General features: G+C 59.3%; 98 protein-coding genes and 2 pseudogenes (1 of these 100 cut by a window edge). 44 read left to right on the top strand and 56 right to left on the bottom strand.

Annotated features, from left to right (window positions below; translation table 11 throughout):
* Window positions 1-4 precede the first annotated feature (4 nt).
* Entirely contained in the window at window positions 5-1,168 is a 1,164-nt protein-coding gene (locus RHP74_RS10335) for an isovaleryl-CoA dehydrogenase (RefSeq protein ID WP_077749759.1), read from the bottom strand.
* A gap of 293 nt (window positions 1,169-1,461) precedes the next feature.
* Between RHP74_RS10335 and RHP74_RS10340 the strand changes: the two genes are divergently transcribed.
* The gene (locus tag RHP74_RS10340) at window positions 1,462-3,159 is read left to right on the top strand and encodes an AMP-binding protein (protein WP_311099243.1); all 1,698 of its coding nucleotides are present in this window, start codon (window positions 1,462-1,464) and stop codon (window positions 3,157-3,159) included.
* A gap of 610 nt (window positions 3,160-3,769) precedes the next feature.
* Here RHP74_RS10340 and RHP74_RS10345 read toward each other — a convergent pair.
* The 3 genes from RHP74_RS10345 to RHP74_RS10355 all read right to left on the bottom strand — a co-directional run bounded on the left by RHP74_RS10345 (window position 3,770) and on the right by RHP74_RS10355 (window position 6,355).
* Window positions 3,770-4,669 (bottom strand): hydroxymethylglutaryl-CoA lyase, encoded by a 900-nt coding sequence (locus RHP74_RS10345; RefSeq protein WP_311099245.1) that lies wholly within the window; start codon window positions 4,667-4,669, stop codon window positions 3,770-3,772.
* A 148-nt stretch (window positions 4,670-4,817) separates the two neighbouring features.
* Window positions 4,818-5,219: a MerR family DNA-binding transcriptional regulator gene (locus RHP74_RS10350; RefSeq protein ID WP_311099248.1), complete on the bottom strand. Its 402-nt coding sequence runs from the start codon at window positions 5,217-5,219 to the stop codon at window positions 4,818-4,820.
* A 206-nt stretch (window positions 5,220-5,425) separates the two neighbouring features.
* Window positions 5,426-6,355, bottom strand: a complete 930-nt coding sequence (locus RHP74_RS10355) for a LysR family transcriptional regulator (protein ID WP_008148497.1) — start codon at window positions 6,353-6,355, stop codon at window positions 5,426-5,428.
* A gap of 153 nt (window positions 6,356-6,508) precedes the next feature.
* Here RHP74_RS10355 and RHP74_RS10360 point away from each other — a divergent pair, with 153 nt between their 5' ends.
* Window positions 6,509-7,738: an acyl-CoA dehydrogenase gene (locus tag RHP74_RS10360; RefSeq protein WP_077749762.1), complete on the top strand. Its 1,230-nt coding sequence runs from the start codon at window positions 6,509-6,511 to the stop codon at window positions 7,736-7,738.
* Between the two features lie 70 nt (window positions 7,739-7,808).
* Here RHP74_RS10360 and RHP74_RS10365 read toward each other — a convergent pair whose 3' ends face one another.
* The 3 genes from RHP74_RS10365 to xthA form a co-directional block, all read right to left on the bottom strand.
* The gene (locus RHP74_RS10365; protein ID WP_077749763.1) at window positions 7,809-9,032 is read right to left on the bottom strand and encodes a delta-60 repeat domain-containing protein; all 1,224 of its coding nucleotides are present in this window, start codon (window positions 9,030-9,032) and stop codon (window positions 7,809-7,811) included.
* A gap of 140 nt (window positions 9,033-9,172) precedes the next feature.
* A complete protein-coding gene (locus RHP74_RS10370; protein ID WP_311099251.1) occupies window positions 9,173-10,513 on the bottom strand; it encodes a phosphate ABC transporter substrate-binding/OmpA family protein in 1,341 nt (446 codons plus the stop codon).
* 193 nt (window positions 10,514-10,706) lie between these two features.
* Window positions 10,707-11,519 (bottom strand): exodeoxyribonuclease III, encoded by an 813-nt coding sequence (gene xthA / locus RHP74_RS10375; protein ID WP_010458795.1) that lies wholly within the window; start codon window positions 11,517-11,519, stop codon window positions 10,707-10,709.
* Between the two features lie 331 nt (window positions 11,520-11,850).
* Here xthA and RHP74_RS10380 point away from each other — a divergent pair, with 331 nt between their 5' ends.
* From RHP74_RS10380 to RHP74_RS10410, 7 genes are all read left to right on the top strand, one after another.
* Window positions 11,851-12,501 (top strand): N-acetyltransferase, encoded by a 651-nt coding sequence (locus RHP74_RS10380; RefSeq protein WP_304872255.1) that lies wholly within the window; start codon window positions 11,851-11,853, stop codon window positions 12,499-12,501.
* A 76-nt stretch (window positions 12,502-12,577) separates the two neighbouring features.
* Entirely contained in the window at window positions 12,578-14,305 is a 1,728-nt protein-coding gene (locus RHP74_RS10385; protein WP_311099254.1) for an autotransporter assembly complex family protein, read from the top strand.
* Window positions 14,302-17,970: a translocation/assembly module TamB domain-containing protein gene (locus tag RHP74_RS10390; protein ID WP_311099256.1), complete on the top strand. Its 3,669-nt coding sequence runs from the start codon at window positions 14,302-14,304 to the stop codon at window positions 17,968-17,970. The genes RHP74_RS10385 and RHP74_RS10390 overlap by 4 nt, the downstream gene beginning before the upstream one ends.
* Before the next feature lie 250 nt (window positions 17,971-18,220).
* The gene (locus RHP74_RS10395) at window positions 18,221-18,694 is read left to right on the top strand and encodes a MarR family winged helix-turn-helix transcriptional regulator (RefSeq protein WP_033057114.1); all 474 of its coding nucleotides are present in this window, start codon (window positions 18,221-18,223) and stop codon (window positions 18,692-18,694) included.
* Window positions 18,691-20,160, top strand: coding sequence for an efflux transporter outer membrane subunit (locus tag RHP74_RS10400; protein WP_311099259.1), 1,470 nt, complete (start codon window positions 18,691-18,693; stop codon window positions 20,158-20,160). Before RHP74_RS10395 ends, RHP74_RS10400 begins: the two co-directional genes overlap by 4 nt.
* Window positions 20,161-20,175: 15 nt before the next feature.
* Complete coding sequence (locus RHP74_RS10405; RefSeq protein ID WP_083377176.1) at window positions 20,176-21,378, top strand: efflux RND transporter periplasmic adaptor subunit; 1,203 nt, start codon at window positions 20,176-20,178, stop codon at window positions 21,376-21,378.
* 192 nt (window positions 21,379-21,570) lie between these two features.
* A complete protein-coding gene (locus tag RHP74_RS10410; RefSeq protein WP_077749769.1) occupies window positions 21,571-23,100 on the top strand; it encodes a DHA2 family efflux MFS transporter permease subunit in 1,530 nt (509 codons plus the stop codon).
* A 1,577-nt stretch (window positions 23,101-24,677) separates the two neighbouring features.
* Here the strand turns inward: RHP74_RS10410 and lpxH are convergent.
* Both lpxH and RHP74_RS10430 read right to left on the bottom strand, forming a co-directional pair.
* Entirely contained in the window at window positions 24,678-25,430 is a 753-nt protein-coding gene (gene lpxH, locus RHP74_RS10425) for a UDP-2,3-diacylglucosamine diphosphatase (RefSeq protein WP_311099261.1), read from the bottom strand.
* Window positions 25,427-25,933: a peptidylprolyl isomerase gene (locus RHP74_RS10430; RefSeq protein ID WP_145309581.1), complete on the bottom strand. Its 507-nt coding sequence runs from the start codon at window positions 25,931-25,933 to the stop codon at window positions 25,427-25,429. The genes lpxH and RHP74_RS10430 overlap by 4 nt, the downstream gene beginning before the upstream one ends.
* 260 nt (window positions 25,934-26,193) lie before the next feature.
* Between RHP74_RS10430 and RHP74_RS10435 the strand changes: the two genes are divergently transcribed.
* Together RHP74_RS10435 and cysS are read left to right on the top strand one after the other, a co-directional pair.
* On the top strand, window positions 26,194-27,891 hold the full coding sequence (locus RHP74_RS10435) for a glutamine--tRNA ligase/YqeY domain fusion protein (protein ID WP_311099264.1): 1,698 nt from the start codon (window positions 26,194-26,196) through the stop codon (window positions 27,889-27,891).
* Window positions 27,892-27,906: 15 nt separating this feature from the next.
* Entirely contained in the window at window positions 27,907-29,289 is a 1,383-nt protein-coding gene (gene cysS / locus RHP74_RS10440) for a cysteine--tRNA ligase (RefSeq protein WP_010458820.1), read from the top strand.
* A 215-nt stretch (window positions 29,290-29,504) separates the two neighbouring features.
* Here the strand turns inward: cysS and RHP74_RS10445 are convergent, their stop codons facing one another.
* On the bottom strand, window positions 29,505-31,352 hold the full coding sequence (locus RHP74_RS10445) for a sigma-54-dependent Fis family transcriptional regulator (protein WP_311099267.1): 1,848 nt from the start codon (window positions 31,350-31,352) through the stop codon (window positions 29,505-29,507).
* 375 nt (window positions 31,353-31,727) lie between these two features.
* Here RHP74_RS10445 and RHP74_RS10450 point away from each other — a divergent pair, with 375 nt between their 5' ends.
* The 6 genes from RHP74_RS10450 to RHP74_RS10475 are packed head-to-tail and all read left to right on the top strand — an operon-like array spanning window position 31,728 to window position 37,665.
* Window positions 31,728-32,822: an ABC transporter ATP-binding protein gene (locus tag RHP74_RS10450; RefSeq protein ID WP_010458822.1), complete on the top strand. Its 1,095-nt coding sequence runs from the start codon at window positions 31,728-31,730 to the stop codon at window positions 32,820-32,822.
* Window positions 32,822-33,919, top strand: a complete 1,098-nt coding sequence (locus tag RHP74_RS10455; protein WP_010458823.1) for an ABC transporter ATP-binding protein — start codon at window positions 32,822-32,824, stop codon at window positions 33,917-33,919. The genes RHP74_RS10450 and RHP74_RS10455 overlap by 1 nt, the downstream gene beginning before the upstream one ends.
* Window positions 33,916-34,782, top strand: a complete 867-nt coding sequence (locus tag RHP74_RS10460; RefSeq protein ID WP_010458824.1) for a carbohydrate ABC transporter permease — start codon at window positions 33,916-33,918, stop codon at window positions 34,780-34,782. Before RHP74_RS10455 ends, RHP74_RS10460 begins: the two co-directional genes overlap by 4 nt.
* A gap of 8 nt (window positions 34,783-34,790) precedes the next feature.
* Window positions 34,791-35,591, top strand: a complete 801-nt coding sequence (locus RHP74_RS10465) for a carbohydrate ABC transporter permease (RefSeq protein ID WP_010458825.1) — start codon at window positions 34,791-34,793, stop codon at window positions 35,589-35,591.
* A 10-nt stretch (window positions 35,592-35,601) separates the two neighbouring features.
* The gene (locus tag RHP74_RS10470) at window positions 35,602-35,874 is read left to right on the top strand and encodes a DUF2160 domain-containing protein (RefSeq protein ID WP_010458826.1); all 273 of its coding nucleotides are present in this window, start codon (window positions 35,602-35,604) and stop codon (window positions 35,872-35,874) included.
* A gap of 48 nt (window positions 35,875-35,922) precedes the next feature.
* The gene (locus RHP74_RS10475) at window positions 35,923-37,665 is read left to right on the top strand and encodes an ABC transporter substrate-binding protein (RefSeq protein ID WP_010458827.1); all 1,743 of its coding nucleotides are present in this window, start codon (window positions 35,923-35,925) and stop codon (window positions 37,663-37,665) included.
* Between the two features lie 126 nt (window positions 37,666-37,791).
* On the opposite strand, the gene RHP74_RS10480 is transcribed toward RHP74_RS10475, so the two are convergent.
* Both RHP74_RS10480 and RHP74_RS10485 read right to left on the bottom strand, forming a co-directional pair.
* On the bottom strand, window positions 37,792-39,201 hold the full coding sequence (locus RHP74_RS10480) for a heavy metal sensor histidine kinase (protein WP_304875478.1): 1,410 nt from the start codon (window positions 39,199-39,201) through the stop codon (window positions 37,792-37,794).
* Window positions 39,198-39,872 (bottom strand): heavy metal response regulator transcription factor, encoded by a 675-nt coding sequence (locus RHP74_RS10485; RefSeq protein WP_010458829.1) that lies wholly within the window; start codon window positions 39,870-39,872, stop codon window positions 39,198-39,200. Before RHP74_RS10485 ends, RHP74_RS10480 begins: the two co-directional genes overlap by 4 nt.
* 410 nt (window positions 39,873-40,282) lie before the next feature.
* Between RHP74_RS10485 and RHP74_RS10490 the strand changes: the two genes are divergently transcribed.
* The 5 genes from RHP74_RS10490 to RHP74_RS10510 all read left to right on the top strand — a co-directional run bounded on the left by RHP74_RS10490 (window position 40,283) and on the right by RHP74_RS10510 (window position 46,820).
* Entirely contained in the window at window positions 40,283-41,530 is a 1,248-nt protein-coding gene (locus RHP74_RS10490; RefSeq protein ID WP_311099271.1) for a TolC family protein, read from the top strand.
* Window positions 41,531-41,579: 49 nt separating this feature from the next.
* Window positions 41,580-42,773 carry an efflux RND transporter periplasmic adaptor subunit gene (locus tag RHP74_RS10495; RefSeq protein WP_311099273.1) on the top strand — a complete coding sequence of 398 codons (1,194 nt, stop codon included), beginning with the start codon at window positions 41,580-41,582 and terminating at the stop codon, window positions 42,771-42,773.
* A 41-nt stretch (window positions 42,774-42,814) separates the two neighbouring features.
* On the top strand, window positions 42,815-45,970 hold the full coding sequence (locus tag RHP74_RS10500) for a CusA/CzcA family heavy metal efflux RND transporter (RefSeq protein ID WP_083377170.1): 3,156 nt from the start codon (window positions 42,815-42,817) through the stop codon (window positions 45,968-45,970).
* A gap of 236 nt (window positions 45,971-46,206) precedes the next feature.
* Window positions 46,207-46,407 (top strand): co-regulatory protein PtrA N-terminal domain-containing protein, encoded by a 201-nt coding sequence (locus RHP74_RS10505; RefSeq protein ID WP_311099275.1) that lies wholly within the window; start codon window positions 46,207-46,209, stop codon window positions 46,405-46,407.
* Window positions 46,408-46,487: 80 nt separating this feature from the next.
* Window positions 46,488-46,820 (top strand): DUF2790 domain-containing protein, encoded by a 333-nt coding sequence (locus RHP74_RS10510; protein ID WP_077748809.1) that lies wholly within the window; start codon window positions 46,488-46,490, stop codon window positions 46,818-46,820.
* 168 nt (window positions 46,821-46,988) lie between these two features.
* On the opposite strand, the gene RHP74_RS10515 is transcribed toward RHP74_RS10510, so the two are convergent.
* The 24 genes from RHP74_RS10515 to RHP74_RS10630 form a co-directional block, all read right to left on the bottom strand.
* Entirely contained in the window at window positions 46,989-48,314 is a 1,326-nt protein-coding gene (locus RHP74_RS10515) for an OprD family porin (protein WP_077748738.1), read from the bottom strand.
* A gap of 174 nt (window positions 48,315-48,488) precedes the next feature.
* A complete protein-coding gene (locus RHP74_RS10520; protein ID WP_200668159.1) occupies window positions 48,489-48,776 on the bottom strand; it encodes a DNA-binding transcriptional regulator in 288 nt (95 codons plus the stop codon).
* Between the two features lie 60 nt (window positions 48,777-48,836).
* Complete coding sequence (nuoN, locus tag RHP74_RS10525; RefSeq protein WP_010458846.1) at window positions 48,837-50,300, bottom strand: NADH-quinone oxidoreductase subunit NuoN; 1,464 nt, start codon at window positions 50,298-50,300, stop codon at window positions 48,837-48,839.
* Between the two features lie 7 nt (window positions 50,301-50,307).
* Window positions 50,308-51,840: an NADH-quinone oxidoreductase subunit M gene (gene nuoM, locus RHP74_RS10530; RefSeq protein WP_010458848.1), complete on the bottom strand. Its 1,533-nt coding sequence runs from the start codon at window positions 51,838-51,840 to the stop codon at window positions 50,308-50,310.
* A gap of 40 nt (window positions 51,841-51,880) precedes the next feature.
* Window positions 51,881-53,734 carry an NADH-quinone oxidoreductase subunit L gene (gene nuoL, locus RHP74_RS10535; protein WP_010458850.1) on the bottom strand — a complete coding sequence of 618 codons (1,854 nt, stop codon included), beginning with the start codon at window positions 53,732-53,734 and terminating at the stop codon, window positions 51,881-51,883.
* The gene (gene nuoK / locus RHP74_RS10540; RefSeq protein WP_010458852.1) at window positions 53,731-54,039 is read right to left on the bottom strand and encodes an NADH-quinone oxidoreductase subunit NuoK; all 309 of its coding nucleotides are present in this window, start codon (window positions 54,037-54,039) and stop codon (window positions 53,731-53,733) included. The genes nuoL and nuoK overlap by 4 nt, the downstream gene beginning before the upstream one ends.
* A gap of 2 nt (window positions 54,040-54,041) precedes the next feature.
* Window positions 54,042-54,545: an NADH-quinone oxidoreductase subunit J gene (gene nuoJ / locus RHP74_RS10545; RefSeq protein ID WP_007905076.1), complete on the bottom strand. Its 504-nt coding sequence runs from the start codon at window positions 54,543-54,545 to the stop codon at window positions 54,042-54,044.
* Between the two features lie 9 nt (window positions 54,546-54,554).
* A complete protein-coding gene (gene nuoI, locus RHP74_RS10550; protein ID WP_007905075.1) occupies window positions 54,555-55,100 on the bottom strand; it encodes an NADH-quinone oxidoreductase subunit NuoI in 546 nt (181 codons plus the stop codon).
* A gap of 12 nt (window positions 55,101-55,112) precedes the next feature.
* The gene (gene nuoH / locus RHP74_RS10555; protein WP_008146046.1) at window positions 55,113-56,120 is read right to left on the bottom strand and encodes an NADH-quinone oxidoreductase subunit NuoH; all 1,008 of its coding nucleotides are present in this window, start codon (window positions 56,118-56,120) and stop codon (window positions 55,113-55,115) included.
* Window positions 56,117-58,831 carry an NADH-quinone oxidoreductase subunit NuoG gene (gene nuoG / locus RHP74_RS10560; RefSeq protein ID WP_311099283.1) on the bottom strand — a complete coding sequence of 905 codons (2,715 nt, stop codon included), beginning with the start codon at window positions 58,829-58,831 and terminating at the stop codon, window positions 56,117-56,119. Before nuoG ends, nuoH begins: the two co-directional genes overlap by 4 nt.
* Window positions 58,832-58,968: 137 nt before the next feature.
* A complete protein-coding gene (nuoF, locus tag RHP74_RS10565; RefSeq protein ID WP_010458862.1) occupies window positions 58,969-60,324 on the bottom strand; it encodes an NADH-quinone oxidoreductase subunit NuoF in 1,356 nt (451 codons plus the stop codon).
* Complete coding sequence (nuoE, locus tag RHP74_RS10570; RefSeq protein WP_007946422.1) at window positions 60,321-60,818, bottom strand: NADH-quinone oxidoreductase subunit NuoE; 498 nt, start codon at window positions 60,816-60,818, stop codon at window positions 60,321-60,323. Before nuoE ends, nuoF begins: the two co-directional genes overlap by 4 nt.
* A 2-nt stretch (window positions 60,819-60,820) precedes the next feature.
* Entirely contained in the window at window positions 60,821-62,605 is a 1,785-nt protein-coding gene (nuoC, locus tag RHP74_RS10575; protein ID WP_010458865.1) for an NADH-quinone oxidoreductase subunit C/D, read from the bottom strand.
* A 72-nt stretch (window positions 62,606-62,677) separates the two neighbouring features.
* Window positions 62,678-63,352 carry an NADH-quinone oxidoreductase subunit B family protein gene (locus tag RHP74_RS10580; protein ID WP_010458867.1) on the bottom strand — a complete coding sequence of 225 codons (675 nt, stop codon included), beginning with the start codon at window positions 63,350-63,352 and terminating at the stop codon, window positions 62,678-62,680.
* A 10-nt stretch (window positions 63,353-63,362) separates the two neighbouring features.
* The gene (locus tag RHP74_RS10585; protein WP_003223812.1) at window positions 63,363-63,776 is read right to left on the bottom strand and encodes an NADH-quinone oxidoreductase subunit A; all 414 of its coding nucleotides are present in this window, start codon (window positions 63,774-63,776) and stop codon (window positions 63,363-63,365) included.
* A 636-nt stretch (window positions 63,777-64,412) separates the two neighbouring features.
* The gene (gene aceA / locus RHP74_RS10590) at window positions 64,413-65,738 is read right to left on the bottom strand and encodes an isocitrate lyase (RefSeq protein WP_010458877.1); all 1,326 of its coding nucleotides are present in this window, start codon (window positions 65,736-65,738) and stop codon (window positions 64,413-64,415) included.
* A gap of 499 nt (window positions 65,739-66,237) precedes the next feature.
* The gene (locus tag RHP74_RS10595; protein ID WP_077748740.1) at window positions 66,238-66,999 is read right to left on the bottom strand and encodes a secretin N-terminal domain-containing protein; all 762 of its coding nucleotides are present in this window, start codon (window positions 66,997-66,999) and stop codon (window positions 66,238-66,240) included.
* Between the two features lie 252 nt (window positions 67,000-67,251).
* Window positions 67,252-67,677 carry a GNAT family N-acetyltransferase gene (locus RHP74_RS10600; RefSeq protein ID WP_010458881.1) on the bottom strand — a complete coding sequence of 142 codons (426 nt, stop codon included), beginning with the start codon at window positions 67,675-67,677 and terminating at the stop codon, window positions 67,252-67,254.
* Window positions 67,670-68,839, bottom strand: coding sequence for a cupin domain-containing protein (locus tag RHP74_RS10605; protein ID WP_010458883.1), 1,170 nt, complete (start codon window positions 68,837-68,839; stop codon window positions 67,670-67,672). Before RHP74_RS10605 ends, RHP74_RS10600 begins: the two co-directional genes overlap by 8 nt.
* Window positions 68,840-68,925: 86 nt before the next feature.
* Complete coding sequence (gene purB / locus RHP74_RS10610) at window positions 68,926-70,296, bottom strand: adenylosuccinate lyase (protein WP_010458886.1); 1,371 nt, start codon at window positions 70,294-70,296, stop codon at window positions 68,926-68,928.
* A gap of 126 nt (window positions 70,297-70,422) precedes the next feature.
* Entirely contained in the window at window positions 70,423-71,046 is a 624-nt protein-coding gene (gene hflD / locus RHP74_RS10615; protein ID WP_010458887.1) for a high frequency lysogenization protein HflD, read from the bottom strand.
* Window positions 71,043-72,167, bottom strand: coding sequence for a tRNA 2-thiouridine(34) synthase MnmA (gene mnmA / locus RHP74_RS10620; protein WP_010458889.1), 1,125 nt, complete (start codon window positions 72,165-72,167; stop codon window positions 71,043-71,045). Before mnmA ends, hflD begins: the two co-directional genes overlap by 4 nt.
* A 59-nt stretch (window positions 72,168-72,226) precedes the next feature.
* On the bottom strand, window positions 72,227-72,673 hold the full coding sequence (locus RHP74_RS10625) for an NUDIX hydrolase (protein ID WP_311099297.1): 447 nt from the start codon (window positions 72,671-72,673) through the stop codon (window positions 72,227-72,229).
* A gap of 213 nt (window positions 72,674-72,886) precedes the next feature.
* Window positions 72,887-75,112, bottom strand: coding sequence for an NADP-dependent isocitrate dehydrogenase (locus RHP74_RS10630; RefSeq protein WP_102595123.1), 2,226 nt, complete (start codon window positions 75,110-75,112; stop codon window positions 72,887-72,889).
* Between the two features lie 494 nt (window positions 75,113-75,606).
* Between RHP74_RS10630 and icd the strand changes: the two genes are divergently transcribed.
* Complete coding sequence (gene icd, locus RHP74_RS10635; protein WP_010458895.1) at window positions 75,607-76,863, top strand: NADP-dependent isocitrate dehydrogenase; 1,257 nt, start codon at window positions 75,607-75,609, stop codon at window positions 76,861-76,863.
* Window positions 76,864-76,937: 74 nt separating this feature from the next.
* On the opposite strand, the gene RHP74_RS10640 is transcribed toward icd, so the two are convergent.
* Window positions 76,938-77,219 carry a cold shock domain-containing protein gene (locus tag RHP74_RS10640; protein ID WP_042932186.1) on the bottom strand — a complete coding sequence of 94 codons (282 nt, stop codon included), beginning with the start codon at window positions 77,217-77,219 and terminating at the stop codon, window positions 76,938-76,940.
* A 224-nt stretch (window positions 77,220-77,443) separates the two neighbouring features.
* Here RHP74_RS10640 and clpS point away from each other — a divergent pair, with 224 nt between their 5' ends.
* Window positions 77,444-77,827, top strand: coding sequence for an ATP-dependent Clp protease adapter ClpS (clpS, locus tag RHP74_RS10645; protein ID WP_010458899.1), 384 nt, complete (start codon window positions 77,444-77,446; stop codon window positions 77,825-77,827).
* Between the two features lie 30 nt (window positions 77,828-77,857).
* Complete coding sequence (clpA, locus tag RHP74_RS10650; RefSeq protein ID WP_007946437.1) at window positions 77,858-80,128, top strand: ATP-dependent Clp protease ATP-binding subunit ClpA; 2,271 nt, start codon at window positions 77,858-77,860, stop codon at window positions 80,126-80,128.
* A gap of 242 nt (window positions 80,129-80,370) precedes the next feature.
* Here the strand turns inward: clpA and infA are convergent, their stop codons facing one another.
* From infA to trxB, 4 genes are all read right to left on the bottom strand, one after another.
* Window positions 80,371-80,589, bottom strand: coding sequence for a translation initiation factor IF-1 (gene infA, locus RHP74_RS10655; protein WP_002553999.1), 219 nt, complete (start codon window positions 80,587-80,589; stop codon window positions 80,371-80,373).
* A gap of 100 nt (window positions 80,590-80,689) precedes the next feature.
* Window positions 80,690-81,397, bottom strand: coding sequence for an arginyltransferase (locus RHP74_RS10660; RefSeq protein WP_010458901.1), 708 nt, complete (start codon window positions 81,395-81,397; stop codon window positions 80,690-80,692).
* Window positions 81,398-81,454: 57 nt separating this feature from the next.
* Window positions 81,455-82,135 carry a leucyl/phenylalanyl-tRNA--protein transferase gene (gene aat / locus RHP74_RS10665; protein WP_010458902.1) on the bottom strand — a complete coding sequence of 227 codons (681 nt, stop codon included), beginning with the start codon at window positions 82,133-82,135 and terminating at the stop codon, window positions 81,455-81,457.
* A gap of 63 nt (window positions 82,136-82,198) precedes the next feature.
* Entirely contained in the window at window positions 82,199-83,158 is a 960-nt protein-coding gene (gene trxB, locus RHP74_RS10670; RefSeq protein ID WP_077748745.1) for a thioredoxin-disulfide reductase, read from the bottom strand.
* Window positions 83,159-83,465: 307 nt separating this feature from the next.
* Here trxB and RHP74_RS10675 point away from each other — a divergent pair, with 307 nt between their 5' ends.
* The 6 genes from RHP74_RS10675 to cysG all read left to right on the top strand — a co-directional run bounded on the left by RHP74_RS10675 (window position 83,466) and on the right by cysG (window position 91,127).
* A complete protein-coding gene (locus RHP74_RS10675; RefSeq protein WP_010458906.1) occupies window positions 83,466-85,874 on the top strand; it encodes a DNA translocase FtsK in 2,409 nt (802 codons plus the stop codon).
* A gap of 66 nt (window positions 85,875-85,940) precedes the next feature.
* Window positions 85,941-86,564 carry an outer membrane lipoprotein chaperone LolA gene (gene lolA, locus RHP74_RS10680; protein ID WP_007904916.1) on the top strand — a complete coding sequence of 208 codons (624 nt, stop codon included), beginning with the start codon at window positions 85,941-85,943 and terminating at the stop codon, window positions 86,562-86,564.
* A 174-nt stretch (window positions 86,565-86,738) separates the two neighbouring features.
* Window positions 86,739-88,061 carry a replication-associated recombination protein A gene (locus tag RHP74_RS10685; protein WP_027925133.1) on the top strand — a complete coding sequence of 441 codons (1,323 nt, stop codon included), beginning with the start codon at window positions 86,739-86,741 and terminating at the stop codon, window positions 88,059-88,061.
* Window positions 88,062-88,436: a fluoride efflux transporter CrcB gene (gene crcB, locus RHP74_RS10690; protein WP_145309607.1), complete on the top strand. Its 375-nt coding sequence runs from the start codon at window positions 88,062-88,064 to the stop codon at window positions 88,434-88,436.
* Between the two features lie 15 nt (window positions 88,437-88,451).
* Complete coding sequence (gene serS, locus RHP74_RS10695; protein ID WP_010458913.1) at window positions 88,452-89,732, top strand: serine--tRNA ligase; 1,281 nt, start codon at window positions 88,452-88,454, stop codon at window positions 89,730-89,732.
* Window positions 89,733-91,127 (top strand): siroheme synthase CysG, encoded by a 1,395-nt coding sequence (cysG, locus tag RHP74_RS10700; RefSeq protein WP_145309611.1) that lies wholly within the window; start codon window positions 89,733-89,735, stop codon window positions 91,125-91,127.
* Between the two features lie 134 nt (window positions 91,128-91,261).
* Here cysG and RHP74_RS10705 read toward each other — a convergent pair whose 3' ends face one another.
* From RHP74_RS10705 to RHP74_RS10745, 9 genes are all read right to left on the bottom strand, one after another.
* The gene (locus RHP74_RS10705; protein WP_200668162.1) at window positions 91,262-92,263 is read right to left on the bottom strand and encodes a glutathione S-transferase family protein; all 1,002 of its coding nucleotides are present in this window, start codon (window positions 92,261-92,263) and stop codon (window positions 91,262-91,264) included.
* 90 nt (window positions 92,264-92,353) lie between these two features.
* Window positions 92,354-93,355 carry a glycosyl transferase family protein gene (locus RHP74_RS10710; protein WP_154911561.1) on the bottom strand — a complete coding sequence of 334 codons (1,002 nt, stop codon included), beginning with the start codon at window positions 93,353-93,355 and terminating at the stop codon, window positions 92,354-92,356.
* The gene (locus RHP74_RS10715) at window positions 93,352-93,687 is read right to left on the bottom strand and encodes a TusE/DsrC/DsvC family sulfur relay protein (RefSeq protein ID WP_311099308.1); all 336 of its coding nucleotides are present in this window, start codon (window positions 93,685-93,687) and stop codon (window positions 93,352-93,354) included. Before RHP74_RS10715 ends, RHP74_RS10710 begins: the two co-directional genes overlap by 4 nt.
* Complete coding sequence (tusB, locus tag RHP74_RS10720; protein WP_172790609.1) at window positions 93,684-93,977, bottom strand: sulfurtransferase complex subunit TusB; 294 nt, start codon at window positions 93,975-93,977, stop codon at window positions 93,684-93,686. Before tusB ends, RHP74_RS10715 begins: the two co-directional genes overlap by 4 nt.
* Window positions 93,977-94,339, bottom strand: a complete 363-nt coding sequence (gene tusC / locus RHP74_RS10725; protein WP_010458926.1) for a sulfurtransferase complex subunit TusC — start codon at window positions 94,337-94,339, stop codon at window positions 93,977-93,979. Before tusC ends, tusB begins: the two co-directional genes overlap by 1 nt.
* Before the next feature lies 1 nt (window position 94,340).
* Window positions 94,341-94,733, bottom strand: a complete 393-nt coding sequence (gene tusD, locus RHP74_RS10730; protein WP_010458929.1) for a sulfurtransferase complex subunit TusD — start codon at window positions 94,731-94,733, stop codon at window positions 94,341-94,343.
* A 222-nt stretch (window positions 94,734-94,955) separates the two neighbouring features.
* Entirely contained in the window at window positions 94,956-95,660 is a 705-nt protein-coding gene (locus RHP74_RS10735; RefSeq protein ID WP_042932182.1) for a YoaK family protein, read from the bottom strand.
* Between the two features lie 35 nt (window positions 95,661-95,695).
* Entirely contained in the window at window positions 95,696-96,025 is a 330-nt protein-coding gene (locus RHP74_RS10740; protein ID WP_077748751.1) for a DUF6388 family protein, read from the bottom strand.
* A gap of 22 nt (window positions 96,026-96,047) precedes the next feature.
* On the bottom strand, window positions 96,048-96,296 hold the full coding sequence (locus RHP74_RS10745) for a hypothetical protein (RefSeq protein ID WP_008154823.1): 249 nt from the start codon (window positions 96,294-96,296) through the stop codon (window positions 96,048-96,050).
* A 162-nt stretch (window positions 96,297-96,458) separates the two neighbouring features.
* Here RHP74_RS10745 and RHP74_RS10750 point away from each other — a divergent pair, with 162 nt between their 5' ends.
* Window positions 96,459-96,809, top strand: a complete 351-nt coding sequence (locus tag RHP74_RS10750; protein ID WP_077748753.1) for a hypothetical protein — start codon at window positions 96,459-96,461, stop codon at window positions 96,807-96,809.
* Window positions 96,810-96,951: 142 nt separating this feature from the next.
* Here RHP74_RS10750 and RHP74_RS10755 read toward each other — a convergent pair whose 3' ends face one another.
* Window positions 96,952-97,383, bottom strand: coding sequence for an N-acetyltransferase (locus tag RHP74_RS10755; protein ID WP_010458941.1), 432 nt, complete (start codon window positions 97,381-97,383; stop codon window positions 96,952-96,954).
* A gap of 151 nt (window positions 97,384-97,534) precedes the next feature.
* Between RHP74_RS10755 and RHP74_RS10760 the strand changes: the two genes are divergently transcribed.
* From RHP74_RS10760 to RHP74_RS10775, 4 genes and pseudogenes are all read left to right on the top strand, one after another.
* Complete coding sequence (locus RHP74_RS10760; protein ID WP_145309619.1) at window positions 97,535-97,972, top strand: hemerythrin domain-containing protein; 438 nt, start codon at window positions 97,535-97,537, stop codon at window positions 97,970-97,972.
* Between the two features lie 221 nt (window positions 97,973-98,193).
* Window positions 98,194-98,829 carry a lytic polysaccharide monooxygenase gene (locus RHP74_RS10765; RefSeq protein ID WP_311099315.1) on the top strand — a complete coding sequence of 212 codons (636 nt, stop codon included), beginning with the start codon at window positions 98,194-98,196 and terminating at the stop codon, window positions 98,827-98,829.
* Window positions 98,830-98,872: 43 nt separating this feature from the next.
* Window positions 98,873-99,907: pseudogene (locus RHP74_RS10770) on the top strand (chitinase); the annotation flags it as partial.
* 107 nt (window positions 99,908-100,014) lie between these two features.
* Window positions 100,015-100,608 carry an NUDIX domain-containing protein gene (locus RHP74_RS10775; RefSeq protein WP_311099317.1) on the top strand — a complete coding sequence of 198 codons (594 nt, stop codon included), beginning with the start codon at window positions 100,015-100,017 and terminating at the stop codon, window positions 100,606-100,608.
* Window positions 100,609-100,775: 167 nt separating this feature from the next.
* On the opposite strand, the gene RHP74_RS10780 is transcribed toward RHP74_RS10775, so the two are convergent.
* Entirely contained in the window at window positions 100,776-101,291 is a 516-nt protein-coding gene (locus RHP74_RS10780) for a methylated-DNA--[protein]-cysteine S-methyltransferase (RefSeq protein WP_311099319.1), read from the bottom strand.
* Window positions 101,292-101,440: 149 nt separating this feature from the next.
* Here RHP74_RS10780 and ggt point away from each other — a divergent pair, with 149 nt between their 5' ends.
* Window positions 101,441-103,168 (top strand): gamma-glutamyltransferase, encoded by a 1,728-nt coding sequence (gene ggt, locus RHP74_RS10785; RefSeq protein WP_311099321.1) that lies wholly within the window; start codon window positions 101,441-101,443, stop codon window positions 103,166-103,168.
* 52 nt (window positions 103,169-103,220) lie between these two features.
* Here ggt and RHP74_RS10790 read toward each other — a convergent pair whose 3' ends face one another.
* Window positions 103,221-106,178, bottom strand: a complete 2,958-nt coding sequence (locus tag RHP74_RS10790; protein WP_311099323.1) for an Ice nucleation protein — start codon at window positions 106,176-106,178, stop codon at window positions 103,221-103,223.
* Between the two features lie 493 nt (window positions 106,179-106,671).
* On the opposite strand from RHP74_RS10790, the gene RHP74_RS10795 reads away from it, so the two are divergent.
* Window positions 106,672-107,211, top strand: a complete 540-nt coding sequence (locus tag RHP74_RS10795) for a cysteine hydrolase family protein (protein WP_010458958.1) — start codon at window positions 106,672-106,674, stop codon at window positions 107,209-107,211.
* Here RHP74_RS10795 and RHP74_RS10800 read toward each other — a convergent pair.
* Window positions 107,201-108,100 (bottom strand): annotated as a pseudogene (locus RHP74_RS10800) (LysR family transcriptional regulator). The gene RHP74_RS10795 and the pseudogene RHP74_RS10800 overlap by 11 nt on opposite strands.
* Before the next feature lie 148 nt (window positions 108,101-108,248).
* Here RHP74_RS10800 and RHP74_RS10805 point away from each other — a divergent pair.
* The 4 genes from RHP74_RS10805 to RHP74_RS10820 all read left to right on the top strand — a co-directional run bounded on the left by RHP74_RS10805 (window position 108,249) and on the right by RHP74_RS10820 (window position 112,206).
* On the top strand, window positions 108,249-109,748 hold the full coding sequence (locus tag RHP74_RS10805) for a cytosine permease (protein ID WP_311099326.1): 1,500 nt from the start codon (window positions 108,249-108,251) through the stop codon (window positions 109,746-109,748).
* Entirely contained in the window at window positions 109,745-110,584 is an 840-nt protein-coding gene (locus RHP74_RS10810) for a nitrilase family protein (RefSeq protein ID WP_145309632.1), read from the top strand. The genes RHP74_RS10805 and RHP74_RS10810 overlap by 4 nt, the downstream gene beginning before the upstream one ends.
* 259 nt (window positions 110,585-110,843) lie before the next feature.
* Window positions 110,844-111,140 carry a helix-turn-helix transcriptional regulator gene (locus RHP74_RS10815; RefSeq protein ID WP_102595367.1) on the top strand — a complete coding sequence of 99 codons (297 nt, stop codon included), beginning with the start codon at window positions 110,844-110,846 and terminating at the stop codon, window positions 111,138-111,140.
* A 55-nt stretch (window positions 111,141-111,195) separates the two neighbouring features.
* Entirely contained in the window at window positions 111,196-112,206 is a 1,011-nt protein-coding gene (locus tag RHP74_RS10820) for an NAD(P)-dependent alcohol dehydrogenase (protein ID WP_083377148.1), read from the top strand.
* Window positions 112,207-112,428: 222 nt separating this feature from the next.
* On the opposite strand, the gene RHP74_RS10825 is transcribed toward RHP74_RS10820, so the two are convergent.
* On the bottom strand, window positions 112,429-113,391 hold the full coding sequence (locus RHP74_RS10825) for an AraC family transcriptional regulator ligand-binding domain-containing protein (RefSeq protein WP_010458969.1): 963 nt from the start codon (window positions 113,389-113,391) through the stop codon (window positions 112,429-112,431).
* Between the two features lie 67 nt (window positions 113,392-113,458).
* Between RHP74_RS10825 and RHP74_RS10830 the strand changes: the two genes are divergently transcribed.
* Both RHP74_RS10830 and RHP74_RS10835 read left to right on the top strand, forming a co-directional pair.
* Window positions 113,459-114,316: a sterol desaturase family protein gene (locus RHP74_RS10830; protein WP_311099330.1), complete on the top strand. Its 858-nt coding sequence runs from the start codon at window positions 113,459-113,461 to the stop codon at window positions 114,314-114,316.
* On the top strand, window positions 114,313-114,906 hold the full coding sequence (locus RHP74_RS10835) for an NAD(P)H-dependent oxidoreductase (protein WP_311099331.1): 594 nt from the start codon (window positions 114,313-114,315) through the stop codon (window positions 114,904-114,906). Before RHP74_RS10830 ends, RHP74_RS10835 begins: the two co-directional genes overlap by 4 nt.
* 190 nt (window positions 114,907-115,096) lie before the next feature.
* Here RHP74_RS10835 and RHP74_RS10840 read toward each other — a convergent pair whose 3' ends face one another.
* On the bottom strand, window positions 115,097-115,343 hold the 3' portion of the coding sequence (locus tag RHP74_RS10840; protein ID WP_311099333.1) for an isochorismate lyase. Its footprint extends 74 nt past the window's final position; the window shows 247 of its 321 coding nt (coding positions 75-321); the start codon falls outside the window, past its right edge — the gene reads right to left on this strand; it ends in the stop codon at window positions 115,097-115,099.

A 115,343-nucleotide genomic window follows, 5' to 3' on the forward strand; every position in this document is an offset into this window, starting at 1 on the left:
AAATTTATTTCGTTTCGTTGAACAGTTCGCGACCGATCAGCATGCGACGGATCTCACTGGTGCCAGCGCCGATTTCGTACAGCTTGGCGTCACGCAGCAGACGACCGGCCGGGAATTCGTTGATGTAGCCGTTGCCGCCAAGAATCTGGATCGCGTCGAGGGCCATTTGCGTGGCGCGTTCGGCGCTGTAGAGGATCACGCCGGCGGCGTCCTTGCGGGTGGTTTCGCCACGCTCGCAGGCTTGGGCCACGGCATACAGATAAGCGCGGCTGGCATTGAGTTGGGTGTACATGTCGGCGACTTTGCCCTGGATCAGCTGGAACTCACCGATGCTTTGGCCGAACTGCTTGCGGTCGTGGATGTAAGGAACGATCAGGTCCATGCAGGCCTGCATGATCCCGGTCGGGCCGCCGGACAGCACGACGCGTTCGTAGTCGAGGCCGCTCATCAGCACTTTCACGCCGCCGTTGAGCACGCCGAGGATGTTTTCTTCCGGCACTTCGACGTCATCGAAGAACAGCTCGCAGGTGTTGGAACCGCGCATGCCGAGCTTGTCGAATTTATTGCTGCGGCTGAAGCCTTTCGAATCACGTTCGACGATGAACGCGGTAATGCCGTGGGGGCCTTTTTCCAGGTCGGTCTTGGCGTAGATCACGTAAGTGTTGGCGTCGGGGCCGTTGGTGATCCAGGTCTTGCTGCCGTTGAGCACGTAGTGATCGCCACGTTTGTCGGCACGCAGCTTCATCGACACCACGTCGGAACCGGCATTCGGTTCGCTCATGGCCAGGGCGCCAATGTGTTCGCCGCTGATCAGCTTCGGCAGGTACTTGGTTTTCTGTTCGTGATTGCCGTTGCGGTTGATCTGGTTGACGCAGAGGTTGGAGTGCGCGCCGTAGGACAAGGCGACTGACGCCGAGCCGCGACTGATTTCTTCCATCGCGACCACGTGAGCCAGGTAGCCCAGGCCAGCACCGCCATATTCTTCCGCGACGGTAATGCCCAGCAGGCCCATGTCGCCGAATTTGCGCCACAGGTCAGCCGGGAACAGGTTGTCGATGTCGATCTGAGCGGCGCGCGGGGCGATCTCTTTGGCGACGAAGGACTGAACCTGATCGCGCAGCATGTCGATGGTTTCACCGAGGGCAAAGTTCAGGGATGGGTAGCTCATGGGTCACCTTTTGGCTTTTTTGTCGGTTGGTGAGGCCGTCAATTGGCTCTCACCTTTACGTTAACGTAAGCCTGTGACGAATGGCTGTCAATCACCCTTTACGTTAACGTCAACTTGAGCGACAGTAGGGCCAGTTCAAGATCGAACAGCGGCAAATCCTGTAGGAGCGAAGCGTGCTCGCGAAAGCGTCAGATCAGTCGACTTCAGTGTTGAATGTACTGGCCTCTTCGCGAGCACGCTTCGCTCCTGCAGGTTGGGTCGCCCACCCGCAAATAAAGACAATAGGGGTCGTCATGGATCAACCCAGTGCAAGCCCGCAGCGCAGCTATACCCGTGGTTCCCAGGAAAAAGCCTTACTGGCGATGACCATCGGTCAAGCATTCGACAACACCGTCGCGCAATACCCGGCCGGGGAGGCGCTGGTCGTGCGCCATCAACAGTTGCGCTACACCTGGCAGCAATTGGCCGAGGCTGTCGACCTGCACGCCAGAGCTCTGTTGGCGCTCGGCTTGCAGACCGGTGACCGCCTCGGTATCTGGGCACCGAATTGCGCGCAGTGGTGCATCAGCCAGTTTGCCAGTGCGAAAATCGGTGTGATCCTGGTCAACATCAACCCGGCCTACCGCAGCTCCGAACTTGAATACGTGTTGAAGCAATCCGGCTGCCAATGGCTGGTCTGCGCCGGTGCGTTCAAGACCTCCGACTACCACGGGATGCTGCAGGGCCTGGTGCCTGAGCTGGCGGAGCAATCCATCGGAAAGCTGCACAGCGAACGCCTGCCAGACTTGCGCGGCGTCATCAGTCTGGATGCACAACCCCCGTCGGGCTTCCTGCCGTGGTCGCAACTGGGCGATCTCGCCGCCAGCGTGTCCGCCGAACAATTGCGTGAGCGCCAGGACAGCCTGCATTTCGATCAGGCGGTGAACATCCAGTACACCTCCGGCACCACCGGTTTCCCGAAAGGCGCGACCCTCAGTCACTACAACATTCTCAACAACGGGTACATGGTCGGCGAAAGCCTCGGGCTGACGGCCCATGACCGCCTGGTGATCCCGGTGCCGTTGTATCACTGCTTCGGCATGGTCATGGGCAATCTCGGCTGCATCACCCACGGCAGCACCATGATCTACCCCAACGATGCGTTCGACCCGCTGCTGACCCTGACCACGGTGGCCGAAGAAAAAGCCACCGCGCTCTACGGCGTGCCGACCATGTTCATCGCTATGCTCGATCACCCTCAACGTGCCGACTTCGATCTGTCGAGCCTGCGCACCGGGATCATGGCCGGGGCGACCTGTCCGATCGAGGTCATGCGCCGGGTCATCAATGAAATGCACATGAGCGAAGTGCAGATTGCCTACGGCATGACGGAAACCAGCCCCGTGTCGTTGCAGACCGGTCCATCGGACGAGTTGGAACTGCGCGTCACCACCGTCGGCCGGACTCAGCCGCAGCTGGAAAGCAAGATCATCGACGAGGCCGGCAACCTGGTGCCGCGTGGCACCATCGGCGAACTCTGCACCCGCGGTTACAGCGTGATGCTCGGTTACTGGAACAACCCGCAAGGCACCGCTGAAGCCATCGATCAGGCGGGCTGGATGCACACCGGCGACCTGGCGAGCATGAATGATGAGGGTTACGTGTGCATCGCCGGGCGCAACAAGGACATGATCATCCGCGGCGGTGAGAATGTTTACCCCCGTGAGCTGGAAGAGTTCTTTTTCACCCATCCGGCGGTGGCGGACGTGCAAGTGATCGGGATTCCGTGTTCGCGCTATGGCGAAGAGATTGTCGCCTGGATCAAATTCCACCCGGGTCACAGTGCGACAGAACAAGAGCTGCAAGCGTGGTGCAAGGAACGCATCGCGCACTTCAAGACGCCGCGTTACTTCAAGTTCGTGGAAGAGTTTCCGATGACCGTGACCGGCAAGATCCAGAAATTCCGGATGCGCGAGATCAGTATCGAGGAATTGCGCGAAAAGCAGGTCTGACAAATTCGCCCTTGTGGGAGCCAGCAGGCTGGCTCCCACAAGGGCGGTGGTGAAAACCTGGATTGCAGAAAGCACAAAGGGGAGCCGAGGCTCCCCTTTAATTTTCGTCGCACGTGCTCTTTTTTTATTATTGAGGGGCGGTCTGTTGTTGTTTTTAGTGACCGTGACCCTTTACCGCTGTTTTTGTCGATCCCCATCCGGGATCAAGAGCAAACGTATTTTTTTGAGCGCTGATCTACTTTTTCGCTGAGCGATCCAACCAGTTCGGGAGCTACCTGAAGGTAGTTTTATTGTTCTCTGCCCGGTTGCGGGTTACTCCGAAAAGCACCCTGAAAAGCACATCCTCTCCAAAAAAATCTGTTAGCTGCGTCTCTGCCGTGTTGTTTTTGTTATGTCAGAGTCGTTACGTCTTATTTTTATTGGGTTTGCCGCTTTTTTTGTTCTTGTTATGCAGTAGAGATAGCAGAAGCCGTGCCAACTTTAAAAAATCCTTACAAATCAACTATTTAACTTTTTGTGAGATTTTTCCTTCGGATGAAACCAGACAATTTGTTTCCGTGTTACTCGCTTGTGCCCCACGTTTCAGACACAGCGGTAACACCCGCACGCCTCACTGTGCGCTGCGAGCCTTGGCCACGCGCGAACCGGTCGGTCGCCCCAGCACGGAGCAAATCTGCTGGCCGGCCAAAATCAGAGCGTCCAGATCAATGCCGGTCTCAATACCGAGGCCGTTGAGCAGGTAAACCACGTCTTCGGTGGCGACGTTACCGCTGGCGCCCTTGGCGTAAGGGCAGCCGCCGAGGCCGGCGATGGAGCTGTCGAACACCGCAATACCTTCCAGCAGGCTGGCATAGATGTTGGCCATGGCCTGGCCATAAGTGTCGTGGAAGTGCCCGGCCAGTTTTTCACGCGGCACTTGGGCCGAAACCACCTCGAACATCGTGCGGGTCGCGCCGGCGGTGCCGGTGCCGATGGTGTCACCCAGGGAGACTTCATAGCAGCCCATCGCGTAAAGCTCGCGGGCGACGTGGGCAACTTGTTCGGGAGCGACGTTACCTTCGTAAGGACAGCCCAGCACGCAGGACACGTAACCACGCACGCTGACGCCGTGTTGCTTGGCCGCATCCATGATCGGCACGAAGCGCGCCAGGCTTTCGCTGATCGAGCAATTGATGTTGCGTTGCGAAAACGCTTCGGAGGCTGCGGCGAACACCGCGACTTCCTTGACCCCGGCCGCGATTGCATCCTCAAACCCGCGCAGGTTGGGGGCGAGTGCGCCATAGGTCACACCCGGTTTGCGCTGGATTTGCGCAAAGACGTCGGCGGAGCCGGCCATTTGCGGCACCCACTTGGGTGAAACGAAACTGCCGACTTCGATATAGCCAAGGCCCGCAGCGGTCAGCGCGTTGACCAGTTGCACCTTGTCCGCAACGCTGATGGGTTGGGCTTCGTTCTGCAGGCCATCACGGGGACCGACTTCGACCAAACGTACATGAGAGGGTAGGGACATGGGAATCGACCTGCTGTAATTGTCTGAATGTTCAGCGAATCCCGTAGGAGCGAAGCTTGCTCGCGAACGCGGTATGTCATTCAACGTTGGTGTCGACTGATGTGACGCTTTCGCGAGCAAGCTTCGCTCCTACAAGTATCCGGAATGTTTATTGAGTGGGTTGCTGGCTCTTGATCGTCTGCTCCAGCGCCTGGGTGCAGCGCTCCTGCGCGGTGTCCAGTTCCAGTTTCATCTGCTCGATGTCGAGCATCTGCTGCTCCAGCTGTTCGCGGCGCTCGGCGATCTTGCTCAGCATGGTTTGCAGCTGTTTCTGGTTGCCGCCGGTGGGGTCGTAAAGTTCGATCAGCTCGCGGCATTCAGCCAAGGAAAAGCCAATGCGCTTGCCCCGCAGGATCAGCTTCAGACTGACCTTGTCACGGGGGGTATACACGCGTTCCTGGCCACGGCGCTCAGGGCTGAGCAGGCCTTGCTCTTCATAGAAGCGAATGGCCCGCGTGGTGATGTCGAGCTCGCGGGCGAGGTCTGAAATGCTATAGGTCTGGCTGCTCATGGAAGCGCTCGAAGAAGGTCATGGCGCTAAGCTAATGGCAGGTTGACGTTTACGTCAAGGGGCGTGAATTGTTGGTGTCCTTGCTGGCCTCTTCGCGAGCAGGCTCGCTCCCACATTGGATCTGCAAGGAACACAACATCTGTGTGTGCAGAGATCCCTGTGGGAGCGAGGCTTGCCCGCGAAGAACGATGAAGCGGTCCGAAGCCTTACACCTTATCGAGCTTCTTCTCATGCGCCGTCACTTGCTGGCACAACTCGATCATCTGTTCGCGCATCCAGCGGTTGGCCGGGTCCTGGTCAGTGCTTTCGTGCCAGTAGAGGTGCGTTTCCACCGGCGGCACGTCGTTGACCGGCAAGTTCACCGAATACAGGTCATGACGACGGGCGAAGCGCTCCGGCACGGTCATGACCATGTCGGTCTGCTGCAACACCTGGGACGCCATCAGATAATGCTGGGAGCGCAGGGCAATCTTGCGCTGGATGCCCATTTTTCCCAGGGCCAGGTCGACGTGACCCAGACCGCTGCGGCGGCTGGAGATATGAATGTGCGTCAGCGACAGATAATCATCGAGGGTGAATTTCTCCTTGCCCGCCAGCGGATGGCCCTTGCGCATGGCGCAGACGTAGCGGTCTTCCATCAACTTGACGTGACGCACCTGCGGGTCGGTGTTGAGTGGCGCATCCACGGCGAAATCGAGACGCCCGGCCGCCAGTTCCTTGGTGGTCTCGCGGCGCTTGGACAGAAAACTTTCGATGATCACCGTCGGCGCCAGGCGGCGCAGGCGCTGGAACAGCGGTGGCAGAATCACCGCTTCGGTCAGGTCGGTCATGCTGATGCGATACGTCTTGACCGCTTGCAGCGGGTTGAAAATCCGGCTTTCCTGCACCGACACCCGCAGCAGGGAGAGCGCGTTACGCACCGGTCCGATGATGTTTTGCGCCATCGGTGTCGGCACCATGCCTTGCGCCGTACGCACGAACAACGGGTCGTTGAAGGTCTCGCGCAGGCGGGCCAGAGCGTTCGAGACGGCTGGCTGAGTAATGCCGACAATCTGCCCGGCTCGGGTCAAATTGGCTTCGGTGTAGATCGCGTCGAAGACGATGAAAAGGTTGAGGTCGACCTTGCTCAGATTCATTGCGCTGCACTCTTATTGTTGGTTCTCAATCAGCCGATCATATATCGGTGATGAATGTTAATACATGCCGAGAATAGGCTAGGTAAATTATCAACGCTGTTCTAGCATCGATGCATGACCTAAAACAACCTCTGCCCAAGAAGGTAATTGCTCATGGATTTCGCTTATTCGCCCAAGGTTCAGGAACTGCGTGAGCGCGTGACCGCGTTCATGGACACTTACGTTTATCCCGCCGAAGCCGTGTTCGAGCGTCAGGTCGCCGAAGGCGATCGCTGGCAGCCGACCGCGATCATGGAAGAGCTCAAACTCAAGGCAAAGGCCGAAGGGTTGTGGAATCTGTTTCTGCCTGAGTCCGAACTCGGTGCCGGCCTGACCAACCTCGAATACGCGCCATTGGCGGAAATCATGGGCCGCTCGCTGCTCGGTCCTGAGCCCTTCAACTGCTCCGCACCGGACACCGGCAACATGGAAGTGCTGGTGCGTTACGCCAACGAAGAACAGAAACAACGCTGGCTCGAACCGCTGCTGCGCGGCGAGATCCGCTCGGCGTTCGCCATGACCGAACCGGACGTTGCTTCATCCGACGCCACCAACATGGCTGCCCGCGCTGTGCGTGACGGCGACGAGTGGGTGATCAACGGTAAAAAGTGGTGGACCTCAGGCGCCTGCGACCCGCGCTGCAAGATTCTGATCTTCATGGGCCTGAGCAATCCTGACGCGCCACGCCACGCCCAGCACTCGATGATTCTGGTGCCGGTGGATGCCCCGGGTGTGAAGATCGTTCGTCCGTTGCCGGTGTTCGGCTACGACGACGCGCCTCACGGCCACGCCGAAGTGCTGTTTGAAAACGTTCGCGTGCCGTATGAAAACGTCCTGCTGGGCGAGGGACGCGGCTTCGAAATCGCCCAGGGTCGCCTTGGCCCTGGCCGGATTCACCACTGCATGCGCTCGATCGGCATGGCCGAGCGTGCGCTGGAGTTGATGTGCAAACGTGCAGTGAGCCGCACCGCGTTCGGTAAACCGTTGGCACGCCTGGGCGGCAACATCGACAAGATCGCCGACTCGCGGATGGAAATCGACATGGCACGCCTGCTGACATTGAAAGCGGCGTACATGATGGACACCGTCGGTAACAAGGTGGCGAAGAGCGAGATCGCGCAGATCAAAGTCGTCGCGCCGAACGTGGCCCTGCGGGTGATCGATCGGGCCATCCAGATGCATGGCGGGGCAGGGGTTTCCAACGATTTCCCGCTGGCCTATATGTATGCGATGCAACGCACTCTGCGCCTGGCCGATGGCCCGGACGAAGTGCACCGCGCGGCAATCGGCAAGTTCGAGATCGGCAAGTACGTGCCGAAAGAGATGATGCGTAGCGGGCACTGACGAAGCCTTGGAACGCCAGCAGATTTGGTTTGACTGCTGGCGTCCAAGCTGCGGTCATCGAGAAGTTGTGTCAGCCCTGAACTCCGCAGACTACAGACATTCGCGCATTTTCCCTTATGCCTGCAACGATGATTCTCCCACCGTTCTGGATGGCTACAGAATATGGGATTCCTGGCACGGATGATTTGATCCAGCCAGCGTTACCAAAGCCAGTGTCAAAAGTACCGTCAGACAACAATCGTCCCCAAAACATTGATGAAGGGAACCCGGGCGTCCAGCCTGCCACGACGATTTTTTTGTCGCTGGGCTGAATCGACAGTGCTCTCCAGCTCGCGTTTTGATGACCTAGCGCCGTAAGTACTTCATGACCTCCGTTAAATGTTGGGTCGGGCTTGCCGTTTGCGTCAAATCGCATCACCAGGGCATCGGAATGCCCCGTCATACCCACGCAAAGCAATTTACCGTCATCCTGAACGATCAACTCACCCAACTCGTGTCGGCCATCTACTGGGCCCAACCACACGTAACCATCGTCGCCAAAACTCTTGTCGAGCGCTCCATCAATGTCAAACCGCGCCAACACAATTCGGGAGACGGAAGCGCTCACCGTGACGTAATTACCCCCAACAACGATCTTGCTGTCTGGTTGCACAACCACGTTAATCATTCGACTAAGGTGCTCGCCGAAGCTGACCTCGACTTTCCCTTGCTCGCCAAATTCGAGATCAGTCCCATCACTTCCATCGCCCAGGCCATCCTTTTTCAGTCGTGTCAGTTGACCCAAATTGCCGATACCCATTGCATCCGTCTTTTGGGTCAGGATGAGGATTTTGCCGTCGTGCTGCAGGCATCCCTCAGTCGAATCGTAATTTGAGGAAAACGCAGGAGAGGGCAACTGTATGGTGCCGAAAACAAGATCAGGGCTCCCACTATCATTCAGTCGTAAGACTGCCGGTGCTCCTGGTTTTCCTTGCTCAGTAAGAATATCGCCGATGACCAGAATCTTGCGCTCTTGAAGTATCAGTCGGCAGGGTTTGGATCTTCTGCCACTCTCAAATTGTCCTGTCACAATACCGTCGGTACCAAATGTAGTATCTCGATCGCCGTCGACGTGGTTCCTATGGATTTGAAATTCTCCGCCGTTCTCGATGGCGTAAGTCAGCATTCCGTTGTCCGATGAGACAATCGAATGAGCAATGGCGTTTGCAGGGCCAGTCACCGTGCCTAGAAAGCCGAAGGTTTCATCCCGGTCGCCAGATTTGAGTGGTGTTGGAGTTTGCGGGTCGGTTGGCATGTCATTATTCCTTTCAGGTGATAGACCCTCAACAGGGGGGGCACCATTCAGCAATAACTTTCGATAAAAAAAACCTGTAAGAAATGTCAGTGTTAGTGTCTTTTCAGGCCAATTTAGTGACGAGGAAAAGCCTGCCCGCTTCAGTAAACCCAAACCTCAACCCGCCGATTCTTGATCCGCCCCTCATCCGCGCTATTCGCCGCCACCGGCATTTCGGCGCCAAAGCCGCGGATCTCGCGAAACACCACGCCGCTTTTCACCAGTTCCCGCCGCACCGCCATGGCCCGCAGTTTCGATAACAGATCGGCACGCGCCGGATCGCTCTTGGCATCACCAAATCCCACCAGCGTCACCTGCCGATTGGTTTTATCGTGCTGCTTTATATAGTCGAGCACCCGCGACAAGTCTTGTCGGGCCTTGTTGTCCAGCGTCGCGCTGCCTTCCTCGAAACGGAAATTCACCGACAGCCGCTGGGCGTGGCGACTTAGCGCCTGATATCCCTCGGGCATCAGTGCATTCGGCGTAACCGTCATGGCCTGGACGGTCTGCGCGATAAAACCATTGGCTGCGACGATTTCCTGCCCTTTGCTGCTTTGCGCGAACGCCACCAGCGCTTGTGCCCAAGGATTTTTCCCGGTGGGCGGCAGGTAAAAGAACAGCCGCCGGGACAGCGGATAGTCTTCCGTGGCAATAAGGTTGTTGAGCGGCAGCATGGCCTGGGATTGGCCATCGGCAATCGCCACGGCTTTGGCCTGGCGCACGTAGGGCAAACCGATAAAACCGATGCCTTGCCGATCCAGACTGACGGCGTCGGACAATTGCTCGCTGGATTCGAAGCGTTTCGCGGCGCTGTTGAGCGTTTTCCCGCGGCGGCTGAGGACCAATTCCTTGAAGGTGTCGTAGGTGCCCGATTGGTCATCCCGCGCATACAGGTGAATTGTCCCGCCGCTGCCACCGAGCTCTTCCCATGTTTTTGCCTCACCGCTGAAAATTCGCGCCAATTGGTCGGTGCTGAGCTGGTTCAGCGGATTTTGCGGATGGAGGATGATCGCCAGGCCATCGATGGCGATGACTTGTTCGGCGCCGGGGCTTTTGAAGTCGCCCAGGGTTTTGAGCTCGACTCGTTCGCTGTCCTTGATCGGGCGTGACGAGGCGGCGAGGTCGGCGGATGCGGTTTTGAGGGCGCTGAACCCGGTGCTGGAACCATGAGCCGCGACGTCCATTATCACCCGTCGTCCCTGAATCGTTTCGCCGACGATACGTTGTTCGTTGGCTTTGTCCGGGACTTCACTGCGGACCTTGAGCAAGCCTTGTTCGCGCATCAGTCCTTCGACCAGCGCCGGCCCCAACGCGGCGCCAATGGTGTTGGAACCCTGGATGCGCAGGACGGGGCTGTTTTCGGGCGTCGGCAGATCGCCCGCTGAGGTGGTGAAGGGCAAACAGGCACACAGCATCAACAGGAACGATCTGCACAGCGTCATGCTGGCACCTTGTTTGGCCAAAGGAAGTGCCGGGAGAATAAGTCAGTGAGATTTCTAAAAGATGACAGTCACTAGATGTGGGAGCGAGCCTGCTCGCGATGAGGGCTTAACAGTCAACACTTGTATTGAATGTAAGTCCGCTATCGCGAGCAGGCTCGCTCCCACAATTTGATCTGTGTAAAGCCTGGGGGAATCAGCTCAACTCAAGCCAGATCGGCGCATGATCCGATGGTTTTTCCATCCCACGCAGTTCGTAGTCCACTCCCGCATCCTTGACGCGCGGCAACAACCCATGGGACGCCATGATCAGGTCAATCCGCAGCCCGCGCTTGGGTTCGTCTTCAAAACCGCGGCTGCGGTAGTCGAACCAGCTGAACCGGTCGGCCACGTCCGGGTTCAAGTGACGGAAACTGTCGACCAGGCCCCAGTTCTTCAAGCGGGCCATCCACTCGCGTTCTTCCGGCAGAAAGCTGCATTTTCCGGTTTTCAGCCAGCGTTTCATGTTGTCCGGGCCGATGCCGATGTCGCAGTCTTCCGGAGAAATGTTCACGTCGCCCATCACCACCACTGGCTGTTCATTGCTGAACTGGCTTTCCAGCAACTGCTGCAGGTCGCCGTAGAAACGCTCCTTGGCCGGGAACTTGGTGGGGTGATCGCGGCTTTCGCCCTGTGGGAAATAGCCGTTCATGATGGTCACCGGCACGCCATTGGCGTCGGCGAACGTACCCCAGATGAAGCGTCGTTGGGCCTCTTCGTCGTCGGTGGCGAAGCCTTTATGCAGGGCAATCGGTTCTTTACGCGAGAGCAGGGCGACGCCGTAATGGCCTTTCTGCCCGTGGAAATACACGTGATAACCCAGCGCCTGTACCTCGGCCAGCGGGAACTGGTCGTCGTGAACCTTGGTTTCCTGCAGCCCGATCACGTCGGGCTGGTGCTTGTCGATCAGCGCCGCCAGCTGATGCGGGCGAGCGCGCAGCCCGTTGATGTTGAAGGAGACGATCTTCATGGTCGGCAGTCCTGGCAAAAGGGCGATGCTAGCTGACCTGTGGGAATCGGGCCAGTGTTGGGGTGAGGGGATTCACTGTGTTCTGTCAGATCTGTATTGGCAGTCAGGGCCTCATCGCGGGCAAGCCACGCCTGCAAGGTTCTCCAGCGGACACAAATTTTGTGTACGCCACAGAAACTGTGGGAACGTGGCTTGCCCGCGATGAGGCCCGTCCAGTCGATGAAGAGCCCGCCTTGGTCTATACCTGTGGGAGGAACTGTATTGCCACCCAAAGGCTCGTACCAATAAGAGCGCCGCCATTTTGAGCAGCGCCCCGGGGAGATCTACCGTTATGCCCGAAACCTCGACCGCCATTGCCGATATCCACATGCTCGACAGCGGCTACGCCCACGAAGCGCGCTCCCTGCTTTACCACGCATACCGGCACGAACCGACCTTCAGCTATTTGTTCGAGGCCGAACGTCCCGGCTATGAGCATCGTGTGCGAGCGACCGTGCGGGAACTGGTCAAACAACACTTTCTTCAGGATCTGCCGGCCATCGGCCTGCTGGTCAACGACCGCCTGATCGGCATCGCCCTGATCGCTCCACCGCAACGTCGATTGGGCATCACCGAAAGCTGGGCCTGGCGTCTGCGCATGGTGCTCAGCGCCGGTTTCCGTTGTACCCGTCGTTACCTCGATTACCACGCTGCCGTTGCCGCTTGTGTGCCTTCCGACTCGGTGCATGTCCTGCCGTTGCTGGGGATTCACCCGCAGTTCCAGGGCAAACACTTCGGCGAGCAACTGCTGCAAGCGGTGCATAACTGGTGTGCCGTGGATGAAACCTCCCAGGGTGTGATTCTGGACACCGGGAATCCTCGTTATCTGGAGTTCTATAAGCGTCAGGGCTACGAGGAAATCGGCGAGGTAGCGGTAGGACCGATCCGCGAACACGTATTTTTCCATGCCAATCCCCAGGTGTTACAAACAGCAACGGCATAAACGTAAACTTTCGGTAGAACTTTCACTGCATGCCAGGCTCTATCACGCTCCCAAGCTCGTGATAGCATCCGCGCCTATGAAGTTTCCAGGAAGAATTACCAGTGGCGTGCTGATGCTGTTCACCAGCTGCGCGGCACTGGCGCAAAGTGAATTGGATGTGCGGATCAAACCGTCCAACGATGAACTGAAAGCCAATATAGAGGGCTATATCGGCAGCCTCGGCGATCGTGACGAAGAAGCCTTGCTGCGCTTCAGTCGTGGCGCCGAGGAACAGGCGCGCAAGGCCGCCCAGGCCTTGGGCTATTACCAGCCGCAGATCGACAGCGACGTGAAGGGCGGCGAGACGCCGCGCCTGATCCTCAACATCGATCCTGGCGAGCCGGTGCATTTGCGCAATGTCACGATTCGCGTCGACGGCCCGGCGGCCTCGCTCAAATCCTTTCGTGTCCCCAAAAGCGCTGCGCTGAAAACCGGCGCGGTGCTGAACCATGGCCGTTATGAAGACGCCAAGAAACTGATCCAGAATCAGGCCTCGCGTTTTGGTTTCTTCAGCGGCCACTTCACGCATCAGACGTTGTCGGTGGACCCACGCGCCGGTGTCGCCGACATCGACCTCGTCTATGACAGCGGCCCGCGTTATGCCTTGGGCAAGGTCAGTTTCGAGGGAGATACGCCGTTCGACGAAGACTTGTTGCGGCGCATGGTGCCGTTCAAGGAAGGCGCACCCTATGACTCTGAACTGATTGCCGAACTCAATCAGGCGATGCAATCGAGCGGCTATTTCGAAAGCGTGCGGGTGGACGCGGCGCCGACGGCGTCCAAGAACGATGTGATCCCGGTCGACGTCAAACTCGAAACCCGCAAACCACGGACCATGGGCCTGGGGCTGGGTTATTCCACCGACGTCGGTCCCCGGGTCAAGGCCAACTGGACCCGGCACTGGGTCAACCCGCAAGGGCACAGCTATGGCTGGGAGACCGAAATATCGGCGCCACGGCAGAACGTCGGGGTGTTCTACGACATTCCCCTGGACCCGCCGCTGACCGACAAATTGCGTTTTGCCGGCGGTTATCAAAACGAAGAAATCGCCGACAAGGACTCCCTGAGCAAACTCCTGACGGTTGGCCCCGAATGGCACAGCAAGTTGCCCAGTGGCTGGCAGCGCGTGGTGTCGCTCAAGTGGCAACGCGAGGAATACCGGCTCGGGGATGACTCCGGACTCAGTACCCTGCTGATGCCCGGCGTCAGTTATTCCTACCTGAAAAGCGACAACCGCATCGATCCGCACAATGGCTATCGCCTGGAATTCGAGAGCAAAGTGGCGAAGGAAGGCTTGGGGTCCGACAACAACCTGATCTACGGCACGGCGCTGGTCAAAGGCTTGACCACGGTCTTCGATAAACACCGTTTCCTCGGTCGGGTTCAGGTCGGCGGCAGCGCCACCAATGGCTACAAATCGATACCGCCGTCGTTGCGCTTTTTTGCCGGTGGCGATCAGAGCGTGCGCGGCTACGACTATCAAAGCCTGTCCCCGGAGAACTCCGACGGCGACCGCATCGGTGGCCGCTACATGATCACCGGCAGCGTCGAATATCAGTACTCCGTCGCCGAAAAATGGCGGGTCGCGACCTTCGTTGACCAGGGCAACTCCTTCAATACACTCGAACTGCCGAACCTCAAGACCGGCGTGGGCATCGGCGTGCGCTGGGTGTCCCCGGTGGGGCCGATTCGTCTCGACCTGGCCCACGCGATGGACGACGACGGCGGCATTCGATTGCACTTTTCCATGGGGCCCGAGCTGTGAAGCGTGGTTTGAAAATAATGCTGCTGGCGATTCCGGCGCTGCTGATGCTGGTCGTTCTGGCCGTGACCACGGTGCTGGGCACTGCGGCGGGCAGTCGCTGGGCGCTCGGCTGGGTGCCGGGCCTGACCGTGGAGAATTTCCAGGGCCGATTGGGCGGGCAGTGGAGTGCCGATCATCTGGTGTGGCAGCAGGACACCCGTCGGGTTGAGCTGAGCAAACCGATCTTCGCCTGGTCGCCGTTGTGCCTGATGCGCATGACCTTGTGCATCGAGCAATTGAAGGCCGATCAGGTCAGCCTGCAATTCCCGCCGGGCAACGAAGAAGACAGCGGCGGGCCAATCACGCTCCCGGATCTGGATTTGCCCCTGGCGATCGAATTGGGTGATGTGCAAGTCGGCAGTCTGCTGTTCAACGGCAGCGAAGAACTCAAAGGCCTGCAACTGGCCGCGCACTGGACGGTGCAAGGTTTGCAGATCGACTCGGTGAAGTTGCAGCGTGACGAACTCAGCCTGAATCTGTCCGGCCTGCTTCAACCCAGCGGCAACTGGCCGCTCAAGGCTGAAGGTACGTTGACCCTGCCGGCCCCCGAGCCTTGGAGCCTGGCGTTGAAGGTGGACGGCGACCTGCTGAAAACCCTGAACCTGAAAGCCGACAGCAGCGGTTACTTGAATGGCCAACTGACCGGCGAGCTGCAACCGCTGGTCGACAACCTTCCAGCGAAAGTACGGATCACCGCCGACGGCTTCAAACCCAGCGCTGACCTGCCGGATACCTTGCAACTCAATCAACTCGAGCTCACCGGTGACGGCGACCTGAAAAACGGTTACCAGTTGCTCGGCAAAGCCACGCTGCCCGCTGAAAAAGGCCCGGTGGTGCTGGTGCTGCAAGGCAAGGTCGATGCCAGCGGCGCGCAGATTGCTGCCCTCGACCTGACGGCCAACGACAAGCAATCACTCAAGCTCACCGGCAAACTCGACTGGAGCAAAGGCCTGAGCGCCGATGCGAAGATCGACTGGCTGGATTTCCCGTGGCACCGTCTCTATCCGTTGATCGACGAGCCAGAAGTGGCGTTGCGCCGCTTCAACGGTGAAGTCTCCTACACCGACGGAAAATACATCGGTCACTTCAAATCGGCCCTCGATGGCCCGGCAGGTGCGTTCAGCCTCGAAAGCCCGTTCAGCGGCGACCTGACGAAAATCTATCTGCAACAGATTCAGCTCGAAGCCGGGCAGGGCAAAGCCATCGGGCATCTGAACCTGCAGTTTGCCGATGGCATCGGCTGGGACACTGCGCTCGATCTGTCGGCGATCAACCCGGCGTATTGGGTCGCGGAGTTACCGGGTACGTTGGCCGGACCGTTGCGCAGCAAAGGCGAGATGAAGAATGAAAAACTCAGCCTGGACGCCGACCTCGACCTCAAAGGCAAACTGCGCGGCCAACCGGCGGTGATCCAGGCCAAAGCTGACGGCGGCGGTGAACAATGGAACCTCAATGCGCTGCAAATCCGCCTCGGTGACAACAGCATCAACGGCAAGGGCAGTCTGCAACAGAAGCTCGCCGGGCAGATCGACATCAAGCTGCCACGTCTGGCCCAACTCTGGCCGCAACTGCGCGGACAGCTCAACGGGCGCATTGATGTCGCCGGCACGCTCAAGGCACCGCAAGGCAAGCTCGGGCTGCAAGGCACGCAGCTGGCTTTCGAAGACAATCGCCTGCAAAGCCTGAACCTGGACGCGACCCTCGATGGCGCGCAGCGGGCGAAAATCGACCTCAAAGGCAGCGGCATCCAGGCCGGCGACACCTCGCTGGGCACGCTGACCGCCAGCGGCCAGGGCGATATCAAGAACCAGAAACTCACCCTCGATCTGCAAGGGCCGAAGCTGAAACTGGCGCTCGGGCTGGACGGTAATCTGGACAAGGGCAATTGGCGCGGACGCCTGGCCAGCGGTGATATCCAGGCCGGCGGTCAGGACTGGAAGCTGCAAGGCCCGGCGAAACTTGAACGGCTGGCGGACGGCAAGATCAACTTCGGCGCCCATTGCTGGATGTCCGGCCCCGCCAGTCTGTGTGGCGAAGACCAGCGCCTGATGCCGGAACCGAAGCTGCGTTATCACCTCAAGCAATTCCCGATCGAAAGCCTCGCGCAATGGTTGCCGAAAGATTTCGCCTGGAAGGGCCGGCTCAATGCCGACCTGCAATTGGACCTGCCGGCCAGTGGCCCAAACGGCCAGATCAGCGTCAATGCCAGCGGCGGCACGTTGCGCATCAAGGAAAAGGATCAGTGGCTGGACTTCCCGTACCAGACCCTGAAGCTCACCAGCAAACTCACGCCCAAACGCATCGACACCGACCTCAATTTCGTCGGCGGCAAGCTCGGCGAACTGAGGGTGCAGGCGCAGATCAATCCGCTGCTGAAAAACAAACCGCTCACCGGCTCGTTCCGTCTCAGTGGCCTGGATCTGTCGGTGGCGCGGCCATTTGTGCCAATGGTCGAGAAACTCACCGGGCGCTTGAACGGCAGTGGCACGCTGTCCGGCGATCTGCTGGCGCCGCAGGTGAACGGCAATCTGTTGCTCAGCGATGGCGAAGTGTCCGGGCCTGAATTGCCGATGGAGTTGCAGGGCTTGCAGCTTCAAGCGCAGATCGCCGGCGAAACGGTGCAGTTGAACGGCGGCTGGAAAAGCGGCAAGAGCGGGCAGGGCAGTCTCAACGGCCACATCGCCTGGGGCCAGGCGCTGGTGGTGGACCTGACGCTCAAGGGCTCACAGTTGCCCGTCACCGTCGAACCCTATGCCAAGCTCGAAGTGGCGCCGGACCTGAAGATCTCGATAAAAGACGAGCAACTGGCGATCGCCGGCAAAGTGCGGGTGCCCAAGGGCGAAATCACCGTGCGCGAGTTGCCGCCGTCGACGGTCAAGGTTTCCGATGACACGGTGATCGTCGGCCAGCAGACCGAAGAGGGCAAACCGCCGCTGGCCATGAAAATGGACATCGACGTGGTGGTGGGTGAGGACAAACTCAGCTTCGCCGGGTTTGGCCTGACCGCCAACCTGCAAGGGCATGTGCACATTGGCGACAACATGGACACCCGAGGCGAACTCTGGCTCAACGACGGGCGTTACCGGGCGTACGGACAGCGGCTGACGGTGCGCCGTGCGCGGCTGCTGTTCGCCGGCCCGATTGACCAGCCGTACCTGGACATCGAAGCCATTCGCCGGACCGACGACGTGATCGCCGGTATTCGCCTCAGCGGCAGCGCCGAGCAGCCGACCACGCAGATCTTCTCCGAGCCGGCCATGAGTCAGGAGCAGGCGTTGTCCTATCTGGTGCTGGGGCGTCCGCTAAGCACCAACGGTGAAGACAACAACATGCTGGCCCAGGCTGCGCTCGGGTTGGGGTTGATGGGCAGTTCGGGAGTGACCGGCAAACTGGCCAACGACCTGGGGATTCAGGATTTCCAGCTCGACACCCAGGGCAGCGGCAATACCACCAGCGTCGTGGCCAGCGGCAATATCTCCGAGAAGCTCAGCCTGCGCTATGGCGTGGGCGTATTCGAGCCGGCCAACACCATTGCCTTGCGCTACAAACTGAGCAAAAAGGTCTACCTCGAAGCCGCCGGCGGCGTGGCCAGTTCGCTGGATATCTTCTACAAGCGGGACTTCTAAAACCCCCGTCTTCTCCCAAACCGAGTCGCTGCCATCGCGAGCAGGCTCGCTCCCACAGAGATCACACCGAACTCTGTGGGAGCGAGCCTGCTCGCGATGGGCGTGCTGCGGTCATCGATCCGAAGCAACTTTTGTCGTAAGCCATTTATCGACTAAATAGAAAGCTTCCTAACTATTACGTTGACATTCGCTGCCTAGGCAGTAACATCTCGTCATACATTCTCTGCCTAGGCAGCTAATTGGTGGCCAGATGAAACACTTCACCCCAGACGAATTCCACACGTGCCATCTCGGCCTCCTGCTCGGGCGCGCTGCGCTGCTCAAGGACCGGATCATCGACACGCACATGGAGCCCCACGGCATCACCGCCGCGCAGTTCAAAGTGCTGATCATCATGGCCCAGTTCGGCGTCGATACCCCGGCAGAGCTGTGCCGTCACCTGTCGCTGGACAGCGGTTCGATGACTCGCATGCTCGATCGTCTGGAACAGAAAGGTTTTCTCGCCCGCCAACGTTCCGAAGCGGATCGCCGTCAGGTGCAACTGGTGCTCACCGAGCAAGGCCAGCAATTGACCGACCGTCTGCCGGAGATCGGCGCCGACGCCATGAATGAACTGGCCGGCGCGATCACCCCGGAAGAACTGAAAACCCTGGAGCAGATCCTCAAGAAAATCCTTGTGGCAGCCGGTGACTCGATCACCTTGCTGCGGGTAGGTGACAAATGAGCAGTAAAACGCTGCGTGCCGGGATGAGCCTGGTGCTGGCGGCCATGACACTGGCCGGTTGCGCCAGTTACAGCGGCCTGAACACCGAAGGCGTCAGCCTTGATGCGAAAAACCTCAAGGCCGGGCAATCCCTCAGCGGCGTGACTCTGTCGCCCGCGGCCTGGCCGAAAAGCGACTGGTGGAAAAGCCTCGGTGATCCGCAGCTCGATGGCCTGATCCGCGAAGCCCTGCACGACAGCCCCGACATGCAGATCGCCGACGCCCGCGCCCATCAGGCCAGCGCCTCCGCGTATGCCGCCGATGCCGCGCGGATGCCGACCCTCGATGCCAGCGCCGGAGTCAGCCGTTCGCGCCTGGCTCGGGATCAAGACCCGAGCGGGCAGGGCGGTACGTATTCCACCGTGCGCAACATCGGCGCCAGTTTCAATTACAACTTCGACCTCTGGGGCGGTCAGCGGGATGCCTGGGAAGCTGCATTGGGCGAGGCCCGTGCGGCGGAAGTCGATCAGCAGGCCGCGCAGCTGACCTTGTCCGCCGACGTCGCCCGAGCCTATAGCGACCTGGGGCAGGCGCACATCGTCTATGACCTGGCCAATGAAGACCTCAAGCGCACCAAACAAATGCTTGAACTGAGCCAGCGCCGCCTGAGCTCGGGGATCGACAGCCAATACCAGTTCCAGCAAACCGAAAGCCTGGAAGCCAGCTCCGAAGCGAGCCTGATCGACGCCGAAAAACGCCTGCAAAGCGCAAAAATCGCCTTGGCCGTGCTGCTCGGCAAAGGCCCGGATCGCGGCAATGAAATCGCCCGGCCGAAGATCCTGCAAGCCAGCGCCGTGGCGTTGCCGTCGGTGTTGCCGGCCGAGCTGCTCGGTCGTCGTCCAGACCTGGTCGCCGCGCGCTGGCGGGTCGAGGCCGCGAGCAAGAACATCGCCGCCGGCAAGACCCAGTTCTACCCCAACCTCAACCTGAGCGCCGCGGCCGGTGCCGAGTCGTTGCTGGGGGATGCGATGTTTGGTTCGGCCAGCCGTTTCTTTAACGTTGCGCCGACTGTCTCCGTGCCGATTTTCGACGGCGGCCGCTTGCGTGCCGACCTCGATTCCCGCGACGCCGATTACGACCTCGCGGTGGCGCAGTACAACAAAAGCCTGGTGAAAGCCTTGGGTGATGTCAGTGACACCATCAACCAGTTGCGCGACATCGGCCGGCAGATCGGGGCGCAGCAACACGCCACCGACATTGCCCAGGATTCTTACAACACCGTGGTCCAGCGGTACGGTTCCGGCATCGGAAACTACCTGGACGTGCTCAGCATTGAGCAGCAATTGCTCCAGGCCCAGCGCCAGCTGGCCAACCTGAATGCCGAGCAGATCGACCTGTCGATCCAACTGATGCAGGCGCTGGGCGGCGGCTTCCAGGGCGAAACCCTGACCGCAGCCAACGCACTCCCAGCCACGCAGCACAATTAATTCAAGGTATTGGTCATGGCCACTGCAGAACACACACAAACCCCTGACAACACTCCTGACACCAGCAACCCGCGCAAACGCAAAGTCATGCTGGTGGTGCTCGCGATCGTGGTGATCCTCGCCGGTGTCGCCGTCTGGGGTTATCACGAATTCTACGGGCGCTGGAACGAAAGCACCGACGACGCCTATGTGAACGGTAACGTGGTGGAAATCACCCCGCTGGTCACCGGCACTGTGGTCAGTATCGGCGCGGATGATGGCGACCTGGTCCATGAAGGGCAGGTGCTGATCAATTTCGACCCGAACGACGCCCAGGTCGGTCTGCAAAGTGCCCAGGCCAACCTGGCGCGCACCGTGCGTCAGGTGCGCGGTTTGTACAGCAACGTCGACGGCATGAAAGCCCAGGTCAACGCCCAGCAGGCGGAAGTGCAGAAGGCTCAGGACAACTTCAATCGCCGGAAAAACCTCGCCGCTGGCGGGGCGATTTCCCAGGAAGAGCTATCCCACGCTCGCGACGACCTGACCTCGGCGCAAAACGCCCTGGCCAACGCCAGACAGCAACTGAAAACCACCAGCGCCTTGGTGGATGACACCGTGGTCTCGTCGCACCCGGACGTGATGGCGGCGGCCGCGCAATTGCGTCAGGCCTACTTGAACAATTCGCGCAGCACCTTGATCGCGCCGGTCACCGGGTACGTGGCCAAACGCTCGGTACAACTGGGCCAGCGCGTCCAGCCGGGCACGGCGCTGATGGCGGTCATTCCGCTGGATCAGCTGTGGATCGACGCCAACTTCAAGGAAACCCAGCTGCGTGACATGCGCATCGGCCAACCGGTGGATATCGAAGCTGACCTCTACGGCAGCGACGTGAAGTTCAGCGGCACCATCGACAGCCTCGGCGCCGGTACCGGCAGCGCGTTTGCCTTGCTGCCGGCGCAGAACGCCACCGGTAACTGGATCAAGATCGTGCAGCGGGTGCCGGTGCGGATTCACATCAACGCCGAAGAACTGGCCAAGCATCCATTGCGGGTCGGCCTGTCGACTCAGGTCGATGTGAACCTGCGCGATCAGAGCGGCCCGGTGCTGGCGCAACAGCCGCCGCAAAAGGCGTCCTTCAGCACCAACGTCTACGACCGTCAGTTGGCCGAGGCCGACGCGATGATCACTCAGTTGATCCACGACAACAGCGCGGCGGCCAGTAAAACCGTCCAGCGCTGATACCTCCCCTGTGGGAGCGAGCTTTTGTGGCGAGGGAGCTTGCTCCCGCTGGGTCGCGAAGCGGCCCCAAAAGCTCTGCGACTGCTTCGCAGCCGAGCGGGAGCAAGCTCCCTCGCCACAAAAGCTCGCTCCCACAAGGTCAGCGGCGCCCTTTGAAAGGCGCCGCGCCTGCCCAGCTTCAAGGGATTCACGATGAGCAATAACGCGTCTTTCACGCCGCCCAGCCTGCTGCTCAGCACCATCGGCCTGTCGCTGGCGACTTTCATGCAGGTGCTCGACACCACCATCGCCAACGTGGCGCTGCCGACGATTTCCGGCAACCTGGGCGTGAGTTCGGAGCAGGGCACCTGGGTGATCACTTCGTTTGCGGTGAGCAATGCGATTGCGCTGCCGCTGACCGGCTGGCTCAGCCGCCGGTTCGGTGAAGTGAAGCTGTTTCTCTGGGCGACGATTCTGTTTGTGCTGGCCTCGTTTCTCTGCGGTATCTCGACCTCGATGCCCGAGCTGATTGGCTTCCGGGTGTTGCAAGGCCTGGTCGCCGGTCCGTTGTACCCGATGACCCAGACGCTGCTGATCGCGGTCTATCCGCCGGCCAGGCGCGGCATGGCCCTGGCATTGCTGGCGATGGTCACGGTGGTGGCGCCGATTGCCGGTCCTATCCTCGGCGGCTGGATCACCGACAGTTACAGCTGGCCGTGGATCTTCTTTATCAACGTGCCAATCGGCATTTTCGCGGTGATGGTGGTGCGCCAGCAACTCAAGGCGCGTCCGGTGGAAACCAGCCGCCAGCCGATGGACTACGTCGGGCTGATCACCTTGATCATCGGCGTCGGGGCGTTGCAGGTGATCCTCGACAAGGGCAATGACCTCGATTGGTTCGAGTCGAACTTCATCCTCATCGGTGCGGCGATTTCAGTGGTCGCGCTGGCGGTGTTCGTGATCTGGGAAATGACCGACAAGCACCCGGTGGTCAATCTGCGGCTGTTTGCGTATCGCAACTTCCGAATCGGCACCATCGTGTTGGTGCTGGGTTACGCCGGGTTCTTTGGCATCAACCTGATCCTGCCGCAATGGCTGCAAACCCAGATGGGCTACACGGCAACGTGGGCGGGGCTGGCGGTGGCGCCAATCGGGATTCTGCCGGTGCTGATGTCACCGTTTGTCGGCAAGTACGCGCACAAGTTCGACCTGCGGCTGCTGGCCGGACTGGCGTTCCTGGCGATTGGCCTGAGCTGCTTCATGCGCGCCGGGTTTACCAACGAAGTGGACTTCCAGCACATCGCGCTGGTGCAATTGTTCATGGGCATTGGCGTGGCGCTGTTCTTCATGCCGACCTTGAGCATTCTGATGTCCGACTTGCCACCGAGCCAGATCGCCGATGGCGCGGGCCTGGCAACGTTCCTGCGGACCTTGGGCGGCAGTTTTGCGGCGTCGCTGACCACGTGGATCTGGATTCGTCGGGCGGATCAGCATCATGCCTATATGAGCGAAAGCATCAGCACTTATGAGCCGGCGACCCGCGAGGCACTGAATGCCCTGGGCGGGCCGAGCAACCCGGCGTATGCGCAGCTGGATCATGTGCTGACCAGTCAGGCGTACATGCTCTCCACCGTGGATTACTTCACGTTGCTGGGTTGGGCATTCATGGGCTTGATCGTGATTGTGTGGCTGGCAAAACCGCCGTTTGCGGCGAAAGCGGGGCCGGCGGCCTCCGGCCACTAAGCCAAACACAAACCCTGTAGGAGCGAGCCTGCTCGCGAAAGCGTCCTGTCAGTCAACATCTATCTCAACTGACACACCGCCATCGCGAGCAGGCTCACTCCCACAGGGTATTGTCGGCGACACAGGATTTGCGTCTCATGAAGATCAAAAATGTGGGAGCGAGCCTGCTCGCGAAAGCGTCCTGTCAGTCAACATCTATCTCAACTGACCCACCGCCTTCGCGAGCAGGCTCACTCCCACAGGGCATTTTTCGGCGACACAGGATTTGCGTCTCATGAAGATCAAAAATGTGGGAGCGAGCCTGCTCGCGATAGCGTCCTGTCAGTCAACATCTATCTCAACTGACACACCGCCTTCGCGAGCAGGCTCACTCCCACAGGGTATTGTCGGCGACACAGAATTTGCGTCTCATGAAGATCAAAAATGTGGGAGCGAGCCTGCTCGCGAAAGCGTCCTGTCAGTCAACATCTATCTCAACTGACACACCGCCATCGCGAGCAGGCTCACTCCCACCGGGTATTGTCGGCGACACATAATTTGCGTCTCATGAAGATCAAAAATGTGGGAGCGAGCCTGCTCGCGAAAGCGTCCTGTCAGTCAACATCTATCTCAACTGACACACCGCCTTCGCGAGCAGGTGAAGATCAAAAATGTAGGAGCGAGCCCGCTCGCGATAGCGTCCTGTCAGTCAACATCTATCTCAACTGACACACCGCCATCGCGAGCGGGCTCACTCCCACAGGGTATTTTCGGTGACACAGGATTTGCGTCTCATGAAGATCAAAAATGTGGGAGCGAGCCTGCTCGCGAAAGCGTCCTGTCAGTCAACATCTATCTCAACTGACACACCGCCATCGCGAGCAGGCTCACTCCCACAGGGTATTGTCGGCGACACAGGATTTGCGTCTCATGAAGATCAAAAATGTGGGAGCGAGCCTGCTCGCGAAAGCGTCCTGTCAGTCAACATCTATCTCAACTGACACACCGCCATCGCGAGCAGGCTCACTCCCACCGGGTATTGTCGGCGACACAGAATTTGCATCTCATGAAGATCAAAAATGTGGGAGCGAGCCTGCTCGCGATAGCGTCCTGTCAGTCAACATCTATCTCAACTGACCCACCGCCTTCGCGAGCAGGCTCGCTCCCACAGGGTATTGTCGGCGACACATAATTTGCGTCTCATGAAGATCAAAAATGTGGGAGCGAGCCTGCTCGCGAAAGCGTCCTGTCAGTCAACATCTATCTCAACTGACACACCGCCATCGCGAGCAGGCTCACTCCCACAGGGTATTGTCAGCGACACAGGATTTGCGTCTCATGAAGATCAAAAATGTGGGAGCGAGCCTGCTCGCGATAGCAGTGTGTCAGTCAATAAAAGTGTTGAATGTGAATCCGCCTTCGCGAGCAGGCTCACTCCCACCGGGTATTGTCGGCGACACATAATTTGCGTCTCATGAAGATCAAAAATGTGGGAGCGAGCCTGCTCGCGAAAGCGTCCTGTCAGTCAACATCTATCTCAACTGACACACCGCCATCGCGAGCAGGCTCGCTCCCACAATGGGGTCTGTGGTGGCCTTTTAGTTCGTGGGGGCTGCGAGTTGTGGTGGCGGGGCGAAGTCGAAGGGGGCGAGGGCAAACCCTTGCTCATCCACTTGCAACGCCCAGCCCTGACGGTCCCAATCCCCCAGCACAATGCGCTTGGCCGCTTGCTCGCCAATCTGCAACTTGTGGATGGCCGGGCGATGGGTGTGCCCATGGATCAAGGTTTTTACGCCAAATTTCTGCATGATCCGCGGCACTTCGTCCGGCGTGACATCGACGATGTCATTGGCCTTCATCCGCGTCTGGGCCCGGCTTTCACTGCGCAGTTTGCGCGCCAGTTTATGCCGCGTGCGCAACGGCAGGTGCCGCAGGATGAACAGGGTGATCGGGTTGCGCAGGTAGCGACGCAGCTTCATATAAGCTTCGTCGCGGGTGCAGAGGCTGTCGCCGTGCATCAAAAGCACCGGCTCGCCGTTGAACTGCACGACACTCGGGTCCTTCAGCAACGTGCAGCCGGCCTGTTTGCAGAAGGCCTGGCCGAGCATGAAGTCGCGATTGCCGTGCATCAGAAATATGGCCGTGCCGCTGTCGCTAAGGGTGCGCAGGGCCTGGCAGATGGAACGCTGGAACGGCGTCATGGCATCGTCGCCAATCCACGCCTCGAAAAAGTCGCCCAGAATGTACAACGCACTCGCCGAGCGGGCGCGTCCGGCGAGCAAATCCAGAAACGCCCGGGTGATGTCCGGGCGCTCCTCTTCCAGATGCAAGTCTGAAATCAGCAGTATCACGCTTCGATGATCTCGGCTTTCTCGATGATCACGTCTTCTGCTGGCACGTCCTGGTGGCCGGATTTCATGGTGGTGGAAACACCTTTGATCTTGTCGACAACGTCGGTGCCTTCAACGACTTTGGCGAATACTGCGTAGCCCCAGCCCTGAGTGGTCTTGGCGCTGTGGTTCAGGAAGCTGTTGTCAGCCACGTTGATGAAGAACTGGGCGGATGCCGAATGCGGCTCCATGGTGCGGGCCATGGCGACGGTGTACTTGTCGTTCGGCAGGCCGTTGTCGGCTTCGTTCTGGATGCTTGGGCGCTTGTCTTTCTTTTCTTTCATGCCTGGCTCGAAACCGCCGCCCTGGATCATGAAGTTACCGATGACGCGGTGGAAAACGGTGTTTTCGTAGTGACCGGCTTTGACGTACTCGATGAAGTTGGCAACGGTCAGCGGTGCCTTTTCAGCGTTCAGTTCCAGGACGATGTCGCCATGGTTGGTGGTCAGTTTGACTTGGGTCATGATTACTACTCATTCAATGAATTCGTGGGTTTCGGGGCATTTAAGCCCTCAACCGGTCCGGCCAATGTCGGCCAAGGAGCGCAGTTTAGCGTGCCGGGCGCGAATTTCGAGGCTGTTTTTCATTTGCATCCGATTAAATGCACCCGTTTTCGGGCCTGCTCTGTCAGCGACTTGACGGCATCGGCTATGATAAGCCCCTTTGTTTTAACAGCCGCTTTGATTTGGCCAACTGGCCGCGCACTTGTACGTTCAAGGATCCTATGAGCAAGCCCACTGTCGACCCTACCTCGAATTCCAAGACCGGCCCTGCCGTGCCGGTCAATTTCCTGCGCCCGATCATCCAGGCGGACCTGGACTCGGGTAAGCACACGCAGATCGTCACCCGTTTCCCGCCTGAGCCCAACGGCTACCTGCACATCGGTCACGCCAAGTCGATTTGCGTGAACTTCGGCCTGGCCCAGGAATTTGGCGGCGTCACGCACCTGCGTTTCGACGATACCAACCCGGCCAAGGAAGACCAGGAATACATCGACGCGATCGAAAGCGACGTCAAATGGCTGGGCTTTGAATGGTCCGGCGAAGTGCGCTATGCCTCGCAGTATTTCGACCAGTTGCACGACTGGGCCGTCGAGCTGATCAAGGCCGGCAAGGCCTACGTCGACGATCTGAGCCCTGAACAGGCCAAGGAATACCGCGGCACCCTGACCGAACCGGGCAAGAACAGCCCGTTCCGTGATCGCTCCGTGGAAGAAAACCTCGACTGGTTCGCCCGCATGCGTGCCGGCGAATTCCCGGACGGCGCACGCGTGCTACGGGCCAAGATCGACATGGCCTCGCCGAACATGAACCTGCGCGACCCGATCATGTACCGCATCCGTCACGCCCATCACCACCAGACCGGCGACAAGTGGTGCATCTACCCGAACTATGACTTCACCCACGGTCAGTCGGACGCCATCGAAGGCATCACTCACTCGATCTGCACCCTGGAGTTCGAAAGCCACCGTCCGCTGTACGAGTGGTTCCTCGAGAACCTGCCGGTCCCGGCAAAACCGCGCCAGTACGAGTTCAGCCGTCTGAACCTGAACTACACCATCACCAGCAAGCGCAAGCTCAAGCAACTGGTCGATGAAAAGCACGTCTTCGGTTGGGACGATCCGCGCATGTCCACGCTGTCGGGCTTCCGTCGCCGTGGCTACACGCCGAAATCGATCCGCAACTTCTGCGAAATGGTCGGCACCAACCGTTCCGACGGCGTGGTCGACTTCGGCATGCTCGAATTCAGCATCCGTGACGACCTCGACCACAGCGCCCCGCGCGCCATGTGCGTGTTGCGTCCGCTGAAAGTCGTGATCACCAACTACCCGGAAGGCCAGGTCGAGAACCTCGAACTGCCGTGCCACCCGAAAGAAGACATGGGCATGCGCGTCCTGCCGTTCGCCCGTGAGATCTACATCGACCGTGAAGACTTCATGGAAGAGCCGCCGAAAGGCTACAAGCGCCTGGAGCCGAACGGCGAAGTGCGTCTGCGCGGCAGCTACGTGATCCGTGCCGACGAAGCGATCAAGGACGCCGACGGCAACATCGTCGAACTGCGTTGCTCCTACGACCCGGAAACATTGGGCAAGAACCCTGAAGGCCGCAAGGTCAAAGGCGTGGTGCACTGGGTGCCGGCCGCGGCCAGCGTCGAGTGCGAAGTGCGTCTGTACGATCGCCTGTTCCGCTCTGCGAACCCTGAGAAGGCCGAAGACAGCGCCAGTTTCCTGGACAACATCAACCCTGACTCGCTGCAAGTCCTCACCGGTTGTCGTGCTGAACCCTCGCTGGGCAATGCACTGCCGGAAGACCGTTTCCAGTTCGAGCGCGAAGGTTACTTCTGCGCGGATATCAAGGACTCGAAACCAGGTGCTCCGGTATTCAACCGTACCGTGACCTTGCGTGATTCGTGGGGCCAGTGATTCAAGGAAACTAAAGTGCTTACGATCTACAACACGCTCACCAAGAGCAAAGAAGTCTTCAAGCCGCTGGATGGCAACAATGTGCGCATGTACGTCTGCGGGATGACCGTGTACGACTACTGCCACATTGGCCATGGCCGCAGCATGGTCGCGTTCGACCTGGTGACCCGCTGGTTGCGGTTCAGCGGTTATAACCTGACGTATGTGCGCAACATCACCGACATTGAAGACAAGATCATTAATCGGGCCAAGGAGAACGGCGAACCGTTCGACGTGCTGACCGAACGCATGATCACCGCGATGCACGAGGACGAGGCGCGCCTCAATATCCTCAAGCCGGACATGGAGCCGCGGGCCACCGATCACATCGCTGGCATGCAGACCATGATCCAGACCCTGATCGACAAGGGTTACGCCTACGCACCGGGCAACGGCGACGTGTACTACCGCGTCGCCAAGTTCATGGGCTACGGCAAGCTGTCGCGCAAGAAAATCGAAGACTTGCGCATCGGCGCGCGGATCGAAGTCGACGAGTCCAAGCAGGACCCGCTGGACTTCGTGCTGTGGAAAGGCGCCAAGCCGGGCGAGCCTAGCTGGCCTTCGCCGTGGGGCGACGGGCGTCCGGGCTGGCACATCGAGTGCTCGGTGATGTCGACCTGCTGCCTCGGCGAGACCTTCGACATTCATGGCGGCGGCAGCGACCTCGAGTTCCCGCACCACGAAAACGAAATCGCCCAGAGCGAAGCGGCCACCGGCAAGACCTACGCCAACGCGTGGATGCATTGCGGCATGATTCGCATCAATGGCGAGAAGATGTCCAAGTCCTTGAACAACTTCTTCACCATTCGCGACGTGTTGGAAAAGTACCACCCGGAAGTCGTGCGTTACCTGCTGGTGTCCAGCCACTACCGCAGCGCGATCAACTATTCGGAAGACAACCTCAAGGACGCCAAAGGTGCCCTCGAGCGTTTCTACCATGCGTTGAAAGGCCTGCCGAGCGTGGCGCCGGCTGGCGGCGAAGCCTTCGTCGAGCGTTTCACCCAGGTGATGAACGACGACTTCGGCACGCCGGAAGCCTGCGCGGTGCTGTTCGAGATGGTTCGCGAGATCAACCGTCTGCGCGAGAGCGATCTCAATGCGGCGGCAGGTTTGGCGGCGCGCTTGAAGGAACTGGCCAGCGTGCTGGGCGTGCTGCAGCTTGAGGCCGATGACTTCTTGCAGGCCGGCGCTGAAGGGCGCGTGGATGCGGCTGAGGTTGATGCGCTGATTCAGGCGCGTTTGACTGCCCGTGCCAACAAGGACTGGGCCGAATCCGACCGTATCCGCGACCAGTTGACCGCGATGGGCGTGGTGCTGGAAGACGGAAAGGGCGGCACGACCTGGCGGTTGGCTGACTGACTGCTTCGAATGCCGCAAAACAAAACCCGCCTTGTGCGGGTTTTTGTTTTTGTCAGTCCGCGAGGTTATGTGGTGTTTGATCTGGCGCCTTAGCGGGCAAGCCTCGCTCCTACAAGGTCGCGTCGTACACAAATTTGGCGAGCGACGCGCCCCTGTAGGAGCGAGGCTTGCCCGCGAAGGGTCTCCAGCCGGCCCCAGCCACGAGTGCTCACTCGTCAATCAGCCTGGCGCAACCGCTTGTAAAGAGTATTGCGGCTAACGCCAAGACGCCGGGCAAGGTGCGAAATATTCCCCCCAGCCGCCTGCAACAAGCGGTTCAAATCCTCGGCATCATTCAAATCCACTGCCAGCGGTTCCGGCGAATCCACCGGCTCCATCTCCAGATCGACAAAAAAATCATCCGGCAAATGCTCCGGCCGCACCGGCTGTTCTTCGGCCATGGCCAGCGCCACCTGCATCACGCTGCTGACCTGCCTTAAATTCCCCGGCCACGGATGACGGCCGAACAACTCCATCACCTCACGGCTCAACCCGGCCCACTGCGATGGCTCGCGATGCTGTTCCCACAAGCGCTTGAACAGCGCCTGTTTGTCGGTGCGTTCCCGTAACGGCGGCAATTCCAGGGTCAAACCGCCGATTCGGTAATAAAGGTCCTCGCGAAACCGCCTGAGCTGCACTTGCTCGCGCAACGAACGGTTGGTCGCGGAAATGATGCGGATGTCCACCGGGAACAACTCGCTGCTGCCCACCGGTTGCACGCACCGTTCCTGCAAGACCCTTAGAAGGCGAGCTTGTGTCGGCAATGGCATGTCACCGATTTCATCAAGGAACAGGGTGCCTTTGTCAGCCTTGCGGATCAGTCCGATGCTGCCTTTCTGATTGGCGCCGGTGAACGCGCCTTTCTCGTAGCCAAACAGCTCGGACTCCACCAGTTCGGCGGGGATCGCTGCACAGTTGACGGCAATGAACGGTTGTTTGCTTCGCGAACTGGCCTGATGCAGCGCTTTGACGAAGACCTCCTTGCCGACCCCGGTTTCACCGTGGATCAATAGCGGAATATCTTTTTCCAGCAAACGCTCGGCCTGACGCACGGCTTTTTCCACGCGACTGTCGCCGAAATGCAAGGTGCTGAGGCTGATTGCGGCGGGCACGGTCGCGGCCGGTTCCGCGCTCTTGGCCTCAGAAAACAGTCGAGCTTGAATCGACACCTGTTTCGGCCGCTTCAACAGGCATTGAAAACGGTTGCGCCCGGAGGCTTGCAACGCAAAAGGCAGGCCTTCCGGCTGGTTCAGCAGTTCCAGCAACGACACCTTGAACAGGCTCTCGACACTGACCCGTGACAGGCTGATACCCAGCAGATTGTCAGCCCGGCGGTTAGCCGACAGCACCTGGCCGGTTTCATCGAAAATCAGCAAACCGGCCCATTGGCTGTCGAGGTTGTTCAGCCCTGTGTTGAACGTCAGTTGAAAATGCTGGCCGTGAAAGAGGTTGAGGATCAGCCGGTTTTCCACGGTCTGGCTCATCATCTTGACCATGCCAAGGGTGTGGGACGGCGGCAGGTAGCTGTCGCTGGACACGTCCAGCACCGCGATTACCTTGCGCTCGGCATCGAAAATCGGCGCGGCGGAACCGGTCATGAAGCGGTTGGCTTTCAGGAAGTGCTCATCGTGTTCGATATGCACGGCCTGCTCGCAGGCGAGGGCGGTGCCGATGGCGTTGGTGCCGCTGCAACGCTCCATCCAGCTGGCCCCGGCGCTAAAGCCGCGGGTCAGGCTCGGCTCGATGAAGCGCTGGGTGCCCCAGGAGGTCAGCACCTGGCCCTGATTGTCGGCGAGCATGATCAGGCAGTTGGAATTGCTCAGAATGTTTTCGTAATACGGCAGGACTTCCTGGTGCGTGGTCTGCACCAGCGAATGCTGGCTTTCCAGCAACTGGGCAATGCCATCGGCAGGCAACTGATCGAACGCCGGTGCGCTTTGATGATTGAGGCCGAACGCGCGGCAACGGGACCAGGAGTCCTGGATGATGGTGTCGTGGGACAAAACGGGGGCAGGTGCGGCCATGACAGTCAGCCTCTGAATAACGCTTTTATTGTTGTTATAGGTATTCCCTTGTGGGAGCGAGCCTGCTCGCGATAGCGGTGGGTCAGTCAATACTGATGTCGACTGATCCACCGCTATCGTGAGCAGGCTCGCTCCCACAGGTTTTTGCTCGCGAGAAGGCAAAAAGCATCCGTAGAGTGTTGTTCACTATTGTTCATTGTCAACGGCTGGATTGTTCAATTGTTCAGTCGCCGTTGTTCATTTCTGTTCAGCAACGAACGTTGATTTGCCATCACTTCAAACATTTTCAAAGCAGATCAATAGCTTGCATTTTCTGGCATGAAACTCGCTCTACAGCCTGGGTCGCTTGACTCCAAATAATAAAAAGGCCGAGCCATGTCATTAACCCTGGAGCACGTCAGCCGTACCGTCGAGGGCCAGACCTGGATCGACGATGCGTGCCTGAGTTTCGAACCCGGATCCTTCAACGTTTTGCTCGGGCGCACGCTGTCCGGCAAGACCAGTCTGATGCGCCTGATGGCGGGCCTGGACAAGCCCGACAGCGGCCGGATCCTGATGAACGGTGTCGATGTCACACAACGCCCTGTGCGTTTGCGCAACGTGTCGATGGTCTATCAGCAGTTCATCAACTACCCGACCATGACCGTCTTCGACAACATCGCTTCGCCATTGCGCCAGGGCGGTGTCTCCAACGAGTTGATCCAGAGCAAAGTGCTGGAAACCGCGAAGATGCTGCGCATCGAGAAATTCCTCAAGCGCTATCCGCTGGAGCTTTCTGGCGGCCAACAGCAGCGCACCGCGATGGCCCGGGCGTTGGTCAAGGATGCCGAGCTGATTCTGTTCGACGAGCCGCTGGTGAACCTCGACTACAAGTTGCGCGAAGAACTGCGCCAGGAAATGCGCGAGCTGTTCAAGGCCCGGCACACCATCGCCATCTACGCCACCACCGAACCCAACGAAGCACTGGCCCTTGGCGGCACCACCACCATTCTTCACGAAGGCCGGGTGGTCCAGAGCGGTAAATCCTCCGAGGTCTATCACCAGCCAAAAACCGTGCTGGCTGCCGAATTGTTCTCCGAGCCGCCGATCAACCTGATGCCGGGACGGATTGCCGGTAACGAAGTGAGCTTCGCCAATTTTGTGCACTTCCCGTTGAACGTCGATTTGCGCCCGGTGGGCGAGGGCGAGTTCCGTTTTGGCGTGCGCCCAAGCCATATCTCACTGGTGCCGAGCAACGACGATGACCTCGAACTCGCGGTGACCGTCGAGGTCGCCGAGATCAGCGGTTCGGAAACCTTCCTGCACGTGCGCAACGAGCATTTCCTGCTGGTGCTGCACTTGCCCGGCGTCCACGAATACGACGTCGATGCGCCGATCCGCATCTATATCCCGACCCATAAACTGTTTGTATTCGATGCGCAGGGGCGGCTGGTCCAGGCGCCCGGTCGCCGCATCGCGAGGGTTGCCTGATGGCCGAAATCCGTTTGCAGAACCTCGCCCACAGCTACACCAGCACGCCGACCGGCCCCGAGGATTACGCGATCCGCGAGATGGACCACGTCTGGGAACAGGGCGGTGCTTATGCCTTGCTCGGGCCTTCGGGCTGCGGCAAGTCGACGCTGCTCAACATCATTTCCGGGTTGCTCAGCCCGTCCCAGGGCCAAGTGCTGTTCGACAGCAAAGTGGTCAACGACTTGACCCCCGAGAAGCGCAACATCGCCCAGGTTTTCCAGTTTCCGGTGGTCTACGACACCATGACGGTGTTCGACAACCTGGCCTTCCCCCTGCGCAATCAGGGCATGGCCGAGGCGAAAATTCACAGCAAGGTGCAGGAAATTGCCGAGGTCCTTGACCTCCAGGCGCTGTTGAGCAAAAAGGCGCGCAACCTCACCGCCGACGAAAAACAGAAAGTCTCGATGGGCCGTGGACTGGTCCGCGACGACGTTTCGGCCATCCTCTTTGATGAACCGCTGACGGTGATTGACCCGCACCTGAAGTGGAAGCTGCGGCGCAAGCTCAAGCAGATCCACGAACAGTTCAACATCACCATGGTCTACGTCACCCACGATCAACTCGAAGCGTCGACCTTCGCCGACAAGATCGCGGTGATGTACGGCGGCCAGATCGTGCAGTTCGGCACCCCGCGCGAATTGTTCGAGCGGCCGACCCACACCTTTGTCGGCTATTTCATTGGCAGCCCGGGGATGAACCTGATCGAGGTGCAGCCACAACCGGGCGGCGTCGGTTTTGCTTCGACGCATCTGCCTTTATCCGACGCACAACAGAAACGGATCGCCGAGTCCGAGTGGAAAACCCTGAAGGTCGGCATCCGTCCGGAGTTCGTGCACGTGTGGGATGAGCCGTTCGATGACGCGATGCAGGCACAAGTCGTGCACGTCGAAGACCTCGGCACCTACAAGATCATGACCCTGAACCTCGACGGCGCGCCGTTGAAAGTGCGCCTGGCCGAAGACAAACCGGTACCGGAGGGCACGGCCTGGATCAGCTTCCCGGCGCAGTGGTTGATGGTCTATGCGGACGATTTCCTTCTGGAGGTGCAGCCATGAACAAGGTGCAGAACAACAAGGCCTGGTGGCTGGTCCTGCCGGTGTTTCTGCTGGTGGCGTTCAGTGCGGTGATCCCGATGATGACCGTGGTCAACTACTCGGTGCAGGACATCTTCGACCAGTCCAGTCGCTATTTCGTCGGTGCCGACTGGTACAAACAGGTGCTGCTTGATCCGCGCCTGCACGACTCGCTGCTGCGGCAATTCATCTATTCCGGCTGCGTGCTGCTGATCGAAATCCCGTTGGGCATCGCCATCGCCCTGACCATGCCGACCAAGGGCCGCTGGTCATCGCTGGTGCTGATCATTCTGGCGATTCCGCTGCTGATTCCGTGGAACGTGGTCGGCACCATCTGGCAGATTTTCGGTCGGGCCGACATCGGTCTGCTCGGTGCCAGCCTCAAGGCCATGGGCATCAACTACAACTATGCGGCGAACACCATGGACGCCTGGGTCACGGTGCTGGTGATGGACGTCTGGCACTGGACTTCGCTGGTGGCGCTGTTGTGCTTTTCCGGTTTGCGGGCCATTCCGGACGTGTACTACCAGGCGGCGCGGATTGATCGGGCCTCGGCCTGGGCAGTTTTCCGACATATCCAGTTGCCCAAGCTCAAGAGCGTGCTGTTGATCGCCGTGATGCTGCGGTTCATGGACAGTTTCATGATCTATACCGAGCCCTTCGTCCTCACGGGCGGTGGTCCGGGGAATGCCACGACCTTCCTGAGTCAGACGTTGACCCAGATGGCCGTAGGGCAATTCGACCTCGGCCCGGCGGCGGCTTTCTCGCTGGTGTACTTCCTGATCATCCTGTTGGTGTCCTGGCTGTTCTACACCGCCATGACTCACTCTGACGCCAACCGCTGAGGTCTGCCATGAGCAAGAGAAAGCTTATTCCGTTGCTGATCTACATCCTGTTCCTGCTGGTGCCGATCTACTGGCTGCTGAACATGTCTTTCAAGAGCAACACTGAAATCCTCGGCGGTCTGACGCTGTTTCCCCAGGATTTCACCTTCGCCAACTACAAGGTGATCTTCACCGATCCGAGTTGGTACAACGGCTACCTCAACTCGCTGTACTACGTGAGCCTGAACACGATCATTTCCCTGAGCGTGGCGTTGCCAGCGGCTTACGCGTTCTCGCGCTACCGCTTTCTCGGTGACAAGCACCTGTTTTTCTGGCTGCTGACCAACCGCATGGCGCCGCCGGCGGTGTTCCTGTTGCCGTTCTTCCAGCTGTATTCCTCGATTGGTCTGTTCGACACGCACATCGCCGTGGCGCTGGCTCATTGCCTGTTCAACGTGCCGTTGGCGGTCTGGATTCTGGAAGGCTTCATGTCCGGCGTTCCGAAAGAAATCGACGAGACCGCCTACATTGACGGCTACAGTTTCCCCAAGTTCTTCGTGAAGATTTTCGTCCCGCTGATTGGTTCCGGGATCGGCGTCACGGCGTTCTTCTGCTTTATGTTTTCCTGGGTCGAACTGCTGCTGGCGCGAACGCTGACATCGGTGAATGCCAAACCGATCGCGGCGGTGATGACCCGCACGGTCTCGGCTTCGGGCATCGACTGGGGCGTGCTGGCAGCGGCGGGGGTGTTGACCATTCTGCCGGGCATGCTGGTGATCTGGTTTGTTCGCAACCACGTGGCCAAGGGCTTTGCCCTGGGCCGGGTCTGAGGAGCTGATGATGGAATGGATGAGCTGGACGGTCCCCACTGCGGCATTCTTCATTGTCATTGGCCTGATTCTGACGGGCATGACGACCTGGGAATTACGTTCGCCGAGTGTCCCTCGGCGTGGTTTCTTGCCGATTGCCACCACCCGTGGCGATCGGCTGTTTATCGGTCTTCTCGGCAGCGCCTACCTGCATTTGCTGGTAATCGGCGTCACCGACTGGAGCATCTGGGTTGCGTTCGCGTTGTCCCTGGTGTGGCTGTTGGCTGTGATGCGTTGGGGCTAGTCGAAATCGATCGGCAATGTTGCTCCGAAAACCAAACAGGAGGTCTCTATGTTCGACAAAAACAATAAGCTGCGACATAGCATTTCATTGGCAGCCATGCTGGCACTCAGCGGTCTGAGCGCTTCGGCCTGGGCCGATGCCTACGAAGACGCCGCGAAGAAATGGATTGGCAGCGAGTTCAAGCCGTCCACCCTTACGCCAGAGCAGCAGCTCGAAGAGCTGAAGTGGTTCATCAAGGCCGCCGAGCCGTTTCGCGGGATGAGCATCAAGGTGGTTTCGGAAACCATCGCGACCCACGAATATGAATCCAAAACCCTGGCCAAGGCCTTCACCGAAATCACCGGGATCAAGCTGACCCACGACTTGCTGCAAGAAGGCGACGTGGTGGAAAAGCTGCAAACCCAGATGCAGTCGGACAAAAACATCTATGACGGTTGGGTCAACGACTCGGACCTGATCGGTACGCACTTTCGCTACGGCAAGACCGAATCGATCACCGACCTGATGGCCAACGAAGGCAAGAACTTCACCTCGCCGACCCTGGACCTCAAGGACTTCATCGGTATCTCGTTCACCACTGCACCGGACGGCAAGATCTATCAATTGCCTGACCAACAGTTCGCCAACCTGTACTGGTTTCGCGCCGACTGGTTCGAGCGGGCGGATTTGAAAGCGAAATTCAAAGAAAAATACGGTTATGAACTGGGCGTGCCGGTGAACTGGTCGGCTTATGAAGACATCGCCAAGTTCTTCAGCGAAGACGTCAAGGAAATCGACGGCAAGCGCGTCTACGGTCACATGGACTACGGCAAGAAAGACCCGTCCCTCGGCTGGCGCTTTACCGATGCCTGGTTCTCCATGGCCGGTGCCGGCGACAAAGGCATTCCCAATGGCTTGCCGGTGGACGAGTGGGGCATCCGCGTCGAGGATTGCCACCCGGTCGGATCCAGCGTGACCCGTGGTGGCGACACCAACGGCCCGGCGGCGGTCTACGCGACGCAGAAATACGTCGACTGGCTCAAGGCCTACGCGCCACCGGAAGCAGCGGGCATGACCTTCTCCGAATCCGGCCCGGTGCCGTCCCAAGGCAACATCGCCCAACAGATCTTCTGGTACACCGCGTTCACCGCTGACATGACCAAACCGGGCCTGCCGGTGATGAACGCCGACGGCACGCCGAAATGGCGCATGGCGCCATCGCCACGCGGACCGTACTGGGAAGAGGGCATGAAGCTCGGTTATCAGGACGTGGGTTCGTGGACGTTCATGAAGTCCACGCCTGAGAAGCAGAAACTGGCGGCCTGGCTTTATGCGCAATTCGTCACGTCGAAAACCGTGTCGCTGAAGAAAACCATTATCGGCCTGACGCCGATTCGCGAGTCGGACATCAACTCGCAAGCCATGACCGACCTGGCACCGAAACTCGGCGGTCTGGTCGAGTTCTATCGCAGCCCGGCCCGCGTGCAATGGACCCCGACCGGGACCAACGTGCCGGACTATCCACGTCTGGCTCAACTGTGGTGGAGCCACATCGCGGAAGCGGCCAGCGGCGAGAAGACTCCGCAACAGGCGCTGGATGGCCTGGCCAAGGATCAGGACGCGATCATGGCGCGTCTGGAACGCTCGAAGGCTCAAGCCACCTGCGCACCGAAAATGAACCCTGAGCGCGATGCTCAGTACTGGTTCGATCAGCCGGGTGCACCGAAGCCGAAACTGGCGAACGAGAAGCCCAAGGGTGAAACCGTGAGTTATGCCGAACTGCTGAAATCGTGGGAGGCGGCGCGTAAATAAATAGCTCGATCGTGTGAAGCAGAACGGCACCGAGAGGTGCCGTTTTCTTTAGCGTCTGATCCATTGCCATCGCGAGCAGGCTCACGCCCACAATGAGCTGCGGTGTTCACAGCCTGTGTGACCGGCTCAGCGCTCCACCCCGTCAACCGCAGGAAATCCCAACCGAAACACCGTCATCGCACCCGGCAAGCTCTTCACCTCGGCCACGCCCTGATGAAGGCTCATGATCGACCGCACTATCGCCAACCCCAGCCCGGTGCTGCCCTGTGAGCGCGAGCGGCTGCTATCGACTCGGTAGAACCGATCAAACAGGTGCGGCAGATGCTGTGCCTCAATCCCCGCGCCCGGGTTGCTGACCAGCAACGAAACCTGGGTCGCGCCGCGCTCAATCAGCAGCGTCACGGTTTTCCCGACCGGGCAGTGGCGTAGCGCGTTGGACAGCAAATTCGAGATCGCCCGTTGAATCATCAACCGGTCACCCATCACCCGCGCACGGCCGACCACGTTCAAATGGATCTGCTTGTCCTGCGCCGACAGGAAGAACATCTCGGCGACTTTCCAGGCTTCTTCTTCCAGGGCAACCGACTCGAACGGCACGAGTGCCGACGGGTGACTGACCTGTGCCAGAAACAGCATGTCCGAGACGATCCGCGCCACGCGCTCCAGTTCTTCAGTGCAGCACACCAGCACATCCTTGTACTCATCCACGCTGCGTTCGCGAGACAACGTCACCTGCGCCTTGCCCATCAAATTGTTGATCGGCGTGCGCAGCTCATGCGCCAGATCATCGGAAAACTGTGACAGCTGCTGCACACCGGTATCGAGGCGATGCAGCATGAAGTTGATGCCCTGCGCCAACTCACTCAGCTCCTGGGGCATATTCACCACCGACAGCCGATGATCCAGATCCTGAGTCGAGACCATCGCCGCCACTTTGCGAAACTCGCGCATCGGCGCCAGACCACGCTGCACCGCACCCCAGGCACTCAGTCCGATAAAGATCAGCAGCAACGGCAAGGCAATCAGGGTCGAGCGCAGGTAGGCGCTGAGCAAGGCCTCATTGTGGGCGTTGTCCATCGACAACAGCACCGGGACACGGGTGCCGTCCTTGAGGCTGATCAGCCTGGACGCCGTGAGGAATTTCGCCCCCTCGGCGTCAGTGCTGGTGGCGTAGGCCAACTCGTCGCTGACGGCGCGCACCACCTTCAATTCAAGTCGTGGATCGGCCAAGCCGGTGCCGGATTTGAGCAGTTGCGTGCGCAGGTTGCTGCGGTCGTAAATCGTTAGCGTGAGGTTGTCATGGCCCATGACTTGATCGAGCAGAATGTGCGGTTTCGCACTGATTTCGCCGGTGTCGGTGTACAGCGACAGGCTGTGTTCGACCTGCTCCATCTTCTTCTCCAGACTGTCCCTGGATAACGCGTTCAGCTCATGGGTCAGTGCGAAATACGCCAGGATCGCCAGGGACACCACCAGCAGCGCGCCGAGAATACTGACCGTCAGCCCCAGCCGCATCGACAGGCTGGCCGGCTTCATTCCCGCGACTCCAGCACGTAACCGACACCGCGCAGGGTGTGGATCAACTTGTTGTCGAACGGGTCATCGATCTTTGCCCGCAAACGCCTGATCGACACTTCGACCACGTTGGTGTCGCAGTCGAAGTTCATGTCCCACACCAGCGAAATGATCTGCGTGCGTGTCAGCACCTCGCCGGACTGGCGCATCAACAGATGCAGCAGGGCGAACTCCTTGGTGGTCAGGTCGATGCGTTGCTTGCCACGAAATGCACGATGACGGCAGGGGTCGAGTTCCAGATCGGCGACTTTCAGTACCTGTGGCAGCGGGATGTTCTCGCTGCGGCGCATCAGGGTGCGCACCCGTGCGAGAAGTTCGGGAAACTCGAACGGCTTGACCAGATAATCATCCGCGCCCAGATCGAGGCCACGAATCTTGTCCGCCAGACGCCCGCGCGCCGTGAGCATCATCACCCGGGTGGAGTGAGTGCGGCGCAGTTGTTCCAGTACGTCCCAGCCGTCCAGTTCCGGCAGATTCACGTCGAGAATAATCAGGTCATAGGCCTGCTGTTGCGCCAGATGCAATCCATCCGCGCCGGTGGCCGCGTGGTCAACGATATAACCACTTTCGGTCAAACCCTGATGCAAGTATTCGGCAGTTTTAAGCTCGTCCTCGACGACAAGGATTCGCATGATCTTTCACCACTTTTATTTAAGGGATATTTAATTAAGTTGAGCGGGAAGTTGTTGTTTTTGTAGAGGGTCCGAATGAGTTTCGATCACTGAATGGCGGATACGGTAAAGACTGTAGTGGCTACAGGGTCAACGTCTGAAGCCTTTAAATCGGCGGTCTGCGACAGCCTGTCGCAGCAAGAATGCGTCAATAGCCATGTATTGCATCCAGCAAGTGCTGCTCGGCAGATAAGTGCCGAGTATTTGTTTCCATACATTGCGACAAAGCCCTAGTGCACTTCGCATCCTAGAACAAAACAACTTCCGCCAACCGTGGATAACGGATTTGTAATGGTCCTGTCACCTTGTCGATAAGTTCAAAACCCTACCGTGGCGGCATCAAAGATTCTTGAATAAAGGAAGACTTCCAATTGCCCGGTTTAACACACCTGACGGCGCGGTCACGCCTGAAAAAAACAGCCAGCGGCATTCTGTTGTTGGCCAGTACAAGCCTTGCGGGGGCATCGACCCTGACCCTGGATCAGGCCCTGCAAACAGCCTTTGCCGGCAACCCGGATCTGGCCGCGGCCCAATGGGAAATTGGCATCGCCGAGGGTGAGCGCAAACAGGCCGGACTGATCCCCAATCCCGAATTGTCGTGGGAAGCCGAGGACACCCGCCGCGATTCGCGCACTACCACCGTGATGCTCAGCCAGCCGATTGAGCTGGGCGGCAAGCGCGGCGCGCGGATCGATGTTGCCAGCCGCGCCCAGGATGCCGCCGGGATCGAACTGGAGCGCAAGCGCAATGCCTTGCGCGCCGATGTGATTCAGGCGTTCAACCGTGCGCAAACCGCGCAGCAAAGACTGCAACTGTCCCGCCAGTCGCTGCAACTGGCCGAGGATGGCTTGCGCGTGGCCAAGGGGCGAATCGAGGCGGGCAAGTCGTCGCCGGTCGAAGGCACGCGGGCGCATGTGCAACGCTCGGAAGTACGCCTGGAACTGAGCCGCGCCGAGCGCGATCAAGCCAACGCTTATCAACTACTGGCGCAGGTCATGGGCGCACCGTTGCCGACCTCGGCCACCGTACAGACCGCCACGCAAAACCTGCCGACAGTGCCGCCGCCGACCCGTTTGCTTGAGCGTCTCGACGAGACCGCCGAGCTGCGCCTGGCCAAGCTCCAGATCAACCAGCGCGAAGCGTCGCTGGGGCTGGAAAAGTCCCGGCGCATCCCCGACCTGACCGTGAGCATCGGCAGCCAATACAGCGAAACCGGGCGTGAGCGGGTCAACGTCGTCGGCCTGTCGATGCCGATTCCCCTGTTCAACCGCAATCAGGGCAACGTGCTGGCGGCGGCACGCCGCACCGATCAGGCGCGGGATCTGCGCAACGCCACCGAACTGCGCTTGCGCACCGAAATCCAGACCACCCTTGAGCAGTGGCAGACCGCCAACGGCGAAGTCCAGGCGTTCAACCAGACCATTCTGCCCGCCGCACAAAATGCGGTTGAGAGCGCCACGCGCGGCTTCGAAATGGGCAAGTTCGGTTTTCTCGACGTGCTCGATGCCCAGCGCACTCTGATCAGCGCCCGCAGCCAATACATCCAGGCCGTCAGCGAGGCGACAGACGCTCGCGTGCGCATCGAACGGATCTTCGGCGACCTCGTCGTCAACCCTTGAATTTCACCCTTTTGATCACTGCGCGACGGTACGGCGCAGAGGAGTTTCCATGGATAAAAAACTGATGGGTGTCGTGGTGGCGACGTTGGTGCTGGGCATGGGTATCGGTTCGATGTGGGCGGGCAAGGCACCGCTTGAGGCCCACGCCGATGAAGCGGCCGAACACGCGGATCACGCTGAAGAAAACGCGGCAGCCGAGGGCGAGCATGGCGAAGAAGGGCGCATCAAGTTGAGTGCCGAACAGATTGCGGCGGCGGGTATTGAACTGGTCGAAGCGCGGGCGCAGAGCATCAGTTCCGGCCTGTCGTTCCCGGGCGAAGTGCGCTTTGACGAGGATCGCACCGCCCACGTTGTGCCGCGGGTTCCCGGGGTGGTCGAGTCGGTGGCGGTCAACCTCGGGCAGCCGGTGAAAAAGGGCCAGTTGCTGGCGGTGATCGCCAGTCAGCAGATTTCCGATCAGCGTAGCGAACAGGCGGCCGCGCAACGTCGTTTGGCCTTGGCCCGCACCACCTATGAGCGCGAGAAAAAGCTGTGGGAAGACAAGATTTCCGCCGAGCAGGACGTGTTGCAGGCAAAACAGGCGTTGGAAGAAGCCGAAATCGCCGTGAACAACGCCCGACAGAAAATCAGCGTGCTCAGCGGGAGCGTGGTCGCCACCGGCGGCAATCGCTATGAACTGCGCGCGCCGTTCGACGGCATGGTGGTGGAAAAACACCTGGCACCGGGTGAGGTAGTCGATGAAACCACGGCGGCCTTCACGCTCTCGGATCTGTCGCGGGTCTGGGTGACGTTCGGCGTTTCGCCCAAGGATCTGAACAAGGTGCAAGTGGGCAAAGCCGTCACTGTCAGCGCGCCGGAACTCAACGCCGAGGTCACCGGCACGGTGGCCTATGTCGGCAGCCTGCTCGGCGAACAGACCCGCACGGCCACCGTTCGCGTGACCCTGGAGAATCCGCAGGGCTCGTGGCGTCCGGGGTTGTTCGTCACGGCGCGTGTAGCGACCGACAGCCGTCAGGCCAGGGTCACCGTGCCGGAAGCCGCTATCCAGACCGTCGAGGACAAACCCACGGTGTTCTTGCGCACCGACGATGGCTTCAAGGCGCAAGCGGTGGAGTTGGGCAGCCGCGCGGCCGGTTTGGTGGAAGTCACTCAAGGGCTGGACGCCGGTGTGCAAGTCGCCAGCGCCGGCAGCTTCGTTCTCAAATCGGAACTGGGCAAAGCCTCGGCCGAGCACAGTCATTAAAAAGCGCGCTGAAGACGCCCATTAATCCGTGGAAGGTTCTCATGTTCGAACGCCTGATCCAGTTTGCCATCGAGCAGCGCATTATCGTGCTGCTCGCCGTTCTGCTCATGGCCGGCCTCGGGATCGCCAGTTATCAAAAACTGCCGATCGACGCCGTGCCCGACATCACCAATGTCCAGGTGCAAATCAACACCGGCGCCGCCGGGTTCTCGCCGCTGGAAACCGAGCAGCGCATCACCTTCCCGATTGAAACCGCCATGGCCGGTCTGCCGGCGCTGGAACAGACCCGTTCGCTGTCGCGTTCGGGGCTGTCGCAAGTCACGGTGATTTTCAAGGACGGCACCGACCTGTTCTTCGCCCGGCAATTGGTCAACGAGCGGTTGCAGATCGCCAAGGAGCAATTGCCCGAGGGCACCGAAGCGGTGATGGGGCCGATTTCCACCGGCCTCGGCGAAATTTTCCTGTGGACCGTGGAAGCCAGAGACGGCGCGCTCAAGGACGACGGTAGCGCCTACACACCGACGGATCTGCGGGTGATTCAGGACTGGATCATCAAGCCGCAACTGCGCAACGTCCCTGGCGTGGCCGAGATCAACACCATCGGCGGCTTTGCCAAGGAATACCAGATCGCTCCCGATCTGAAACGGCTGGCGGCGTACAAGCTGACCCTCACCGACCTGATCACGGCGCTTGAGCGCAATAACGCCAACGTCGGCGCCGGGTACATCGAGCGCAGCGGTGAGCAGTTGCTGATTCGTGCGCCGGGACAAGTGGCGAGCACCGAGGACATCGCCAATATCGTCATGGCCAACGTCGATGGCACGCCGATCCGGGTGAAGAACGTCGCCACCGTGGACATCGGCCGCGAACTGCGCAGCGGCGCGGCCACGGAGAACGGCCGTGAAGTGGTGCTCGGCACCGTGTTCATGCTGATCGGCGAAAACAGCCGCACCGTGTCCCAGGCCGTCGCCAGCAAGCTGGAACAGATCAACCGATCGCTGCCCAAAGGCGTGATCGCGGTGCCGGTGTACGACCGCACGCACCTCGTGGACAAAGCCATCGCTACCGTGAAAAAGAACCTGATTGAAGGTGCGATTCTGGTGATCGCAATTCTGTTCCTGTTCCTCGGCAACATCCGTGCGGCATTGATTACCGCGATGGTGATTCCGCTGTCGATGCTGTTCACTTTCACCGGCATGTTCAGCAACAAGGTCAGCGCCAACCTGATGAGCCTGGGGGCACTCGACTTCGGCATCATCGTCGACGGCGCGGTGGTGATTGTCGAAAACACCCTGCGACGGCTGGCCCATGCGCAGCAGCATCACGGACGATTGCTGACCCGTTCCGAGCGCTTCCATGAAGTGTTTGCGGCGGCCAAAGAGGCGCGGAGACCGCTGATATTCGGTCAGTTGATCATCATGGTCGTGTACCTGCCGATCTTCGCCTTGAGCGGCGTCGAAGGGAAAATGTTCCACCCGATGGCGTTCACGGTGGTGATCGCGTTGCTCGGCGCCATGCTGCTGTCGGTGACCTTTGTGCCGGCGGCGATTGCGTTGTTTGTCACGGGCAAGGTCAAGGAAGAAGAGGGCATCGTGATGCGCGGTGCGCGCCGGGTGTATGCGCCGGCGCTGGCGTGGGTGATGAACCATCGCGCCGTGGCGGTGGGCGCAGCGCTGGGTGTGATCGTGCTCAGCGGCGTGCTGACCAGCCGCATGGGCAGCGAGTTTGTGCCGAGCCTCAGTGAAGGTGATTTCGCCCTGCAAGCCTTGCGTGTGCCGGGCACCAGCCTCACGCAATCGGTGGACATGCAGCAGCGTCTGGAGACGTTGATCCTCAACAAAGTGCCGGAAGTCGAGCGGGTGTTCGCCCGCACCGGCACCGCGGAAATCGCCTCCGACCCGATGCCGCCGAACATCTCCGACAGCTACGTGATGCTCAAGCCAAAAGAGCAATGGCCGGACCCGGGCAAGTCTCGCGAAACCCTGATGGCGGAACTGCAACAGGCCGCCGCGACGTTGCCAGGCAGCAACTATGAACTGTCGCAGCCGATCCAGTTGCGCTTCAACGAACTGATCTCCGGTGTGCGCAGCGACGTCGCGGTCAAAGTGTTCGGCGATGACATGGACGTGCTCAACGCCACGGCAGCGAAGATTGCCGCCGCGATGCAGAAGGTCAACGGTGCGTCCGAGGTCAAGGTCGAACAAACCACCGGGCTGCCGGTGCTGACCATCAACATCGACCGCGACAAGGCGGCGCGTTACGGGCTCAACATCGGCGATGTGCAGGACACCATTGCCGTCGCGGTGGGTGGGCGTCAGGCCGGCACATTGTATGAGGGCGACCGACGGTTCGACATGGTGGTGCGATTGTCCGATGCCATGCGCAAGGACATCGACGGTTTGTCGGCGCTGTTGATTCCGGTGCCGGCACCGCTCAATGCCGCGGCCGATCAGATTGGTTTTATTGCCTTGAAGGAAGTCGCCAGCCTTGACCTGGTGCTGGGACCCAATCAGGTCAGCCGTGAGAACGGCAAGCGCCTGGTGATCGTCAGCGCCAACGTGCGCGGGCGCGATATCGGTTCGTTCGTCGCAGAGGCGGGCGAGGTGATCGAGCGAGAGGTGCAGGTGCCCGCGGGTTACTGGACAAGTTGGGGCGGGCAGTTCGAGCAACTGCAATCGGCGGCCAAGCGCCTGCGGATCGTGGTGCCGGTGGCGTTGCTGCTGGTGTTCGGGTTGCTGTTCATGATGTTCAACAACCTCAAGGATGGCTTGCTGGTGTTCACCGGGATTCCGTTTGCGTTGACCGGCGGGGTCATGGCGCTGTGGTTGCGGGATATTCCGTTGTCGATCTCGGCGGGGGTGGGCTTCATCGCGCTGTCGGGGGTCGCGGTGCTCAACGGGCTGGTGATGATCGCGTTCATCCGCAACCTGCGGGAGGAGGGGCGTTCACTGTCTGATGCGATCAACGTTGGAGCGCTGACACGTTTGCGCCCGGTGTTGATGACGGCGCTGGTGGCGTCCCTGGGCTTTATTCCGATGGCCCTGGCGACCGGTACTGGCGCGGAAGTGCAGCGACCGCTCGCAACCGTAGTGATCGGTGGAATCCTGTCCTCCACCATCCTGACGTTGCTGATCTTGCCGGCGTTGTATCAGCTCGCCCATCGCCGCGATGAGGACACGATCCCCACCCAACCGTGAACACAAACCCTGTGGCGAGGGAGCTTGCTCCCGCTGGACTGTGCAGCAGGCCCCGCTTTTTCAGATGAAGAGCGGAGGCCGCTTCGCGCCCCAGCGGGAGCAAGCTCCCTCGCCACAGTTCTTTCTCAGGCCTGACCTGCCTACCCCACATAACGGATATGTAATTTGTGCGCCACCGTCACGAAAGGTTCGGATTGTTACCTTGATTCCGTCAGCTACCAAACGAGGAATCAACCATGAAATTTGCACACATCAGTACCTTTGCAGCAGCGTTGGCGATGTCTTCTCTGGCCTTGGCCGAAGGCGGCGGTGACCGAACGTTCCAACGCATGATGACTGCCAATGACCGCTCCGTAGAGCTGTTCGTCGCCAAGGAAAAAGCGCGCGACCCGGTCGTCGTCAATGAAAAGAAAGACGACAAAACCAACGACTTGTAAGCGCATCGCATTTGAACAGGCCTGTCATCGAGTCCCGATGCCGGGCTTTTTTTTTGAGCCAGGATTGGAAGGGAGTGGATATGAAAGTACTTCAGTTGATGACGTTCGCCGGCATGCTGGCGATGTCCCTGAATGTGTTTGCCGAGGGGGGAGGTGACCGGACGTTCGAACGGGCGCTGAGTGCTAACACCAAAGCCATGGAGCAGTACGCGGCCAACCAGGGAAAACCGGCGCCGCAGGTCAAGGACTACGAATACGGAATGAAGCTGGACGTGGCTAAAGTGGTAAGCGTTGTGCGTCCGCAAGTGGCTTGCGCTGTGGTGCCTGCCGCCATGACCTATGAAGACTCGAAAGGCCAACTCAACACCATCAGATACACCGTGGCGGGGGATTGCCGCAATCGCGGCAGCTGACACCGCCCTGATGGCCAGGGCCGGATTCCCTGCAGGCGCTGCCGAACCTTCGGCAACGTCTGCAGGTTTTACTCAGGCGAAAAAAAGGCGCCCCGAAGGACGCCAAAGATTCACCTCTTACCAAAGGAGCAAGGAGCTTCTAAAGGTGAATGTGTATCAGCCGCTTGATCAGAGAATCGCCAACGGGTACTCGACAATCACCCGCACTTCATTCAAATCCGATTCAAATGCCGTGGCGCGCGTCGTGGCCTGGCGCAAACGCAGCGACAGGTCTTTCATCGAACCACTCTGCACCACGTATTTGACTTCGACATCACGTTCCCAGCGCTTCTGGTCGGTCAGTGGATTGCCGTCAGCATCGCGGCGCATGTACACGGCGTTGGCGTTGGTGTAATCGGCGTCGGTGCCTCGGGCGTAACGAGTCATGAACGAGAGCCCCGGTACGCCGTAAGTGGTCATGTCGAGGTCGTAGCGCGCCATCCACGAACGTTCCTTGGGCGAGTTGAAGTCGTTGTACTGGATGGAGTTGTCGAGGAAGATCGAGTCGGATTGACGCAGGTAATCGAAGTCGTCGTTGCCGTTGTTGCGCTGGTGTGAAAGCGCAACGGAGTGCGCGCCGAGTTTCACGCCCACCCGGCCGCTCCAGATGTTGTTGTCGAACTTGCCGAGCAGTTGTTTGCCTTCGTCGACCGCCTTGTAATAGTTCAGGCCGCCAAACAGCGACAGGTCATCCGATAGCGGATAGGTCCAGGCAGTGCCGGCGTAGTACTGATTCCAGGCATCCTTGAGGCGGCTGGAGTACAGGCTGAAGCTGAGGTTCTTGTTCAGTGCATAGTCGCCGCCACCGTAAGCGATCCATGGCGAATTGACCGGGCCGGCATAAAACGTGGCGAAGTTCTCGCGCATATCGCTGGACACGGGTTGGCTCATCGCATGCAGTCGACCGCCCTGAACCGACAGACCCTCGAGGCTGGTGTTGACCGCCGTCACACCGCGAAAGCTCTCCGGCAGCAATCGCGAGTCACCTGCCGCCACCACCGGGTTGGCCGGGAACACGTCACCGACCTTGACCACCGTATCGAAGGCTCGCACTTTGGCGGCTCCACCGACCTTGGTGTACTCGTCCCGCGCCTCGCCATCACTGTTGACGGGCAGCACATCAAACGAACTACGGCCACCGTTGCGGCCGTCACCGGTGTCGAGCTTCAAGCCGATCATCGCAAACGCATCGACACCGACGCCGACAGTGCCTTGGGTAAACCCGGATTCGAACTTGCTGATCACTGCATGGGCCCAGGTTTCTGAATAACCATTGCCGGTGGGGCTGGACTGGCCATTGCGGTGATCACGGTTGAAGTAGAAATTACGGTTGAGCACCGTCAGGCTGCTGCCCTCGATAAACCCTTCGGCTTTATCATCCGCCATTACCATGGACGGTCCGGAGCCGACCACCACCGCTAAAGCGGCCATCGACATTTTTGTATTGTTAACCATCAATCACTCCTTGGGTTCGGCAGACGGGAACGTGCTTCGGCGTGGGTTTTATTGTTCGGCGGAGAAGGCCCGCCGGCATGGTCGCCGGGTGACATCGTTGCAAGCTGCGGATAACGCCAAGGTGATGGGGGAATTACAATTTCGTTATGTGGCTGGAGTAACAGCCCTGAGCATTCAGGTCAGGGCTGCGAGCTGTTCGATTGTCTGCGGAAAGCGTTCAACCAGACGTATCAGGGTCGTGGCTTGGGCATTGGGTATTGCCCGTCCCTGTTCCCAGTTCTCGAGGGTTCGGGTGTTGGTGCGCAGATACATGGCGAACACTGGCCGGGAGAGGTTGAGCTGTTGGCGGATGGCAACCACTTCCTCGGCCGTGATGGGCATCAGTTTTGGCAGCTGGACCTTGTGGGTGCGCAGAGTGATCTTGCCTTGGCGCTCTTCGGCCAGCGCTTCGAGGCCATCCACAAACGCAAAAACGGCACCCGAAGGTGCCGTTTCTGTTTTCTACCGAGTGTCGCTATGCGATCAGCCCGCCAGACCCGCCTGCTGAACCAGGGTCAGCAATGGCTGCGGGTAGACGCCGAGGAAGAATGCCACCAGAGCGATGGCCAGCAGCATCACGCCGCCTGCACGTTGTTCCCAGTGCAGTTGCGCATCGTGGCGACGCAGGTTCGGTTCGATCAGGTACAAGGTGACCATGACGCGCAGGTAGTAGAAGACGCCGATGGCGCTGCCCAGTACCAGGGAACCGACCAGCCACCATTGGTGCGACTCGACACCGGTGGCGATGATGTAGAACTTGCCGATGAAGCCCGCGGTCAGCGGGATACCGGCCAGGGACAGCATCATCACGGTCATGACGGCGGTCAGGTACGGACGGCGCCAGAACAGGCCGCGGTATTCGTACAGGGCATCGGCGTCACGGCCGTTGTACGGCGAGGACATCAGCGTGATCACGCCGAACGCGCCGAGGCTGGTGATGACGTAGGTGACCAGGTACACGCCGATGGCTTCCACGGCCAGCCCCTTGCTTGCCACCAGGGCAATCAGCAGGTAACCGAAGTGAGCGATGGACGAGTAACCCAGCAGACGCTTGAGGTTGCTCTGGGTCAGTGCCAGCAGGTTACCGAACAGGATCGACGCAATGGCGATGATGGTCAGCACGTCGCTCAGCACACCGCTGCTTGCCGCCGGGGAGATCTGGAACAGACGCACCATCACCGCGAACACGGCCACTTTGGACGCGGTCGCCAGGAACGCCGCCACCGGTGCCGGAGCACCTTCGTAGACGTCCGGGGTCCAGAGGTGGAACGGTACCAGCGACAGTTTGAACGCCAGACCGATCAGCATCATGCCCAGGCCCAGTTGTGCCAGCGAGCTTGGCAGGCCGGTGGCCGCGAGGGCCTGGCCGATACCGACGAAGCTCAGGCTGCCGGAGTCGGCGTACAGCAGGGCCATACCGAACAACAGGAACGCCGAACCGGCCGCCGACAGCACCATGTACTTGATACCGGCTTCCAGCGAGCGCTTGTTGAAGAAGGCATAAGCCACCAGACCGTAGACCGGCACCGAAAGCAGTTCCAGACCGATGAACAACCCGGCCAGGTGCTGCGCGCTGACCAGGACCAGGCCACCGGCGGCGGCCATCAGGATCAGCAGGTAAAGTTCTTCACGGTTGCCCGGGTAACCCGAACCGCCATCGCCGAGGTAGGCGTGGGCGAGGGTCACACAGGCGAGGGTGGCGACCAGGATCAGCGCCATGTACAGGCAAGCGAAGGTGTCGATCTGCAGCAAAGGGGTCACGGCCAGGGGCGCGACTTTCAGGGCTGGCAGGATCGACAGCAACGCCAGGTTCAGACCCGCCACGGAGATCAGGAAGGTCTGTGAGTGGTTGCGGCGCCAGGCAATCGCCAGCATCACCACGATGATCGTGGCGCTGGTGATCAACAACGGCGCAAGCGCAATAAAGTGTTGAGTCGTGAATTCCATAGCGCTCTTACCGGGCCGAAGCGAGTTGAGTGAAGGCGGTGCCGAGCCATTGCTGCACGCCATGCATCGTCGCAGCAGAGGTATCGAGGAACGGTTGCGGGTACACGCCGATGTAAATCAGCAGTGCCGCCAGACCGACCACCATGATCAGTTCGCGACCATCCATGCCATGCAGCACCGCGTCCGATTTGGACGGGCCGAAGTAGGCACGGTGGATCATGATCAGCGAGTAGACCGAACCGAACACCAGACCGGACGTCGCGATGATCGTGATCCATGGTGCGGCCGGGAACGTGCCGATCAGGATCAGGAACTCACCCACAAAGTTACCGGTACCCGGCAAGCCCAGGGACGCGGCGGCAAAGAACAGGCTGATGGCCGGCAGGTAAGCGATCTTTGACCACAGGCCACCCATTTCACGCATGTCGCGGGTGTGGGTGCGTTCGTACAACTGACCGCTGAGGATAAAGAGTGCCGCGGCCGACAGACCGTGCGCCAGCATCTGCATCACCGCGCCCTGCAGCGCCAGTTGGCTGCCGGAGTAGATGCCGATCAACACGAAGCCCATGTGGGAAACGGAGGAGTAGGCGATCAGACGCTTGATGTCGGTTTGGGCGAAGGCCAGGAACGCACCGTAGAAGATCCCGATCAGACCCAGGGTCATGGCAATCGGCGCGAACTCGGCCGAGGCATTCGGGAACAGCGGCAGGGCGAAACGCAGCAGACCGTAAGCCGCCGTCTTCAACAAGATACCGGCCAGGTCGACCGAACCCGCTGTTGGCGCCTGGGCGTGAGCGTCAGGCAACCAGGAGTGGAACGGCACCACCGGCAGCTTCACCGCGAAGGCGATGAAGAAGCCGAGCATCAGGATGTACTCGGTGGTGAGCGACATCTTGGTTTTCAGCAGGTCGGCGTAGTTGAACGTGATCACGCCAGTGCTGTTGAAGTTGACCAACACCAGACCCAGGATCGCCACCAACATGATCAGGCCGGACGCCTGAGTGAAGATGAAGAACTTGGTCGCCGCGTAGATCCGGGTTTTCTTGCCGTCCGAAGAACTGTGACCCCAGAGCGCGATGAGGAAGTACATCGGCACCAGCATCATTTCCCAGAAGAAGAAGAACATGAACAGGTCGAGGGCGAGGAACACGCCGACGACACCGCCCAGGATCCACATCAGGTTCAAGTGGAAGAAGCCAACGTGACGCTGGATCTCTTTCCACGAGCAGAGTACCGAGAGGATACCCAGCAGACCGGTCAGCAGGATCATCAGCAGCGACAGGCCATCGAGCGCCAGGTGCACGCTGATGCCGAAGCGCTCGATCCAGATGTGCTTGAACTCAAGCGCCCAGGTCGGATCGGCGCCAGGCGCCGGAGCAAATGAATAATTACCGTGGGCCCACAGCCAGAGGCCGAGCGCGAGTTCCAGGGTCATGGTCAACAGCGCAATCCAGCGGGGGAGGGTAGCGCCGAAGCGCTCACCCATCCAGCACAGCAGGCCGCCGATGAAGGGGATCAGGATTAGCCAAGGCAGAATCATGACGGGCTCAATTCCTTTCGCAAGTTCGCAAGGTTCATATTCAGACCGCTACCAGCACGATGGCGCCGATGACCAGCACGGAGCCGGCTGCCATCGATGCCGCGTACCAACGCAGTTGACCGGTTTCGGTACGGCTCAGGGCGGTGTGACCGCCTTTGGCCATACGCGGGATCAGACCGATGGTCTGGTCGAGCGGGTCTTTGCGCAGTGCGTGGCTGATCGCAAGGTATGGCTTGACGAACAGTTTGTCGTAGATCCAGTCGAAGCCCCAGGCAGCGAACCACCAGGCCGAAAGGAAGCGGCCGATGCCGCTGTTGGCGATTGCAGTGACGAAACGACGCTTGCCGAGGAACAGCAGCGCGGCCAGCAGGATACCGGCCAGGGCGATGGCGCCCGAGGCGATTTCCAGGCTGTGCTTGGCTTCGCCGCCGGCATGGCCGACGCTTTCCGGCAGCACGCCGTGCAGCGGTGGAACGATCATGGCGCCGACGAAGGTCGACAGCACGATCAGCACCGACAGCGGCAACCAGTGAGCGATGCCGTGACCGGCGTGCGCTTCAGTCTTCGCTTCACCGTGGAACGCGATGAAGATCAGGCGGAAGGTGTACAGCGAAGTCATGAACGCGCCGACCAGACCTGCGTAGAGCAGACCGTGGTTGCCGCTGGCAAACGCTTCCCAGAGGATTTCGTCCTTGGAGTAGAAGCCTGCGGTCACCAGTGGCAGGGCGGACAGTGCCGCGCCGCCGACGATGAAGCTGGCGTAGGCCAGCGGCAGTTTCTTCCACAGGCCGCCCATCTTGAAGATGTTCTGCTCGTGGTGGCAGGCAACGATCACCGCACCGGACGCAAGGAACAACAGTGCCTTGAAGAAGGCGTGGGTCATCAGGTGGAAAATCGCGCCATCCCATGCGCCAACGCCCAGCGCCAGGAACATGTAGCCGATCTGGCTCATGGTCGAGTAGGCGAGGATACGTTTGATGTCGGTCTGGACCAGTGCGGCAAAACCGGCGAGTACCAGGGTCACGCCGCCGACGATGCCAACGAGCTGCAGGATGTCCGGCGCCAACGCAAACAGGCCGTGGGTACGGGCAATCAGGTAGACGCCCGCGGTCACCATCGTTGCGGCGTGGATCAGTGCCGAAACAGGGGTAGGACCGGCCATTGCGTCCGCCAGCCAGGTTTGCAGTGGCAGTTGCGCGGATTTACCGACAGCGCCGCCCAGCAGCATCAGGGTGGCCATGACCATCCAGAAGTCGCCGGCCTGGAATTTCTGCGGTGCCAGCACCAGCAGTTCCTGGATGTTCAGCGTGCCCAACTGTTGGAACAGGATGAACAGGCCGATCGCCATGAACACGTCGCCGATACGGGTCACGATGAAGGCTTTGAGTGCCGCGTTACCGTTGTTGCGGTTGCTGTAGTAGAAACCGATCAACAGGTACGAGCACAGGCCCACGCCTTCCCAACCGAAGTACAGGAACAACAGGTTATCGCCCAGGACCAGGAACAGCATGCTGGCGATAAACAGGTTGGTGTAGGCGAAGAAGCGCGAGTAACCGGCTTCACCGCGCATGTACCAGGACGCGAACAGGTGGATCAGGAAGCCGACACCGACGACCACGCCGAGCATGGTCACGGACAGGCCATCCAGGTACAGCGCGAAGTTCGGCGTGAAGCCTTCCACCGCCATCCACTGCCACAACACTTGCGTGTAGTGACCGCCTTCAGGCGGGGCGACGTTGAATTGCCAGATCACGTAGGCCGTGACAATGGCAGACAAGCCGATGGAACCGACGCCAATCAGCGCCGACAGGTTTTCCGAGAAGCGGCCGCGTGAGAACGACAGCAGCAGGAAACCTATGAGAGGGAATACGAAAGTCAGATAGAGAAGATTCATCCGCGCATCTCGCTGGCAGCGTCGATATCGAGAGTGTGGAAGCGGCGATACAGCTGCAACAGAATCGCCAGGCCAATACTGGCCTCGGCGGCTGCCAGGCTGATCACCAGGATGAACATGATCTGTCCATCCGGCTGACCCCAGCGGCTACCGGCGACGATGAAGGCCAAGGCGGAGGCATTCATCATGATCTCCAGGCTCATCAGCACGAAGAGAATGTTGCGCCGGACCATCAGGCCGACCAGACCGAGGCAGAACAAGATGCCGGCGACCGCCAGACCATGCTCCAAAGGGATAGCAGGCATCGTCATTGCTCCTTGGCTTCGTTGCGGCCCAAGTGGAACGCCGTGACGGCTGCGGCAAGCAGCAGCATCGAGGCGAGTTCGACCACCAGCAGATAAGGACCGAACAGGCTGATGCCCACGGCCTTGGCGTCTACGGTGGTGTGGCCGATGGCCTGGCCGCTGGCGTCGCTGAACAGTACGTACAACAGTTCAACCAGCAGCAGGGTGCCGAGGGCGACCGGTCCGAGCCAGATGCCGGGCTTGAGCCAGACGCGCTCTTGCTGAACCGAGGCCGGGCCCAGGTTCAGCATCATCACCACGAACACGAACAGCACCATGATGGCGCCAGCGTAGGCGATCACTTCCAGCACACCGGCAAACGGTGCGCCGAGGGCGAAGAACGTCATGGCCACGGCGATCAGCGAAATGATCAGGTAGAGCAGGGCGTGCACAGGGTTAGTGTTGGTGATCACGCGGAGCGTGGACACCACAGCGATACCCGATGCGAAATAGAAAGCGAATTCCATCTTTCTTCCTTAAGGCAGCAAGCTCTTCACGTTGATCGGCTGGGCTTCATTCTGCGCGGAGCCTTTAGGCTTCCCGGCAATCGCCATACCTGCAACACGATAGAAGTTGTAATCAGGGTTTTTGCCGGGGCCGGAGATCAGCAGATCTTCTTTCTCGTAAACCAGGTCCTGACGTTTGAACTCGGCCATCTCGAAATCCGGTGTCAGCTGGATCGCGGTGGTCGGGCAGGCTTCCTCGCAGAGGCCGCAGAAAATGCAGCGCGAGAAGTTGATGCGGAAGAAGTCCGGGTACCAGCGACCGTCTTCGGTTTCAGCTTTCTGCAGCGAGATGCAGCCAACCGGGCACGCCACGGCGCACAGGTTGCAGGCGACACAACGCTCTTCGCCATCAGGGTCGCGGGTCAGGACGATACGGCCACGAAAGCGCGGCGGCAGGTACACGGCTTCTTCCGGGTACTGCAGCGTGTCGCGCTTGCGGAAGGCATGGCCGAAGATCATCACCAGGCTGCGAAGCTGGGTGAAGAAGCCATGCACGATGTCAAATATGTACTTCATGATTCTCTATCCTCACTGAGCCGCGACGGCGGGCGTGTTGAGCAACACGATCGCAGCGGTCACCAGCATGTTGACGAGGGTCAGCGGCAGGCAGAACTTCCAGCTGAAATCCATCACTTGGTCATACCGTGGGCGCGGGATCGAGGCGCGCAGCAGGATGAAGAACATGATGAAGAACGCGGTTTTGAGCGCGAACCAGATGAACGGGATCTGCGGCAGAATGCCGAACGGACCGTGCCAGCCACCGAAGAACAAGGTCACCAGCAGCGCCGAAATCAACACGATGCCGATGTACTCGCCGACGAAGAACATGCCCCATTTCATGCCGGCATATTCAATGTGGTAACCGTCGGCCAGTTCCTGCTCCGCTTCCGGCTGGTCGAACGGGTGACGGTGAGTCACGGCGACGCCGGCGATGAAGAAGGTCAGGAAACCGAAGATCTGCGGAATCACGAACCACAGGTTCTGCGCCTGGTATTCAACGATGTCGCGCATGTTGAACGAGCCGACCTGGATCACGATGCCCATCAGCGACAGGCCCATGAACACTTCGTACGACACGGTTTGCGCCGAGGCCCGCAAGCTGCCCAGCAGGGCGAACTTGTTGTTACTGGACCAGCCGGCAAACAGCACCGCGTAGACCGACAGACCGGCCATGGCGAAGAAGAACAGGATGCCGATGTTGATGTCCGCCACACCCCAGGTCGGGGTGATCGGGATGATCGCGAAGGCAATCAGCAAGGCGCTCATGGCCACGACCGGCGCCAGGGTGAAGATCACCTTGTCGGCGAACGGTGGCGTCCAGTCTTCCTTGAAAAACATCTTGATCATGTCGGCTGCAATCTGGAACGCGCCGAACGGGCCGACGCGGTTCGGACCGTAACGGTCCTGCCAGAGGGCGAGCAGACGACGCTCGACCCAGCTCAGCAGCGCGCCGCACACCACCACGGCGAGCAGAATCACGATGGCCTTGAGGACCGCGATGATCACGTCAATCACTTCAGGCGTGAACCAGGTCATTGAGCTGCCTCCTGCAGACCGTCAACGGTTTTGCCAAAGATCGCTGGCGGAATGCCGGCGATACCGGCCGGCAGTGCGACCAGACCGGCACCCAGCTCTTCGTTGATGCGCAGCGGCAGACGCAAGGTCTGGCCAGCCACGTTCAAGCTGAGCAGGGCGCCGTCATTGACACCCAGGCGATCGGCTTCGGATTTGGCCAGCGACACGTAAGCGGCCGGGATGCGTTCCTGAACCGGCGCGGCTTTGGAAGAGGTCTCTTCGCTGCCGAACAGGTGGAAGAACGGCACAACCTGCCAGGTGCCCGGCGCCGGGTTGAATGCACGTGGAACAGCCGCGAACCAGTTCAGCGAATCACCGGTGCTTTCGATCAGGCGGGTGCCCGGGTCGCCAGCGCGGATGTGACCACCGACTTCGTCCTGGAACTTGTTCCAGGCTTGCGGCGAGTTCCAGCCCGGAGACCAGGCGAATGGCACTTGCTGACGCGGTTCGACCGAGCCCGAGTAACCTTCCATGGAGAAGGAGAACGCGGTGTCGATGTCCTGGGAAGTACGCGGTTCGTGCACGCTGATGTCGGCGCGCATGGCGGTACGGCCGGAGTAACGCAGCGGTTCGCGAGCCAGTTTCAGGCCTTTGATACGGAACGCGGCGGACGGCGCAGCGTCGACGATGCCCGCCAGTTGCCGTGTGCTGGCGGCGACGGCGGCGGTGACGTGGTCCAGTTGGGTCCAGTCGATCGGCTGGTTCAACAGGGTGGCGCGCAGGGCATGCAGCCAGCGCCAGCCTTCGTGAACCAGGATGCTCGCGTCGAGGTAAGTCGGGTCGAACACCTGGAAGAAGCGCTGGGCGCGACCTTCCTGGCTGACCAACGTACCGTCGCCTTCAGCGAAGCTGGCCGCTGGCAGAACCAGGTGCGCGCGATCGCTGGTGGCGGTTTTCTGATGGTCTGCAACGATCACCACTTTCGCGGCGGTCAGGGCAGCATCAACCTTGGCTTTGTCGGTGCGGGTGTACAGATCGTTTTCCAGCACGACGAGGGCGTCGGCCTTGCCGTCGATCACGGCTTGCAGCGCTGCGTCGACCGAGTCACCACCGAGCATGGCCAGGCCGAGGCTGTTGGCCTCTGGCACGATCAGGCTGATGGAGCCGTTCTTCTCGCGCAGCTTCAAGGCTTTGGCGATGTTGGCGGCGGCTTCGATCAGGGCTTTGGAGCCCAGGGAAGTGCCGGCAATGATCAGCGGGCGCTTGGCCGCGAGCAGGGCGTCGGCGATGCGCTTGGCCAGTTCGAGGGCTTCAGCATCGAGGCCTTCAACCGCCGGGGCGCTGGCGTCGAGGGCGTGAGCCACGGCGAAACCGATGCGCGCCAGGTCGTCTGGAGCGGCGTGAACGCATTCTTCAGCGATGTCGTCGAGCTTGGTTTCAGCCAGGCTGGCGATGAACAACGGGTTCAGCGCGTGCTGACCGATGTTCTTCACTGCCGCGTCGAGCCAAGGCTGAACGCGCATGGCATCGGCCATGTCTTCGGCTTTGCCCTTGACCGATTGACGCAGGGACAGGGCCATACGTGCAGCGGTCTGGGTCAGGTCTTCGCCGAGGACGAAAATCGCATCGTGATCTTCGATGTCGCGCATGTTCGGGATCGGCAGCGGGCTGTCTTTCAACACCTGCATGACCAGGCGAATGCGTTCCAGCTCGGCGGCTTCGATACCGGAGTAGAAGTGCTCGGCGCCGACCAATTCGCGCAACGCGTAGTTGCTTTCGAGGCTGGCACGTGGCGAACCGATACCGACAATGTTGCGACCACGCAGCAGGTCGGCGGCTTTATCCAGCGCTTCGTCCAGGCCCAGCTTGGCGCCGTTGGCCAGCAATGGCTGACGCGGGCGGTCTTCGCGGTTGACGTAGCCATAGCCGAAACGGCCACGGTCGCACAGGAAGTACTGGTTGACCGAACCGTTGAAGCGGTTTTCGATACGACGCAGTTCACCGTAGCGCTCGCCCGGGGAGATGTTGCAACCGCTGGAGCAGCCATGGCAGATGCTCGGCGAGAACTGCATGTCCCACTTGCGGTTGTAGCGCTCGGAGTGAGTCTTGTCGGTGAACACACCGGTCGGGCAGACCTCGGTGAGGTTGCCGGAGAACTCGCTTTCCAGGGTGCCGTCTTCAACGCGACCGAAGTACACGTTGTCGTGGGCGCCGAACACACCGAGGTCGGTGCCGCCGGCGTAATCCTTATAGAAGCGCACGCAGCGGTAGCAGGCGATGCAGCGGTTCATTTCGTGGGAAATGAACGGGCCCAGTTGCTGGTTCTGGTGGGTACGCTTGGTGAAGCGATAACGGCGCTCGTTGTGGCCGGTCATCACCGTCATGTCTTGCAGGTGGCAGTGACCGCCTTCTTCACAGACCGGGCAGTCGTGAGGGTGGTTGGTCATCAGCCATTCGACGACGCTGGCGCGAAACACTTTCGCTTCTTCGTCGTCGATGGAGATCCAGCTGCCGTCGGTGGCGGGGGTCATGCAGGACATGACGATCCGACCACGCTTGTCGTTCTCGTCGGTGTACTGCTTGACCGCGCACTGGCGGCAAGCGCCAACGCTGCCTAGGGCTGGGTGCCAGCAGAAATAAGGGATATCGAGGCCTAGCGACAGACATGCCTGTAACAGGTTGTCTGCCCCATCGACTTCGAGCTCTTTGCCGTCTACGTGGATAGTGGCCATGGTTCAAAGTTCTTCGTTGGCCCGGTGTCAGCGGGCGTGGCTAATGGAATCTTGTTATTCGCGTGAATCAACACAGCCGTTTACGGCGTCATCACACGACAAAGCGAAGGGCACGGACCCTTCGCTTTTTTAAGCGTTTACGCGCCGACTACGATCGGCCTTGCCAGAGGCGGGACGACGGCGCTGGTGGGCGCGATGCCGGCTTCGAACTCGTGGCGGAAGTATTTGATTGCGCTGCCCAACGGCTCCACGGCGCCCGGTGCGTGAGCACAGAAGGTCTTGCCTGGGCCGAGGAAACCGACCAGACCCAGCAGGGTCTCGATATCGCCGGCTTGCCCTTCACCGTTTTCGATGGCGCGCAGAAGCTTGACGCTCCACGGCAAACCGTCACGGCATGGGGTGCAGAAGCCGCACGACTCACGGGAGAAGAACTCTTCCATGTTGCGCAGCAGGGACACCATGTTGACGCTGTCGTCCACCGCCATGGCCAGGCCGGTACCCATACGGGTGCCCACTTTGGCGATGCCGCCGGCGTACATTTGTGCGTCGAGGTGTTCCGGCAACAGGAAACCGGTACCGGCGCCGCCTGGCTGCCAGCACTTGAGCTTGAAGCCATCGCGCATGCCGCCGGCGTAGTCTTCGAACAACTCGCGACCGGTGACGCCGAACGGCAATTCCCACAGGCCCGGGTTCTTGACCTTGCCGGAGAAGCCCATGAGCTTGGTGCCCATGTCTTCGCTGCCTTCGCGGGCCAACGATTTGTACCAGTCCACGCCGTCGGCAATGATCGCCGGCACGTTGCACAAGGTTTCAACGTTGTTCACGCAAGTTGGCTTGCCCCACACGCCAACGGCGGCAGGGAAGGGCGGCTTGGAGCGCGGGTTGGCGCGACGGCCTTCCAGGGAGTTGATCAGTGCGGTTTCTTCACCGCAGATGTAACGCCCGGCGCCGGTGTGGACGAACAGCTCGAAATCGAAGCCGCTGCCCAGGATGTTCTTGCCCAGCAGACCGGCTGCCTTGGCTTCTTCCACGGCACGGTTGAGGTGCTTGGCGGCGGTGGTGTATTCGCCACGCAGGAAGATGTAGCCACGGTAGGTTTTCAGCGCGCGAGCACTGATCAGCATGCCTTCGATCAGCAGATGGGGCAGTTGCTCCATCAGCATGCGGTCTTTCCAGGTGTTCGGTTCCATCTCGTCCGCGTTGCACAGCAGGTAGCGGATGTTGATGGATTCGTCTTTGGGCATCAGGCCCCACTTCACGCCCGTGGGGAAGCCTGCACCGCCGCGACCTTTAAGGCCGGCGTCTTTCACGGTCTGGACGATGTCGTCCTGAGCCATGTCAGCGAACGCTTTGCGCGCTGCCGCGTAACCGTTCTTGGCCTGGTACTCGTCGAGCCAGACAGCTTCGCCGTCGTCGCGCAGACGCCAGGTCAGCGGGTGAGTCTCGGCCGAACGCTTGATGCGGTTGGCTGGACCGAAGGAAGTCAGGGTCATACGTAGCCCTCGAGCAATTTGGCAACGCCGGCAGGCTGCACATCGCCGAAAGTGTCGTCGTCGATCATCAACGCCGGCGCCTTGTCACAGTTGCCGAGGCAGCAGACCGGCAGCAGGGTGAAACGACCGTCGGCGGTGGTCTGACCCAGGCCGATACCCAGATTGCTCTGGATTTCGCTGACCACCGATTCATGGCCGCCGATGTAGCAGACCATGCTGTCGCAGACGCGAATGATGTGACGGCCCACTGGCTGACGGAAGATCTGGCTATAGAACGTCGCCACGCCTTCAACGTCGCTCGCCGGGATGCCGAGGATCTCGCCGATGGCGTAGAGCGCGCCGTCAGGCACCCAGCCACGTTCCTTCTGGACGATCTTCAGGGCTTCGATCGACGCCGCGCGCGGGTCTTCGTAGTGGTGCAGCTCGTGCTCGATGGCCGAGCGCTCGGTTTCACTCAAGGTGAAACGGTCTGTCTGGATAAGCGTGCTGTTCATGCTTAGCGGTCCACGTCGGCCATAACGAAATCGATACTACCCAGGTACGCGATCAAGTCCGCGACCATGCTGCCTTTGATCACCGAAGGGATCTGCTGCAGGTGCGGGAAGCTTGGGGTGCGAATCCGGGTGCGGTAGCTCATGGTGCCGCCATCGCTCGTCAGGTAATAACTGTTGATGCCCTTGGTCGCTTCGATCATCTGGAAGGATTCGTTGGCCGGCATGACCGGGCCCCACGAAACTTGCAGGAAGTGCGTGATCAGGGTCTCGATGTGCTGCAGCGTGCGTTCTTTCGGTGGCGGCGTGGTCAGCGGGTGATCCGCCTTGTACGGGCCTTCCGGCATGTTGCGCATGCACTGCTCGATGATCTTGATGCTCTGGCGCATTTCTTCGACGCGCACGATGCAACGATCGTAGGCATCGCCATTGACGGCCAGCGGCACTTCGAATTCGAAGTTCTCGTAACCGGAGTACGGGCGCGCTTTGCGCAGGTCGAAGTCGCAACCGGTCGAACGCAAGCCTGCACCAGTGACGCCCCATTCGAAGGCTTCTTTGGTGTTGTAGGCGGCGACACCGATGGTCCGGCCTTTGAGGATGCTGTTGTCCAGCGCGGCTTTCTGGTATTCGTCCAGGCGCTTTGGCATCCACTCGACGAAGTCTTTCACCAGTTTTTCCCAGCCGCGCGGCAGGTCGTGAGCGACGCCGCCGATGCGGTACCAGGCCGGGTGCAGACGGAAACCGGTAATGGCTTCGATCACCGTGTACGCCTTCTGACGGTCGGTGAACGTGAAGAACACCGGGGTCATGGCGCCGACGTCCTGGATGTAAGTCCCCAGGAACAGCAGGTGGCTGGTGATCCGGAAGAACTCGGCCATCATGATGCGGATGACGTCGACCTTCTCTGGCACCTTGATGCCGGCCAGCTTCTCGACCGAGAGCACGTACGGCAGGTTGTTCATCACGCCGCCGAGGTAGTCGATACGGTCGGTGTACGGAATGAAACTGTGCCAGGACTGACGCTCGGCCATCTTCTCGGCACCACGGTGGTGGTAACCGACGTCCGGCACGCAGTCGACGATCTCTTCACCGTCCAGCTGCAAGATGATGCGGAACGCACCGTGCGCAGAAGGGTGGTTAGGACCGAGGTTGAGGAACATGTAGTCCTCGTTCGCCCCGGAACGCTTCATGCCCCAGTCTTCAGGCTTGAAGCGCGCGGCTTCTTCCTCAAGCTGTTGCTTGGCCAGGGTCAGGCTGAACGGATCGAACTCGGTGGCACGGGCCGGGAAGTCCTTGCGCAGTGGGTGACCTTCCCAGGTCGGCGGCATCATGATGCGGGTCAGGTGCGGGTGACCGGCAAAGTTGATGCCGTACATGTCCCACACTTCACGCTCGTACCAGTTGGCGTTCGGCCAGATGCCGGTCACGGTCGGCACGCTAAGGTCGCTCTCGGACAAGGCGACCTTGATCATGACGTCACTATTACGTTCGATCGACATCAAGTGATAGAACACTGTGAAGTCTGCGCCGCTTGGCAGCCCCTGACGCTTGGTGCGCAGACGCTCGTCCACGCCGTGCAGGTCATAGAGCATGACGTACGGCTTGGGCAGGTTGCGCAGGAAGGTCAGGACTTCGACGAGTTTGGCACGGGCAACCCAAAGCACCGGCATGCCGGTGCGGGTAGGCTGGGCGGTGAACGCCTCGGGGCCAAAACGGTTGTTCAGTTCGACGACCACATCCTGGTCGTCTGCCTTATAAGGCGGGATGTACAGAGCACTGCCTGTAGTCATGGTTATTTATCGCTTTCGGTCAACGTAAAGAATGAAGCCAGGTTCTCGTTCTATTAAAGAAGCAGAGCTGGATCAGACTTCGTCGGGGCTGCGCAGGTTGGTGACTGCGATTCGCTGTTCGCGGCGCTGTTCCTTTTGCGAAGGCATCTCGGCGCGGTACACGCCTTGATCACCGACGACCCAGGAAAGCGGACGACGCTCCTGTCCAATCGACTCTTGCAAAAGCATCAAGCCTTGCAAAAAAGCTTCAGGGCGGGGCGGGCAGCCAGGCACGTAGACGTCCACGGGCAGGAACTTGTCCACCCCTTGAACGACGGAGTAGATGTCGTACATGCCACCGGAGTTGGCGCACGAACCCATAGAGATAACCCATTTAGGTTCGAGCATTTGCTCGTAGAGACGCTGAATGATCGGCGCCATCTTGATGAAGCAGGTACCAGCGATAACCATGAAATCCGCCTGGCGCGGCGATGCCCGGATAACCTCGGCGCCAAAGCGCGCGATGTCGTGGGGCGCCGTGAAGGCGGTGGTCATTTCCACGTAGCAGCACGAAAGACCGAAGTTATACGGCCACAGGGAGTTCTTGCGCCCCCAGTTGACTGTGCCGTTAAGCACGTCTTCGAGCTTGCCCATGAAGATGTTTTTGTGGACTTGATCTTCTAACGGATCGGAAACGGTTTCCCGTTCGCCAATCGGGTACTGCTCGTTAGGAGCATCGGGGTCGATCCTGGTGAGATTGTATTGCATTGCCAAAGCCTCATTGTTTCAGCTTCGCCTGCCGCTTGCGACGAGCTTCCGGAGCCCAGTCAAGGGCGCCCACTCGGAACAGGTAGACAAGACCTGCCAACAGAATTGCTATGAAAACGAGAGCTTCGACGAATCCGGTCCAGCCGCTTTCGCGGACGGACACAGACCAGGCAAAGAGAAAGAGGGCTTCGATATCGAAGATCACGAAGAGCATCGCGACCAGATAGAATTTGGCTGAGAGCCGCAAGCGGGCGCCACCTGTAGGTAGCATGCCTGACTCGAACGGTTCGTTTTTGCTGCGGCCCCAGGCTTTTGACCCGAGGAGGCTGGAGACGCCGAGCATGAAGGCGCAGAGGCCGACAACGCCCAGAAGGAAAATGGCAAAGCCCCAGTTGTGGGCCATGAGTCCTGTCGCTTCGGGCATGCTGGAAATCCTTAACAGAGAGCAAAGGTCTCTGAGCTTGAAAAAGAAACAACGCAGTGACGATATGTCGCAGCAATCAATCCCGCTGATTTTATGGCACAACACCGTGCAAGTAAAATTCCTATAGCGAAATTATTTACAGGAATAAGGACATAGCGCACCTCCAAAGCCACGCAGCCCATGCGTTGCGGGCATTAGCCGGGTTTTCATCAATATTGTTTTGTAGGGAATGTAACGAACATAGTTGCCGCCAAATGACAATCATTATTGTTTGCGATGGTTTTTAAACTGGTTATCCAGGTTGGGGCGGGGAAGTTGTCTTATATGCGCGTTACTACAAGTAGCGGGCGGGGTTGTTTTACCCTGCTTTCCTGATCTTGAAACTGCTCTGAATCAAGGTTTTTGGCTGCACGCGTTCCCCCGTAGGAGCGAGGCTTGCCCGCGAAGAACGCTGACGCGGTAAGTCTGAAGCACTGTGGCGTATTCTTCGCGGGCAAGCCTCGCTCCTACGGGGGGCGGTGGTGTTTTAAAAATGCAGGCAAAAAAACGCCCCGAACCAGTCGGGGCGTCAGATGTGCGACGTTGCGGTTAGCTTTCTATTCGGTCCGCAACGGCCGTTTGCTCAGGCGAATCGGATCAGTGGAACTGTTCTTCTTCAGTCGAACCGGTCAGAGCGGTTACCGAAGACGTGCCACCTTGAATCACGGTGGTCATGTCGTCGAAGTAGCCGGTGCCCACTTCCTGCTGGTGAGCCACGAAGGTGTAGCCCTTCGAAGCGTCAGCGAACTCTTGCTCTTGCAGTTTCACGTAGGCAGTCATGTCGTTGCGGGCGTAGTCGTGCGCCAGGTTGAACATGCTGTGCCACATGTTGTGAATGCCGGCCAGGGTGATGAACTGGTGCTTGTAACCCATGGCGGACAGTTCGCGCTGGAACTTGGCGATGGTCGCGTCGTCCAGGTTTTTCTTCCAGTTGAAGGAAGGCGAGCAGTTGTACGACAGCAGTTGGTCCGGGTATTCCTTTTTGATCGCTTCAGCGAAACGACGAGCTTCGTCCAGGTCCGGCTTGGCGGTTTCGCACCAGATCAGGTCGGCATACGGAGCGTAAGCCAGGCCGCGAGCGATTGCCTGGTCCAGGCCGGCGCGTACTTTGTAGAAGCCTTCCTGAGTACGTTCGCCAGTCACGAACGGCTGGTCGTATGGGTCGCAATCGGAAGTCAGCAGGTCAGCCGCGTTAGCGTCGGTACGAGCCAAAATGATGGTCGGTGTGCCAGCAACGTCAGCTGCCAGACGAGCAGCGGTCAGCTTCTGTACAGCTTCCTGGGTAGGAACCAGTACCTTGCCGCCCATGTGGCCGCATTTTTTCACGGAAGCCAGTTGGTCTTCGAAGTGAACGCCGGCGGCGCCTGCTTCGATCATGCTCTTCATCAGCTCGTAAGCGTTCAGAACGCCGCCGAAACCGGCTTCAGCGTCAGCCACGATCGGTGCGAAGTAGTCGATGTAACCTTCGTCGCCCGGGCCTTTGCCGGCTTTCCACTGGATCTGGTCGGCACGACGGAACGAGTTGTTGATGCGCTTGACCACGGTTGGAACCGAGTCCACCGGGTACAGCGACTGGTCCGGGTACATCGATTCGGCGGAGTTGTTGTCCGCAGCAACCTGCCAGCCCGACAGGTAGATTGCCTGGATACCGGCTTTGACTTGTTGTACAGCCTGGCCGCCGGTCAGGGCGCCCATGCAGTTGACGAAATCTTTATCAGGACGGAAGGATGGCTTGGCGCCCTGGGTGACCAGGTTCCACAGCTTCTCGGCGCCCAGTTTTGCAAAGGTGTGCTCAGGTTGAACCGAGCCACGCAGGCGGACGACGTCAGCAGCGGAGTAAGCGCGTGTCACGCCTTTCCAGCGTGGGTTTTCAGCCCAATCTTTTTCGAGGGCTGCAATTTGCTGTTCGCGTGTCAGTGCCATGGAGATAAACCTCGTCGCATAGGTCTGTGTGGAAAATTCCTGCTCCTGCCAAGTACGCGATTCAATTGGGGCGTAAGAGGCTGCTCGCTGACCAGAAGCTTAGGTGGTCAAGTCGGATTCGGCGGGATTGGCGACGGGATGAACGATGGGCTCGAGGGGAAGTGAGCAGGTAAGGGCGAACTGGCGAGCGCATTCGGGCGTCGTGGGCCTTGGTACGAACTTCAGTGTGGAGCCGGGTTACCTAATTACGCTTCCGTCCCTCGGGACAACTTCGTTCCAGTCGGCAACCTCGTCAAACACACCTTGTGGGCGGTACAGACACGAAGCGGCTCGCGGGGTAGATGCGAGCAGCGCCTCGAAGGCCCTTGCCAGGGCCCCTGATTAGCGGGAGCGAGGCCATCATGCCTTTGCTTTTTTGTATCGTCAAACGTTTTGTAGTGCTTTTTTTCGGGCACTACATCTTTGGTCTAATACGACTAATCAGTCAGTTTTCGGTGGTTTAGTCCAAAGTATCGACTTTCACCCGCAACGTCATGTCATCCCGGCCCTGAGTCGAGTAGCTGCGGGTCTGGCCCTGTTTATCGGCCTGGGTCTGACGGTTCACACCGGCCAGGGTGATCCACTCGCCCAGGCGTCCCGTGACAGTTGTGTCGGTACTTTGCACATTCACTACATCTGGACGTTCCTGGCTCATGCGGTCACGGTTGGTACTGATCGCCAGGTGAACGATGTCGCCGGTAACGCTGGCGGTGACGTAGAAGCCCTGAGTGACGTTGCGGTACTCGGTCTGGCTGCGCAGATCACCATAGGAATCGGTCTGAGTGCTGGTGAGCGGGACGCTTTGGCCGACCTGAATCAGCGCCGGTGTGCCTTCACTGGCCTGAATCTGCTGGATGCCGCCATCACGGCTATCGGTGCTGCGATTGATGATGCGCGTCTGGCTCGGTTTGGCGCCGTTGACCGAGTAGCCCTGGTCGCCCTGGAAGTTGTTTTCGTTGGTGTCGACCGTGATCAGCAGGCGCTTTGCAGCAACGTCGAGTTGTGCGACAAGGGCCTTAAGTTCGTCGATCTTGCGCTGTTCTGCGTTGACAATCAGTTGGTTGCCGTAAGCGCTGACCTGGCCGTCCTTGCCGATGAAATCCTGTGCCATGGGTAGCATATCGGCGCTGGTGTGGTAATTCAGGGGCACGATCTCGGTGGCTGCCATGACTGAAAAACTGCACGTCAGCAGCAGCGTGGTGAGCAGGGTGCGTAGGGACATATCCGTTATCTCCGACATCTTGAAGTGTTGATATTGCCAGTTTGTCGGCCCGGCGTGGGGCAAGTTGAATCGTAGACAGCAAAACGCCCCGGCATCGGTCGATGGCGAGGCGTTTTGTGGTGTTCTGGCGGGCTTTTGTGGCGAGGGAGCTTGCTCCCGCTGGGCTGCACAGCAGCCCTAAAAATCTTGGGAACGCTTCGCGCCCCAGCGGGAGCAAGCTCCCTCGCCACAGTAATCACCCATCACAGGGAATTAAGCGGAGTGCCGCACCATGTCCACATGAGAAATCCCGGCTTCCAGGAATTCCTCACTGACCTGTCTGAAGCCCAGGCGCTCATAGAACGCCGTGGCCTGGACCTGTGCGCTCAGCATCTGCTGCTTCAGATCGCGCTTCTCGGCTTCACCGATCACCGCTTGCATCAGCGCATCGCCGACTTTCAAACCGCGCCAGTCTTTCAGCACCGAGACCCGGCCAATGTGCCCATCGGGCAGCAGGCGGGCGGTGCCAATCGGAAAGTCGCCTTCGAAGGCCAGGAAATGCACCGCCGTTGCGTCATCCGCATCCCATTCCAATTCTGGCGGAACGGATTGCTCGGCAATGAACACCGTCTCACGAATGCGCCGGATCTCGGCGTTGTCCTTTTGCCAGTCTGCGACACGAACGTGAATTTTATTCATCGGCAAACCCCAGGCTTCCTTGCTTGATCAGTTCGCACAGCAAGCCGCGGCTGTCTTCGTCGGTCAGCCACTCGCCCAGATTGTCAGCGTGCAGGGAGTCGGCAGCGCAGATCATTTTCAGCAGCTCACGCAGCTTGCCTGGCAGATAACGGCTCTGGCCGCTGGCGAACAGCAGGAGGTCGTCATCGACTTCGGACCAGGCCAGGCGTGCGCTCGGGTTGCGGATCAGTATTGCGCCTTGCTCCAGGCTGGCAAGCAGGTCGTCTTCTTCGATCTCTTCCGGGCCTACCACGAGTTCCGGGTAGCGCGGCTCGGTCATGTACTGGCCAAACCAGGTCAGCAGCAGGCGCTCGTCGCTCATGTGCTCGGCCAGCAAGGCTTTCAGGCGATCAAGGGCGTCGTGCTGAATCTGGTGCGGATCGACCGCCGGCAGGGCGTCGGCATCGGTGTAGCGCTCTTCATCGGTCAGGAACTGGCTGAGGAAGTCAGTGAAGTGAGTCAGCACTTCAGAAGCGCTCGGGGCGCGGAAGCCGACCGAGTAGGTCATGCAGTCATCAATCGCAACACCGCAGTGGGCCAGGCGCGGCGGCAGGTAGAGCATGTCGCCAGGTTCCAGGACCCACTCATCGGTGGCTTCGAAATCAGCGAGGATGCGCAGGTCCGCGTGTTGCAGCAACTTGCTCTCGGAATCGCACATCTGGCCGATTTTCCAGTTGCGCTTGCCGTGACCCTGCAGCAGGAACACATCGTAGTTATCGAAGTGTGGGCCGACGCTGCCACCCGGGGCGGCGAAGCTGATCATCACGTCGTCGACGCGCCAGCTCGGCAGGAAGCGGAAGTTTTCCAGCAGCTCAGAAACTTCCGGAACGAACTGGTCAACCGCTTGAACCAGCAGGGTCCAGTCACGTTCCGGCAGTTTGCTGAATTCGTCTTCGGCGAACGGACCGCGACGCAATTCCCAAGGGCGCTCGCCGTTTTCGATTACCAGGCGCGATTCAACTTCTTCTTCCAGCGCCAGGCCAGCCAGTTCGTCGGCGTCAATCGGGCTTTCGAATTCAGGAATCGCCTGGCGGATCAGCAGGGGTTTTTTCTGCCAGTAGTCGCGCAGGAATTCGCGCGCCGTGATGCCGCCCAGAAGTTGAAGAGGAATGTCAGGATTCATGTGTAACCTATTGAAAAAATGCACTTTTCAGACGGGAATAAAAACGCCCGGCGCTGCCGGGCGTCTCAAACGGGTAAAACGGTCGATCAGATGCGTTTGGCTTGTGCCACGGCGTTACCGATGTAGTTCGCCGGGGTGAGCAATTTCAGCTCGGCCTTGGCAGCGGCTGGCATGTCCAGGCCGTCGATGAAAGTTTGCAGTGCTTCAGGGCTGATGCCCTTGCCACGCGTCAACTCTTTCAGCTTTTCATACGGGTTTTCGATGTTGTAGCGACGCATCACGGTCTGGATCGGCTCGGCCAGCACTTCCCAGCACGCGTCCAGGTCAGCTGCGATCTTCTGAGCGTTGAGCTCCAGTTTGCTGATGCCCTTGAGGCTGGCTTCGTACGCGATCACGCTGTGGGCGAAGCCGACACCGAGGTTGCGCAGCACGGTGGAGTCGGTCAGGTCACGCTGCCAGCGGGAGATCGGCAGCTTGCTCGCCAAATGCTGGAACAGCGCGTTGGCGATACCCAGGTTGCCTTCGGAGTTTTCGAAGTCGATCGGGTTGACCTTGTGCGGCATGGTCGACGAACCGATTTCGCCAGCGATGGTGCGCTGCTTGAAATAGCCCAGGGAAATGTAGCCCCAGATGTCGCGGTCGAAGTCGATCAGGATGGTGTTGAAGCGGGCGATCGCGTCGAACAGCTCGGCGATGTAGTCGTGCGGTTCGATCTGCGTGGTGTACGGGTTGAAGCCCAGGCCCAGCTCGTCTTCGATGAAGGCGCGGGCGTTCTCTTCCCAGTCGATCTCAGGGTAGGCCGACAGGTGAGCGTTGTAGTTGCCGACAGCGCCGTTGATCTTGCCCAGCAGCGGAACGGCAGCGACTTGAGCGATCTGACGCTCCAGACGGTAAACCACGTTCGCCAGCTCTTTGCCCAGGGTGGTCGGCGAGGCCGGTTGACCGTGGGTGCGCGACAGCATTGGCACGTCAGCGAAACGGATGGCCAGTTCGCGGATGGCTTGAGCGGTCTGGCGCATCAGCGGCAGCATCACATCATCACGACCTTCGCGCAGCATCAGGGCGTGGGACAGGTTGTTGATGTCCTCGCTGGTGCAGGCAAAGTGGATGAACTCGCTGACCTTGGCCAGTTCCGGCAGCTTGGCCGCCTGCTCCTTGAGCAGGTATTCGATGGCTTTGACGTCGTGGTTGGTGGTGCGCTCGATCTCTTTGACACGCTCGGCGTGCTCCAGAGCGAAGTTCTCCGCCAGGGTGTTCAGCACCGCGTTGGCTTCGGCGGAGAACGCCGGCACTTCGCTGATGCCTGGGTGAGCGGCCAGGCGCTGGAGCCAGCGCACTTCAACCAGAACGCGAGCACGGATCAGGCCGTACTCGCTGAAAATTGGGCGCAGGGCCTGGGTTTTGCCGGCGTAGCGGCCGTCAACAGGGGAAACCGCAGTGAGCGAAGAAAGCTGCATGGGGTGTTCTCGGACAGTCGGGCAACGAAATGGGGCGCGTATCATACATGAAAAAATCCGCCGGTCCGTTGCCAACTGACCGGCGTATTACGCGTTACAGATCTAAAGCGGTGTTGCGGGCGCGGTTCAGCTGCTGCGCATCAGCGGGTAAAGCTCTTTGAGCAACTTGCGACGGCTGATCACCAGCTGCCAGCGATGGCCGCCCAACTGCCGCCACAGGCGCGCCGAACGAATCCCGGCCAGCAACAGGGCGCGGATTTTCGAGGCGTTGCTCGGTTGCTGCAGGTTGCGCATGTCGCCGTGGACCTGAATCCGTTGGCGCAAGGTGCTCAGGGTGTCCTGGTACAGCGCACCGCAGGCCGCAATCACGTTTTCGTGGGCCGGGCCGAAGTGCTCGACCTGGGATTGAATCTGCGGCAAACGCTTGCCGATCACATCGAGCAAGTCGTCGCGCTTGGCCAGCTGACGCTCCAGGCCCAGCATGGCCAGGGCGTAACGCAGCGGTTCGCGCTGCAGGGTGCTCGGGTCGCGTTCCAGGGCGCCGATCAATGCGCGATAGCCTTCGCGCAGATTGAGGTCGTCGCCGCCGTACACTTCCAGGGTGTCCTTGGGGTCGCGGATCAGCAGGCTGCCGAGCATGCAGGTCAGGCCGGCTTCGGTGGTCTGGCCGGTCTTGGCAATCTTGTCGACGAGGACGGCGGCGAGAAACACGCCGCCCAGCGCCGTCAGTTGCTCCTGAGTGGGGTTCATGCCTTGCTGCTCCATGGCTCTGCGACTTCAATCACGCCGCCGCCGAGGCATATTTCACCGTCGTAGAACACCACGGACTGGCCCGGGGTGACCGCGCGCTGTGGGTCATCGAAGGTGGCGCGATAGCCGGTGGCGGTTTTTTCCAGCGTGCAGGGCTGATCGCTTTGGCGATAACGAACCTTGGCGGTCAACTTGCGCGGCTCGGTCAGATCGATCGGGTTGACCCAATAGATGTCCGAGGCGAGCAGGGCGCGGGAGAACAGGTAAGGATGGTCATTGCCCTGGCCGACGATCAGCTCGTTGTGTTCCAGGTCCTTGATCAGCACGTACCATGGCTCGTCACCGGCGTCTTTCAAGCCGCCGATGCCCAGGCCCTGACGCTGGCCGATGGTGTGATACATCAAGCCGTGGTGACGGCCGATGACTTCACCTTCGGTGGTCTTGATCTCGCCCGGTTGGGCCGGCAGGTATTGCTTGAGGAAGTCACTGAAGCGGCGTTCGCCGATAAAGCAGATCCCTGTGGAATCCTTTTTCTTCGCGGTGGCGAGTTCGTGTTTCTCGGCAATCGCGCGCACTTCGGGCTTTTCCAGTTCGCCGACCGGGAACAGGGTCTTGGCGATCTGTTCGCCGCCGACGGCGTGCAGGAAATAGCTCTGGTCCTTGTTCGGGTCCAGGCCCTTGAGCAGTTCGGTGCGGCCATCGATGTCGCGGCGGCGCACGTAGTGGCCGGTAGCGATCAGGTCGGCGCCGAGCACCATGGCGTAGTCGAGGAACGCCTTGAACTTGATCTCGCGGTTGCACAGGATGTCCGGGTTTGGCGTGCGACCGGCCTTGTACTCGGCCAGGAAGTGCTCGAACACGTTGTCCCAGTACTCGGCGGCGAAATTGGCGGTGTGCAGCTTGATGCCAATCTTGTCGCACACGGCCTGGGCATCCGCCAGGTCGTCCATGGCGGTGCAGTATTCCGTTCCATCGTCTTCTTCCCAGTTCTTCATGAACAGGCCTTCCACCTCATAACCCTGCTCGATCAGCAGGAGAGCGGAAACGGAAGAGTCCACGCCGCCGGACATGCCGACAATGACGCGCTTCTTTTGTGTGTCAGAAGGGGCTGGATCACGCATAGGGATTCAATGAGTGTCTTGAAAAAGGACGCGATTCTAACAGGCCGAAGCCCGCAAGGCTAAAGAGAAGGGCGGATCAGTTCGAGACTGTAGTGCTGGCCGTCCAGATAATCATCGATACAGCGGATGATCAGCTCACTGCGCCAGTTTGCGCGCTGTGCCAGCAATTCGTCACGCGTCAGCCATTTTGCGCCGACGATGCCGTCATCCAGTTGATAGTCGGGGTAATGTTTGAGCGGCTTCGCGGTGAAACAGACCCGCTGGTAGGTCACGCCGTTGCTGGGGGCGGTGTAGAGGTAAATGCCCACCACGCCGGTCGGTTCGACGTCCCAGCCGGTTTCTTCCAGGGTTTCGCGCACGGCGGCTTCGATCAGGGTTTCGTCCGGGTCCAGATGGCCGGCCGGCTGGTTGAGCACCGTTCGTCCGTGCTTGGTTTCTTCGACCATCAGGAAGCGTCCGTTGTCTTCGACGATGGTGGCGACGGTGATGTGGGGTTTCCAATCCATGAAGCTTCCTCGGTTTCTAATATTGGAATAAAGAACAGTGTGGGAGCGAGCCTGCTCGCGATGACGGTGGGTCGGTCGACATCAATGTTGAATGATATATCGCTATCGCGAGCAGGCTCGCTCCCACATTGGTGCGTATTTCATAGATGAAAAGTGTGGGGCACAAACAGAAACCCCGGCACTGGGCCGGGGCTTCTTTGCATCCTTACAACCTTAAACCAACGCAGCGATCGCGGCGTTGAAGGTGTTGCTTGGGCGCATGGCCTTGCTGATCAGCTCGGCATTAGCGTGGTAGTAACCGCCGATGTCCACTGGCTTGCCCTGAACGGCGTTGAGCTCGGCAACGATGGTTGCTTCGTTCTCGGCCAGGGTCTTGGCCAGTTCGCCGAACTGCGCTTGCAGTGCAGCGTCTTCGGTCTGGGCGGCCAGGGCCTGGGCCCAGTACAGCGCCAGGTAGAAGTGGCTGCCGCGGTTGTCGATATTGCCGACTTTGCGCGATGGCGACTTGTTGTTGTCCAGGAACTGGCCAGTGGCCTGATCCAGGGTCTTGGCCAGCACCAGCGCTTTCGGGTTGTTGTAAGTAACACCCAGATGCTCAAGGGAAGCGGCCAGGGCCAGGAACTCGCCCAGGGAATCCCAGCGCAGGAAGTTCTCTTCCAGCAGCTGTTGAACGTGCTTCGGTGCCGAACCGCCGGCGCCGGTTTCGAACAGGCCGCCGCCATTCATCAGCGGAACGATTGACAGCATCTTGGCGCTGGTGCCCAGTTCCATGATCGGGAACAGGTCGGTCAGGTAGTCGCGCAGTACGTTGCCGGTCACCGAGATGGTGTCCTTGCCTTCGCGGGTACGGCCCAAGGTGAAGGCCATCGCGTCGACTGGCGACATGATGCGGATGTCCAGGCCGGAGGTGTCGTGATCCTTCAGGTAGGCCTGAACTTTCTCGATCACTACACCGTCGTGGGCGCGCATCGGGTCCAGCCAGAAAATAGCCGGGGTTGCGCTTGCACGGGCACGGTTGACGGCCAGTTTGACCCAATCCTGGATCGGCGCGTCTTTGGTCTGGCACATGCGGAAGATGTCGCCGGCTTCAACCGACTGCTCCAGCAGAGTGCGGCCAGCGCCGTCGGAAACCCGAACCACGCCGTTGGCCTTGATCTGGAACGTCTTGTCGTGGGAGCCGTACTCTTCGGCTTTTTTCGCCATCAGGCCAACGTTTGGCACGCTGCCCATGGTGGTCGGATCGAAAGCGCCGTGCAGCTTGCAGTCTTCGATCACCGCCTGGTAGATGGTGGCGTAGCAGCGATCCGGGATCACCGCCTTGGTGTCGTGCAGCTGACCGTCAGTGCCCCACATTTTGCCGGAGTCACGGATCATCGCCGGCATCGAGGCGTCGACGATCACGTCGCTCGGCACGTGCAGGTTGGTGATGCCTTTGTCGGAGTTGACCATGGCCAACGACGGACGAACGGCGTAGACCGCCTGGATGTCCGCTTCGATCTGCGCTTGTTGCTCGGCCGGCAAGGCCTTGATGCGAGCGTACAGGTCGCCGATGCCGTTGTTCAGGTTGAAACCGATCTGTGCCAGCACGTCAGCGTGCTTGGCCAGTGCGTCTTTATAGAACTCGGCAACGATCTGGCCGAACATGATCGGGTCGGAGACCTTCATCATGGTGGCTTTCAAGTGAACCGACAGCAGCACGCCTTTTTGCTTGGCGTCTTCGATCTCGGCAGCGATGAAGCTGCGCAGAGCGTTTTTGCTCATGACCGCGCAATCGAGGATCTCACCGGCTTGCACGGTGGTTTTTTCTTTCAGGACGGTGGTGGTGCCGTCTTGAGCGATCAGTTCGATTTTGACGGCATCAGCGGCGTCGATCAGGGCGGCTTTTTCGCTGCCGTAGAAATCACCGGTGCTCATGTGTGCGACATGGGACTTGGAGTCCGCAGCCCAGGCGCCCATTTTGTGCGGGTGCTTGCGTGCATAGTTCTTGACCGACAGCGGTGCACGACGATCAGAGTTGCCTTCGCGCAGAACCGGGTTCACGGCGCTGCCCTTGATCTTGTCGTAGCGCGACTTGGCGAGCTTGTCGGCGTCGGTGGTCACGGTTTCCGGGTAGTCCGGCAGGGCGAAGCCCTGGGCTTGCAGCTCTTTGATTGCGGCTTGCAGTTGCGGAACCGAGGCGCTGATGTTCGGCAGCTTGATGATGTTGGCTTCAGGCGTAACGGCCAGATCGCCCAGTTCGGCGAGGTGGTCGGCTACGGCTTTGTCACCCAATTGCTCGGGGAAGCTGGCCAGGATGCGCCCTGCAAGAGAGATATCGCGGGTTTCCACGGCGATATCAGCCGAAGCGGTGAACGCTTCTACGATAGGCAACAGTGAATAGGTGGCGAGGGCGGGAGCTTCGTCGGTGAAGGTATAGATGATCTTCGAGCGGGTGGGCATATTCGGATTAACTCTCTCTTCTTTGCTAAAGCGTGCGCAGAAACTCGAGGGGCGCCGGGTAAGCGCGTTCGTTCAAAGTCATCCATGAGCCGAATGTCGAGGTTTCTTTGCGGTGATGTTGGGTGCATCGGTCGAGCGTCAAGCGGGTGGGTTGCGGTAACAACCCTGCTTTTTCAGGCCCCAAGCCTCGTAGTAGAGAGGTCGGCCATCGTGACTCTGCGGTCAGCGGGCGGCATTATACATAGGTAGCTGGCAATCTGCCGATGGTTCATATGCAACGATTCTCGTCCATTGGTCTAAAGGTCGCAGGGGCGAGGGGGGCGTAGAGTCTTGCACCGTGCTTGAGTTTGGCGCTTTTCCCTTTGCTTTCAGGCTTGTACGTCGCGAACTGTGCAGCTTTGCGGCAGATGGATGGAACATAGGGTTTGCGTGCCGATTTAACTGGGGTACGCTCGAACGAAGCCAGATGTTCAATCCAAACAATGGAGTTCAGCATGGGATACAAGAAGATTCAGGTTCCAGCAGTCGGCGACAAAATCACCGTCAACGCGGACCATTCTCTCAATGTTCCTAACAACCCGATCATCCCCTTCATCGAAGGTGATGGTATTGGCGTTGATATCAGCCCGGTCATGATCAAGGTTGTCGATGCTGCTGTTAAGAAGGCTTACGGCGGCGAGCGCAAAATTTCCTGGATGGAAGTCTATGCCGGGGAGAAAGCGACTCAGGTTTACGATCAGGACACCTGGCTTCCCCAGGAAACCCTGGACGCAGTCAAGGATTACGTGGTTTCCATCAAGGGCCCTCTGACCACCCCGGTCGGTGGCGGTATCCGTTCCCTGAACGTGGCCCTGCGTCAGCAACTCGACCTTTATGTATGCCTGCGCCCGGTGCGCTGGTTCGAAGGCGTGCCTAGCCCGGTCAAGAAGCCAGGCGATGTCGATATGACGATCTTCCGTGAGAACTCGGAAGACATCTACGCCGGTATCGAATGGAAAGCCGGTTCGCCGGAAGCGACCAAGGTCATCAAGTTCCTCAAAGATGAAATGGGCGTCACCAAGATCCGTTTCGACGAAAACTGCGGTATCGGCATCAAGCCGGTTTCCCTGCAAGGCACCAAACGTCTGGCGCGCAAGGCGTTGCAGTATGTGGTCGACAACGACCGCGACTCGCTGACCATCGTGCACAAAGGCAACATCATGAAGTTCACCGAAGGTGCCTTCAAGGAATGGGCCTACGAAGTGGCCGCTGAAGAATTCGGTGCGACCCTGCTCGACGGCGGTCCGTGGATGCAGTTCAAGAACCCGAAAACCGGCAAGAACGTCATCGTCAAGGACGCCATCGCCGACGCCATGCTCCAGCAGATCCTGCTGCGCCCGGCCGAATACGATGTGATCGCGACCCTGAACCTGAACGGCGACTATCTCTCTGACGCCCTGGCGGCGGAAGTGGGCGGTATCGGTATTGCACCGGGCGCCAACCTGTCCGACACCATTGCCATGTTTGAAGCGACCCACGGTACTGCGCCGAAATACGCCGGCAAGGACCAGGTCAACCCGGGTTCCCTGATCCTGTCCGCAGAGATGATGCTGCGCCACATGGGTTGGACCGAAGCGGCAGACCTGATCATCAAGGGCACCAACGGCGCGATTTCCGCCAAAACCGTGACCTATGATTTCCATCGTCTGATGGAAGGCGCGAAACTGCTGTCTTCTTCTGCGTTTGGTGATGCGCTCATCTCGCATATGTAAGCGAGTTCCCGCATAACAAAAACCGCCCGATTCAGTGATTGAGTCGGGCGGTTTTTTTATGACTGAATGATGCGTCAGCTCGTTACTGTTTCCTGCGGGGTGACAGCGGCAGTCTGTTCATTTTCGGTTGTCGCAGCCTTGATTTCGACGGCATGCAGCCCCTTGGGGCCCTGAACAATCTGGAAACTCACGATTTGCCCGGCCTTGAGGGTTTTATATCCGTCCATCTCAATGGCCGAGTAGTGGGCAAAGAAGTCGATATCTTTTCCATCTTCGTCACGACCTTCTCTGGCGTCGGTGTTAATGAAACCGAACCCCTTGGCATTGTTGAACCATTTCACCTTGCCGACTGACATACCCATATCCCTCTGCAACAGACTCCATCACTGGAGTATCATCCAGTACATCCGCAGTCGAATCTCGAAATAAGATTGACTCCGCGGACCTTTTTTACCCACTGTGGGCTCTATTGGTTGTAACACCGTTTTGCCGATAGTCAAGGTGACCGGGCGGTCGGAGTTGAAATCGTCCATAGCCGCCCCCACCACTGTATTTGAACAACTGACGAACCTTTCTTTCCATGCATGCAATCAGCCAGATTCGACTAACATTCAATCAGGATCGCCCGGCTCTCCAAAAAGATCACCCGGAGCCCCACGACGACGATTCCGCAGGCATTGCTGTTCAGGAGGCAAAGCCTGCATTACAGGCGCCGCCGATGTACAAGGTGGTTTTGTTCAACGATGACTACACACCGATGGATTTCGTCGTCGAAGTGCTCGAGGTGTTTTTTAACCTGAATCGGGAGCTGGCGACCAAGGTCATGCTGGCCGTCCACACAGAAGGACGGGCAGTATGTGGAGTGTTTACCCGCGACATCGCCGAGACTAAGGCCATGCAGGTCAACCAGTACGCCAGGGAAAGCCAGCATCCGCTACTCTGTGAAATCGAGAAGGACGGTTAATCGCCGACCACTTGGGTATGAGGTGAAGCTATGTTAAACCGCGAGCTCGAAGTCACCCTCAATCTTGCCTTCAAGGAGGCTCGATCGAAGCGTCATGAATTCATGACCGTCGAACACCTCCTGCTGGCCCTATTGGACAATGAGGCTGCCGCCACCGTTTTGCGTGCCTGCGGCGCAAACCTCGACAAACTCAAGCACGATCTGCAGGAGTTCATTGACTCCACCACGCCCTTGATCCCCGTCCATGACGAAGATCGCGAAACCCAGCCAACCCTGGGCTTCCAGCGTGTCCTGCAACGTGCTGTTTTCCACGTACAGAGCTCGGGCAAACGCGAAGTGACTGGCGCTAACGTGCTGGTCGCCATCTTCAGTGAGCAAGAGAGTCAGGCAGTGTTCCTGCTGAAACAGCAGAGCGTTGCGCGCATTGATGTCGTCAACTACATCGCCCATGGCATTTCCAAAGTGCCGGGGCATGGCGATCACTCTGAAGGTGAGCAAGATATGCAGGACGACGAGGGCGGTGAGTCTTCTTCTTCAGGCAATCCTCTGGATGCTTATGCCAGCAACCTCAACGAACTCGCGCGCCAGGGTCGTATCGATCCGTTGGTAGGCCGTGAGCTGGAAGTCGAGCGTGTCGCGCAGATCCTGGCGCGTCGTCGCAAAAACAACCCGCTGCTGGTGGGCGAGGCGGGCGTGGGTAAAACCGCGATTGCCGAAGGCCTGGCTAAACGCATTGTCGACAACCAGGTGCCGGACTTGCTGGCCAACAGCGTGGTCTATTCCCTCGATCTGGGGGCCTTGCTGGCCGGGACCAAATACCGTGGCGATTTCGAGAAGCGCTTCAAGGCGCTGCTCAATGAGCTGAAAAAACGTCCGCAGGCGATCCTGTTCATCGACGAGATCCACACCATCATTGGTGCGGGTGCCGCGTCCGGTGGCGTCATGGATGCCTCGAACCTGCTCAAACCGCTGCTGTCGTCGGGCGATATCCGTTGCATCGGCTCAACCACGTTCCAGGAATTCCGCGGGATCTTCGAGAAGGACCGTGCCTTGGCCCGGCGCTTCCAGAAGGTCGATGTGTCGGAGCCTTCGGTTGAAGACACCATCGGCATCCTGCGCGGCCTGAAAGGGCGTTTTGAAGCGCACCACAACATCGAATACAGCGATGAGGCGTTGCGTGCCGCCGCTGAACTGGCGTCGCGCTACATCAATGACCGGCACATGCCGGACAAGGCCATCGACGTCATCGACGAGGCGGGCGCCTATCAGCGTCTGCAGCCGATCGAGAAGCGCGTGAAACGCATCGAGGTGCCTCAGGTCGAGGACATCGTTGCGAAAATCGCGCGGATTCCGCCTAAGCACGTCACCAGCTCCGACAAAGAGCTGCTGCGCAACCTTGAGCGTGACCTGAAGCTGACGGTATTTGGCCAGGATGCCGCGATCGATTCGCTGTCGACCGCGATCAAACTGTCTCGTGCTGGCCTCAAGTCGCCTGACAAGCCAGTCGGTTCGTTCCTGTTCGCAGGGCCGACCGGCGTCGGTAAAACCGAAGCGGCGCGTCAGCTGGCCAAGGCGTTGGGCATCGAGCTGGTTCGTTTCGACATGTCCGAGTACATGGAGCGCCACACCGTATCGCGTCTGATCGGTGCGCCTCCAGGTTATGTCGGGTTCGATCAGGGCGGTCTGCTGACCGAAGCCATCACCAAGCAGCCTCACTGCGTGCTGTTGCTCGATGAGATCGAGAAGGCGCATCCGGAAGTCTTCAACCTGCTGTTGCAGGTGATGGACCACGGTACGTTGACCGATAACAACGGGCGCAAGGCGGATTTCCGTAACGTGATCGTCATCATGACGACCAACGCCGGTGCCGAAACAGCAGCGCGTGCTTCGATCGGTTTCACCCATCAGGACCACTCGTCCGATGCGATGGAAGTGATCAAGAAGAGCTTCACGCCGGAGTTCCGCAACCGTCTGGACACCATTATCCAGTTTGGTCGCCTCAGCCATGAGGTCATCAAAAGCGTGGTGGACAAGTTCCTTACCGAGCTTCAGGCGCAGCTGGAAGACAAGCGCGTGCAGCTGGAAGTGACCGACGCTGCGCGAAGCTGGCTGGCAGCAGGTGGCTACGACTCGGCAATGGGTGCTCGACCAATGGCGCGTTTGATCCAGGACAAGATCAAGCGTCCGCTGGCGGAAGAGATCCTCTTTGGCGAACTGGCCGACCATGGTGGCGTGGTGCACATCGACCTCAAGGACGGCGAGCTGACCTTCGAGTTCGAAACCACGGCCGAAATGGCCTGACGTTAACCGCGACAAAGCAAAAGGCGCCGAGAGGCGCCTTTTTGCTGTTCGCCGAATTTGAACGCCTGACACCTCGTCCTGTGGGAGCCTGCTCGCGATGGCGGCGGGTCAGCTTGCATTGATGTTGAATGCAATGCCGCTATCGCGAGCAGGCTCGCTCCCACTGGGGGATGGTGTTGATCCATCAAATCGCAGACAAACAAAAACGCCCGGCATAAACCGGGCGTTTTGTATTGACTTGATTAGCGAGCGCGGTAAGTGATACGCCCTTTGCTCAAGTCATAGGGCGTCAGCTCGACGCGCACTTTGTCACCGGTAAGAATACGAATGTAGTTCTTGCGCATCTTGCCGGAGATATGCGCGGTTACGACGTGCCCATTTTCCAACTCCACACGAAACATGGTGTTGGGCAGGGTGTCGACGACAGTGCCTTCCATTTCGAAGCTGTCTTCTTTCGACATGCAGTAAAGCCCTCGGTGTCCAATGAATGGCCCGGTGCAACTGCGCCAGGCAAAAGCGGCGTGCATTGTGCCCGAAAAATGGGGTTTAAGCCAAGGGGTTCTAGTTCAGGATGACCCAGCGCTGATTAATCAGCAGTTCGATAGGTCGATATTGCGTCTTGTAGCTCATCTTTTTGCAGTTTTTGATCCAGTAGCCGAGGTAGACCGCTTCCAGTCCAAGGCGCCGGGCCTCGCCGATTTGCCAGAGGATCGCGTAGCGACCCAGGCTGCGACGTTCTTCATCGGGTTCGTAGAAGGTGTAGACCGCCGACAGACCGTTCGGCAGCAAGTCGGTAACGGCCACTGCCAGGAGCCGGCCTTCGAGACGAAATTCGTAGAATCGGGAGAATGGCAGGTCGCGCACAAGGAACGTCGAAAACTGGTCGCGACTCGGTGGGTACATGTCGCCATCGGCGTGACGTTGTTCGATGTAGCGCTGATAGAGATCGAAATACTCTTCGCTGAATTTCGGCCGGGCCGGGCGCACTTGCAGGTCGGCGTTACGTTTGAAAATGCGCTTCTGCTGACGGTTGGGCGAAAATTGCGCCACAGGGATGCGCGCCGGGACGCAGGCATTGCAATTCTGGCAATGAGGCCGGTAGAGATGATCGCCGCTGCGACGAAAACCCATTTCAGACAGGTCTGCGTAGACATGCACATCCATGGGCTGGCTAGGGTCGAGAAACAGGGTCGTGGCCTGCTCCTCGGGCAGATAGCTGCAAGAGTGGGGCTGAGTGGCATAAAACTTCAAACGCGCCAACTCGGTCATGATCAACCCTCGGGAATAAGCTTTGGATTAAGTGTAAGCCACACGGGCAAAAGTCGCTCAGCAAACCCAGGTTGCACGGCTGGGTTGATCCAGATGTTGTGCGAGGAAGTTGGCGAAATCGCGCCGAGGAATCGCTCGGGCGCCGAGGCTGTGCAGATGGTCGGTCGGCATCTGGCAGTCGATCAGCACAAAACCTGAGTCTTTCAGATGTCGCACCAGCGTGGCAAAGCCATATTTCGAGGCGTTGTCGGCGCGGCTGAACATGGATTCGCCGAAAAACAGCTGACCCATCGCCAGGCCATAGAGCCCGCCGACCAGCACGCCATCATCCCAAACCTCCACGGAATGCGCGTAGCCACGTCGATGCAGCTCGAGGTAAGCCGTCTGCATCGCGTCAGTGATCCAGGTGCCGTCGGCGTAGTCCCGAGGCGCGGCACAGGCGCTGATCACCGAGGCAAAGTCCTGATCGAAGGTCACTTGATAGCGTTGCTGGCGCAGCAATTTATTCAGGCTGCGCGAGACATGCAGTTCGTCGGGAAATAAGACGGTGCGCGGATCCGGCGACCACCAAAGGATCGGCTGGCCTTCCGAGAACCATGGAAAGCAGCCGTGGCGATAAGCCTGAATCAGACGATCGGCGGACAGATCTCCACCCGCGGCCAGCAACCCGTTGGGGTCGCGCATGGCTTTTTCCAACGGCGGGAACGTCAGGGTGTTGCGTTGTAACCAAGTCAGCATGGCATCCGGGCTTGCAGAAGGGGAGGGCGGTGACGGGCTGGCGGCCCGCCGTGAAGTGTGCCGTCAAACGGTGGGAATGTCGTCGAGGTATTTCTCGGCGTCCAGCGCGGCCATGCAGCCGGCCCCGGCGGAGGTTACGGCCTGGCGGTAGACGTGATCGGCCACGTCGCCGGCGGCGAACACGCCCGGGATCTCGGTAGCTGTGGCATCGCCATCGCTGCCGCCCTTGACCAGCAGATAGCCGTCGCGCATTTTCAACTGGCCCTCGAACAGGTCAGTGTTGGGCTTGTGGCCGATCGCGATGAACACGCCGGCCAGTGGCAATTCACGGGTTTCGCCTGTGTGGCTGTCGCGCAGGCGGGCGCCGGTCACGCCACTGGCATCACCCAGCACTTCATCGAGATTCTGGTTCCAGTGCAGGCGGATATTGCCGTTGGCGGCTTTTTCGAAGAGTTTGTCCTGGAGAATCTTCTCCGAGCGCAACTTGTCGCGCCGGTGAATCAGGTGGACTTCCTTGGCGATGTTCGACAAGTACAGTGCTTCTTCAACCGCTGTGTTGCCGCCGCCGACCACCGCGACCACTTGGTTGCGATAAAAAAATCCGTCGCACGTGGCGCAGGCCGAAACCCCTCGGCCGGCAAAGGCCTCTTCCGAAGGCAGCCCCAGATATTGCGCCGAGGCGCCGGTCGCGATAATCAGCGCGTCGCAGGTGTATGTGCCGCTGTCGCCGATGAGCTCGAACGGGCGTTGTTGCAACTTGGCGGTGTGGATGTGGTCGTAAACGATCTCGGTGGCAAAGCGCTCGGCGTGTTTTTGCATGCGTTCCATGAGCACCGGGCCGGTGAGGCCTTCAACGTCGCCGGGCCAGTTATCGACTTCGACGGTCGTGGTCAGCTGGCCACCTGCCTGTATGCCGGTAATGACAACGGGTTTGAGGTTGGCGCGGGCGGCATAAACGGCTGCGCTGTATCCGGCAGGGCCGGAACCCAGAATGATCAGGCGGGAATGCTTCGGTTCGCTCATAAAAACACCTCATAAGCCTTTGTCACAAAAGAGAATGCATGCTCAAATTGAAACGCGCGTAACGTGCTTTTGGCTATGCTACACCGAAGGGCTTCAAGCATGGCATCGGGCGAACAAACCCGTACAATGCCGTCTGTAACAGTGATTGAAACAAAATAAGCTGTGCGTACCGTGTTTATAAAAACCGGGGTGCAATGTTAAAAGTAGTCCCAGTTGCGCGTGTTAACTTTTTTACCTGCCTGGATTGGGCAGTTTTTTATAGTCATTCAACAGATGGACGCGCCATGGGCGCAGGAAAAGAAGCGTTTTGAAGAAATCCACCGCAGCACCCAAAACAGTCGTCGTTCCACTCTGGCGCCAGCACTTGCACTACCGGCTCAAGGAAGGTGCATTGATCGCCATCGGTGGCCTGTGCCTGTTCCTGATGATGGCCTTGTTGACCTATGGCAAGGACGATCCGGGCTGGAGCCATAACAGCAAGATCGACGACGTACAGAACTTCGGCGGGCCGGTCGGCTCCTACAGCGCCGATATCCTGTTCATGGTGCTGGGTTACTTCGCCTACATCTTCCCGTTGTTGCTGGCGATCAAGGCCTATCAGATCTTCCGTCAGCGCCACGAACAGTGGCAGTGGAGCGGCTGGCTGTTCTCCTGGCGCCTGATCGGCCTGGTGTTTCTGGTGCTGTCGGGCGCGGCACTCGCGCATATCCATTTCCATGCGGCGACCGGTCTGCCGGCTGGTGCGGGCGGCGCGTTGGGCGAAAGTCTTGGCGACCTGGCCAGGAACGCGCTGAACATCCAGGGCAGCACGCTATTGTTCATCGCGCTGTTCCTGTTCGGCCTGACGGTGTTCACTGACCTGTCGTGGTTCAAGGTGATGGACGTTACCGGCAAGATCACCCTCGACCTTTTCGAACTGTTCCAAGGCGCGGCCAATCGCTGGTGGAGCGCCCGTGTCGAGCGCAAACAACTGGTGGCGCAGCTGCGTGAAGTCGACGATCGCGTGCATGACGTGGTCGCCCCGACGGTCACGGACAAACGCGAGCAAGCCAAGGTCAAGGAACGCCTCATCGAGCGTGAGCAGGCCCTGAGCAAGCACATGTCGGACCGCGAGAAGCAGGTGCCGCCTGTCATCGCACCTGCGCCGCCCAAGCCGGCAGCGCCGAGCAAGCGCGTCGAGAAAGAGAAGCAGGCGCCCTTGTTCGTCGACAGTGCCGTCGAAGGCACCTTGCCGCCGATCTCGATTCTCGACCCGGCCGAAAAGAAACAACTCAATTACTCTCCAGAATCGCTGGCCGCCGTCGGCCACTTGCTGGAAATCAAGCTCAAGGAATTCGGCGTCGAAGTCTCGGTGGATTCGATCCATCCGGGCCCGGTCATTACCCGTTACGAAATCCAGCCGGCCGCCGGCGTCAAAGTCAGCCGCATCTCCAACCTGGCGAAAGACTTGGCGCGATCCCTGGCCGTGACCAGCGTTCGTGTGGTGGAAGTGATTCCGGGCAAGACCACCGTCGGTATCGAGATTCCCAACGAGGACCGCCAGATCGTGCGTTTCTCCGAAGTGCTGTCGACGCCTGAGTACGACAACTTCAAGTCGCCGGTCACCCTGGCCCTGGGCCACGACATCGGCGGCAAGCCGGTCATCACTGACCTGGCGAAAATGCCGCACTTGTTGGTGGCCGGTACGACCGGTTCCGGTAAGTCGGTGGGTGTGAACGCGATGATCCTGTCGATCCTGTTCAAGTCCGGCCCGGAAGACGCCAAGCTGATCATGATCGACCCGAAAATGCTCGAGCTGTCGATCTACGAAGGCATTCCGCACCTGCTGTGCCCGGTCGTGACCGACATGAAGGACGCGGCCAACGCCTTGCGCTGGAGCGTGGCGGAGATGGAGCGTCGCTACAAACTGATGGCGAAGATGGGCGTACGAAACCTGTCGGGCTTCAACGCCAAGGTCAAGGAAGCTCAGGACGCGGGCACGCCGCTGACCGATCCGTTGTACAAACGCGAAAGCATTCATGACGAAGCGCCGCTGCTGACCAAACTGCCGACCATCGTCGTGGTCGTCGACGAATTCGCCGACATGATGATGATCGTCGGCAAGAAGGTTGAAGAACTGATCGCCCGTATCGCTCAGAAGGCCCGTGCGGCCGGTATCCACTTGATCCTCGCGACCCAGCGTCCGTCGGTTGACGTGATCACCGGTCTGATCAAGGCCAACATCCCGACGCGCATGGCGTTCCAGGTATCGAGCAAGATCGACTCCCGGACGATCATCGACCAGGGCGGTGCCGAACAACTGCTGGGCCACGGTGACATGCTCTACATGCCGCCGGGCACCAGCCTGCCGATCCGTGTTCACGGTGCGTTCGTGTCCGATGACGAGGTTCACCGGGTGGTTGAAGCCTGGAAACTGCGCGGTGCACCGGAATACAACGACGAGATCCTGGCCGGTGTTGAGGAGGCCGGTAGCGGTTTCGACGGTGGCAGTGGCGGTGGCGACGAAGACAGCGAATCCGATGCGCTTTACGACGAAGCGGTGCAGTTCGTCCTGGAAAGCCGTCGTGCGTCCATCTCTGCGGTTCAGCGCAAGCTGAAAATCGGCTACAACCGCGCCGCACGCATGATCGAAGCCATGGAAATGGCCGGGGTCGTGACGTCCATGAATACCAACGGTTCGCGTGAAGTTCTGGCGCCTGGCCCGGTACGCGACTGATTTGATTTTGAAAGGATGGCGCAGTGATGCGCCACCCGAACTCCCACGAATGTTATGAGGACTCCCATGCGTCTTATCCGCATGCTGTTGCTGCCGGTACTGGCTTTGACCACGCTCTCGGCCCACGCCGATGACAAGGACGTGGCGCGTCTGACCCAACTGCTGGAAAAATCCCAGACCCTGACTGCGCGCTTCTCTCAGCTGACGCTGGATGGCAGCGGCACCCAGTTGCAGGAAACGGCCGGGCAAATGTCCCTGCAGCGTCCTGGCCTGTTCTACTGGCATACCGACGCACCGCAAGAGCAATTGATGGTTTCCGATGGCAAGAAGGTGTCCCTGTGGGACCCGGACCTGGAACAGGTCACCATCAAGACCCTTGACCAGCGCCTGACCCAGACACCTGCGCTGCTGCTGTCCGGCGACGTGTCCAAGATCAGCCAGAGCTTTGACATCAGCGCCAAGGAAGCCGGCGGCGTGATCGACTTCACCTTGAAACCTAAAACCAAGGACACCCTGTTCGACAGCCTGCGCCTGTCGTTCCGCAATGGCCTGGTCAATGACATGCAACTGATCGACAGCGTCGGTCAGCGCACCAATATCCTGTTCACCGGGGTGAAGGCCAACGAGCCGATCCCGGCGTCCAAGTTCAAGTTCGACATTCCCAAGGGTGCCGACGTCATTCAAGAGTAAGACGCAAAACCTGTTGGAGCTGGCTTGTGTGGCGAGGGAGCTTGCTCCCGCTTGGGGCGCGAAGCGCCCCCCGAAATGGGACTGCTGCGCAGTCCAGCGGGAGCAAGCTCCTTCGCCACAGGATTTCGCCAGACTTGAGAACTGCGTAATAAAGCGAGGTTTCAACCGCACGTGATGGACCTGTTTCGCAGTGCCCCGATCGCTCAACCCTTGGCCGCCCGCTTGCGCGCAGCCAATCTGGACGAGTACGTCGGTCAGGAACACCTGCTGGCTCGCGGCAAGCCTTTGCGCGAAGCCCTGGAGCAGGGTGCCCTGCACTCGATGATTTTCTGGGGCCCGCCGGGCGTGGGCAAAACCACCCTGGCGCGGTTGCTCGCGGAAGTCTCGGATGCGCACTTTGAAACGGTCTCGGCGGTACTGGCGGGCGTGAAGGAAATCCGTCAGGCGGTGGAAATCGCCAAGCAGCAGGCCGGCCAGTACGGCAAGCGCACCATCCTGTTCGTCGATGAAGTGCATCGCTTCAACAAGTCGCAGCAGGATGCATTCCTGCCATACGTTGAAGACGGCACGCTGATTTTCATCGGCGCAACCACGGAAAACCCTTCCTTCGAACTCAACAACGCGTTGCTCTCCCGGGCACGCGTTTACGTGCTCAAAAGCCTCGACGAAGCGGCCCTGCGCAAACTGGTGCATCGGGCGCTGACCGAAGAGCGTGGCCTGGGCAAGCGCCAGCTGACCCTCAGCGATGAAGGCTTCCAGATGCTCCTGTCGGCTGCCGATGGCGATGGCCGGCGGCTGCTGAACCTGCTGGAAAACGCCTCGGACCTGGCAGAAGACAACAGCGAGATCGGCGTCGATCTGCTGCAAAGTCTGCTCGGCGATACCCGTCGGCGTTTCGACAAGGGTGGCGAAGCGTTCTACGACCAGATTTCTGCGCTGCATAAATCGGTGCGCGGCTCCAATCCCGACGGCGCGCTGTACTGGTTCGCGCGGATGATCGACGGCGGTTGCGATCCACTGTACCTGGCCCGGCGCGTGGTGCGCATGGCCAGCGAAGACATCGGCAACGCTGACCCGCGGGCCCTGAGCCTGTGCCTGGCGGCGTGGGAAGTGCAAGAGCGCCTCGGCAGCCCTGAAGGCGAGTTGGCGGTGGCCCAGGCCATCACTTATCTGGCTTGTGCGCCGAAAAGCAACGCGGTGTACATGGGGTTCAAGGCCGCCATGCGCAGCGCCACCGAACACGGATCACTGGAAGTGCCGCTGCATTTGCGCAACGCACCGACCAAGCTGATGAAGCAATTGGGTTACGGCGATGAATACCGTTATGCCCACGATGAGCCGGACGCCTATGCCGCTGGCGAAGACTATTTCCCGGAAGAACTCGAGCCGCAACCGTTCTATCAGCCTGTGCCTCGCGGCCTGGAGCTGAAGATCGGCGAAAAGCTCAATCACCTTGCACAACTTGACCGTCTAAGCCCCCGGCAGCGGAGAAAATAAGTGATTCCATTGGTCATTGCTGTTTCCGTTGGCGGTGCCGCCGGGACTCTGTTGCGCTTTGCCACCGGTAATTGGGTCAACGCTAATTGGCCGCGGCACTTCTATACCGCGACGCTGGCCGTTAATATCGTCGGCTGTTTGCTGATCGGCGTTCTATACGGTCTGTTTTTGCTACGCCCGGAGGTGCCGATCGAGGTGCGCGCCGGGTTGATGGTCGGCTTCCTCGGGGGGCTGACGACTTTTTCATCCTTTTCACTGGATACGGTGCGCCTGCTCGAAACCGGGCAAATGCCGCTGGCCCTGGGCTATGCTGCCATCAGCGTATTCGGCGGGCTGCTCGCCACCTGGGCTGGCCTGTCCTTGACCAAACTTTGATAACGAGAGACCGACATGCTCGATTCCAAACTGTTACGTAGCAACCTTCAGGACGTAGCGGACCGCCTGGCATCCCGTGGCTACACGCTGGATGTCGCGCGCATCGAAGCGCTGGAAGAACAGCGCAAGACCGTCCAGACCCGCACCGAAGCACTGCAGGCTGAACGTAATGCGCGCTCCAAATCCATCGGTCAAGCCAAGCAGCGTGGCGAAGACATCGCGCCGTTGATGGCCGACGTCGAGCGTATGGCGAACGAATTGAGTGCCGGTAAAGTCGAGCTGGACGGGATCCAGACCGATCTGGATTCGATCCTGCTCGGCATCCCGAACCTGCCGCACGAATCCGTGCCGATCGGTGATGACGAAGACGGCAACGTCGAAGTGCGCCGCTGGGGTACCCCGACCGCGTTCGATTTCCCGGTCCAGGACCACGTGGCCCTGGGCGAGAAGTTCGGCTGGCTGGACTTCGAAACCGCCGCCAAGCTGTCCGGCGCCCGTTTCGCCCTGTTGCGCGGCCCGATCGCCCGTATGCATCGCGCCCTGGCGCAATTCATGATCAACCTGCACACCAGCGAACACGGTTACGAAGAGGCTTACACGCCTTATCTGGTCCAGGCCCCGGCGCTGCAAGGCACCGGTCAACTGCCGAAGTTCGAAGAAGACCTGTTCAAGATCAGCCGCGAAGGCGAAGCCGATCTGTACCTGATCCCGACCGCTGAAGTGTCGCTGACCAACATCGTCGCCGGCGAGATCGTCGATTCGAAGCTGCTGCCGATCAAGTTCGTCGCCCACACGCCGTGCTTCCGCAGCGAAGCCGGTGCGTCGGGTCGCGATACTCGCGGGATGATCCGTCAGCACCAGTTCGACAAGGTCGAGATGGTCCAGATCGTTGAACCGTCGACCTCGATGGACGCGCTGGAAGGTCTGACGGCCAACGCCGAGAAAGTCCTGCAACTGCTGGAACTGCCTTATCGCACGATTGCACTGTGCACCGGTGACATGGGCTTCAGCGCAGTCAAGACTTACGATCTTGAAGTGTGGATCCCGAGCCAGGACAAGTACCGCGAGATTTCGTCGTGCTCCAACTGCGGCGACTTCCAGGCCCGTCGTATGCAAGCGCGTTTCCGCAACCCGGAAACCGGCAAGCCTGAACTGGTTCACACCCTGAACGGTTCGGGTCTGGCAGTCGGTCGTACCCTGGTGGCGGTGCTGGAAAACTACCAGCAAGCCGACGGTTCGATCCGTGTGCCTGAAGTGCTGAAACCGTACATGGGTGGCCTCGAGGTCATCGGCTAAATGGACTATCTGCCGCTGTTCCATAACCTTCGCGGCAGTCGTGTGTTGGTCGTTGGTGGGGGGGAGATTGCCTTGCGCAAATCCCGCCTGCTGGCCGAAGCCGGTGCGCTGCTGCGGGTGGTCGCACCTCAAATCGAACCGCAGCTGCGCGAGCTGGTTGTCGGCAGCGGCGGCGAGTGCCTGTTACGGGGCTACGTTGAAGCGGACCTGGACGGTTGCGGGCTGGTCATCGCCGCCACCGACGACGAACCGCTGAACGCGCAAGTTTCCGCTGATTCCCATCGGCGTTGCGTGCCGGTCAATGTGGTGGATGCGCCGGCCTTGTGCAGCGTGATCTTCCCGGCGATCGTCGACCGTTCTCCCTTGATCATTGCGGTGTCCAGCGGCGGCGACGCGCCGGTGCTGGCGCGGCTGATCCGCGCCAAACTGGAAACCTGGATTCCGTCCACCTACGGTCAACTGGCCGGTCTGGCGGCGCGTTTTCGCAGCCAGGTCAAACGCCTGTTCCCGGACGTGCAGCAGCGTCGGGCATTCTGGGAGGATGTGTTCCAGGGCCCGATTGCCGACCGGCAACTGGCCGGGCAGGGTGCTGAAGCCGAACGCCTGATGCTGGCGAAGATCAATGGCGAAGCGCCGGTCGCCACCGGTGAAGTGTATTTGGTGGGCGCGGGCCCCGGTGATCCCGACTTGCTGACCTTCCGTGCCTTGCGCCTGATGCAGCAAGCCGATGTGGTGCTCTACGACCGCCTGGTCGCCCCGGCGATTCTCGATCTGTGCCGTCGCGATGCCGAGCGGGTCTACGTCGGCAAGCGTCGCGCCGATCACGCGGTGCCGCAGGACCAGATCAATCAGCAATTGGTCGACCTGGCCAAGCAAGGCAAGCGGGTCGTGCGATTGAAGGGCGGTGATCCGTTCATCTTCGGTCGTGGCGGTGAAGAGATCGAAGAACTGGCGGCCCATGGCATCCCGTTCCAGGTCGTGCCGGGTATCACCGCCGCCAGCGGTTGCGCGGCATATGCCGGGATTCCGCTGACCCATCGCGATTACGCGCAGTCGGTGCGATTTGTCACCGGGCACTTGAAGGACGGTTCCACCGATTTGCCGTGGGCCGACCTGGTTGCGCCGGCACAAACCCTGGTGTTTTACATGGGGCTGGTGGGCTTGCCGATCATCTGCGAGCAACTGATCAAGCACGGTCGCGGGGCGGACACCCCAGCGGCGCTGATTCAGCAGGGCACCACGGTCAATCAGCGGGTATTTACCGGTACGCTGGCTGATCTTCCTCGACTGGTGGCGGAGCATGAAGTGCATGCGCCGACGCTGGTGATCGTTGGGGAAGTGGTGCAATTGCGCGAGAAACTGGCCTGGTTTGAAGGGGCTCAGGCGCAAGTCTGATCGGACCGAGCCGGTCGAGCGCGACCCCGGCCCATCGCTGGCAGGCTAGCTTCCACAGGGGATTTGAGAACGACACACATCCAGTGTGGGAGCTAGCCTGCTAGCGATTGGGAGCTTCAAAAACGGCACAAACCTCAGGCCCTGCGCCAAACCCCTTTCCCGTTCAACCGCGCCCGATCATGGGTTGCTGTGAAATCCTGCGTCGGCCCTTTCGGCACAATCCCGGTCGGGTTGATGGTCTTGTGGCTGCCGTAGTAATGATTTTTGATGTGCTGAAAATCCACCGTCTCGGCAACGCCCGGCCATTGGTAAATCTCCCGCAGCCAGTTCGACAGATTCGGATAATCGGCAATCCGCCGCAGGTTGCACTTGAAGTGGCCGTGATACACCGCATCAAAGCGAATCAGCGTGGTGAACAGCCGAATATCCGCTTCGGTCAGGTACTCGCCGACCAGGTAACGGTTGGCGCCCAGCAGTTGCTCCAATCGATCCAGTTCGGCAAACACATCATCAAACGCTTCTTCATACGCCTGCTGTGACGTGGCAAACCCTGCGCGATAAACGCCGTTGTTCACGGCCGGATAAATCCGCTCATTCAACGCATCGATCTCGCCGCGCAGGGGGGCTGGGTAGAAATCCAGGTCATTGCCGGTCAGGTCATCGAAGGCGCCGTTGAACATGCGGATGATCTCCGCTGATTCATTGTTGACGATGCGATTTTGCTGTTTGTCCCAGAGCACCGGCACGGTGACGCGACCGGTGTAGTCGGCGGTATCGGCGGTGTAGCGCTGGTGCATGAAATTGAAATGATCGAGTTTGTCGCCGGTCGAGCCCAGGTTCTGGTCGAAGGTCCAGCCGTTTTCCAACATCAACCAGCTGACCACCGAGACGTCGATCAGGTTTTCGAGGCCTTTGAGTTTGCGCAGGATCAGCGTGCGATGCGCCCACGGACAGGCGAGGGATACATAAAGGTGATAGCGGCCAGCTTCGGCTGCAAAGCCACCGACGCCCGTCGGGCCGGGCTTGCCGTCGGCGGTCAGCCAGTTGCGACGTTGCGCCTGTTCGCGCTGGAACGCGCCATCCTTGCTGCTTTCGTACCACTGGTCCTGCCAGCGACCTTCAACTAACAAACCCATGTTCAAGACTCCTCAATCAATAAGCGTTGGAGAGGAGTCTATTCATATAGGTTCGATTAAATAGCGCAAAGGTTCGAGGGTTATGATCGGTTAAATCGATCTGTCCCGAGCGTCCCAATACTGCTGCGCCGTTTCGAAGGCGTGTTCCCGGGTCTGACCGAGGCCACGCAATGCGAGGGCCATGGTCGAGATCAAGGCCATTTGCGGGTAGCTGTCGACCACGTCACCGCGCCAGACGGCTTTCAAATGTTCAGGATCGAGCGAGGCGGGTTTGACGTGGCGTTGACTCGACAACTGCGGCCATTCCTCGTCCCAGCTTTCGCCGCCGGTGGTGCCGTACAGGTGGCTGTCGGCATCCGGGTTGATCTCGATTTCGCCACCGTCGCCCTTGACCACAATCGCGGTGTCGCCGAGCAGGCCGCTGGCATCGCGATGCACCGCCTGGTAACCCGGGTGGAAAATGCTTTGCAGGCCGCAGCGAGCACCCAACGGGTTGAGAATGCGGGTGAGGGAGTGGATCGGCGAACGCAGGCCCAAGGTGTTGCGCAGGTCGATCATGCGCTGCAACTGCGGTGCCCAATCCACCAGCGGCATAAACGCCAGGCCTCCGTTATCGAGCGCCGAGCCGACCTGTTGCCAGTCGCGGCACAACGGGATGTTCAACCCTTCCAGCAGTTGTTCGCTGTAGAGCCGGCCGGCCGTATGGGCGCCGCCGCCGTGCATGAAGATGCGCACGCCGTTTTGCGCCAGGCATTTGGCCGCCAGCAGGTACCACGGCAGGTGACGCTTCTTGCCGGCATACGTCGGCCAGTCCAGGTCTACCGCCAGGGCTGGCGGGTTCAACCGTTCGCGCAGGGCTTCGGTGAAACCGGCCATTTCCTCGGCGCTTTCTTCCTTGTGCCGCAACAGCATCAGGAACGCGCCGAGCTGGGTGTCCTCGACCTTGTCGTCGAGCACCATGCCCATGGCTTCACGCGCTTCGGCCCGGGTCAGGTCGCGGGCACCGCGCTTGCCTTTGCCGAGGATCCGCACGAACTGGGCGAACGGGTGTTCGGCGGGCGTTTCGAGGGTCAGCGCTGGAAAGTCAGTCATAAGCAATTCGTCGGTTTGGGCAGGCCCGCCAGTTTCGCGGCGAGTTTGGCAGGGGTGCCTTTGAACAGTCGGTTGAGGTGCAGGCTGTTGCCTTTTTCCGGGCCGAGCTTCAACGCGGTGTACTTGATCAGCGGTCGGGTGGCCGGGGATAGCTGGAATTCGGCGTAGAAGTTGCGGAGCAATTCGAGGATTTCCCAGTGCTCCGGGCTCAACTGGATGTCTTCGGCGGCGGCGAGGGCGCTGGCCACCTCGCTCGACCAGTCACTCAGTTCGACCAGGAAACCGTCCTTGTCCAACTTGATGGCACGTGCGCCGACTGTCAGGGAATTCATAGCCAACTGTTCACCTTGTCGTAGTGAATCGACAACTCGACGAAGGCGGGGTAATCAATGGCTTTGGCCGCGTCAGGAACCGCCAACGCACGGGCCTGGGCGTCTTCGGCCAGTACGAACAGGTTCAACGGGCGGGCATTCAGCGCGTTGAACGGCGCGGTGCCCGGTTGCAACGCATAGACGGCGTCGCCGGTCAGCAGCAACGCGTCGTTTGTGCCGATCACGCGCAGGCAACTGGTCAGGCGGTCATCGCTGAACGGGGAATGAGACAACACATGCAAAGTCGACATCAGAGGGTGATCACCTGGTCGTAACGGTCAATAAGTGCAGTGACTTCCTGGGTGGCCAGCACCCGGGCTTCTTCAAGCGACCGACCGTTGAGGTCCAGACCTCGTTCGGCAGCGCTGTGGCCACAGACATACAGGTCTTCCACACCGAACATCGGCAACGCTTGCAGGTTGGCGCTCAGGTCTTTTTGTTGCAGGGCCTTGGCGTCCTGTTTCGCAGCGAGCTGGAACACCCCGTCATCGAGAAACAGCAAGCCAATCGGCAGGTCGAACGCGCCACCAGCCAGCACGATGTCCAGCGCTTCCCGAGCGTTCGGCCCGGACCACGGGGCCTGGCGGCTGATAATCAACAAAGATTTAGCCATCTCACGCGCCTCCGAAACAGATCAGGCGGTCAGCGTCTTGCACCGCGTCATGCAACTGGCCGAGGCCGGACAATTCCCACGGTGCGCCTACGGCAACGGCGTCACGCTGATAGCGTCCGGCTTCCTCTGCGTTCAACACGCCACGGCGCAGGGCGGCGGCAATGCACACGACGCCATCCAGCTGATGCTCGGTGACAAAGGCGCGCCATTGCTTGGGCAGGTCCTGCTCATCCTGCGGCGTGACCACGCTGCCGGAGGCGTTGTAGACGCCGTCCTGATAGAAAAACAGCCGGACAATCTCATGCCCGCCGGCCAGCGCTGCCTGGGCAAACAGCAAGGCACGGCGCGAGGAGGGCGCATGGGCGGCGGAAAACAGCGCGATGGCGAACTTCATGACGGACTCGATCAGCAAAACTGCGGTCATGATAAAGCTTTATCGCGAGTGCGGCGAAGGGGGTTTACTCGTAGACCGAGTCGCGGCCATCGCGAGCAGGCTCGCTCCTGCAAGGTATTTGGTGGTGCATGACACTGAAATCCACCACAGAACCCTGCGGGAGCGAGCCAGCTCGCGATAGCGGCCTGTCAGGCGACATCAATGCGGAACGTGATAACCCGCTCAACGCGGCATATACCCCAACTGCCATCGCCGTGGAATCTTCAGCGACAGCAATCCAATCGCGCCCGCCAGCAACCCGCTGACAAACAACGCCTTGAGCCCAAGGTGGTGTTCCAGCACCGCGCCGAGCACGGCACCGGCAAACATCCCCGTCCAGGGAATCAACTGAACCCGCCAGCCATTACGCCGCTCACCGAGCATCCAGCGCCCCAGCCCACGCCCGAAGCGCGACAGGGCGCCGGTGACGTAAGTGAGGCCGACCGGCAAGCCGTTCACTTCCTCCACCGCCGCGTTGAGCATGCCCATGGCGATGATTGTCGCCAGCAGTGCCGGCAATTGTTCGTCAAAAGGCCAGGCCGCGGCGCCGCAGAGCAGCATTGCGATGCCCAGCAGCAAGGGCAGCGCCCGGCGGCCACCGAGGCGGCTGACGACAATGCCCAAGGCGTTGCCGACAATGAAGGTGGTCACGAGAATCAGCAGGCGCAGGGTCAGCCCGAGATCGCCGTCGCTGATGGCCACGGCGAGGCGGGTGGTGTTGCCGCTCATGAAGGAGACAAAGTCGCCGCTGGCCATGAAGCCGATGGCGTCAGTCATGCCGGCGAGCACCGAGAGCGCGGCCACCAGCACCATGCCGATGCGTCCGCGCCATTTCTGGATATGAAGATGGCCCGGGCTGGCGCGAGAAGTCGAGAGAGATGGCAACATCGGCGAAAGTCGTCCTCAGGCAGCGACCATCAGGGTCACTTGATCAATCCATGTAGTTCGCAATACTCCAGCCAGTCCATACCGGCCATCTCGGCCACTTCCTTGTGCACTTCAAGACGCTGAGAATCGTAGTCTTCAGGCGTCACGGCGGTCAATTGCAATGTCAGCTCCCAGGCAAACAGACCCAGGCGCTCGGCTTCGGCCTCGAAGGCCTCATGCAAGCGCTCGTCACGATATTGCGCCGCAGTCTCGCCTTTGGCCTGGGCCAACAGCGGGTTGAGGTTGTCGAGCTCATTGCGCAGCTCAGGACGCTCATCGAGAAACTTCTTCAGCGCTTTTTCGTGTTGCTGTTCGGTTGCCGCCATGGTCGCTCCTTGAGGCCCGGGTTTACGAAGATTGCTTCTTGCTGGCCTTGGCCGCAGCCGCCAGGCACTCGAGGGCAAACTGCTCGGGGTAGGTCATCTGGATCGGCGTGGTCTCGCCTTTGACGGTGCGTTCGCCGTCGAGGATGTAACGGATTCGTTTGTCGGTGACGCCAATGCGCTTGGCGATCCAGGACGGCGTCTGACCGATCTGGCTGATCAGCTTGTCAGCGTATTCGGCGGTCGGTTTGTAATACTCGGCGTTGGGTGTCATGACCTTTCCAGAAAATGAGCCCGGAAAAAACGGGCGATGCGACGTTAATGGCGCGACAGGGTGCGCGAATCGTCACGCGATGTCGCGGTATAAATGAAGTAAAGCAGAACGATACGCCGTGCCACGGTGATACAGTCCGCTTTTTCTTGATGAGCGAACACAATGCGAATTCTGATGGTGGCGCTGGCCGTGACGTTGCTGGCGGGATGCGCCGGCTCGGTGATGAACGATGCCCGCACCAAAGCCCCTTACAAAACCCTGAAATCGGACAAGCCGGAAAAAGTCGTCGCCCAGTGCGTGCAGTTTTCCTGGCAGGACGAGGCAGTGTTCGGTGTCGATGCCGGCGCGTATTTGCAGCCGGGAGAGAAGGGTGGGTCCACCGTTTACACGCGTTCTGCGGAGTCCTTTGTCGACGTGACCACCGATGCGTCAGGCACCGTGTTGAGTTACTACGCACAGCAAGATAACTTTGTGGCCAAGCGCCGCCTGGCGGCGCTGGCGACCTGCCTCTGACCTGAGGCGTTGACCCCCATCCCCTGTAGGAGTGAGCCTGCTCGCGATAGCGGCGGGTCAGTCGACATCAATGTTGGATGTCACTCCGCGATCGCGAGCAGGCTCACTCCTACAGTTGGATGGTGTGGATCATACGAGCAGGTTATGCGTCGTTGATCAGGCGCTTCTGGAAAAAGAAGCGCTTATGCCCCGGCGGGTAGTCGACAATCTGCCCCACCTCGCTGTAGCCCAGCTTCTTGTAGAACTCCGGCGCCTGGAAGTCGAAGGTGTCGAGCCAGACCCCGATGCATTCCTTCTCCCGCGCCACGTCTTCGGCCATCCGCATCAACTTCGAGCCTATGCCTTGTCCCCGACCCTGTTCCGGTACCGATAGCAACTCGATGTACAACCACTGATAAAAAACCCGACCATACAGACCGCCAAGAATCTCGTCATGCTCGTCGCGAATCAGCAGGGCAATGGGCTCCTGCTTCGAAACGCCGGCCTTTGAAGCGTTATAGGCGCGCAACGGCAGCAGGATCGCCTGCTCCTCGGCTTCGGTGGGGTTTTGCGACTGTTCGATACGCAGTTCCATCAGCTCAATCCTTATGGCCATGAGGGGCAACAGCCGCAAGCCTAACGCGACCCCCTGCGGTTGTTCCAGCCCCTTGAGTGGAACCCTCGCTCGCGCCCGGATGTCTAGCCTGAAGAGCGTCCTTCCGGAACGCGGCCAATGAGGATCACCCGTGAATATTTTTGAAGCCCTGCGTGAAAGTCACGACCGCCAGCGCACCTATGCCAAAGCGCTCATCAAGACCAGCGGCGACACCCCGGAGCGGGTCGAGGCTTACAAGCAGCTCAAGTCTGAACTCCAGGCCCACGAAACCGCCGAAGAGCGCCATTTCTACATCCCGCTGATGGCGTTCGACAATGGCGTCGATCTCAGCCGCCACGCCATCTCCGAACACCATGAGATGGACGAAATGATGGAGGAGCTGGATGAGACACAAATGTCCAGCCCGGCTTGGCTGGCGACCGCCAAGAAGCTGTCCGAGAAGGTTCATCATCACTTGGAAGAGGAAGAGCAGAAGTTCTTCCAGATGGCCGGCAAGCTGCTCGACGACAAGCAGAAAGAGGCCCTGGCCGGCCAATACGAAAAGGAATACAAGGCACAGCTTCCCTAGTCGGTACGATGCCCCGATTGCTACCTGGTGATGTAATCCTTTTGCTACACAGGACGTAGGACTTGGATCAGGGTACTGGTTTTATATCCAGTATTTGCGAGTGATCTGCGAAGGCGGGTTCATTCGGGGCTCAAATGGGCTGATGGACAAAAAAAACAGCGCCGTTAGGTTGGAGGCCTCTCCTCAGGAAGGAGAGATCTCAAAATCAACGGAGTGAAAAAATGAACCAACCACAGACTCAACCTCAACTTCGACACGGTCGTGTCACATCCCCCTCCAGCCGCGGTGCGGTCGCCGTAGAGCTGGGGTTGCTGAGTAGCTGGCAAGTCAACGAAATGGAAGGCGGCAAGAACTTCCCTTCGCTGACGGCGGGGCCTTTTCCGGCGCCGTATCAAACCGACAGCGACAGTGTCACGCCACCTGCCGACCGCTACATCCTCAGCGGTGGCAAGACGGATGCCCGAGACTGCATCAACTTCACCAACAAGGAAATGAGCGTCAGGCTCGGCCGCCCCTTCACCTGGCCTTTGTTGAACGTCGATCCGGGCCAGACCTTCAAGGTCACCTGGGAATACACCGCGCCCCATGTCACCCGTGGCTACAGCTGGTTCATCACCAAGGATGGCTGGAGCCCGGAACAGCGCATCGGCCGTGCGCAACTGGAGCCGACATCGTTCTTCGACGACTTCTACACCCAGGTCCCGTACTACAGCCATTCCGCCGAGATGAAAGCCAAGATCAACCACGAAGTGAAATTGCCGGGCAACAAGAAAGGCCATCACGTGATCGTGCTGATGTGGATCGTGGCCAACACCGGCAACGCCTTCTACCAAGCATTCGACGTGGACTTCAAGTAAGCCCGCAGTGTTAATCCCCCCACACGTTCTGAAGGAATAGAACATGTCAAAATTCGACTTTACGTTATTGAAATCGCCACTCGCCGACGCCGCTTCGTTGATGCCGAGTATTGCCGGCAAAAAGATCCTCATGGGCTTCTGGCACAACTGGCCCGCCGGGCCGAGCGACGGTTATCAGCGTGGCCAGTTCGCCAACATCGCGCTGCAGGATGTGCCCAAGGATTACAACGTGGTGGCCGTGGCCTTCATGAAGGGCAACGGCATCCCGACCTTCAAGCCGTACAACTTGTCCGACGCCGAGTTCCGTCGCCAGGTCGGCGTGCTGAACAGTCAGGGCAGGGCGGTGCTGATTTCCCTCGGCGGCGCCGACGCGCACATCGAGTTGCACAAAGGTAACGAACAGCCGCTGGCCAACGAAATCATCCGTCTGGTGGAAACCTACGGCTTCGATGGGCTGGACATCGATCTTGAACAGAGCGCGATTGATTTCGCCGACAACAAGAGCGTCCTGCCTGCCGCGCTGAAGCTGGTCAAGGACCATTACGCCGGTGAAGGCAAACACTTCATCATCAGCATGGCGCCGGAGTTTCCGTACCTGACCACTGCCGGTAAGTACGTCGGTTATCTCCAGGCCCTGGAAGGCTATTACGACTTCATCGCCCCGCAGTATTACAACCAGGGCGGCGACGGAATCTGGGTGCCGGAAGCCAATAACGGCAATGGCGCGTGGATTGCGCAGAACAACGACGCGATGAAAGAGGACTTCCTGTTTTACCTGACCGAAAGCCTGGTGAGCGGCACTCGCGGGTTCACGAAGATCCCGGCGGACAAGTTCGTGATCGGCCTGCCTGCCAACGTCGACGCGGCGGCCACCGGTTACGTGATCAATCCGGCGGCAGTGGTGAATGCCTTCAAGCGTCTCGACGCCAAAGGACTTTCTATCAAGGGCCTGATGACCTGGTCGGTGAATTGGGACAACGGGGTCAATAGGGACCACGTGCCTTACAACTGGGAGTTCAGCCGTCGTTACGGGCCGTTGATCAATGGCAAGCAGCTCTCTTCACAGGAAGACAGCGCGATACCTGACGTCGCCAGCCAGCAGTAAAAAGAAGCCCGGCAGAGATGCCGGGCTTTTTGGTTTTCGCCTACCATGGGGACCTTCTGACGAAAAAAGGATGCGTTGTGATGGCGAACACAGCCGAGCGGGTCAACATCATCGAGTCCCAGGTGTTGTCCCACGACTGGTACTTGCTGAAGAAAATCACCTTCGACTATCTGCGTAACAACGGCGACTGGCAGCGCCAGACCCGCGAGGTGTACGACCGTGGCAATGGCGTGGCGATTCTGTTGTTCAACCGCGAGAAAAGAACCGTCATCCTGACGCGTCAGTTTCGGTTACCGGTGTTTGTCAACGGCCACGATGGTTTGCTGATTGAAGTGGCGGCGGGGCTGCTCGAAGGCGCGGCACCTGAAGAACGCATCCGCGCCGAAGCCGAAGAGGAAACCGGTTATCGCGTGCACCACGTGCAAAAGGTGTTCGAGGCCTACATGAGCCCAGGCTCGGTCACCGAAAAACTGCACTTTTTCATCGCCGAATATGACGCACCGTCGAAAGTCAGCGAGGGTGGCGGGCTGGAAGAAGAAACCGAAGAACTGGAAGTGCTGGAGTGGACATTCGACGAGGCGCTCGAGGCGTTTTATCGCGGGGAGATCTGCGATGCGAAGACCATCATGCTGCTGCAGTATGCGGCGATGAAAAATTTCTTCACCGCTACCTGAGACCTGAGTCCCGAGATCTGAACCCTTAACCCTGTGGCGAGCGAGCTTGCTCGCGCTGGGCTGCGAAGCGGCCCCAAAATACTGGCTTAGTCGGAGATTTTTGCCAGTGCTGCGCACTGGAGCGGGAGCAAGCTCCCTCGCCACAGAGATCGGGGGGGGCAGTCGGCTTAAAACAGCTCGCCCGTCCGGCTAGCCCCGGACCACTCGCAACCTTCCAGCGTCAACAACCGTTCCTTTGCCTCAAGTCCGCCGGCAAACCCCGTTAACTTCCCCGACGCCCCAATCACCCGATGGCACGGCGCAACAATCGAAATCGGGTTCTTGCCATTCGCCGCGCCCACCGCCCGGACTGCGCTTGGATTGCCGATCTGCTCGGCGATCTCGCTGTAACTGCGCGTCTCGCCAAACGGAATGGTCAGCAGCGCCTGCCACACCTTCTTCTGAAAGTCCGTCCCGGCAAAATCCAGTTCCAGATCGAAGCTATTGCGCGTGCCGGAAAAGTATTCCTGCAACTGCTGAACGGCGCGTAGGAGGATCGGGTTATCCGGTGCCTCGCTCATCGGGCCAAGCCGAACCCGGTTCGGCTTGTCGTTTTCCCAGTGGATGGCGGCCAGTCTTGAATCTTTCGCAACCAGTTTCAGCTCGCCGACCGGGGACGCCAGGGTGGTGAAGGTGTAAGTCATGCCGGCGAACTCCTCAGAAGGGCTGAACAGAGGCCAAGCATACTGCCTCGGCGAGGAGGCGCAAAACGCAATCCCGGCCATACTTGCGTCTGCTTTGAAGCGTTTTCTCCGTTTTTAAACAGAGCCTAAAAACAAAAAGAGACCGACTCATGAAGTTCGAACCTTTTGCCAAATCGCTGATTGCGACCTCATTGGCGCTCAGTTGCCTCAGTGCTTACGCAGCCTCCGTGGCCCCGGTCGCGGCCGAAAACGGCATGGTTGTCACGGCCCAGCACCTGGCCTCCCATGTAGGCGTCGATGTGCTCAAGAACGGTGGCAACGCCGTCGATGCCGCTGTCGCCGTGGGTTATGCGCTGGCGGTGGTTTATCCCGCTGCGGGTAACCTGGGGGGCGGTGGATTCATGACCGTTCAACTGGCGGACGGGCGCAAGACCTTCCTCGATTTCCGCGAAAAAGCGCCGCTGGCCGCGACAGCAGACATGTACCTCGACAAAGAGGGCAACGTCGTGCCGGACCTGAGCACCCGTGGTCACTTGGCCGTTGGCGTGCCCGGCACCGTGTCCGGCATGGAACTGGCGCTGAAGAAATACGGGACCAAACCGCGCAAGGAAGTAATCGCCCCGGCGATCAAACTTGCCGAAGACGGTTTTGTGCTGGAGCAGGGCGATGTCGAATTGCTGGAATACGCCACCGACGTGTTCAAGAAGGACATCAAGGATTCCGGCGCGATCTTCCTGAGTAATGGCGAGCCGATGCAGGTCGGGCAAAAACTGGTGCAGAAGGATCTGGCCAAGACCCTGCGGGAAATTTCCGAGAAGGGCGAAGACGGTTTCTACAAAGGTTGGGTGGCCGACGCCATCGTCACCTCCAGCCAGGCCAACAAGGGCATCATCACCCAGGCCGACCTCGACAAATACAAGACCCGCGAACTGGCGCCGATCGAGTGTGACTACCGCGGTTATCACGTGGTGTCGGCACCGCCGCCCAGCTCCGGTGGTGTGGTGATCTGCGAGATCATGAACATTCTCGAAGGCTACCCGATGAAGGATCTGGGCTACCACTCGGCCCAGGGCATGCATTACCAGATCGAAGCGATGCGCCATGCGTATGTGGACCGCAACAGCTACCTCGGCGACCCGGACTTCGTTAAAAACCCGATCGAGCATCTGCTGGACAAGAACTACGCGACCAAAATCCGCGCGGCGATCAATCCGCAAAAAGCCGGCGTGTCCCGCGAGCTCAAACCCGGCGTAGCGCCCCATGAAGGCAGCAACACCACGCATTACTCCATCGTCGATAAATGGGGCAACGCAGTGTCGGTGACCTACACCCTCAACGACTGGTTCGGTGCCGGTGTGATGGCCAGCAAAACCGGGGTCATCCTCAACGACGAAATGGACGACTTCACCTCGAAAATCGGCGTGCCCAACATGTACGGCCTGGTGCAAGGCGAAGCCAACGCCATTGCTCCCGGCAAGGCACCGCTGTCGTCCATGAGCCCGACCATCGTCACCAAGGACGGCAAAGTGGTCATGGTTGTCGGCACCCCCGGCGGCAGTCGCATCATCACCGCCACCTTGCTGACCATGCTCAACGTGATCGACTACGGCATGAACATCCAGGAAGCGGTCGATGCACCGCGTTTCCACCAGCAATGGCTGCCGGAAGAGACCAACCTGGAGACCTTCACCACCAGTCCGGACACGGTGAAGATGCTTGAGGGCTGGGGCCACAAGTTTGCCGGGCCGCAGGATCCCAACCATTTGGCGGCGATCCTGGTGGGCGCGCCTTCGCTGGAAGGCAAACCGGTGGGCAAGAACCGCTTCTATGGGGCCAACGACCCGCGCAGGAATACGGGGTTGTCGCTCGGCTACTAAGGCGTAAGTCCATGGCCACCCTCAAGCTGCGAGGGTGGCCCGACCGAGAAAGTTATTCGTCGGGCTTGGTGACGAGGTTATCCGCCTCGTCCACCTGATACGGCACATGCGCTTCCACGCCATCCTTGCCGGTATGCGCCACGACATTCTTGAATCGCTTGCCGTTCCAACATCGGAAAATCAACGTCGCATTCTCGCCTCCGGTCAACGTTGAACCCAGGCTGCCAATCAGCTTGCTGCGGGCGCCGCCCACCAGGATGCTGTTTTTGCCCGCCGTCAAAACGCTTTTATCGCCGCCCATCAACGTACAGTCATCGCCCGCCGTCAGCTTGCTGCGATCACCGGCCGTGAGGTGGCTATTGCTGCCCGCCAACAGCTTGCTGCGGTCGCCGGCGATTTGGGTGCTGTCCTTGCCGGCGATCAATTTGCTGCGATCACCCGCCGTCTGGACGCTGCCGGCGCCCGCGATGAGGGTGCTGCGATAACCCGCGGTCTGTGAGCTGTCCTTGCCGGCAATCAACATGCTTTTGTGCCCGGCAATTTGCGTGCTGTCGGGACCGGCGATCAATGAGCTTTGATAACTGGCGATCTGGTTACTGCCGTATCCGGCGGTCAGGGTGCTGTGCATGCCGGAGGTCAGGCTGCTGCCATAACCGGCGGTCAATACACTGCGCAATCCGCTGATCAATGTGCTGCCGTATCCGGCCGTGAGGAAGCTGCGGATGCCGCTGGTCAGGCTACTGCCGTAGCCGGCGATCAAGGAACTGTCCTGGCCCGCGGTTTCGGTGCTGCCGTAACCGGCGGTGAGGGTGCTGTTGTGCTGAGCGGTAAGGGTGCTGCCGTAGCCCGCGATCAATGTACTGTCGTAACCCGCCGTTTCGGTACTGCCATAACCGGCGGTAAGGGAGCTGCTGTCCTGAGCGGTGAGGGTGCTGCCGTAACCCGCCGTCAGCGTGCTGTCGTAACCGGCGGTTTGCGTGCTGCCGTAACCGGCGATCAACGAACTTTCGTAGCCGGCGGTTTCGGTGCTGCCATAACCCGCGGTGAGGGAGCTGTTGTCCTGAGCGGTGAGGGTACTGCCATAACCTGCCGTCAGCGTGCTCTCGTAGCCAGCGGTTTGCGTGCTGCCGTATCCGGCGATCAGCGAGCTGTTGCTGCCGGCGGTTCCGGTACTGCCGTAGCCGGCGGTGAGAACACTGCTTTCCCGTGCGGTTTGCGTACTGCCATAACCAGCGGTCAGAGTGCTTTTGTAACCCGCCGTCTGGGTGCTGCCGTAGCCGGCCGTGAGTGAACTGTTTTCCCGAGCGGTGAGGGTGCTGCCGTAACCCGCCGTCAGCGTGCTGTCGTGGCCGGCGGTTTGCGTGCTGCCGTAGCCGGCGATCAACGAGCTGTCGCCGCCCGCCGTCGCGGTGCTGCCATAGCCAGCCGTCAGGACACTGCTTTCCCTTGCGGTTTGTGTGCTGCCATAACCGGCGGTCAGGTGGCTTTCATATCCCGCCGTCTGGGTACTGCCGTAGCCGGCGATCAGCGAACTCTCATGCCCGGCGGTTTCCGTGGTCCCGTAACCGGCCGTGAGAGAACTGCCGTCCTGCGCGGTGAGGGTGCTGCCATAGCCGGCGGTCAGACTGCTGTCATAACCGGCGGTCTGAGTACTGCCGTAGCCAGCGATAAGCGAACTGTCGCCGCCGGCGGTTTCCGTACTGCCGTAACCGGCGGTAAGGGAGCTGCTTTCCTGAGCGGTGAGGGTGCTGCCGTAACCCGCCGTCAGACTGCTTTCATAGCCTGCGGTCTGGGTCGTGCCATAACCGGCGATCAGGGAACTGGCGTACCCGGCGGTTCCGGTGCTGCCATAGCCTGCCGTCAGGGAACTGTTTTCCTGGGCGGTTTGGGTGCTGCCATACCCGGCGGTCAGGGTGCTTTCGTGGCCGGCTGTTTGGGTGCTGCCGTAACCGGCGATCAAGGAGCTTTCCGGCCCCGCTGTGCCGGTGCTGCCATAGCCAGCGGTGAGGGCGCTGCTGTCTTGGGCGGTTTGGGTGGTGCCGTAACCCGCGGTCAACGTACTGTCCTGTCCCGCCGTTTGCGTGCTGCCGTAACCGGCAATCAAGGCGCTATCCGATCCGGCTGTTTCGGTGCTGCCGTAGCCGGCGGTGAGGGAGCTGCCCTCTTGGGCGGTTTGAGTGCTGCCATAGCCTGCGGTCAGCGAGCTGTCGCTTCCCGCCGTTTCGGTACTGCCGTAACCGGCGGTGAGGGTGCTGCCGTCCTGGGCGGTCTGGCTGCTGCCGTAATCGGCGGTCAGTGTGCTTTTCTGCCCGGCGATCTGGGTGCTGCCGTACCCGGCGATCAGCGAGCTGTCATCGCCAGCCATTTCCGTACTGCCATACCCGGCGGTCAATGAGCTGCTGTCGGCGGCGGTCAGGGTGCTGCCGTAACCGGCAATCAATGAGCTCTGACCGCCGGCTGTTTCCGTACTGCCGTAACCCGCCAGCAGATAACTTTGATGCCCACCCGTGAGCGTACTGCCGTACACAGCAGTTTCGAAAGTTTGCGAGGCGTCGGTTTTAGCGCCGATGCCGAAAGGACTGTAACCCTGTGCTCGCCGACTTTCGAATTCGCGACTGGAAGTTTTATTTGGTGATTCAAGTGGGGTGTCGATTAAAGGGATGTTTGCTGATTGATAGTGTTCAATGTGCGCTGCAATGTAATTGATCGAACTGTCTTGAGTGCCCGTGTGAACAACTTCCGCCTCCGGGAACTTGATCATGCCGTCTTCATCAAGTTTTATAATGTGACCAATGTGAACTTCGCACACAACCCATTTGGCATCGGCTCGCAAACTCAGTTGAGTAGAGGAACCTTCTCCCCACAATAAGCCGACCAGGCCGTTCTCGAGTTTCTTGCTGGGCTTCCAGTGCTTGCACACCACCAGGCCGGCGTCCGGCCAGACTTGGCCGGCATGGTCCGACATGTCGTTGGCGCAAGTGCGCAAGACAAGGACTTTGTTGTCACTCATATCATATGTGCTCAATGAATATAACGGCATCAGCGGGAGTCAGGATTGTAAGTACCCATAGCGTTCAAATAGAACGGTCAGGTATTACTTACACGTCACTGGCTGAAATCCATTAAGAGCCAGCGGCAAAGCCGCAGTCCTGTCATTAAACAGGTCGCAGTCCCTGGCGAAACTTCTCGATATCGAAGATTCACCCTAAAGCAATGACTCGGGTATGACCACACTTATTGTGCTTTGGGAGTGTTTAATGTTGTTCGTTACAATAGATAAAGTAATACCGTAATAGTTGATGTGGTTTAATGAATTTTCAATTCAGCTTAGCGGTGTTGGGGCGGGCTGTGTCCGACTGGATAAATTCGCGGACAGGCAGCGATTTCAAGCTATTCCATCGTAGGTGTTTTGCGGCATTATCGACGGTACGCACTCTTCGCTCGGCCCCAGGGAGCAGGTGGCGTACCCCTTAATCTGAAGGACTACTTTAAGGCCTGAGCCCATGACCACTGCATTGCTGATCATCGACGTCCAGCACGCCTTGTGCACTGGCGAGTACGAATGTTTTAAGATCAAACGCGTCATCGAGAATATAAACGGCCTGAGTGCCAAGGCCAGGGAGGCAGGGATTCCGGTCATCCTCATCCAGCACGAAGAAAAGGGCGACCAGCTGCAACATGGTTCTGAAGGCTGGCAACTGGCCGAAAGCCTGAAGACTTCACCGCAAGACCTTCGGGTGCGAAAAACCAACCGAGACTCGTTCTACCAGACCCACTTACAAGCCCTACTGCAAGATTTTGGCTCCGACCGCCTGATCATCTGCGGGCTGCAAACCGACTATTGCGTCAACGCCACCGTCCGCCAGGCCCTGAAGCTGGGCTATGACGTGGTGCTCGCCGCCGACGCGCATTCCACCGTCGACAACGGCAACCTCGCCGCCGAAGACATCATCGCCCAGCACAACGCGGAGCTGGCGCACTTGACGGGGCCCGTGGCACGGATCGACGTCATCCCGGCCAGCGAGATAGCGATTAAGAACTGAAAATATCGATTAGCTCATTCAGGAACGCACTCACCAGATCCCGCTGCCGCGCCGAATGCCGAACCGCCGCATGAAACCCCACCTCATAACGCAGCAGCTCGGGATTCAGCGGATGCAACTGCCCCAGCTGTTCATGCTTCGCCGCATAGTGCTGCGGCAAAAAGCCCAAATGCTGGCCTCACAGAATGAGCAGTGCCGCGCCGTCCATGCTGTCGGTGAGCACGGTCAGGCGTTCGATCGAGGTGGGTGCAGGCATTTCCGGCAAGGGGTGACTGGGCCATACCCAGTCGTAATCGCGGACGTCATCCCGGGTCAGATCCCCCACGTGCTCAAACAGCGGGTGAGCCGGGGCGCAGTAGGCGATCTGGGTTTCCTGGAACAAGGGGAAGTAATTGATGTTGGGCAAGCGGTGCCAGAAGTAACCGATCGCCAGATCGATATGGCTATTGATGATTTTTTCTTCCAGCAGCGACGACGACAGTTCCGTGAAGTGGAAATACAGGCCTTCATGACGAGCCCTTAAACGCGCGATGGCCAGGGCGATTTTCTTGTTGGCAACAGGATCGATCTGACCGAGCAAACCGATATTGATGTTGCCCGACACTTTGCGATTGATGTGCTGGACCTCAACCCGGAAACCTTCGGCTGCCGCCAGCAATCGGCGGGCCGCTTCGACAAACTGACCGCCCTTGGGCGTCACCGAAAATCCGCCGCGACCGCGCTCGCACAGTCGAAATCCCACCCGCGCTTCCAGCGTCGCCAATTGCGCACTGATGGTCGGTTGGGTGGTGTTGAGCGCAGTTTGCGCGGCCGAGATGCCGCCCGCTTCAACGACGGTCAAAAAGACCCGGATCAAGCGCAGATCCAGTTCCGATACAGTGCCCAGCATGGGAGTCCCTCAAAGTTCATTCACATAGGCGCGGATCTATGTAAACAGTGTGCCTGCGATATTTTATAGCCCTGACCCAGGCCCTACATTGCAATGAAACCGGCGCTTTGCCCATAAAAACAACAATCAACTGCATAGGAACAATCGTATGTCAGGGTCTCCTCATTCTGCGCACGCCCTCGAGGCGAGTGGCGGGTTGGCCATCGAAGGCCACTCGATCGATTACATTCCGGAAAACGAACGTCACGCCAAGCTCAGCAGCCAGGGCCCTTTCTGGTTTTTAGGCAACTTCCACTTCTTCACCATCTCCATCGGTTTTGTCGGCCCAAGCCTTGGCTTGTCGGCGCTGTGGACGATGCTGGCCGGTGCGCTCGGGATCATGTTCGGCACCATCTTCATGGCTTTTCACGGCTCGCAAGGTCCCGAAATGGGCCTCCCGCAAATGATCCAGTCCCGTGCCCAGTTCGGGTATCGCGGAGTGATCCTGGCCTTGATGGCGACGATGTTTGTGTTCGTCGGCTTCAACGTGGTGAACATCTCGCTGATCATGAACGGCCTTGAACACGTCTTCGGCATCGACCCGACCATTGTCGCCATCGTCGTGGTGCTGATCGGCGCGCTGCTGTCGATCTACGGCCACGACCTGATGCACAAAGCCTTCAAATGGGCGTTGCTGGCGACCTTGCCGCTGTATGCGCTAGTCACCATCGCCCTGATGTTCGGTGCAGGCCAGGAAGGCGTCGCCCCGGCGACCGATCTGGGTTTCAGCTGGGTTGCGTTCGCCACGCTGTTTGCCATCGGCGCGAGCTACAACATTTCCTACGCGCCCTATGTCTCCGACTATTCCCGTTACCTGCCGAAAAACACCAGTCGGCCAAAACTGATCGCCGCCGTGTTCATCGGCGCATCGTTGTCGGGGAGCTGGATGATCGGCCTCGGCGCCTGGCTCGCGCAGCAGTTGAAAGCGGCGGATGCGCTGGTGGCGCTTAACCAGGTCGGATCGTCGATGATCCCGGGCCTGGGCAACGTGTTGGTCATCGTCTCCGTGGCAGGCTTCCTGCCGATCATCGCGCTCAACACTTACAGCGCCATGCTGACGTTATTGACCGGCGTCGACTCGATCAAAAAAATCACGCCAACCCCTCGCGCCCGGGTCATGTCTATCTCCGCGATCAGCGTCATCCTGTTGACCTGCGTGCTGTCGATCAAGGGCGATGGCATCGCGCTGTTGAACACCTTCCTCGTGCTGCTGTTGTACTTTCTCGTGCCCTGGACCGCGGTCAATCTGGTCGACTACTTCTTCGTGCGCAAAGGCCGCTACGCGATCCCGCATTTCTTCACACCGAAGGGCATCTACGGCGCCTGGCAATTCCGAGGGATCGCCTCGTACCTGATCGGATTTGCCGCGATGGTGCCGTTCTTCTACATCTTCGATGCCGCCGCCGGCAAAGAAGTGTTCGTCGGCCCGCTGGCGCGCATGCTCGAAGGCGTGGACATCGCCTGGCTGGTCGGCCTGGTGGTTTCGGGCCTGGCGTATTACCTGCTCAGCCGTTCGATCGACCTTGAATACGAACGCCGAATCATCGACTCGATCACCGAGAGCGACATTGTTGCCATGGCTCATCAGCCAGTGGAGGAGGGACGTTGAACAGCGTGAAAAATACCGTGGTCGCCTGCTGCCAAGTGGCACCGAAAATAGGCGACCTCGCTTACAACCGGACACTGACAGAACGAGCGATTCGCTCGGCGGCGTTGCAAGGCGCCCAAGTGGTGGTGCTGCCCGAACTGGTGCAGAGCGGCTACCTGTTTGCTGACCGCGACGAAGCGTTGTCCCTGTCCGAAACAACCGACGGACCAACCCTGCGCCTGTGGACGGCGTTGGCGAAAGAATTGAACGTCGTTGTAGTGGGCGGATTCTGCGAACGACTGCAAGGCGATGCACTGGCCAACAGCGCGGCGATGATCGACCCCCAAGGCCTGCGCGCCGTGTATCGCAAGGCACACCTGTGGGACGCGGAAAGCGAAATCTTCAGCCCCGGCAACGAAGCGCCGCCGGTGGTCGAAACGGTCCATGGACGGATCGGCATGCTGATTTGCTACGACCTGGAGTTTCCGGAATGGGTACGACTGCCGGCGCTGGCCGGTGCAGAATTGCTCTGCGCTCCCGTCAATTGGCCCGATGGACCGAGGCCACCAACCGAGCGCCCGGCCGAGGTGGTGCGGGTTCAGGCCAATGCGTCGGTGAACCGGATGTTCATTGCCGCGTGTGATCGGCATGGGCATGAACGCGGGGTTGGATGGGTGCAAGGTTCGGTGATTGTCGATGCTGATGGTTATCCGTTGGCGGGGCCGGCGGAGCAGGGGGGAGAGCAGATTTTGTTGGCGACACTTAACCTCGCTGAGGCGCGGAATAAGCGGATTAGTGCGCGTAATGATTTGCATCGGGATCGGCGGTTGGGGTTGTATGGAGGCGGCGAGGAGTGAAGCAGTAGGCTGTGCCTATTGGCTATCCGCCCATACTGCTTCTGGCCGATTTTCTGCCTGGTACGAAGGACAGCAATCGGCCGAACGTTCAAACATAGACGGGGGATGTCTACCAGAGCGGAACAGTTCAAGCAGTCATTCAGTACATCGACAAAAGTAGGGGCGATTCAGCTGGATGAGTTTGTTTGATTTCAAACCCTTGCCAATGCTAATAGATTATTTATTGAACATTTCGTAAAAAAGCGTAGCATTGCCGACCATGATACTCGAACAGCTCAAAGCCCTGGCCAATGACACTCGCATGCAAATGATGGAGTGGCTCAAAGACCCACTTAATAATTTCCCACCTCAGGATCATGGAGATCCTGCGATAGGGGTGTGCGTAACCCATTTGCAGCACAAGGCAGGGCTTTCACCTTCTACCGCGTCCGCACACTTAGCTATCCTGCAGCGCGCAGGCTTCGTGCTAACCACCCGCATCGGAAAGTGGACTTACTACCGGCGCAACGAGCAGGCGATTGACGACTTTGCGGCCAAGTTGATCATCGAATTGTAATTTTTAAACTTTCATTTCGTTATTTCGCGTAATTAGAAAACATAAGGAATTCCCTATGAGCAGCAAAACGATCTTCGTCCAACCCGGTGGCGGCTATGAAAACGTTGTGGTTGGCAGCAGCGAAGTCCAAGCCGCAGCGCTTGGCGAAATCACCGTACGACTTCACGCCAACTCGCTCAATTACCACGACTTCGCGGTGGTCAGCGGTATGTGGGGCCCTAGCGAAAAACGCATCCCCATGGCCGATGGTGCAGGTGAAGTCATTGCTGTCGGCCCTGATGTCACTGAATTCAAGGTGGGTGACTCGGTCGTCAGCACCTTCTTCCCGGAGTGGATCGACGGTGTGCCACTGGTTGAAGGCTTTGTCAGCGTGCCAGGCGATGGCATTGACGGCTACGCTCGTGAGCAAGTGACGGCCAAAGCCACATCGTTTACCCTCGCGCCTACTGGCTACAGCCATGCTGAAGCGTCGACGCTTACCACCGCTGGCCTTACTGCATGGCGCGCCCTGATGGCCGATGACTCACTCAAGCCGGGCGACACCGTGCTCGTCCAAGGCACTGGTGGCGTTTCAATTTTCGCCCTGCAGTTCGCTAAAATGGCCGGCGCTACCGTCATTGCTACCTCTTCAAGCGACGAAAAACTTGAACGTCTGAAAGCTCTAGGCGCCGATCATGTCATCAATTACCGCAAAGACCTTAACTGGGGCGAAACTGCACGCGCTCTAACGGGTGGCCGTGGTGTTGACCACATCATCGAAGTCGGCGGTCCTGCGACGCTTGAGCAGTCGATGATTGCAATTCGGGTTGCTGGTCACATTTCCGTCATCGGGATATTGAGTGGCGTAAGCGGTGCAATGAATTTTGTACCGGCACTGATCAAGCAAGTGCGTCTGCAGGGTGTATTGGTGGGTAGCCGCAGCCAGCAGCAAGACATGATCCGGGCCATCAATGCTAATGGCATGCGCCCGATTATTGATCGTCATTTCCCTTTGAGCGAGATTGTCGAAGCGTTCAAGTATCAGGAAACCAACCAGCATTTCGGCAAAATTTGTCTGGATATCTAAGCCCGCATGAATGGGCATGATCCATATGCCTATCTCAAAGAGCCCATTGCTCCCTGTCGCACCGGCAGCCATGTGTAAAAGGGGGCTGATTTATTTGTGATCCAGGGGCCTGAAGCGCTGTTAAAAATAAATCCGTCCCCTTTTTTTAAAGGAAATTACTGGCGTGGGATGAGGTGATTTGTGAGGTAACGCTGTCGTTCCGAAAAGTTCGGGCCCGCCACATTACTTCCTGTCACGCCATCGACTTCGGGCGTGGAGATACGCCGTCAAATCGCTGTAGCCTAGTTGAGCTGCAATCTCCGTTAATGACTCTCCTTGCAATTCAAGATGCAGTTCCAATTCTGCGCGAATCTGATCGAGCAATTGCCTGAAGGTTGTACCTTCCTCTTCCAGTCGTCTCCGTAAGGTCCTTGGCGTCTGGTGCAGCGCCTTCGCCAGATTGTCCAGATTGGGAGTTTCACCTCTCGCTAGAGATCGTCGCGCTCCTTCAGCAACCTTGGCTGACCAACCGCTGAAATTCCGATGCACGGCGATCCGTCGATCCAGTTCCTGGGTCAATAACTCAAGCATCCCGTGATGACGTGTCTGCATCGGCAGGCTCAAGCTTCGAGCATCGAAATAGAAGCAGTTAATCGGACAGTCAAACTCGACACGGCCCCCAAACCATTGGGTGTATTGCTTGTAATACGACGGACGAGAGTGAGTAAATCTTGCCAGGACCGGCTGCACCTGCTGCCCTGTTCCACGCCGCAACTGCGCGATGGACATTGCGCCGTAGTGCTCAATGACATAGCGCGCCAGCTCACTGGGCGCATCGACGCACAGCTCGATGCCGACGCCGTTTTCATCATTGAGCAGTCTCACCGTGTCTGTGTCCGCCGCAAGCCGCGCGTACCGGGCCCAAAGCTTCATGGATGATAAAACGTCGGGGCTGTACAAGCACAGATAGGCCAGGACGTGCCAGTCCTGAGGCGTGAATAGCGTGAACAGTTTCAACCCGATCGCCGGATCGATGCGCGCCGCCTCGCGCCAAAGCTGATCCAGCTCGATCAGGCTGTAATCCCTGTTTTCTCTCAGGGCCTGGCTATCCAGGAAACGCTCCAGCACCTGACCCAGTTTGCCGCGGTGAAAGCGCTGGGGGGAACGATTGACCTGTTCTCGCTCAATTTTGTCCGTTTCGCGCATAGGGACGGCTTACTCGTTGGCTTCTAATGAAATGGCATTGCCCGCAAGGGCCTTAATCGAGAGTGCCATGAATACAATAATGCTCGCCAACAATCCTTCCGTAATAGTGGCCGGGATATTCCTTGCCTTCATCTTGCTGGAACTCGCGTGTTCTTCGCTCCGACACCCGTTGAGCGGGAAGCGTGACGTACTGATCGAAGTCATAGGCTCCGGGATCCTGGTTGCAATCACGTTCCCCAGTGTCATGTGGCTCAGTGGAAAAATCCTGAGCCTGGCTGTTCCGGAAATGAAAGGCGCCCTGGCCACCATTCCTTGGGTCGCAGGGTTCGTGTTGTTTCTAGTACTGGATGACATGACTCAATACTGGTGGCATCGACTGACACATCGGGTCCCGGCACTTTATGCGCTGCACCGCGCTCATCACTCCGCGCCCTACATGAGTGTCCGCATCGTTTATCGAAACAACAGCTTCTACTACATGCTGATGCCCGGCATCTGGCTGTCCGGCATACTGATCTATCTAGGGCTTGCGCATATTTACTATGTTTATCTGATCCTGAAGATGATCGTCATCTTCGCAGCGCACAGCAGCGTTGCGTGGGATGACAAACTGTATGGCATCCGTGTGTTGCGTCCTATTGTCTGGGTTCTGGAGCGAACGATTTCCACCCCCTCCACTCATTCAGCCCATCACGGCTTGACTGCCGAGGATGGTGTCACGCATTACAAGGGCAACTTCGGCAACCTGTTGTTCTTCTGGGACATCCTGTTCGGTACGGCCAAAATTACCCGCCGGCGTCCGCCCTTATACGGTATCGAACACTTGTCACCGATCAGCTGGAAAGAAGAGTTGTTCTGGCCCATCGTGCGTTCACGCCGTGTCGCCCCCAAAGCACACAAGGCTAAACAGAAGGTGGCGCAATGAGCCGTCATATCGTTCTGCTGTCTGGATCGAATAGATCAAACAGCCAATCACTCAAAGTCGCAAAATACTTGCGCGACCGATTAGAGCAACTTGGTCTTTGTGATTCAGGCGAACTGCTGAACTTGGCTTCCAGTCGGCTACCGCTGTGGCCAGAAGAAGACATTGATGGAATCTGGAATGTCCAGCAAACCATCCTCAAAAAAGCTACCGCACTGATCGTGATCAGCCCGGAGTGGAATGGCATGGCTTGCCCGGCGCTGAAAAATTTCTTTTTGTACGCAGGACTCGGTGAGCTTGGACACAAGCCTGCGCTCCTGGTGGGGGTTTCGGCTGGGCTCGGGGGAGCCTATCCAATTGCTGAATTGCGAGCTTCGAGCTACAAAAACAGCCGGATCATGTATTTGCCTGAACAACTCATCATAAGAAATGTTGAATCGATGATGAATAGCGAAATTCCCTCAGACGAAAATGATATTCGCATCCGCACACGCATCGACTGGGCTTTGCATTTACTTTGTCAATACGATGACGCCTTATGCACGATACGAACTGCAATCAAACACCCACCTGAGTTCTCTACGGGGATGTAAAACTATCGCACCTCAACGAATTGAATAAATAAACCTTGCGCTAATGTGTGCATTTCAACCACGTCGATGCAAAAACATTCAATATTGAGCCAGCAGGGTGTTGCATCGACGGGTTGAATCCACAGTCGTTTTCTGCCCGTCGCGACTGAGCGAAATCCACAACCCAAGGCGGAAAGTCCGGACACCAGAATCAGGTTTCGGATTGATGAGTCACCCAGTGTTTCATCTCTTCGGCAATGAAGTGGTTTACCAGGTCGCTGTACATCTTCTCGATTGCATCCGGGCTCAGACCCTCGACCTCGGCCCACTCGCGACGTGTCGCCAGCATGGCCTTGAAACGCTCCGGAGCACGCACCGAAGTCGCCGAGGTCTTGAACTTCGAGGCAGCCAGCACGTAGTGAAAACGCTTGCCCAACAGCTTGATAACGACCTGATCA

The organism is Pseudomonas sp. SG20052 (genome assembly GCF_031766055.1).
Classification (GTDB): Bacteria; Pseudomonadota; Gammaproteobacteria; order Pseudomonadales; family Pseudomonadaceae; genus Aquipseudomonas; species Aquipseudomonas mandelii.

What these genes read in the sequence shown, in the direction of transcription:
- RHP74_RS10335 (WP_077749759.1), bottom strand. Translation starts at nt 1,168, where the DNA reads ATGAGCTACCCATCCCTGAACTTTGCCCTCGGTGAAACCATCGACATG.
- RHP74_RS10340 (WP_311099243.1), top strand. Translation starts at nt 1,462, where the DNA reads ATGGATCAACCCAGTGCAAGCCCGCAGCGCAGCTATACCCGTGGTTCC.
- RHP74_RS10345 (WP_311099245.1), bottom strand. Translation starts at nt 4,669, where the DNA reads ATGTCCCTACCCTCTCATGTACGTTTGGTCGAAGTCGGTCCCCGTGAT.
- RHP74_RS10350 (WP_311099248.1), bottom strand. Translation starts at nt 5,219, where the DNA reads ATGAGCAGCCAGACCTATAGCATTTCAGACCTCGCCCGCGAGCTCGAC.
- RHP74_RS10355 (WP_008148497.1), bottom strand. Translation starts at nt 6,355, where the DNA reads ATGAATCTGAGCAAGGTCGACCTCAACCTTTTCATCGTCTTCGACGCG.
- RHP74_RS10360 (WP_077749762.1), top strand. Translation starts at nt 6,509, where the DNA reads ATGGATTTCGCTTATTCGCCCAAGGTTCAGGAACTGCGTGAGCGCGTG.
- RHP74_RS10365 (WP_077749763.1), bottom strand. Translation starts at nt 9,032, where the DNA reads ATGCCAACCGACCCGCAAACTCCAACACCACTCAAATCTGGCGACCGG.
- RHP74_RS10370 (WP_311099251.1), bottom strand. Translation starts at nt 10,513, where the DNA reads ATGACGCTGTGCAGATCGTTCCTGTTGATGCTGTGTGCCTGTTTGCCC.
- xthA (WP_010458795.1), bottom strand. Translation starts at nt 11,519, where the DNA reads ATGAAGATCGTCTCCTTCAACATCAACGGGCTGCGCGCTCGCCCGCAT.
- RHP74_RS10380 (WP_304872255.1), top strand. Translation starts at nt 11,851, where the DNA reads ATGCCCGAAACCTCGACCGCCATTGCCGATATCCACATGCTCGACAGC.
- RHP74_RS10385 (WP_311099254.1), top strand. Translation starts at nt 12,578, where the DNA reads ATGAAGTTTCCAGGAAGAATTACCAGTGGCGTGCTGATGCTGTTCACC.
- RHP74_RS10395 (WP_033057114.1), top strand. Translation starts at nt 18,221, where the DNA reads ATGAAACACTTCACCCCAGACGAATTCCACACGTGCCATCTCGGCCTC.
- RHP74_RS10400 (WP_311099259.1), top strand. Translation starts at nt 18,691, where the DNA reads ATGAGCAGTAAAACGCTGCGTGCCGGGATGAGCCTGGTGCTGGCGGCC.
- RHP74_RS10405 (WP_083377176.1), top strand. Translation starts at nt 20,176, where the DNA reads ATGGCCACTGCAGAACACACACAAACCCCTGACAACACTCCTGACACC.
- RHP74_RS10410 (WP_077749769.1), top strand. Translation starts at nt 21,571, where the DNA reads ATGAGCAATAACGCGTCTTTCACGCCGCCCAGCCTGCTGCTCAGCACC.
- RHP74_RS10430 (WP_145309581.1), bottom strand. Translation starts at nt 25,933, where the DNA reads ATGACCCAAGTCAAACTGACCACCAACCATGGCGACATCGTCCTGGAA.
- RHP74_RS10435 (WP_311099264.1), top strand. Translation starts at nt 26,194, where the DNA reads ATGAGCAAGCCCACTGTCGACCCTACCTCGAATTCCAAGACCGGCCCT.
- RHP74_RS10445 (WP_311099267.1), bottom strand. Translation starts at nt 31,352, where the DNA reads ATGGCCGCACCTGCCCCCGTTTTGTCCCACGACACCATCATCCAGGAC.
- RHP74_RS10450 (WP_010458822.1), top strand. Translation starts at nt 31,728, where the DNA reads ATGTCATTAACCCTGGAGCACGTCAGCCGTACCGTCGAGGGCCAGACC.
- RHP74_RS10455 (WP_010458823.1), top strand. Translation starts at nt 32,822, where the DNA reads ATGGCCGAAATCCGTTTGCAGAACCTCGCCCACAGCTACACCAGCACG.
- RHP74_RS10460 (WP_010458824.1), top strand. Translation starts at nt 33,916, where the DNA reads ATGAACAAGGTGCAGAACAACAAGGCCTGGTGGCTGGTCCTGCCGGTG.
- RHP74_RS10465 (WP_010458825.1), top strand. Translation starts at nt 34,791, where the DNA reads ATGAGCAAGAGAAAGCTTATTCCGTTGCTGATCTACATCCTGTTCCTG.
- RHP74_RS10470 (WP_010458826.1), top strand. Translation starts at nt 35,602, where the DNA reads ATGGAATGGATGAGCTGGACGGTCCCCACTGCGGCATTCTTCATTGTC.
- RHP74_RS10475 (WP_010458827.1), top strand. Translation starts at nt 35,923, where the DNA reads ATGTTCGACAAAAACAATAAGCTGCGACATAGCATTTCATTGGCAGCC.
- RHP74_RS10480 (WP_304875478.1), bottom strand. Translation starts at nt 39,201, where the DNA reads ATGAAGCCGGCCAGCCTGTCGATGCGGCTGGGGCTGACGGTCAGTATT.
- RHP74_RS10485 (WP_010458829.1), bottom strand. Translation starts at nt 39,872, where the DNA reads ATGCGAATCCTTGTCGTCGAGGACGAGCTTAAAACTGCCGAATACTTG.
- RHP74_RS10495 (WP_311099273.1), top strand. Translation starts at nt 41,580, where the DNA reads ATGGATAAAAAACTGATGGGTGTCGTGGTGGCGACGTTGGTGCTGGGC.
- RHP74_RS10500 (WP_083377170.1), top strand. Translation starts at nt 42,815, where the DNA reads ATGTTCGAACGCCTGATCCAGTTTGCCATCGAGCAGCGCATTATCGTG.
- RHP74_RS10505 (WP_311099275.1), top strand. Translation starts at nt 46,207, where the DNA reads ATGAAATTTGCACACATCAGTACCTTTGCAGCAGCGTTGGCGATGTCT.
- RHP74_RS10510 (WP_077748809.1), top strand. Translation starts at nt 46,488, where the DNA reads ATGAAAGTACTTCAGTTGATGACGTTCGCCGGCATGCTGGCGATGTCC.
- RHP74_RS10515 (WP_077748738.1), bottom strand. Translation starts at nt 48,314, where the DNA reads ATGGTTAACAATACAAAAATGTCGATGGCCGCTTTAGCGGTGGTGGTC.
- nuoN (WP_010458846.1), bottom strand. Translation starts at nt 50,300, where the DNA reads ATGGAATTCACGACTCAACACTTTATTGCGCTTGCGCCGTTGTTGATC.
- nuoM (WP_010458848.1), bottom strand. Translation starts at nt 51,840, where the DNA reads ATGATTCTGCCTTGGCTAATCCTGATCCCCTTCATCGGCGGCCTGCTG.
- nuoL (WP_010458850.1), bottom strand. Translation starts at nt 53,734, where the DNA reads ATGAATCTTCTCTATCTGACTTTCGTATTCCCTCTCATAGGTTTCCTG.
- nuoK (WP_010458852.1), bottom strand. Translation starts at nt 54,039, where the DNA reads ATGCCTGCTATCCCTTTGGAGCATGGTCTGGCGGTCGCCGGCATCTTG.
- nuoJ (WP_007905076.1), bottom strand. Translation starts at nt 54,545, where the DNA reads ATGGAATTCGCTTTCTATTTCGCATCGGGTATCGCTGTGGTGTCCACG.
- nuoI (WP_007905075.1), bottom strand. Translation starts at nt 55,100, where the DNA reads ATGAAGTACATATTTGACATCGTGCATGGCTTCTTCACCCAGCTTCGC.
- nuoH (WP_008146046.1), bottom strand. Translation starts at nt 56,120, where the DNA reads ATGACCTGGTTCACGCCTGAAGTGATTGACGTGATCATCGCGGTCCTC.
- nuoG (WP_311099283.1), bottom strand. Translation starts at nt 58,831, where the DNA reads ATGGCCACTATCCACGTAGACGGCAAAGAGCTCGAAGTCGATGGGGCA.
- nuoF (WP_010458862.1), bottom strand. Translation starts at nt 60,324, where the DNA reads ATGACCCTGACTTCCTTCGGTCCAGCCAACCGCATCAAGCGTTCGGCC.
- nuoE (WP_007946422.1), bottom strand. Translation starts at nt 60,818, where the DNA reads ATGAACAGCACGCTTATCCAGACAGACCGTTTCACCTTGAGTGAAACC.
- nuoC (WP_010458865.1), bottom strand. Translation starts at nt 62,605, where the DNA reads ATGACTACAGGCAGTGCTCTGTACATCCCGCCTTATAAGGCAGACGAC.
- RHP74_RS10580 (WP_010458867.1), bottom strand. Translation starts at nt 63,352, where the DNA reads ATGCAATACAATCTCACCAGGATCGACCCCGATGCTCCTAACGAGCAG.
- RHP74_RS10585 (WP_003223812.1), bottom strand. Translation starts at nt 63,776, where the DNA reads ATGCCCGAAGCGACAGGACTCATGGCCCACAACTGGGGCTTTGCCATT.
- aceA (WP_010458877.1), bottom strand. Translation starts at nt 65,738, where the DNA reads ATGGCACTGACACGCGAACAGCAAATTGCAGCCCTCGAAAAAGATTGG.
- RHP74_RS10595 (WP_077748740.1), bottom strand. Translation starts at nt 66,999, where the DNA reads ATGTCCCTACGCACCCTGCTCACCACGCTGCTGCTGACGTGCAGTTTT.
- RHP74_RS10600 (WP_010458881.1), bottom strand. Translation starts at nt 67,677, where the DNA reads ATGAATAAAATTCACGTTCGTGTCGCAGACTGGCAAAAGGACAACGCC.
- RHP74_RS10605 (WP_010458883.1), bottom strand. Translation starts at nt 68,839, where the DNA reads ATGAATCCTGACATTCCTCTTCAACTTCTGGGCGGCATCACGGCGCGC.
- purB (WP_010458886.1), bottom strand. Translation starts at nt 70,296, where the DNA reads ATGCAGCTTTCTTCGCTCACTGCGGTTTCCCCTGTTGACGGCCGCTAC.
- hflD (WP_010458887.1), bottom strand. Translation starts at nt 71,046, where the DNA reads ATGAACCCCACTCAGGAGCAACTGACGGCGCTGGGCGGCGTGTTTCTC.
- mnmA (WP_010458889.1), bottom strand. Translation starts at nt 72,167, where the DNA reads ATGCGTGATCCAGCCCCTTCTGACACACAAAAGAAGCGCGTCATTGTC.
- RHP74_RS10625 (WP_311099297.1), bottom strand. Translation starts at nt 72,673, where the DNA reads ATGGATTGGAAACCCCACATCACCGTCGCCACCATCGTCGAAGACAAC.
- RHP74_RS10630 (WP_102595123.1), bottom strand. Translation starts at nt 75,112, where the DNA reads ATGCCCACCCGCTCGAAGATCATCTATACCTTCACCGACGAAGCTCCC.
- icd (WP_010458895.1), top strand. Translation starts at nt 75,607, where the DNA reads ATGGGATACAAGAAGATTCAGGTTCCAGCAGTCGGCGACAAAATCACC.
- RHP74_RS10640 (WP_042932186.1), bottom strand. Translation starts at nt 77,219, where the DNA reads ATGTCAGTCGGCAAGGTGAAATGGTTCAACAATGCCAAGGGGTTCGGT.
- clpS (WP_010458899.1), top strand. Translation starts at nt 77,444, where the DNA reads ATGCATGCAATCAGCCAGATTCGACTAACATTCAATCAGGATCGCCCG.
- clpA (WP_007946437.1), top strand. Translation starts at nt 77,858, where the DNA reads ATGTTAAACCGCGAGCTCGAAGTCACCCTCAATCTTGCCTTCAAGGAG.
- infA (WP_002553999.1), bottom strand. Translation starts at nt 80,589, where the DNA reads ATGTCGAAAGAAGACAGCTTCGAAATGGAAGGCACTGTCGTCGACACC.
- RHP74_RS10660 (WP_010458901.1), bottom strand. Translation starts at nt 81,397, where the DNA reads ATGACCGAGTTGGCGCGTTTGAAGTTTTATGCCACTCAGCCCCACTCT.
- aat (WP_010458902.1), bottom strand. Translation starts at nt 82,135, where the DNA reads ATGCTGACTTGGTTACAACGCAACACCCTGACGTTCCCGCCGTTGGAA.
- trxB (WP_077748745.1), bottom strand. Translation starts at nt 83,158, where the DNA reads ATGAGCGAACCGAAGCATTCCCGCCTGATCATTCTGGGTTCCGGCCCT.
- lolA (WP_007904916.1), top strand. Translation starts at nt 85,941, where the DNA reads ATGCGTCTTATCCGCATGCTGTTGCTGCCGGTACTGGCTTTGACCACG.
- RHP74_RS10685 (WP_027925133.1), top strand. Translation starts at nt 86,739, where the DNA reads ATGGACCTGTTTCGCAGTGCCCCGATCGCTCAACCCTTGGCCGCCCGC.
- serS (WP_010458913.1), top strand. Translation starts at nt 88,452, where the DNA reads ATGCTCGATTCCAAACTGTTACGTAGCAACCTTCAGGACGTAGCGGAC.
- cysG (WP_145309611.1), top strand. Translation starts at nt 89,733, where the DNA reads ATGGACTATCTGCCGCTGTTCCATAACCTTCGCGGCAGTCGTGTGTTG.
- RHP74_RS10705 (WP_200668162.1), bottom strand. Translation starts at nt 92,263, where the DNA reads ATGGGTTTGTTAGTTGAAGGTCGCTGGCAGGACCAGTGGTACGAAAGC.
- RHP74_RS10710 (WP_154911561.1), bottom strand. Translation starts at nt 93,355, where the DNA reads ATGACTGACTTTCCAGCGCTGACCCTCGAAACGCCCGCCGAACACCCG.
- RHP74_RS10715 (WP_311099308.1), bottom strand. Translation starts at nt 93,687, where the DNA reads ATGAATTCCCTGACAGTCGGCGCACGTGCCATCAAGTTGGACAAGGAC.
- tusB (WP_172790609.1), bottom strand. Translation starts at nt 93,977, where the DNA reads ATGTCGACTTTGCATGTGTTGTCTCATTCCCCGTTCAGCGATGACCGC.
- tusC (WP_010458926.1), bottom strand. Translation starts at nt 94,339, where the DNA reads ATGGCTAAATCTTTGTTGATTATCAGCCGCCAGGCCCCGTGGTCCGGG.
- tusD (WP_010458929.1), bottom strand. Translation starts at nt 94,733, where the DNA reads ATGAAGTTCGCCATCGCGCTGTTTTCCGCCGCCCATGCGCCCTCCTCG.
- RHP74_RS10735 (WP_042932182.1), bottom strand. Translation starts at nt 95,660, where the DNA reads ATGTTGCCATCTCTCTCGACTTCTCGCGCCAGCCCGGGCCATCTTCAT.
- RHP74_RS10740 (WP_077748751.1), bottom strand. Translation starts at nt 96,025, where the DNA reads ATGGCGGCAACCGAACAGCAACACGAAAAAGCGCTGAAGAAGTTTCTC.
- RHP74_RS10745 (WP_008154823.1), bottom strand. Translation starts at nt 96,296, where the DNA reads ATGACACCCAACGCCGAGTATTACAAACCGACCGCCGAATACGCTGAC.
- RHP74_RS10750 (WP_077748753.1), top strand. Translation starts at nt 96,459, where the DNA reads ATGCGAATTCTGATGGTGGCGCTGGCCGTGACGTTGCTGGCGGGATGC.
- RHP74_RS10755 (WP_010458941.1), bottom strand. Translation starts at nt 97,383, where the DNA reads ATGGAACTGCGTATCGAACAGTCGCAAAACCCCACCGAAGCCGAGGAG.
- RHP74_RS10765 (WP_311099315.1), top strand. Translation starts at nt 98,194, where the DNA reads ATGAACCAACCACAGACTCAACCTCAACTTCGACACGGTCGTGTCACA.
- RHP74_RS10775 (WP_311099317.1), top strand. Translation starts at nt 100,015, where the DNA reads ATGGCGAACACAGCCGAGCGGGTCAACATCATCGAGTCCCAGGTGTTG.
- RHP74_RS10780 (WP_311099319.1), bottom strand. Translation starts at nt 101,291, where the DNA reads ATGACTTACACCTTCACCACCCTGGCGTCCCCGGTCGGCGAGCTGAAA.
- ggt (WP_311099321.1), top strand. Translation starts at nt 101,441, where the DNA reads ATGAAGTTCGAACCTTTTGCCAAATCGCTGATTGCGACCTCATTGGCG.
- RHP74_RS10790 (WP_311099323.1), bottom strand. Translation starts at nt 106,178, where the DNA reads ATGAGTGACAACAAAGTCCTTGTCTTGCGCACTTGCGCCAACGACATG.
- RHP74_RS10795 (WP_010458958.1), top strand. Translation starts at nt 106,672, where the DNA reads ATGACCACTGCATTGCTGATCATCGACGTCCAGCACGCCTTGTGCACT.
- RHP74_RS10805 (WP_311099326.1), top strand. Translation starts at nt 108,249, where the DNA reads ATGTCAGGGTCTCCTCATTCTGCGCACGCCCTCGAGGCGAGTGGCGGG.
- RHP74_RS10815 (WP_102595367.1), top strand. Translation starts at nt 110,844, where the DNA reads ATGATACTCGAACAGCTCAAAGCCCTGGCCAATGACACTCGCATGCAA.
- RHP74_RS10820 (WP_083377148.1), top strand. Translation starts at nt 111,196, where the DNA reads ATGAGCAGCAAAACGATCTTCGTCCAACCCGGTGGCGGCTATGAAAAC.
- RHP74_RS10825 (WP_010458969.1), bottom strand. Translation starts at nt 113,391, where the DNA reads ATGCGCGAAACGGACAAAATTGAGCGAGAACAGGTCAATCGTTCCCCC.
- RHP74_RS10830 (WP_311099330.1), top strand. Translation starts at nt 113,459, where the DNA reads ATGAATACAATAATGCTCGCCAACAATCCTTCCGTAATAGTGGCCGGG.
- RHP74_RS10835 (WP_311099331.1), top strand. Translation starts at nt 114,313, where the DNA reads ATGAGCCGTCATATCGTTCTGCTGTCTGGATCGAATAGATCAAACAGC.